Source organism: Streptomyces sp. NPDC051218, assembly GCF_044455475.1.
Taxonomy (GTDB): domain Bacteria; phylum Actinomycetota; class Actinomycetes; order Streptomycetales; family Streptomycetaceae; genus Streptomyces.
The window spans coordinates 172,248-286,212 of the sequence record NZ_JBITEU010000004.1 but is presented as its reverse complement, the minus strand read 5'-3'; the positions used below and the strand labels follow the sequence as shown (position 1 = coordinate 286,212).

Genomic DNA, 113,965 nt, shown 5'->3' with positions numbered 1-113,965 from the left:
CCCTGTCGATCTTCATGTTCTGGGGATGGGACGCGTGCCTGACCGCCAATGAGGAGACCACCGGCAGCGAGAAGACCCCGGGCCGCGCGGCGCTCATCTCGATGGTCGTCCTGATCGGCTCCTACCTCGCCACCGGCATCGCGGCCCAGATGGCCGTCGGTTCCGGCGACAAGGGCCTGGGCCTCGCCAACCCGGACACCTCCGACAACGTCTTCGCCGCGCTCGCCGGGCCCATCATGGGCAACGGCCTCGGCATCCTGCTCTTCGTCGCGGTCCTCGCGTCGGCCGCCGCGAGCCTGCAGACCACGTTCATCCCGGTGGCCCGCACGGTCCTCGCCATGTCGACGTACGAGGCGCTTCCCGCCTCCTACGCGCGCGTGCACCCCCGGTTCAAGACCCCCGGCCGCGCGACGGTCGTCGCGGGCGTCGCGACCGGCGTCTTCTACACGGTCATGACGCTGGTCTCCGAGCACGTCCTGGTCGACACGATCTACGCGCTCGGCCTCATGATCTGCTTCTACTACGCGCTGACGGCCTTCGCCTGCGCGTGGTACTTCCGCCGCACACTGTTCTCGTCCCCGCGCGACTTCGCCTTCAAGGGCTTCTTCCCGGTGTTCGGCGGCCTCCTGCTGACCGCGGTCTTCGTCAAGACGCTCGTGGACATGTGGAACCCCGCCTACGGCAGCGGCTCCTCCGTCTTCGGTGTCGGCTCGGTCTTCGTGATCGGCGTGGGCCTGCTGCTGGTCGGCGTGGTGATCATGCTGGTGATGGGCCGCAAGAGCCCCGCGTTCTTCCGGGGCGAGGTCCTGAAGCGGGACACTCCGGCGCTGGTGGTCGCGGACTGACGCTCAGCGCCCGAGGAGCTTGTGCAGCGACGCCTTCAGGTCGGTGAAGAAGGCGTCGCGGTGTTCCTGGGGGATGAGGTCCAGGGACAGGTACGGGTTGAGGTCCTCCAGTTCGACCAGGAGCAGGTCTCCTGAGCGCGTGCGGCAGGCGTCCACGCGCTGGATGCCGTGGTCGATGGTGTTCCAGTCGATGAACCGCTGGGCGAAGGCCAGGTCGGCGGGGGTCGGGGTGTAGGGCTCCAGGGCCCAGCGCCTGTCCGGGTGCGGTGCGTGGAGTGCGTACTGGAACGTGTCGTCGACGAAGTAGAACGACACCTCGTACGTGAAGTCGATGCGGGGCTGGACGAGGAGCGTGCCGTCGGGCTTGGTGGCTGCGTGGGTCTCCAGCTCGGCCCGGGTCAGGAACTCCAGGCCTATCGAGTCCGCGCCCTGCTTGGGCTTGATGACGTACTCGGACGTGTCCGGGAGCCTTTCGATGTCCGCCGGGCGGTCGACCGTCGGGATCACCGGGTGGCCCTGCGCCGTCAGGTCGACGAGGTACTGCTTGCCCGCCATGTCCGCGCTGCCGGTCAGCTGGTTGTACACGCGGGTGCCCGAGGCGAGCGCCTGGGCGCGGAAGGCGTCGAAGGCCGCCTGGTAGTTCAGGACCGGGCCGCTGTTGCGGATCAGCACCGCGTCGAAGGAGTCCATCAGCGCCGCCGCGTCCAGCGGGTGGCACAGCGCCGTGTCGAAGTCCTCGCGGAGGCGGGAGGCGAGCGCGATGTCCTCGTCGCAGTACCGGCGGCCCCGCGCCTCGTAGGTGAGGTCGGTGACGAGCAGGACGCGGGGCTTGGCGGACGGCATGGGGCGGCTCTCCTGGGGCAGCGGGGGCGGCGGCTTCGGATCTTCGACCCTATGGAGGTCGCCCTGGCCCCGCCCCGCCGCCCCCGGAGTGACTAGTGCCGGCCCAGGAACACCGGGTTCGTGAACGCCCGCAGCGGGCCCGGGAGCCCCGTCGTCACCGGGGCGTGGCGGACCTCGGCCCGTACGTAGGCGGCGTACGACGGCGTGGTGCGCCACTCCGCCGTGCCGGTCCCGGAGGCGGGCAGCGCGGGGCCGGTGAAGAGCACGCCCTGGTCCGTGACGAAGCGGATCGTGCAGCCGGGGGCTCCGGTGACGTCCAGGCGGACCGTCACCGGGGCATCCTGCTCGACGTGCAGGCGTTCGCCGATGCCCGCTTGCTTGCCCCTGCCGCCGGTGGCGGTGAACTTGAGCGTGACGTCCTTGGTCTCCGCGACGTAGCTGTGGCCCGCCCGGATGCCCGCCTGGATCGCCTCGCGGGTCAGGTCGTCCGCGAGGACCACCGTCTGCGGAGTGCCGATGGGGTCGGGGTCGCGGTGCGCGTCGCTGTTGCCCATGGCCGGGATCCAGCGCCCCCGGCCCCGGACCGAGGCGACCAGGGTGCTGTCCCAGTCGGCGAGGGCGATCTCGTCGTCCGGGGTGTAGGGGCCGTTCCACGCCTCGATCACGTCCGCTTCCCCGAAGCCGAACTTCCAGTTGCAGCCGATGCAGGTGGTGTGCGGGTGGGCGGGGACGACGAGGCCGCCCGCGTCGCGGATCTCGCGGGCGTACTTGCCGAAGCGGTTGTCGCGTGCGCGGTAGCGCCAGTCGATGAACGTGCCGGGATCGGTGCCGAGGGCGACCACGTGGCCGTTGCGCGTGGTGACCTCCTCGCCCAGCATCACGAGGAGGTCGTCGCCCGCGGCTTCGGCCCAATGGGCGTGCGCGGAGTGCGTGTTGTGCTCGGAGGAGTTGATGAAGTCGAGGCCGGCGGCGCGCGCGAGGGCCGCGATCTCCGCCGGGGTGCGCCTGCCGTCCGAGTGCCAGGAGTGCAGATGGCAGTCGCCGCGGTACCAGGCCCGGCCCCGGCCCTTCGCCCGCTCCGGCGGGTAGGCGGGCCTCGGCGTCCTGCCGGGCGCCCCGTACTTGAGGGTGATCGTGACCTCGTAGGGCAGGCCCTGCGGTGCGACGGTGTAGGGGCCGAGCGCGATGTTCCAGGTGCCTGCCTTGACCGGGCCGGGGACGTAGCCGGGCGTGGCCTCGGCGGCGCGGATGAAGAACTCCGTGCGCGCGCCGCCCGACCAGCCGCGGAAGCCCTTGCCGCCGAGGGCGGTGCCGCGCTGGTCGAAGATGCCGATGTCCAGGGCGTTGCCCTGGGTGCCCGCCGGGACGGTGACCTTCTCGTAGGTGTACGAGACGTGGATCTCCCGTACGCCGTCGGGGACTTCGACCGGCAGGTACACGAAGTCGGGCGATCCGGTGGGCAGCGTGCCGCGCGCCACCTTGGTCTCGTCACCGCTTCCGGGTGCACGCCCTGCGGCGCTCGCGAAGCTCACGGTGTTCAACGTAAGCGCGGCGGCTGCTCCCGTCACGAGCAGACCGCGTCGGTTCAGGGGTGTGTTGGCGGATCTGGTCCCGTGGTGTTCGTCCTCGCACATGTGTCGGCTCCCCAGGGTGTCGGAAGGGACTGCAGGGCAACCCTGGTATTCAGCCGTGAACTCTGCGGCAAGGGAAGGCAATTGACAGACTTCTGCGGGGTGTCGGGCGCGGACGCCGGTCCGCCGCTCTCAGTCGCCGCGGCGGGCCCTGCGGGTGCGGCGCAGGACGAGCAGGATGACGAGGAGGGGGACGAGTACGAGGACGGCGATGATCACGCCCTCGACCAGCCCGAGCGACCCGCCCTTCCCCTTCCCCTTCTTCTTTTTCCGGGGCTTGGGCTTCGACTCGTCCGCGCCGGGAGCGGCCGGCGCCGCCGCCGGCGCGGAAGCCGCAGCTGACGTGGAAACCGCTGCTGACGTGGAGGCCGCTGCGGCCCGTGGCGGGGCCGCGTGCGCGGCGGCGGAGACGGTCCCGCCAAGGAGCGCACCGAGCAGCAGCAGTACGGTCGCGAAGCGAAGTCGCATGACAAAACCCTAGGGGAAGCGTGGCCCCGCGCCTAGGCGCTCGCGCCCGCCGCTCGAAGCGCCGCGGCCGTCTCCTGGTGTGAGCCGTGGGTCGCCCAGTACAGCGGGGTGTTGCCCGTGCCGTGGTCCTCGCGGCGGTTCGGATCCGCACCGTGCGCGAGGAGGGCGCGGACCGTGTCGGTGTGGCCCCAGCACGCGGCCCCGCACAGGGGCGTGCCCTCGTCGCCGTGGCCGCTCTCGGAGTCGGGGTCCGCGCCTGCCGCCAGAAGCACCCGGACGACGGGCGCCGTGCCGTGGACGGAAGCGCCGTACAGCGGTGTCGTGCCGTCGGCGTCGGCGGCCTTCGGGTCCGCGCCCGCGCGCAGCAGCGCCTTCACTTCGGTGGTGCGGCCCGACCGGGCCGCCAGGACCAGCTTGGCCGACATCTTCTTGCGGCGCCTTCTGCTCATGGGGGCAGGGTAATGCGGCGGGCGCGTGAGGCGGTCGGATTTTTCCCTCCGCCGGGCGGCGGAGGCGCAGGGGCCCCGATCCGCCCGTACGGCGATGTGGCGGCCCGCTGCCCGCGGCCAGCATGGCTGTCATGCCACTGAAGCTGACCGCACTGCCCGATGTCCCCCGGTGGGCCGCGCTCGCCGCCCACGCCGTGCCCCTGGCCACCCTGCCCTCCGGGCTGTGGCGGATCGCGCTCGTCGCCGGGCTTCCGGTGGCGGACGTGCCCGTCGAAGGCTGGGGCGAGATGCTCTACGTCCTGGGCCTCAGCGTCGTCTCCGAATGCCTCGCCCTGCTTACGCTCGGCCTGGTGCGGGGGTGGGGCGAGGTCGTACCGGGTTGGATACCGCTGATCGGCGGCCGCCGCGTACGACCGCTGGCCGCGGTGGTCCCGGCGCTGCTCGGAGCCGCCGGCCTCATCCTGATCACGGGCTGGTTCGTCTACGCCGCCTATGCGGACCTGGGCCCCGGAGTAACGGACAGCACCACCCGCCAGACGATCCTCGTAGCCTGCTACGCACCACTGCTCCTGTGGGCGCCACTGCTGATCGCGGTGACGGTCGCGTACTACAGGCGGCGGACGCGAGGAGCGGGCACGGCATGGACTCCTGTGCCGGTGGCGGCTAGTAAGTGAGGCCCGTCGTTCTCGGAACCGGAGGCCGCCACATGCGAGTTGCCGCCACCCTTTACCTCACCGACCGGACCATCACCCCGGTCCGCCTGGCGCAGGAGCTGGAGCTGCGGGGGTTCGCGGGGGTCTATCTGCCCGAGCACTCCCATATTCCCGTGTCCCGCGAGACCCCGTACCCCGGCGGTGAACTTCCGCCCGAGTGTGCCCGCATGCTCAACCCCTTCGTCGCTCTCGCGCAGGTCGCCGCCGTCACGGAGCGGCTCGGGCTCGGCACGAACATCACGCTCGTCGGGCAGCACGACCCGATCGACCTGGCCAAGCAGATCGCGACCCTCGACCACCTCTCCGGCGGCCGTTTCACCCTCGGCATCGGCTACGGCTGGAACAAGGAGGAGGCCGCCGACCACGGCGTCGAGTGGCGCACCCGGCGCGCGCTCGTGCGGGACCGGATGGCTGTCATGCGGGCCCTGTGGGCCGAGGAGCCCACCTCGTACGAAGGGGAGTTCGCGAGCGTGCGGGCCAGTGAGGTTCATCCGAAGCCGGTGCGTGCGCCGCGCCCGCGGCCTGGAGGGCCCTTGCACGGCCCACGCACCCTCATCGGCGGAGCCGCAGGCCCCAAGCTCTTCGCGCAGATCGCGGAGTACGCCGACGGCTGGCTGCCCATCGGCGGCGGCGGGCTGCGCGAGACCCTCCCCGCCCTGCGCACCGCCTGGGCGGATGCGGGCCGGGACCCCGCGGAGCTGTACGTGGCGCTCTCCGCCGTGCAGCCGACCGAGGGAAAACTCGCCCACTACGCGGAACTCGGCGTGGACGAGGTCATCGTGCAGCTCCCGGCGGCCGGAGAGGCCGAGGTGCTGCGCGCGCTGGATGAATTCCAGCCACACGTGCAGGCGATACGTGCACCCCGCACCCGCCTCCGGTGACCGGCACTGACCTGTAGCTGTTTCTCCGCGCGGTCGCTCGTATGCTCGGACGCATGACCAACAGCGCGCCGCAGGACAAAGCACCCCAGGGGCCGGCGCCGGCGCCGGCACGGCCCACCGCGAACGCCATGCGCCGCGCGCTCAAACGCGCAAGGGACGGCGTCGCGCTCGACACCGCCGAGGCCGCCGTGCTGCTCCAGGCACGCGGCGACGACCTGAAGGACCTCGCCGCCTCCGCCGCGCGCGTGCGCGACGCGGGCCTCGCGGCGGCGGGGCGGCCCGGCGTCATCACGTACTCGAAGAGCGTCTTCATCCCGCTGACCCGGCTGTGCCGGGACAAGTGCCACTACTGCACGTTCGCGACCGTCCCCGGCAAGCTGCGGCGCGAGGGCCACGGGATGTTCATGTCCCCGGACGAGGTCCTCGACATCGCGCGACGCGGGGCCGAGATGGGCTGCAAGGAAGCCCTGATCACCCTCGGCGACAAGCCCGAGGACCGCTGGCCGGAAGCGCGGGAGTGGCTGGAGGCGGCGGGATACGACGACACGATCGCGTACGTACGCGCCATCTCGATCCGCATCCTGGAGGAGACGGGTCTGCTGCCGCACCTCAACCCCGGCGTCATGACCTGGACGGACTTCCAGCGCCTCAAGCCGGTCGCGCCCAGCATGGGGATGATGCTGGAGACCACGGCCGAGCGGCTGTGGTCCGAGCCGGGGCAGCCGCACTACGGCTCGCCCGACAAGGAACCGGCCGTCCGGCTACGGGTGTTGGAGGACGCGGGGCGTTCGTCCGTGCCCTTCACGAGCGGCCTGCTCATCGGGATCGGGGAGACGTACGAGGAGCGCGCGGACTCGCTGTTCGCGCTGCGCCGCGTGTCGCGCTCGTACCACGGCATCCAGGAACTGATCATCCAGAACTTCCGCGCCAAGCCGGACACGGCGATGCGCGGCATGCCGGACGCCGAGCTCGACGACCTGGTCGCGACGGTCGCCGTGGCCCGGCACATCATGGGCCCGTCGGGCTGCCTCCAGGCGCCGCCCAATCTCGTCGACGGCGAGTACGACCGCCTCATCGGCGCGGGCATCGACGACTGGGGCGGCGTCTCACCGGTCACGATCGACCATGTGAACCCCGAGAAGCCCTGGCCGCAGCTCGACGAGCTGGCCGAGCAGTCGGCCGCAGCGGGCTTCCGCCTGGAGGAACGGCTGTGTGTCTACCCGGAGTTCGTGCAGCGCGGTGAGCCATGGCTCGACCCGCGGCTCCTGCCGCACGTGCGGGCGCTCGCCGACCCGGAGACGGGCCTCGCGCGCCCCGACGCGGTCGTGGAGGGCCACCCGTGGCAGGAGCCCGACGAGGGCTACGTCGCCGCCTCCGGCCGGACCGACCTGCACCGCACCATCGACACGACGGGCCGCACGTCCGACCGGCGCGACGACTTCGACGAGGTCTACGGCGACTGGGAGGCCCTGCGCGAGCAGGCCGCGCCCGGCATGGTCCCCTCGCGCATCGACGGCGACGTACGGGCCGCCTTGAAGACGGCCGCCGACGACCCGACGCGCCTTACGGACGAGCAGGCCCTCGCGCTGCTGCACGCGGACGGGCCCGCGCTCGACGCGCTGTGCTCCGTCGCGGACGATCTGCGCACGTCGGTGGTCGGCGACGACGTCACGTACATCGTCACGCGCAACATCAACTTCACGAACGTCTGTTACACCGGCTGCCGCTTCTGCGCGTTCGCCCAGCGCCGCACGGACGCGGACGCGTACACGCTCTCCCTCGACCAGGTCGCGGACCGGGCCCAGCAGGCGTGGGAGGTCGGCGCCACCGAGGTGTGCATGCAGGGCGGCATCCACCCGGACCTGCCCGGCAGCGCGTACTTCGACATCGCGCGGGCCGTGAAGGAGCGCGTGCCGGGCATGCACGTGCACGCCTTCTCACCGATGGAGGTCGTGAACGGCGCGACCAGGACCGGACTTTCGATACGGGACTGGCTGAGCGCCGCGAAGGAAGCGGGCCTGGACTCGATCCCCGGTACCGCCGCGGAGATCCTCGACGACGAGGTGCGCTGGGTCCTGACGAAGGGCAAGCTGCCGACGGCGACATGGATCGAGGTCGTGAGCACGGCCCACGAGCTGGGCATCCGTTCCTCGTCCACGATGATGTACGGGCATGTGGACCAGCCGCGCCACTGGCTCGGGCACTTCCGCACGCTGGCCGGGATGCAGGAGAAGGCGCTGGCCAAGGGAGTTGAGGGCTTCACGGAGTTCGTGACGCTGCCCTTCATCCACACGAACGCGCCGGTCTATCTGGCGGGCATCGCGCGCCCCGGCCCGACCACCCGCGACAACCGCGCGGTGGTGGCGATGGCACGGCTGCTGCTGCACCCGCACATCCCCAACATCCAGACCAGCTGGGTGAAGCTCGGCACGGAGGGCGCGGCGGAGATGCTGCGCTCGGGGGCGAACGACCTGGGCGGCACGCTGATGGAGGAGACCATCTCCCGGATGGCGGGCTCCAGTTACGGCTCGTACCGCTCGGTGAAGGACCTCGTCGCGATCGCGGAGGAGGCGGGACGCCCGGCGAAGCCGCGGACGACGCTGTACGGCGAGGTGCCGGTGGAGCGCCAGGAGGCGGCCGCCGCGTCGGACGGCCACCTCCCGGAGCTGCTGCCGGTACTGGAGTAATCCCTACCGGGGGAGGGGTCAGCCGGTGAGATCGGCGCCGAAGAAGGCCCCTGCCTCCGGGGTGCCGAGCGAGGACGGGCTGAACGACGTGATGCCGGTCGTCGTCAGGCCGGTCTTCGCGCCGCGGAACAGCCAGGCGGCGCCGGAGTCCTTGGTCGTGCCGTCTTCCTGGGGCACGCCCACGGTCAGGTCGGCGAGGCCGTCCTTGTTCACGTCGGTGAGCCGGACTTCCTCGCCGAAGTTGTCGCCCTTCTCCGAGACGCCGGGTACGTTCGCCGTGTCCTGGTTGAAGGCCTGGGCGCCGGTGCCGGTCAGGCCGTTCGCGCCGCCCTTGAGCAGGACGACCGCACCGGTGTCCGCGACGTTGCCGAGGTTCTCGCCGGGCACGCCGACAACGATGTCTGCGTAGCCGTCGCCGGTGACGTCACCCGCGGACAGGGAGTAGCCGAACTGGTCGCCCCTTTCGGGCCCGTTGATCTCCGCCGCCTCGCCGACGCCGGGTACGCCCGCCGTGTCCTGGTCGATCTTCGCGGTGCGGGTGGAGAAGCCGGACTTGGAGCCGTAGACGACCCGGATCGCACCCGCGTCGTACACCTGGGTCTCGGAGACCTCGTCCACCTCGTGCGCCACGAGGTCGCCGTACCCGTCCTTGTCCACGTCGGCGATGACGCCGTTCGTCGTGAACTTCTTGGTCTGCGTCGACGTCTTGGCGAGGCCGTCCTTGCTGCCCTTCCACAGGCGCGAGGAGTGCTGCATCTCCTCGAAGCCGTGGCTGGTGACGAGGTCGTCGGCGCCGTCACCGGTCACGTCGCCGACCATGAGGTCCTGGGGGCCGTCGTCCTCGTTGGCGACGGACGTGGTGAACGCGGGCTTCCCGTCGCGGGTGAAGGGGCCGTAGCGCACCTCCAGGGTGGACGAAGAGTTGGCGACGAGGTCGGCCTTGCCGTCGCCGTTGAAGTCGCCGGCCTTCAGGTCGTTCACGTACTCGCCCGGCAGTTCGCCGCCCTGGGTCAGGCCGTTCGCGGAGCCCCAGAGCACCGCGTCGCCCTTGCCGTTGTTCACGGTGAGGTCGGTGTACCCGTCGCCGTCGAGGTCGCCGGCCTCGGTGTTCGCACCGAAGCCGCCGTTCTCCTCGGGGTCGCCGGGCACGCCCGCGGTGGTGCGGTCGACCTGCTTGGCGTGCGCGGTGTCGGCGCCGGACGCCGAGCCGTACACGATCGATACGTAGCCGGCGCCGGCCGTGCCGTTCACGGCGCCGCGGGGCGCGGAGACGGCGAGGTCGGCGTACCCGTCGTGGTTGAAGTCGGTCACGGGCTTGCCCGCCGCGGTGGGCGCGGCGGCGGCGGAACCGGCCGTGGCCACGACCGCGAACGGGGTCGCGAGCGCGGTGACCGCGACGGCGGCTATGAGTGAGCGACGCACTTGTCCTCCTGTGGGGAAACTGCTGTGACACCAGAGGAGACCGGCGTACGGGGGAGGTGGTTGTACCCCGCAGGTTTCTTGTTACGTCGCCCGGACATTCCTGTTACGTTGCCCGCCGTTTCCCGCCATCGGGTTCCGGCCCGCCCTTCCGGGAAGCGGTGGAACACTGGGTGCGAGGTCTTTCGGGTGCGCGGGGAAGGTGGGGCCTGTGGTGGCGTCGGCGGGGGCTCAGCAGCCGTCCATGCAGGAGTTGATCCGTCGCCGGAGGCGGGCGGGCTTCGTCGGGCGCACAGGTGAACTCGACGCCTTCCGCGCCAACTTCGACGTGCCGCCGACCGACGACCGGCACCGTTTCCTGTTCCACGTCCACGGGATCGGCGGCGTCGGCAAGACGTCGCTGGTGCGCGAGTGGGAGCAACTGGCCCGCGAGCGAGGCGCCTTGACCGCGTACGTCGACGAAGCCGTGGGCAGTGTGCCCGAGGTGATGGCGGCGATCAGCTCGCAGTTCGCCCTGCAGGGCCGCCGCTGCAAGGAACTCACCCGGCTCCTGGCGACCCACCGCGAGCGCCGTCACGAAGCCGAGTCGGCCTCGGCCGCGGCCATCTCCGACCTGGGCCCCGAGCCTGGGCCCTTGGCGGTGCCCGCGCCATCGGCGGGCAGCATGACCGCGGCCCGCGCGAGCCTGGTGGGCCTCGGTCTGATCCCGGGCGTGGGCGCCTTCGCGGGCGCGGTCGATCCCGGCCAACTCGCCATGGGGGCAGACAGGTTGCGCGCGGGCCTGAGCGCACGCCTCGGCAACCAGGACGACGTCCAGCTGGTCCTCTCCCCGGAGCGGGTTCTCACGCCGGTCCTCCTGAACGAACTCGCCGAGGCGGGAAAGGGGACGCCGTGGATCGTCCTCTTCTTCGACACGTACGAGAGGACGGCGCCGTTCCTGGACGGCTGGCTGCACGACGTGATGCTCACCGACCGGCACGGCGCGCTGCCCGCCAACGTGGTCGTGGTGACATCCGGGCAGCTGCCCTTCGACACCGCCCGGTGGGGTGGCTACGGGGACTTCGTCATGGACGTGCCGCTCGGCCCCTTCACGGAGCTGGAGACACGGGGGCTGCTCGCCGGAAAGGGCGTGGTGGCGGAGCCCGTGGTGGAGGAGGTCCTGCGGCTCTCCGGAGGCCTGCCGGTCCTCGTCTCGACCCTCGCCGAGGGCAGGCCCGCCGCCCCGGACGACGTCGGCGACCCCAGCGCGACCGCCGTCGAGCGTTTCCTGAAGTGGGAGCGGGACACCGTGCGCAGGGCGGTGGCGCTGGCCTGCGCGCTGCCCAGGCGCCTTGACGCGGACGTGTTCCGTGCGGCCGTCGAGGGGATCTGCGCGGAGTCCGATGTGCCGGGCCTCTTCGGGTGGCTGCGCGGGCTGCCGTTCGTGAGCGACAAGGGCGACCGTGTGCAGTACCACGACGTGGTGCGGGCACCGATGCTGCGCTCCCAGCGCAACCGTTCGCCGCGTGGGTGGGCGGAGGCGCACAGCCGCCTGGCGTCGACGTTCGCCGGTTGGCGGGCGGAGGCGGGGGCCGGGCGCGACGCCGCCGAGTTGTGGGAGGACGAACCGTGGCGGGAGCTGCGGCTCGCGGAGTCGTATCACCTGCTGTGCGCGGGGGAGCGCGAGGCGTTGCCCGTCGTACTGCGCGATGTCGTCGACGCGTGTGACGTGGGCGAGGTGGTGGCCCGGCGCTGGGCCCGGGTCCTTGTGGACGCCGGGCAGGACGCGGACGCCGCGGTGGCCGGGCGGTGGGGGCGGGACCTGACGGCAGCGCTGAGCACGGACGCGTGCGTGGACGCCCTGGGGCTCCTTGCCGACCGTGCCGGGTTCGATGCCGGCGGGCAGGCGTTCGCGCGGATGCTGCGGGGGCGCGACCTTCGCAACAGCGGGGCGTACGAGGAGGCGCTGGCCGAGTACGACCGTGCCCTTGGCCTCGACCCGCAGCTGGCGCGTGCCTACTACGGCCGGGGGGTGACCCGGGCCCTGCAAGGTGATTTCACCGCCGCGGTCGGGGAGTTCGACCTGGCGCTGGCCATCACGCCGGACGATGTGCAGGCTCTCAACGACCGGGGTGAGGCCCACCGCATCCTCGGCCACTGGCAGGAGGCGGTCGGTGACCTGGACCGTGCGATCGGGATCGACCCGTCGGACGCGTTCGCCTGGGCGTCCCGAGGCGCCGCACGCTCCGCCCTGGGACAGGACGACGCGGCGCTCGCCGACCTGGACCGGGCGGTGGAACTCGACCCGGAGTACGCGTGGGCACTGGCGCGCCGTGCGCGGCTGCGACGTTTCCGCGGGGAGCACGCGCTGCAGATGGCGGACCTGGACCGCGCGGCCCGCGTGTCCCCGCAGTCGGCGTTCGTGGCCTGCGAACGGGGTGACGCCCTGCGCACCGCGGAGCGGCCCGAGGAGGCGCTGGCCGAGTACGACCGGGCGATCGGCCTCAGCGATTCCTACGCGTCGGCGTACGCGAGCCGCGGAGCCGCACTGGACGACCTCGGGCGGCGGGAGGAGGCGCTGGCCGACCTCGACCGGGCCCTTGAACTCGAACCGTCCAACGCCTGGGCGCTGGCCCGCAGGTCCAACGTGCACCAGGGCCTTTCCGACCACGAGCGCGCGTTCGCCGACGCCGACCGGGCCAGTGTGCTGTGGCCCGACAGCGAATGGGTCCTGTACCAGCGCGCGGCGGCGCTGAACGACCTGAAGCGGTACGAGGAGGCCCGCTCCGGTCTCGACCGGGTCCTCGAAATGGACCCCGGGAACCAGTTGGCGCGCGTCATGCGAGGCTCCGTGCTGCGCAGGCTCGGCCGCTACGAGGAGGCGTCGGCCGACCTCGACCGTGCCATCGAGGCGGAGCCGGGCAACGGCTGGGCGGTCATCACCCGTGCGCTGACCCGGCTCGCCACCGGGCACTGGGAGCAGGCCATGGCCGACGTCGCGTGCTACGCGGAGATCGGCTACGACCCGGACTGGGTGCGCCGCAAGTCCGCCGAGGTCTACATGTGGACCGGCCGCCCCGAGCGGGCGCTCGACGTCCTGAAGGCCGACGCCCCCGGCGGGAACCCGGACGACGCCGAGGAGTTGGCCAAGGCGTACCGCATGACCGGCCAGTGGAGCCGCGCTCGGGAGGCGGCGCTGGCGCTGCGCGCGCAGGACGCGGCGTACGCGGCGCTCGCGACGGCTCTGGCGGCGAGCGGCGCGGACGGGGTGCGTGCCGCCGCCCCGCTGTGGCAGGAGGCCACCCGTCTCTGGCAGGCCGAGGACCCGAGGCCCGGCGCGCGCGACTGCCTGTACGTGGTGTCCAGCGCGGCCCTGGCCGACTGGCCGGCGCTCGACGCGAGCCTGGGGCGCGTACTGGCAGCGGCGCCGCCCGAAGTGGAGTGGGACGACCTGGCCGAACTCGCCGACCTGCTCACGGAGATCGTGCGCGCCCCGGGCGCCGACCGCACCCGCCTGGCGCCGCGCCTGGCCAGGGTGACCGCGGCCAGGGACGCTTTCCGGCAGCGGTGAGCGTCTGCGGAGATCCATGAAAGCCCTGGTGAAGGCCGGTCAAAAGTGATCTGAAGGGCGTCTCCTTAGATATCGCATCGACCCCGAACCGACTGTTCCCGGTCGATTACAGTGCTGCGCAGAAGACGCACGGAAGTGCAGGGGGCGAGCCACGAGAGGAGGTGCCGTGAGCACCGCAGCAGCCACCGGAGTCTGGGGCCGCGCCGAGCAGCAGGACTTCCGCAGCCGGGTCCGCGGCACGCTGCTCGGAGCCGCCGTCGGGGACGCGCTGGGCGCGCCCGTCGACTCACTGAGCCTCGACGGGATACGGGAGGCCCACGGCGCCGAGGGGCTCACCGAACCCGCCCCCGCGCACGGCAGGCGCGGCGCGGTCACCGCGGCCACGCAACTGGCCCTCTTCACGGTCGACGGACTCATACGCGCCCAGGTGCGGCGCGACACCGGCGCCTGGCATCCGCCCACCGATCTGCACCGCGCCTACCGCCGCTGGGCGGCCACCCAGAGCGACTGGGGCCCCGACGAGCGGCGCAAGGAGGACGGGTGGCTGGCCCGCGAGGAGTGGCTCTACTCGCGCCGCTCGCCCGCCCGCGCCTGTCTGGTCGGGCTCGGGGACGAGCACATGGGGACGCTCGAAGCCCCCAAGAACCCGGAGGAACAGGGAGCCGAGGCCGTCACCCGGTCCGCCCCCTTCGGGCTCCTGGTCGGCTGGGAGCCGCAGCTGGTGCTCCAGCTCGCCGTGGAGTGCGCCGTACAGACGCACGGGCACCCCACCGCGTACCTGGCGGCGGGCGCGCACACCGTCCTCGTGCACGGTCTGGCCCGCGGTGAGTCCCTGGACGGAGCCATCCAGCGGGCGCTCGCCCTGCTGGCCGCCCGGCCCGGTCACCAGCCCGTGACCGACGCGCTGAAGCACGCCCTGGGAGCCGTGCGGCAGGGGATGCCCACTCCCGCCCGGGTGGAGGAACTGATGGGCGACGGGGGAGCGGAGGGCGCGCTCGCGGCCGCCGTCTACTGCGCCCTAGTGGGCGAGGACATCCGGCACGGGCTGCGGCTCGCCGTCAATCACGGGGGCGCGTCGGCCGCCGCGGGCACCCTGTGCGGGGCGCTGCTCGGCGCGCTGCACGGCGAGACCGCGCTGCCTCCGGGCTGGCTCACGGAGCTGGAGGGCCGGGCCACGATCCTTGAGCTGGCGGACGACTTCGCGATGGAGATGACGCAGGGGCCCGCGCTGCACGGGCCGGCGGTCTCGTCGCCGGGGTGGCTTGCGCGGTATCCGCGGGCTTGAGGGCCGAGCTCGACGCGAACGCCGGACAGGCTGCGTGAAAGCAGCCCGTCCGGCGCTTGAGGACGAACTCGGCGAAGCCGGTGATCTACGGCAACGGACCGCGCGGGGCCACCACTTCGTCCGCCGCCTCGGCCGGGGGCGGAACAACTGCTGAACCGGCGGAGCCATCCCCATCCGTATTGATCTTCTCGATGATCGCGTCCCGCTCCGGAGTGTCCTCGGGCCTCAGATACCCGACCAGGATGTAGAGGATCAGCGAGACCGCAAGCGGGATCGAGACCTGGTACTCCAGCGGCACCCCGCCCTCGACGCTCCAGTTGATCGGGTAGTTGACCAGCCAGAAGGCGAGCAGACCCATCGACCAGCTGGTCAGCGCCGCGGTCGGTCCGGACTTGCGGAACGTACGCAGCAGACCCAGCATCATCGGGATCGCGATCGGGCCCATCAGGCCCGCCACCCACTTGATGACGACCGTGATGATGTCCTTGAACGCGGGGGAGTTGACCTGCGTGGCCACCGCCATGGACAGGCCGAGGAAGACGACGGTCGTCAGGCGTGCGGCGAGCAGACCCGAGCGTTCGTTCCAGCGCCTGGCCTGCCGGGAGATCACCGGAGCCACGTCCCGCGTGAACACCGCCGCGATCGCGTTGGCGTCCGAGGAGCACATGGCCATCGTGTGCGAGAAGAAGCCGACGATGACGAGCCCCAACAGGCCGTGCGGAAGCAGCTGTTCGGTCATCAGCGCGTACGAGTCGGAGCCGTCGGGCTTCTTCGCGTCCACCAGGAGCGGGGACATCCACATCGGGAAGAAGAGGACGACCGGCCACACCAGCCACAGGATCGCCGAGAGCCGTGCCGAGCGCGCGGCCTCGCGGGGGCTCGACGTGGCCATGTAGCGCTGGGCCTGGTTGAGCATGCCGCCGTTGTACTCGAAGAGCTTGATGAAGAGGAACGCGAGCAGGAAGATCGTTCCGTACGGCCCGACCAACGGCTCCGCGTGACCCTTGAGTTCGGGCTCGTCCCAGACCCCGAAGAATCCGCCGTGCGGCCCGAGCTTCGAGACCACGGCTACGAACATCGCGATGCCGGCCAGGAGTTGGATGATGAACTGGCCGAGCTCGGTGAGCGCGTCGGCCCACAGGCCGCCGATCGTGCAGTAGATGGCCGTGATCACGCCGGTGATCAGGATGCCCTGGTTGATCGAGATACCGGTGAAGACGGAGAGCAGGGTGGCGATGGCCGCCCACTTGGCCGCCACGTCCACGATCTTCAGGAGCATCCCGGACCAGGCGAGGGCCTGCTGCGTCTTCAGGTTGTAGCGGTTCTTGAGGTATTCGAGCGGCGATGCCACGTGCAGCCGTGAGCGCAGCCGGTTGATGCGGGGCGCGAAGAGCTTCGAGCCGATGGCGATGCCGAGCGCGATCGGGAAGGACCAGGTGATGAAGGACGTGACGCCGTAGGTGTACGCGATGCCCGCGTACCCGGTGAACATCACCGCGCTGTAGCCGGACATGTGGTGCGAGATGCCGGACAGCCACCAGGGCATCTTGCCGCCCGCGGTGAAGAAGTCGCTGACGTTGTCCACGCGCTTGTGGGACCAGACGCCGATCGCGACCATGATGCCGAAGTAGCCGATGAGCACGGCCCAGTCGAGACTGTTCATGTGCCCCCTCCAGGGGTCCGCCTTGTGAACTGCGCAGAAATGCCGTGCACTTCGCCAGTTTCGTGACATACGGACGTGGGCGGCCTTGAAGTGCCCGCTCATCGTGGGTTCGGGCGTGCGCTGCCGACAACCGCCCGTGAGGTCAAGAGCAAGTAAAATCGTTCTGTTTACTGACCTCCGTTCAGATACATGACCAGAGCGGCCGGGGTGTTCGGGGCTCCGGACACGCAAAAAACGGCTGTACGGGACCGAAGTCCCGTACAGCCGTCGACCGTTGACCCGAGTCGAGTCGAGTCGAGCCGCGCCTACCGCATCAGCTCTCCCGCGTTCACCAGGAGCGACTGTCCCGTGATCGCCCGCGCCATGTCCGACGCCAGGAACACCGCCGCGTCCGCCACATCCCCGTCCGTCGCCAGGTCCGGCAGTGCCATCCGTGCCGCGAGGCGACCCCGTACCTCCTCCTCCGGCACGCCCTCGGTGTGCGCGGTGAACTGGACGTACGCCTCGACCGGCGGGCCCCACATCCAGCCGGGCAGCACGGTGTTCACCCGGATCCGGTCAGGACCCACCTCGTGCGCCAGGGAGTACATCGCCGACGTCAGCGCCCCCTTCGACGCCGCGTACGCCGCCTGGCGCACCTGCGACGGAGCCGCCACGGCCGACTGCGTGCCGATGAACACCACCGAGCCGCCCCGCTCCTTGAGCGCGGGCAGGCACGCCCGCGTCATCCGCAGCGTGCCGAGCAGATTGACGTCGATGACCTGCTGCCAGGTGGCGAAGTCCGCGTCCTGCACCCCGCCGAAGTAGCTGTCCCAGGCGGCCACATGGACCACCGCGTCGATCTGCCCGAAGCGCTCGCGCGCCAGGCCCGCGAGGGCGTCGCACTGGGCCTCGTCGGTGATGTCGGTCGGGCGGTACGCCGTGCGGGTGCCCTCGGGGTCGATCTCGCCGGCCGACTTCGCGAGGTTCGCCTCCGTGCGCGCCCCGAGCACGGCGTTGCCCCCGTCCCGTACGACGGCGGCCGCGACCTGGTGGCCGAGTCCGGCGCCCACCCCCGATACGACGACGGTCTTTCCTTCGAGGAGCGAGCGCATGCGGCGCCTCCCGGCTCTGGCAGTTTTGCTGACGGGGCGTCAGAGTATGGGCGTCCACCGGAGGAGGGAAGACTCATGAGCGAGGACACCCGCAGTGAGGCGTACGGGGAACTGGCCGGCGTCGGGCCGTACGGCGTGCACCCGGGCCACGCCCTGATCACCATGGTCGAGCCGCACCCGGGCCACGAGTACGCGTACAACCGCTGGTACGAGGACGATCACTACTACGCCGGCGCGATGGCGATGCCCTGGATGTACGCGGGCCGCCGCTGGGTGGCCACCCGGGATCTCCAACTCCTGCGGCTGCCGGAGAAGTCGGCGGTCGCCCAGCCGGTGACCGCGGGCTGCTACCTCTCCACGTACTGGCTCACCGACGGCCGCTACGACGAGCACATGAAGTGGACCGTCGGCATCAACAAACGCCTCAACCGCGACGGCCGCGTCTACCAGGACCGCACGCACGTCTTCACGGCCTTCCAGGACCACGAGGCCACCGTCTACCGCGACGGAGCCGCCGGGCCCCGCGACTTCCACGCACTCGACCACCCCTACCAGGGCCTCGTGCTCGAAGTCATCGACGCCGAATCGGGCGGCCGGCGCGCCGAGTTGCTGGAATGGCTGCGGGCGAGGCAGCTGCCGCGTGCCCTCGCGGGGTCTCCCGCCGCGATGGTGACCATCTTCCGGCCGACTCCGCTGCCGGGTGACCGGATGACGTACGTGAAGCAGGTCGAGGGAGTCGACACCAGGCTGACGCTGCTCTGGTTCCTCCAGGCCGATCCGAGGGAGTGCTGGCAGGAGCACTTCGCCGGGCGGGTGGACGCGGTGGCGGAGTCGGGGATGGGGAGGGTGGAGCTGGTGGCGCCGTTCATTCCCACGGTGCCGGGAACGGACGCGTATGTCGATCAACTCCGGTAGTCGACGCCGAGCGTGCCCTCGGTCGCTCCGGTGAAAGGCCGAGCCCCCTCGGCCGGGACGGCGGGCCAGTCGAGAGGGCTCAATCGGTTCTGCTTATGCAATTGTCGATCTCTCGTTACTTCTCCCGGCCGACTTCTGAGACGAACGCGCGCCATGAGTCGGAGGGGAATGCGAGGACGGGGCCCTCGGTGACCTTCGAGTCGCGGACCGAAATCGCCGACGAGAGCGGTGACTTGACCTCGACGCACGCGCCGTTTCCCGTGGAATACGAGGACTTGACCCACGTATTCGTAGCGCCCTGATGAATTGCCATGGTTACTCCGGTTCGCCCAGTTGTTGAGTTGCGGTCACCGCCAAGAGCGGCTGTGCCAACGGGTGTTGCTCGATGGCGTGAATGACGCTACTCGCCAACATCGCCGAGTGAAGGGAGCGTTCACTCGACCGGATGGCATATTCCAGTGGGGTCTTCCGCCTCGCCGAGGGGGAGGTGTACCGTGCGGCGCTCATCCGCCCCGGACGTCACATACGAGGCGTACGCCTCAGCGCGCGTACTCTTTCGCGATGTCTGCGATGAGTTGGCGTGATTGATCCACATTCAGGGCCTGTGCCCGCAGATGCTCGTACATCACGCTGTACTGCTGGACGTCGTTCGCCTTCTCCAGATAGAGATCGCTCGTGACGCCCTCGATGTAGACCACGCTGGAATCCGCGGCGTCCGGGAACTCGAGAATCGCGTACTGGCCGTTGAGGCCCGGGTGCGCGCCCATCTCGAAAGGAATGACCTGGACGGTCACATGCGGCAGTTGGGACTGTTCCACGAGGTGTTCCAACTGGTCGCGCATCAGATGCCGGGAGCCGACGACGCGGCGCAGCGCGGACTCGTCGAGGACGGTCCACAGGCGCAGCGGATTCTCCGGCGCGCTGATGCGCTCCTGGCGGCGGACGCGGACCTGGACCCGCTTCTCGATGTCCGTCGGCGTGGTCTCCGGCAGTGCGCCGGTGATCAGTGCCTCCGCGTACGCCCGGGTCTGGAGCAGGCCGGGGACGACCTGCGGGTCGTACACACGCAAGGATGCGGCGTCCGTCTCCAGACCGATGTAGACGCTGTACGGGATGTCGCCGAAGGAGTGCCACCAGCCCTGCTGGCGTGAGTCCTTGGCCATTTGCATGAGCGAGTCGACGATGCGGTGGTCCTCGACCTCGTAGACCCCGCAGAGATCGCGTACATCGCGCTGGCTGATCGAGCGGCGGCCGTTCTCGAGGCGGCTGATCTTCGACTGCGAGACCAGCAGGCGCTCGGCGACCTCCTCGGCCGTCATGCCCTTGAGCTCGCGAAGCCTGCGGAGCTCCTGGCCCAACCGGCGTCGCCTGACGGTGGGATTGACACTGGACGCCACGGACGTGCACCTCCGACTACATGCCTCTACTTTGCGTATCTGCTGTTCAGCAGAGTGCCACCAACGTGTCGCGCACCGCTGGGAAACAGCGGATGTGAACTGCGACACGAAGACGACGTGAGGACTGGTGTGAGGGGTGCGGCCCGGATGCGCGGCGCCACGACGTGCGGCCGCGCGGGGCGGAGGTACCGGTGTCGTCGTCCGGACGTTCCGGTGCCAGTGCCCCGCGCGGCCCAGCGGCTCCCGAACCGGGTCTGGGGGACTGCGGTGCGGCGTTGCTGTTGCCGGTGTTGCGGTACTACTGCGGTGCTGCGGTGTTGTCGTGGCTCAGTGGGCCACGGCACGTGCCATGGATCCGCGGCGCGGCTGCATCGGAACCCCGCCGGGTTCCGGCGCGGTCCTGGCCGGCTGTCGGCCACCGCCTGGTCCACCTGGTCCGCCCGGCCCACCCGGGCCCGCTGGGGCCGGGCTGCGGCGCGGCTGAGCGGCCACGCCGTTCTGGACGTCCATCACGGCGTGCGCCACGAGGCCGCCCATCGGGTCGTGCCTGATCAGGTCCCGGAGACGGGAGCGCGATGAACGCCCTTCGTTGCCGGGGTAGAGGTGCTTGCCGAGTCCCACTGCGTGAGCGAGCGCGGCGAGCGCCGCGGTCCGCGGGTCCGGTGGTACGCCGGTGCGGATCGCGCTGTCCAGCCGGGACCTGATGTCCCGGCTGATTGCCGTGTCCGTCGCTTGGTAGCGAGTCGTCGGCAGTACTCCGCACATCTGGCCCGATACGGCATGCACCATGCCGCACCGCTCCAGGTGCGCGAGGTAGATCTGGCGCAGCCCCAGTCGGGGCCCGCCAATCCAGTGGACCGCCCGAACCGGGCTGCCGCGCCTGCGCAGCAGTTCCAGTGCGGAGTCCAGAGTCGGATCTCCGGTCGGCCGTGGCATCACCACGGCGATACGATCCCCGTCTGGGGCTATCCGTCCGGCCAGCGCCAGCTCCACTAGCTGTGCTCCGGCCAGACCGAGGTCGAGCGACTGCGGCTGCGCTGTGGTACCCGTGGCCGGGTCCAAAGCGAGCAGCAGAAGCTCCTCCGGAATCGTTCTGCGGCTCTTGCCCATCCATGCCTCCCCGCGTGGATGAATGACAGGGTGACCCCTCTCACATTGGTCTGTCGAGAGTGCGTGACCGGTAAGTACGGGAACCAGTAGGTATGTCGTTCTCGTCTACCACGGGGGTTAAGCCCCCACACAGGACACTGGTACATGGTTCGGACAGCGGGTCCGGCCGTGTTTTGGCGCAACGGCAACGCGAGCGGCGTGGCGTACGAGGAGGCATCGGTGGCGGGCGAGACCCCCGACAGGTCGAAGCAGCGGAAGTCGTCGGGGAACCCGACTGGGGCAAAGCCGTCCGTGCCGGCACCGGCGCCGGATGAACGCGACCCGCGCCTCGCGGTGGCCCGAGAGGTCCCCGCGGCGCGGGAGGAGACGCGGGAGGATCAGGCGACGGCGGTCTTCTCGACGAAGGCCGTGGCCGAGGCGGCGGCCTCCCAGGGCTCGGAGGGCGAGCCCAAGGCCGAGGAGAGCGGCGACGCACGGCTGCGGGCCGCTGTGGCGGCGTGGGTGGCCTCGGCGGACGAGGAGACCCCCGGGGCCGCGGAGACGGACGCAGCGGGCGCGGAGGGGGAAACCTCGGACGCCGGGAAGCCTGATTCCCCGTCCACGGAGGAGGCCACCGGAAAGGGCGGCGCTTCGGCTGCCGCCGAGCCTGCCGGCCGGAGCGGGGCTTCGGACGTGGCGAGTTCCGCTGGCGCTGAGGGCGACGCGGAGGGTTCGGACGACTCCGACGAGGCCGCTGGTTCTGGCGGGTCCGAGGTGGCCGAGCAGCCTGCGGAGGCGAACGTTTCCGCAGGTGGCGCGGCTGACGTGGACGACGCCGGTGACACCGCCGAGGCGGCGGATGCACCAGGGGACGCGGCCAGCGCCTCCGAGCCTGCGGGCGCGGCTGGCTCTGACGCCGCCGATGAGCCCGAGCAGGCCGACGGAGCTGGGGCCGAGGACGCCCCCTCCGGCAACGCGGGCAACTCCCACGCCGCTGCAGCGGCCGCCGAGCCCATGGCGTCCGCAAAGCCTGCCGGCCCTAAGGCGGAAGCAAAGCCCTCCGAGCCCACGGCTGACGCCAAGCCCGCTTCCCCCATGGCGGTTGCAAAGTCCGCCGTCCCCATGGCGGATGCAAAGCGCGCCGAGCCGAAGGCTGACGCCAAGCTTGCCGAGCCCAAGGCGGGCGTTAAGCCCGCCGAGTCCACGGCTGACGCTGAGCCGGACGGCCTTAAGTCGGACGCTGGGTCCGTCGAGCCCACGGCTGACGCAAAGCTTGCCGACTCCAAGGCGAACGCAAAGCGCGCCGAGCCCATGGCGGACGCAAAGTCCGCTGAGCCCACGGCTGACGCCAAGCCTGCCGACCTGGTGGCGGACGCCAAGCCTGCCGACCCCAAGGCTGACGCAAAGCCCGCGTCCCCCAAGGCTGACGCAGAGCCTGCCGACCCCAGGGCGGACGCAAAGTCCACCGAGTCCACGGCTGACGCAAATCCCGCATCCCCCAAGGCGGACACAGAGCCTGCCGACCCCATGGCGGACGTAAAGCGCGCCGAGCCCCAAGCCGACGCCAAGCGCGCCGAGCCCAAGGCTGACGCCAAGCCCACCGAGCCCAAGCCGGACGCCAAGCCCAAGGCCGACACCGCCCCCTCGGCCGCCGCAGCCGCAGCCGCCGCAGCCCCCAGTGCCGCCGAAGACGACAAGCCCTCCGGTGGCAAGAGCAGTAGCGAGACCACCGGCACCCCCACCCCCACCGGCCGCGCCCCCGAGGCCTCGGCCGACGCCCCTGCCGAATCCGGCACCGGCGACCGGCCCACCGGCGGCAAGGCCCCGGCCGACACGGATGCCGAATCCGGCCCCGGCGACAAGCCCTCCGGCGGCAAGGCCTCGGCCGACGCCCCTGCCGAATCCGGCCCCGGCGACAAGCCCTCCGGCGGCAAGGCCTCGGCCGACGCCCCTGCCGAATCCGGCCCCGGCGACAAGCCCACCGGCGACAAGCCCACCGGCAGCAGGCCCTCAGCCGACGCCCCTGCCGACCGCACCGGCGACAAGCCCTCCGGCGACGACGCCCCCACCGGCGGTGTCGACCAAGCCACCGCCGTCTTCAAGGCGTTGTCGCCGAAGGGCGTCGACCAGCCGACCACCATGCTCAAGCTGGGCGACCACAAGCCCGGGGCCAAGAAGGCGGATGCAAAGCCGGACGCAAAGCCGGAAGCAAAGCCTGACGCGAAGCCCGAGGGTGATGCTGAGCGCACCAGTAAGTTTGTCGCGCTCAAGCCCCTTGACGGTGCCCCCAAGCCCCCGGCAGCGACACCCCCCGGAGTCAAGGCGCCCGCGCCAGAGCACGCGTCCGCGCCCGAGAAGGGCAACGTAGGACCCGAGCGCACCACCCAGCAGCCGCTTCCCCCGCGGCCGCCGCTCGATCTCCTCGCCGAGTTGACCAACACTCCGCCGCCTCCGGAGACCCCCGTCCGCACCGCCGTGCGGAGGGTCAAGATCTGGACGCCGCTGGTGCTGCTCCTGGTGGTCGTCTTTGCAGTCGTACAGGCCGTGAGGCCACTGCCGACGCCCACCCTGACGCTCACCGCGAAGGAGACCGTCTCCTTCGAGGGGGGCAAGCCGTCCATGCCGTGGCCGAGCCAGGGCCAGGCGGCGATGGACGTCAACGGCATCGGGACGTTCGGTACGTCCGGCGACCAGAAGCCCGTGCCGATCGCGAGCATCGCCAAGGTCATGACCGTCTATCTCGTCCTGCGCGACCACCCCCTGAAGAAGGGTGGCGACCCCGGCCCGGACATCCCGGTCGACGCCGCCGCGGCCAAGCACTACAAGACGGGCAAGGCGGGCAACGAGTCCGTCGTCAAGGTGACCGAGGGTCAGGAGATCACCGAGTACGAGGCGCTGCAGGCGGTCATGCTGCCGTCCGCGAACAACATCGCCAAGCTGCTCGCCCGCTGGGACACCAAGAGCGATTCCGAGGACGAGTTCGTCGCGAAGATGAACAAGACCGCCAAGGAACTCGGCATGAAGAACACCCACTACACGGACCCCAGCGGCCTGGACAAGACGACCGTCTCCACCGCCGAGGACCTCGTGAAGCTGGGCAGGGCCGCGATGGAGGACCCGGTCTTCAACGAGATCTCCCGCCAGCCCAGCTACAAGGACCTCAACGGCGACAAGCAGAACAACTTCTTCGGGCTCGTCCCGACGGTCGCCATCGGCATCAAGACCGGCACCACCACCGCGGCGGGCGGCAACATCCTCTTCGCCGCGGAGAAGAAGATCGGCGGCCAGACCCGCACGATCATCGGTGCCGCCCTCGGCCAGTACGGCGACAACGGCGTGGCCAACATCGACGAGGTCACCGGGGTCACCCGCAAGCTCATCGAGGCGGGCCAGGGCGCGCTCAAGGCGAAGACGATCGTGAAGAAGGGCGACGTCGTCGGCGAGGTCGACGACGGTCTGGGCGGCACGACCCCGGTCGTCGCCACCAAGGACGTCAAGGCCGCGGGCTGGTCGGGTCTGACCGTGAAGCTGAAGCTCGGCGACAAGGCCGGGAGCACGGTCCCGCACTCCGCGAAGGCCGGCACTCACGTAGGTGTCCTGAGCGTCGGTGACGGCAAGGACGGCGCCGTCGAGGTGCCCGTCGCGCTCCAGAAGGACCTCGCGGAGCCGGGCCTCGGCGCCAAGCTCACGCGCGTCGGCTGAGGCACTGAGCTGAGGCACTGACAGGAGAACGCGGAGCACGTACGTGGGCATGGGCACAGGCGCAAGCCGCCGCCCATGCCCACGCTTTGGCCGAACCCGGCCGAACCCGCGCGCAGGGAGCCCCCGCCCCGGGCTCCCTGCGCGTCGTGCGTGCTAGCGTCACAAGTTCGGGGAGCAGTACGCCGGGGCTGCGTGACGGGGTGTTCCGGCACGGACCCCCCGGGCGCGCCCCCTGGACGGACAGAACAACACGGGGAGTGCCGCAAGTGGCCACAGCGGAGCCGACGCGAGCCGACGACGCCGATCCTGAGCCCGGCACCGGTGGCGGCACCCGCACCGGCGCGCGAATACAGCTGCCCGCCCAGCGACGGGGCGAGCCATCGGCTCCCGCACGGCCCACGCGGTGGACGCGGTTCCTGCGCCACCCCGTGACCATCACGACCCTCACCGCGGCCGTCCTGCACGTCGTGTGGTTCTTCACCTTCGCCAACAGCGGCGGTGACCTCGCCGCTCAGGACGCCTGGGCCGAGTTCGTCGGCCGGCACCCCGACTCCGCGTACAACCTCGCCTGGTACGGCGGCATGCACCCGGTGTCGTACAGCGTCGTCTCGCCGTATCTGATGTCGGTGCTCGGCGTCCGGACCACGATGATGGTCGCCGGTACGGTCTCCGCCGCGCTGCTCACGATGATCCTGGTCCGCAGCCGCGCGGTGAAGCAGCCGCTGTGGCCCGCGTTCGCGGGTGTCTTCGCGCTGTTCTGCAACGCGGTGTCGGGCCGCGTGACGTACGGCCTCGGCCAGATGTTCGCGCTGATGGCCGTCGCGGCCGTCTTCTGCTGGCCCTACCGCTGGCGCTACAAGCGGTGGGCGAAGGCGCTGGTCGCCGCGCCGTTCGCCGCGCTCGCGACGATGGGCAGCCCGGTGGCGGGCCTCTTCGTGGGCCTGGTCGCCGTCGCGCTGTTCCTCAGCAAGCGCTACCCCGGCGCGTACGCCCTCGGGGTGGCGCCCGCCATCGTCGTGGGCCTGTCCGCGTGGCTCTTCCCGTTCTCCGGCACGCAGCCGATGTCCTTCGGGTCGGCTTCGCTGCCCCTGATCTGCTCCGGCCTCGTCTACTTCCTCGTACCGAAGGAATGGAAGACGGTACGGATCACCACCGCGGTCTACGCGGCCTTCGTGCTCGGCGTCTGGCTGATCAGCTCGCAGATCGGCTCCAACATCTCCCGCCTCGCGATGTCCTTCGGGGGCGTCGCGTTCCTTGCCGCGCTGCCGTTCACGGTGAAGAAGTCCCGCAAGTGGTACACGCTCGTCATGGCGCTCGTCGCGTTCACCGGCTGGATCGGGTTCAAGGCGGTCGACGACATAGTGCACACGACGCCCCAGGCCTCCTGGACGCGTGAGCTCGCGCCGCTCGTCAACGAACTCCAGGAGGTCGGCGCCGAGAAGGGCCGCGTCGAGGTCGTCCCCGCGCGCAGCCACCGCGAGGCGTCCGCGCTCGCGCCGTACGTGAACCTCGCCCGCGGCTGGAACCGCCAGGCGGACATGGAGCGCAACCCCCTCTTCTACGACGACACCCTCAACTCCGCGAACTACCACGAGTGGCTCCAGCGCTGGTCCGTGCATTACGTCGTGGTGCCCAAGGGCGAGCCCGACGGTGACGGCGGCAAGCGCGAGGCCGCGCTGGTCGAGCGGGGCCTGCCGTATCTGAAGCAGGTGTGGGTGGACTCCAACTGGCAGCTGTACGAGGTCACCGACCCGACCCCGCTCGCCGACCCGCCCGCGGTCGTCGACCGTGCCGAGGCGGGCGGGATGACGATCGAGGTGAAGGAGGCGGGCCGCGTCCTGATCCGCGTCCCGTACTCGCCGTGGCTCAGCCTCGTCGACGCCGACGGAAAGGGCGTCGAGGGCCCGAAGGAGACCGAGGAGTCCAAGCGGCAGCGCGAGACCGACGAGGACCGCCCCAAGCAGTTCGAGAACGTCAACGGCTGTCTGATGGAGGCCGAGGAGGACGCCGAGGGCGACAAGTGGACCGAGCTCCTCGCCCCCGGTCCCGGTGTCTACCGCCTCGGCGCCCCCTACCAGCTGCCGCGCGGCACGGCCTGCCCCGAGGAGCTGCGCGAGAGCGTTCGCTAGACGGACGCCCGGGTGGTCGCCGGCCCGCGGCGGACGTAGCGCAGGGTGGCCGGTACGAGCGTGACCGCGCCCAGGAAGAAGTACGCGTTGATCAGCATGCTCTTCCAGAACTCCCACGTGCCGGTGTCGGCCGCCTCGTCGTCCAGGCCGAGCAGTCCGTGCGGGGTGAGTCCGGTCGCCACGGTGATGTTCTCGACGAGACCGGGAAGACCGCGGACCGTCAGGAGCACACAGCCGAAGAGCAGCGGCCCCCGCACCAGCCACCGCGGCACGCGCGCACCCCAGGGCCTGACCGTGGCGAGGACACAGCCCACCCCGGCCGCCGACATGAGGGTGATGAGCCCGTCGTAGGCGAGGAACACCGCGATCTCGGTGCCGCTGTGCTCACCGGGGCCGATGGCGTCCTCGTACATCACCCCCATCTGGAGATGCCATACGAAGCTGACGGCAAGCCAGATCGCGGCGGCGTGGGCCCAGCCGGGGCGGGGGACGGTTGGCGGGAGATCCGTGGGTCGGCGTCGCATACGTCGAAGCTATGAACATCGCAGACCCACCGCGTCGGTCCGGAGCAGGGTCCGCCTCCGCCGGGCGGCGGAGACGGATGCCCTCCTCGTGGTGCTGAGGTCACCCGCCGCCGTTGCGGTCCGTGCCGCGGTGGCCGTAGTACGCCTGCGCCTCCAGCCACCGGCGGTGCCGTCCGCGCCGTACCCCGACGATGATCGCGATGCCGGAGGCCGCGAGGAGGCCGAGGAGCGGCACGACGACCGTCACGACGATGCCGCCGACGAAGGACGCGAGGTCGGCGTCGTCACCGGGGGCGAAGGTGAGGGCGCCGCGCGGGTCGTCGCACCTCACGCGGTAGTCCCCGGCCGTCTTCGACTTCAGCACGAACACCCGCTCCCACTCGCCGCCGTCCTTGGTGACGGTGAAGGTGCTGTCGGGGGTGGTCACCCGCGGCTCGGAACCGGCGGGGCCGGAGACGATCGCGCAGTGCGCGCGGGCGGCGAAGGGGCTGCGTACGTAGATGGCGGCGTCGTCACCGGGCCCGAACCGCAGCGTGACGGACTGCCCGCTCGCGAACGCCTCGCCGTCGTCGACGGAGTCCACCGTCGAGGTCAGGGTCAGCACGAAGCTCGCGATGCCGATGCCCACGCAGAGCGCCGCGATCACCGCGGCGACGACGAACCACCGCCGCCGGGGCCGTAGTTGCCGCGCGTCTATGCGGGGCGGCGGGCCGGGCGGTGGCCCATAGGGATACATATCGGAACGATGACAGGCGGGTGGGGGTTGGGGAAGAGCGCCCCGAAGCCTTGGGTGCAGGGGCCCTGAGGCCCCGAGGCCCCGGGTGGCTACTTCACGTAGTCCTGCCAGATCCGTGCCGGAAAGACGTTCCCGTGCTGCGACTTCGCCCCGCCCACCCCCGACAGGGGAAGCAGCTGCGGCTCGTCCGGGCTGGTTCGGAACATCGTCACGGAGGTCGACAACTCCTCGGTGGAGGCGGTGAACCAGGCCGACCTGAGGCGGTCCTGGTCGCCGGTGCGCCCGGCGACGACCGGACGGTCGACGGCTGACATGCCGACACCCCGCATCGCGTCGGCGGTCTCATCGGCCACATCCGGATCGAGCGCGCGCCGCGCGCCGGGCCGCGCGAGCCCGTCGACGGGCTCGTCACCCTTGACGACCTTGGTCACCGAGTACGGGTCGTGCCGCAGGCCGCGGCTGACGAACGTGCCGTAGGCGCCGGCCATGCGGATCGCGCTGGGGGTCGACGTACCGACGGGGAAGGTCCGCTCCAGGCGCGCCATGCTGCTCTCCAGGAGCCCGGACGCGACGGCGGTGCGGCGCACCCGCTCCCACCCGACGTCCTTGCCGAGGCGTACGTAGGTGGCGTTGCCGCCTTTCGCCAGGGCTTGGCGGAGGGTGGGGTGAGCGGCGGCGGGGCTGCTCGTGGGGGTGGCGGACTCCTGGAGGAGGCCGTCATTGTCGTAGAAGCTCCCGGCGGAAGCGGACTGCCACCGGGTGGCGCGGGTGCCACGCCCAGCCGGGGCGCGCAGGCCGTTCTCCAGGGCCGACGCCAGGACGAACGGCTTGAAGGCGGACCCGACGGGGACGCCGGTCGTGTCGGCGTTGTTGGTGAAGTGCTCGGTGGCGTCGGCCCCTCCGTACAGGGCGACGATGGCGCCGTCGGCCGGCCGCACGGAGGCGGCTCCCACCTGCACGCCCTTGTCGGCGGCGCGCTTCTTCGGGTCGATGTCGCGGTCGAGTACGCCCTCGACGGCGCGCTGCAGGCGCCGCACCTTGTCTTTCTCGAAGGTGGTGTGGATCTTGTAGCCGCCGCGCGCGAGGTCCTTTTCGGTGAGGGAGGTGTGCTGCTTGATGTACTTGTTCGCGACGTCGACGAGATAGCCGGTCTGGCCGCCGAGGCTGGTGGTGCGGGACTCCTTGTGGGGCTCCGGATAGGTGGTGAACTTCCCGCGCACCTCGGGCTTCATGAGCCCGGCCGCGACCTGCCGGTCGAGGATCCACTTCCAACGGGCCTCGGAGCGATGGTGGTTGACGGCGCTGACGGAGGGATCGTACTGCTCCGCACCCTTCAACAGTGCGGCGAGCGCGGCCCCTTGGCTCGGATCCAACTGCCGCGCGGGGATGCCGTAATAGGCGTGGGCGGCGGCCTCGATCCCATAGGCGCCGCGCCCGAACCAACTGGTGTTGAGATACCCCTGCAGAATCTCGCGCTTGCTCTTCTTCCGGTCCACCTTCAACGCGATGACGAACTCCTTGACCTTCCGCGTCACCGTCTGGTCCTGGGAGAGGTAAGTGTTCTTCACGTACTGCTGGGTGATGGTGGAGCCGCCCTGCGCCTCCTGGCCGCGGACCATGTTGACGGCGGCGCGGGCCAGACCCTTGGGCGAGACGCCGGAGTCGCTGTAGAAGGTGTCGTTCTCGGCGGCGATGACGGCGTTCTCGACGGTGTCGGGAATCTCCGAGAGCCGCACGTTCTGCCGGTTCACGTCACCGGTGCTCACCATCTGGGTGCCGTCGGCCCAGTAGTAGACATTGGCTTCGCGCCGGGCGGCCGCGTTCTCATCGGGGATGTCGACGGAGGCGTACACAAGGCCGAAGAGGCAGACCAGGGCGGAGAGGCTGAAGCCGAGGACCCCGGCCGACTGCCGCCAGGAGGGGAGCCACCGCCGGAGCCCGCGTCTGCCGGTGCGTGGATAGTCGACGAGACGGCGAGGCCGGCGGCTCGGCTTGCGGGCGCGCGGATTCCCGGGCTTGCGCGCCGGCTTCCCCTGCGTGTGTGTCCCCATGGTGGGGGAGAGGGCGGGGGTGGGGGCGGTGGTTGGCCGGGGGCGTATTAGGGGGACGTAACAGAGCAGGGCACAGCGTCCGGCACAGAGCAGGGCCCGGCCGTGGCGGCTCCCCTTGGCCACGGCCGGCCCGCCTCAACCGTGGAGGACGGCGACGCGGGAGTGCGCCGGCCGCCACGGGAGTATGCGAACCCTGACTGTGCCCGGGGGACCGGCGGAACGCGCGCCATGGGTTCACTACACGCGTTCCCAGGCGGAGCCACTCGACACGGAGCCACTCGCCGCGGAGCCACTCGGCACAGGTCGAAACGGCGAGGGCCGCGGCGGCCACGCGGTCCGTACGGACCGTACGGACCGTGCCGCGGACGCGGCGGGCGAAGTAGGTATTGCGGGCGCAACCGGCAGCCTCACCTGCGAGGCTGTGTCGCGTGACGTACGCAGTGAGTGTGGACACCCGGATCGCCGACGGCTCCTCCGAGCTGGATGAGTTGCAGCGGGTCGGCGCCGGCGCTCTTCTTGAGGACGGCTTCGAGTCCGTCGTGGAGATCGAGGGGCCCGACGGGACGGAGGTGAAACTCCTCGACACCTTCGTGGGCGTGTATCCCGGCGGGGCGCTGCTCAAGGTCTTCGTGGACGCCCCGGCGCTCGAGCTCGCCGAGGAAGCCGTACGAGAACTGGTGGAGGAGCTGCTGGAGCGTACGGAGCTGCTCGCGGAGTGGACCGTCGAGCGGTGCCAGGTGGAGCTGCATCCGGACCTGGCGAAGGAGAGCCTGGCCGCGGCCGAAGGACCGGACGCCCCGCCCGACGACCTGGAGTCCCGCCGCGCACGACTGATGGGCCTGGCCGGTGGAGGAACAGCGCCGGCCGACCGGACCGCGACGACGGTCGAGACGGAGGCGATCCGTTCCAAGATCCGCACCCTGGCGCCACGGCTGGCGGCGATCGGCGCGGGGATGTTCGGAATCCCGGAGAAGGACGAACAAGCGCCGAGGCAAGCGGCCGCCTCCGACGCCTCCGACGCCTCCGGGATCTCGACCGAGGACGCAGAGCTGGCGGCCGGGGCGCTGATCTGGGGAACGGACGTGCTCCTGGACGAGCTGTTCCAGGACGCGCACGCGCTGGACCGTGAGGGAACGAACGTCGCCGAATGCGACCGCCCCCTGTGGCTCCTGGACGAACTGCCCCCGCGCCACGCACTCCAATACGACGCGCGCTTCGCCCGCCGTTTCCTGGTGACGGCGATCTCGCTGACCACGCGGCTGACGGAGGGAAGCTTCGAGAAGCTGAGCTGCGTGGCCGAGGAACTGACGCTCAGACTGCTGCTGCGCGAGGCCGAGGTCACGCTGGAAACCTTCGGCCTCCTCGACGAGGGAGTCGCCGAGGCCCTGAAGCACTTCGCGGACCGCGTCCACGAGGACATGGACCACGCATCGCTCTACGAAGACGGAATGCCCGACATAGAGCAAGCCGACCCACCCACCCCCCTCGCCCCGACGGACCTCTCCACGTGGTTCACCCCCTTCACCAAGGGCGACTACGTCCACCCATACGCGGCGGACGAACCGGAGACCTACACCGGCCCTGACGATCAGTCGCCCGAGTACCCCCAGAAATAGCTCGGTTGAGGGCTGCCCACCCCCACCCAGCCGTCACCCCCCTCCAGCATGCTGGGAAGCCTTGTAGAGGCGGTGAAGCAGCCAGAAGCGTTCGACGAGTTCGCCCTCGCCGGTCATCGCTGCGGTCAGCGTGTACTCCGGGTCGTGGTGGCCCATGTCCTGGGACAGCTCGGGAGCGAGATATTCCGCCAGGGCGTGGAGGACGATCGCACGGCGGGCGACGAGGTGCGAAGGCAGTTGCCACTCAGGGCGGTTGTCGTCGGGATCCGTGACGCTGAGCCGTCGTCCCTCTTGTACGCCATCGTGGTAAGCGGTGAAGAGTTCACCCCGCAGGCGTTCCCGTCCGGCGTCGGGAGTCTCCTTCGTATCCAGGGCCGCAACGACCAGGGCGTCATCGGAGATGCCAGCGTGGAAGACGGCCAGCTCGAGGGCGTATCGCTGCATTCGGGGCAACAAGTGAGGGCCGAGGTCGCCCACGTAGCCAGCGAATGGCTCCTGCCGCAGCAAAGCGGACGCGACCAGATCCTGAGGAACCAGGACCCGCCGTACCGGAATGATGTCCACAGCGAGGTGAGGGCCTGCTGCCCACGCGGCGTCCAGGCGTGCGCCGGAGGCGCGTTGGAGGGCTGTGAGCCCGGCACTCCAGTCGGACGCGGATGCGGATGCGGATGCGGATGTGCCGAAGGTGAGCCCCCGCAGCAGGGGCTGCCACGCGTCGGGGCGGGTGCCGTGGCATTCGTTGGGACACAACATGTCGAACGAGGAAAGGACGAGCCCATCCTCGGCGAGGCTCAGCTGGGAATGGGCATTGACGTTCCAGAAGGCGCTGGCGGCACGGCCCAGTTGGGACAACGGCCGCAGCACCTCCTCGCGGGAGCCCTGGTAACCGTTCGACTCCACGACGACCACCGCCGATCCCGACCGGGAGACGGCGATGCGCTCGACGTCGTGGTCCACGGGGAACGTAGCCAGCGTGAGCCGTCGAGCGAGTTCAGGCCGGCCGCCGAAGACCCGGATCACGTCGGCTTCCTCCGCGCCGCGTACGACGGTGAAGGTGGCGGCCGACATCTGCCCGAGCTCGGCGAGCGGAGGGTCACTGAAGCGGGGAGCGGTCATCCGCCGATTGTGGCCCTCAGCACACGCAAAGTGAACGGCCGGCTTTCACTGCGGGCCGACCACCCCAGGTCCTCGTGGCTCCCCGCTCGTTCCGGCACGTTTGTGGCACGGAGCCTAGTCAGGTCTGGCCCACAACTGTGACGCCTGCGGCAAGCATCCTCGCGATCACTCGGTCTGCCAGGTCGTCATCACAGATAACTTCGGCCATGGGTGGATCACCTTTCAAGATCGGTAGGTAACCCTTGCCCGTGGGCCAGAGCTCCCAGCGATCACGCTCAGTGGTCCACATCGGCTCGAATTCGATCAGAGCTTGGTCGTTCATGAACACCCCCTGGCTGCACGGTAGCGCGCGCTCGGTGCAGCGTTTGGGCGGGAGCTGCCATGGCCGCCCAAAGACGCGGAACCGACCGCCTCAGCCACGGGGCAACGGCCCAGGTAGCTATCTGTGGACTGCTGTACGGCAATGATCCGCAAGGGCCGGGGGAGCAGCACCCAGCGTGACGACCCTCCGGTCATGGCACGTAAATGGCACGGAAAGGATCATGCCGAAGGGCCAGCCTCGCGGAAACCTCCCGTGAGCTGGTCCTTTCGCGCTGTGCCCCTGGCAGGATTCGAACCTGCGACACCCGCTTGAGGAGTTCGATTGTGAGGGCAACCCCACGAGCCGATGCAGCTGAGCTACGGCCGGCAAGGCCCGCATTGGGGCTGCCCCTGTTCGTAGCCGTTGATGTCATCGATGGATGTCAGCGGGCGCCGACCCATACGCCTATTGCTCCCCCTCCAGCCATGGTCCGATGGCGATCAAGCGGAGCAAGTGGGCTCCGGGTGTGGGTCAAGGCAACGTTGGAGGTCACGCCCCTAGGGCAGTCTTTAACGGTTGGTTGAGCGACCAATCCCAGGGGGGGCGCATGCAGTGGTCGACGATTGCCGCGACGGCTGTGGGAACGGTGCTGGGTGTGGTCAGCACGCTCGTTGCTGATCACAGCCGGTGGCGCCGAGACCGGGCGGAGAGAGATCGTGACGCGCTGCGCACCGCGTTCACGGAATACCTGACGGCTCTTGCTCAGGCCAGGGACGCATTCTCCCGGGCCGAACCTTCTCCGGGACGCGTCGGTAAGGCGCACCTCGCGATCGGCGAGCACGGCGTGTACGCGGCACAGCAACGACTGGAATTGGTGGCCGAGCAGCCCATCGTCGACAGGGCCGGCCAGGCCACCCTCAGCATGCTCGACTTCCATGGCGTCGTGGTTGCCGGTCACGCCTCGGACTCTGGTGAGTATGCCCATGCCTGGCGGGCCGCTCGGCAGACCCGCAGCGTGTTGATCGAGGAGATGAGGGCGGCTCTTCGCAACTGAGGGGTGGGGGGCGGGCCCCAGCCCCTCGACCGCTGCGTCCCGACGCAACTTGGGGGAGGGGCTGAGCGGGGCCAACTACAGCGCTGACCTGTTGAGGTGGCACCCAGTTAAATACTCGCGACTGCCCCTGCTCCCAGCAGCCAGTGTGTAGCCCGGCACGCCGATTAGGCTGCACTACCAGACGATTCAATCGAGAAGCGAAATAGATGCTTCCGCCCTGGCACCTTGACAGCTGGTACGCCGTGACTCCCGTACGCCTTGACGATTGATCGCTGTTGCCCGGTACAGGTATTATTCCAGGCCGTCGCGAATAGGAAAAGTACTTGAATCACGGACTGCATGCTTCGAATTGGTGCTCGACTCCCTCTTTCGATCGCATCTCCGCCGAGAAAGTAATTGCGGAGTACTAGCCCTGGGTCGCGCCGTTGAAAATTTTCCCCACTCCCCAGTTGTGCATACCACTGGTCCGGCACTTCAGGAGATCCACACGCCTGGGTGGCCAAGTAGTGGATAAGGGTGGTAGCACGGGCCGATGCCTTGGGTACTGGTTTGCCTCGCCTTACGGAATTTCGAATCCCAGGGTGGCGTTCCAGCACAGTTCTAAGCTGATCGTCCGAAACGGGATGCCGATTCTTCCATTTCTCGAGCGGGACGTTCTCCCACATCCACAGAAGGCGCAACGCGGCGGACAGGTTGAATGCGTCCTTCTCGCCCTCAGCCGCGAAGGTGTAGGAGCTGCTGCGCATTTTGCCACGATCAACTACTGTGAAAGTGTCGCCTTGGATTCCTCGCGCAACGCTATATCGTAGAGTAATTCCCACGATGATCTGCGCGGCAATTCGATGCTGCCCGTCGTAAAGCATCCCCAACTGGTCCATGGCCAGCCCCTGGTGGGTTGTACGCCACTCTCCCCGGGTCATGGCCCCCGCCCACTCCTCGATCTTACGGTCATCCATATTCCGTTGGTACCAAGGGATTCGGAGTAGAAGTTCGCATGCTTCAACTGGAGAAACGTCTTCGAATGAGAGTGAAGGTTCACCGGACCATGGGCGCGCGGCAGGGCTCCAGTTCATTTGATAGAGCCTGCGCGTAAACTCTACATACTCTTCGCCGGATACGGACTCCGGTACGAGAATTGTCTTAGAGTGGTCGTCGCTTTTGATTTCCCACCCGTGGCCGTGGCGGCGCATTGAGAAACCCGGTGATGCGCATACGATTTCCACGGATTTTGCCATGTTGTACACGGGGTGCTTTAGCTCGGCGAAGCTGTATTGAACTGCCACTATGTCGCTCTCTGCTGGGCGGAGTGTCGTAGTTCTGAGCTTCGCTTTCTATGGGCAATAGGTCAACGGATGTAATTCGTGCGGGTTGCGCATTTTTCGGCTGTAGTCGATTTGATGCGAAATCTCTAGCTATATTCGATTGTCTGTATGGTTTGAGGGTGGACACTTATTTCCATGACAGGGCGGCTGAGCGGCTCTTGGCTGGAGTTACTTTGGGGCGAGCGATCGTGCCTCGTAAGATTTCGCTGCGTCAGGCGATCTGTGTATCCGCCCTGCCCTGTGGAGGATGCCTGACCTGCGGAACGCGGAGATCATGTAGGGGTTATTTAGGGGCCGGGTACCAGTAGTCAAGGTGTAGCGAGACTGTCTGAAGGTGTAGTCAGAGTGCACAAGACAAAGGCCCAGGACCGGAGACTTGCTCTCCGACCTGGGCCTTTGCCCTTCTGACCTTGTGCCCCCGGCAGGATTCGAACCTGCGACACCCGCTTTAGGAGAGCGGTGCTCTATCCCCTGAGCTACGAAGGCGGGGCGTACTGGTGCCGCCACGGATGGCGGTTTCAGACAGGGTAGCGGATGGGGGTGGGGCGGTGGTGCTTGGTGCAGCTCAGGGCGGTGGGGGCGGCGCCCCACCGGTGCGCCGGAACCGTCGTTGGCGGCGGAGGGCCTACGGCGGCCCCATTGACCCCGTGTACGCATGCAGCCGCAAGGCCAGTTGGATTTCCAGGGCGCGTTCTGGGGACTGCCAGTCGGGGCCGAGCAAGTGGCCGATCCTGTCCAGGCGTTGGACCACGGTGTTCACGTGGACGTGCAGGGCGTCCTTCGCCTTGGACTGGCTCATCCCGCAGGCGAAATAGGCCCGCAGCGTGTGGATGAGTTCCGTGCCTCGCCTGGCGTCGTAGTCCAGGGCGGGGCCCAGCGTGCGGCGTACGTAGGAGTCGAGGTTCGTGTCCTCCCCGAGGAGTACGCCTAGGAAGCCGAGGTCGGGCAGGTCCGCGCCCTGGCCGGTGTGGCCGAGCGCGCGCAGGGCGGAAAGGCAGCGCAGGGCCTCCGCGTGGGCCCGGGCGAGGGCTTCGGGGCCCGTGGCGGGGCCCGCGGCGCCGACCGTGACCGGGGCTCCGGCGGCGTGGGTGAGCTCGGTCGCGAGTGCGCGGGCCCGGGAGCCGGTGTCGTCGGCCGGGATGACGAGGACCACGTGGTCGTGGTGCAGGCCGGACAGGCCGTGGCGGGCGGCTCGGGCGGCGGAGGAGAGCAGGAGCCGGCGGGACGCCGCGTCGCTGTGCGCCACGAACACCGAGTGGGGGAGCGCCAGGTCTACGTCCAGGCGGCGGGCGCGGGCCGTGAGGCGGCCCGGGGTGCCGGAGAGGGAGAGCAGGTCGCCGAGGAGTTCACCGCGTACGCGGTCCTCCGCCTCGGCGGCCGAGCGGCGCAGGAGGAGGAGCAGTGCCGTGACGACCCCCGCCCGTTCGAAGAGGCGTCGGTCGGCCTCGCCCAGGTCGGGGCGGTCGGTGAGGGCGATGCTGCCGAGCAGCTCAGGACCCGCGAGGACAGCGCACACCCAGGTGCCGTCGAGGGGGACGGCCCGTCCGCTGGCCCGCGACGCGGCGACGGCCCTGGCTGGGGGCGTACGGGGCTCGGCGTCGACGCGGGCGAGTTCCGTGCCGTCCGCGTCGTGGATGAGGGTGCCGCCGTGCAGGAGCGCGCCGATGGCCGTGGCGACCTCCGTGAAGTCGCCGCCGCGCAGCACGAGATCCGTCAGGCGGTCGTGCGCGTCCTCCGCCCGGCGCAGCGCCTCGCTGTGTGCGCGGATCGTCTGCGACGCCTCGTTCAGGTCGACGAGCGCGGTCCTCGTCTCCTCCATCCTGCGTGCGCTGTCGATGGCTATCGCCGCGTGGTCGGCGAGCGAGGACAGCAGCGCGCCCTCGTCCGGGGCGAAGGCACGTGCGGTGCGGTCGGCGGCGTACAGGACACCGATGACGTGTGTGCCCTGGCGCAGCGGTACGCCGAGGATGGCGTGCAGGCCCTCCTCCAGTACGGCGCTGTCGATGGGGCCGGTGTGCTTGAAGCGGGTGTCGATCTCGTAGTCGACGGTGGCGTACGGGCGGGCGGTCTGCGCGACCAGGCCGCCGAGCCCCTCGCCCATGCCCAGGCGCACGTTCTGGAACGCGGCGGAGACCGAGCCGTCCGTCACGCGCATGTAGGTGTCGCCCGCCACCGGGTCGTTGAGGGAGAGGTACGCGACGTCCGTGCGCAGCAGCAGCTTGGCCCGGTGCACGATGGCACGCAGCACCGCGTCCAGGTCACGCAGGGCCGCCAGGTCGCCCGCCGTGTCGAACAGGGCGGTCAGCTCGGCCTCCCTGCGCTGGTGCTGGTTCAGGGTGCGGCGCACGCGCAGCGCGGTCTGCGTGGCCTCGTCGATCGCCGTGAGCTCCGCGCCGCTCGCCCCGGCCGCGCGCGCCGCCGCGGCCGGCCGGGCGAACTGCTCGGCCGGCGCGTCCTGGGCCAAGAGGTCGAGCAACTCGCGCAGGGCGACGCACGCCTGCTCCCCGTGGGCGACGCGGTCGGCGACGCTGCCGTCGGGGCGGCCGTCGGCGCTGCCGTCGGCGCCGTGCGCGGCCCGGCCGGCGGTCTCTGGGGAGCTGGACATACGACGTGTCGCCTCCGGGAGCGGGCTGCGCGGGCCGCTGGTGCGCGCGCACGGGGTGCGGTTCAGCGTCCGATTGTCGCCGAGGCCGCGCTGTTCGCACCCTCGGAAGCCGGTCCCGTCACGGCGGGGGAGGCGAGCGAACGGCCACGCGTCTCCTTCGCCACGAGCACGGTCAGCGTCGTGATCACCACCGTCACGCAGACGTACAGCGCCACCGGCGTCGCAGAGCCGAAGTCCTTGAGCAGCTCCACCGCGATGATCGGGGCGAGGGCCCCGCCGATGATGGACGCGAGCTGCGAGCCCATCGAGGCCCCGGAATAGCGCACCTTCGTGTCGAACATCTCGGAGATGAAGGCGGCCTGCGGCCCGTACATCGCGCCGTGGAAGAGCAGGCCGACCGTGACCGCGAGGGTGATCACGGCGAAGGACTCGCTGTCGACGAGCGCGAAGAACGCGAACGCCCACACCGCCATGCCGACCGAACCGATCAGGGTGACGGGCCTGCGGCCGATGCGGTCGGAGAGCGCGCCCCACAGCGGGATCGTCACGAAGTGCACGGCGGAGCCGATGAGGACGGCGTTCAGGGCGGTGCTCTTGGGCAGTTCCAGGTGCACGGTGACGTAGACGAGGACGAAGGCCGTGAGGATGTAGTACGAGACGTTCTCGCCGAGCCGGGTGCCGATGGCCGTGAGGACGCCGCGCCAGTTGTGCCGGAAGACCTCGACGACCGGCGCGTCCTGCTTGGCGACCGCGGCCGCACCCGCCTTGGCTGCCTCCGCCTCCGCGCGCGCCTGGGCCTCCAGGAACAGCGGGGACTCCGAGACCGACACCCGTATCCACAGACCGATGATCACGAGCACGCCGGAGAGCAGGAACGGGATGCGCCAGCCCCAGGCCAGGAACGCCTCGTCGGACTGGACGGCGGCGAGGAGCGCGAGGACGCCGGTGGCCAGGAGGTTGCCGCCGGGGGCGCCCGCCTGCGGCCAGGAGGCCCAGAAGCCGCGGTTCTTGTCGTCGCCGTGCTCGGAGACGATCAGGACGGCGCCGCCCCACTCGCCGCCGAGCGCGAAGCCCTGGATCAGGCGCAACACCGTGAGCAGGATCGGGGCGCCGACACCGAGCGTGGCGTGGGTGGGCAGCAGACCCATCGCGAAGGTGGCGCCGCCCATCATCATCAGGCTGAGCACGAGCAGCTTCTTGCGGCCGATCTTGTCGCCGTAGTGGCCGAAGACGACGCCGCCGAGCGGCCGGGCCGCGAAGCCGACGGCGTAGGTGAGGAAGGAGAGGAGGGTGCCGACCAAGGGGTCGCTGTTGGGGAAGAAGAGGGTGTTGAAGACCAGGGCGGCGGCGGAGCCGTAGAGGAAGAAGTCGTACCACTCGATGGTGGTCCCGATGAGGCTGGCGCTGATGATGCGGGCGATACCCGGCTTGCCCGGGGCCTTGCCCGGGGCCTTGCCCGGGGCCTTGCCCGGGGCCTTGCCCGGGGCCTTGCCCGGGGCCTTGCCCGGGGCCTTCCCCGGGGTATTGCCCTGGGGACGTGGCGTTGCGGCTGCCATGGCGTGATCCGTTTCTCGATGGGGACGTCTCGCGTCCCGATGGGGGCGGGCCGCGACAGGGATAAGAGACAGGGATGTGAGACAGGGATGTGAAATGCCGTGCGGGGAGCGGGAGTTCAGGCGGCGGTCCAGCCGCCGTCCAGGGGCAGCGACGCGCCCGTCATGAAGCCGCTGTGCGGGCCGCAGAGCCAGAGCGCGGCGGCGGCGATCTCCTCGGGCTCGATCAGCCGCTTCACCGCGGAACGCCGCAGCAGTACGTCGGTGAGGACCTGCTCCGGGGCGATCTCGTGGGCGGCGGCCTGCGCGCTGATCTGGTCCTCGACCAGTGGCGTGCGGGTGTAGCCGGGGCAGAGGCAGTTGCTGGTGACGCCGTGCGGCGCGCCCTCCAGGGCGGTGACCTTGCTCAGGCCCTCCAGGGCGTGCTTGGCGGCGACGTAGGCGGACTTGAAGGGGCTGGCGCGCAGGCCGTGCACGCTGGAGATGTTCACGACGCGGCCCCAGCCGTGGGCGTACATATGGGGCAGCGTCCGGCGCAGCAGGAGGAACGGCGCGGTGACCATGACCCGCTGGATCAGGTCGAACCGCTCCGGGGGGAACTCCTCGACTGCGGCGACGTGTTGGAGCCCTGCGCTGTTGACGAGGACGTCGACGCGGGTGGGCAGGGTGTCCACCGCGGCGGGGTCGGCGAGGTCCACGGCGTGCGCCTCGCCGTCGATCGCGTCGGCCACGTCCTTGGCCGCGTCGGCGTGCTGGTCCACCACATGGACGAAGGCGCCGGCGGCGGCCAGGGCCACGGCGCAGGCCCGGCCGATGCCGCTCGCGCCGCCGGTGACCAGGGCGGTGCGTCCGGTGAGGTCGGTTCCGGCAGGTCCGGCAGGTCCGGCAGGTCCTGCGGGGGCGGCACCGCGGGGAATGGGGCTCGTCATGGCCGGAAACGTAAGGGTGCGCCGCGTGGGGTTCCCATGTGTGGGGCCCACATAACGTGGGGGCGCGGCATGTGGGTCCCGTGCCGGTCGAGGCGCCCTCCTGGTGACTGACGTCACGTCCGTCGGTCCCCAAGCTGTGCTACCTTGCAAACAGCACGTGTGTACGCCGCCTTCTGCGGCGCCGGTGCCGATCTTCTTTCTTCCGCCTCACCGAGGCCCCCCGCAGCTCCGAAGCTTCCGTATTTCTCCGAAGCCCTTTGCTGCAGTTCTTCTCTCCGCCCGACGTACGGGACGTGAACACACCGTCCTGCCGGGCCCCTCATTCGCATGTCCGCGAAAGGACCCCATCATGAGTACCGCAACGATCCCCCGAAACAGGACCACCACGACCACCGCGACCCCCACGACCACCACGACCCCCAGTACGTCTGCCGCGGCTCCCGTCGTCGCCGCCGCCGGCATCCTCGACGTGAGTCACAACGCCAACGGCCATCTCCGTACCGGCGATTGCCTCCCCAACCCCAACGACGTGACCGTCCCCTCCGCGCTCATCCGCCGACTCGGCCTGCGCGCGGGCGACATGGTGCAGGGCACCTGCGGCAAGGCCCGCACCCTCACCGACGTCGAGCGCGTCAACGGTCACTCGGCCGAAGCCCTGCGCAGGCGCGCACGGTTCGGCGACCTCACGCCGCTGCACCCCCGCGAACGGCTCCGCCTGGAAACGCAGGGTGCCGGCGGCGGCAGCGTCGCGACCCGGCTCATCGACCTCGTCGCCCCCGTCGGCAAGGGTCAGCGCGGCCTGATCGTCGCGCCGCCCCGCACCGGCAAGACCGTTCTGCTCCAGCAGATCGCCGCCGCCGTCAGCGCGAACCACCCCGAGGCGCACCTCATGGTGGTGCTGCTCGACGAACGGCCCGAAGAAGTCACGGACATGAAGCGTTCCGTACGCGGCGAAGTGCTCGCCTCGACCTTCGACCGGCCCGCCAAGCAGCACATCGCCCTGGCCGAACTCGCCGTGGAGCGCGCCAAGCGGCTCACCGAGGAGGGCAAGGACGTCGTCATGCTCTTCGACTCCCTCACCCGGCTGTGCCGCGCGTACAACAACGCGGCGTCCAGCGGCGGCCGTACTCTCTCGGGCGGTGTCGACGCCGCCGCCATCCAGGGCCCCAAGCGCCTCTTCGGTGCCGCGCGGCTCGCGGAGGAGGGCGGGTCCCTGACCATGCTCGCCACCGTGCTCGTGGAGACCGGATCGCGCGCCGACGACTACTACTTCGAGGAGCTCAAGGGCACCGGCAACATGGAGCTGCGCCTCGACCGAGGCATGGCCGAGCGCCGGGTGTTCCCCGCCGTCGACGTCACCCCTTCCGGCACCCGCCGGGATGAACTCCTGGTGCCCGCCGACGAGTTGACCGCCGTACGCGGCCTGCGGCGCGCCCTGCACGGCAGGGACGCACAGAGCAATCTGGAGACGCTGATCGAGCGCCTGCGCAAGACCCCGGACAACGCCGCCTTCCTGCGCCAGGTGCAGCAGACCGTGCCCGGCGCCGGCTCCTCGAAGGTCAACGGCGCCTGAGGCCCCGCGCATTCACGGCCGCGTGACGTGCACCCGGTAGCGCCCTTCCTCGTCGATGTCCGTCACCGTGATGCGCACGCCCGTCTTCTCGTCCGTGAACGTCTGGCCGGGCTCGTAGGTCGCGTCGGAGAGTTCCGCGTGGACGTTCGGCCGGCGCGTGCAGCCGCCGCTGTCCTTCGTGGAGTCGGAGACGGTGACCGGGCCCTGGCCCGTGTCGACCTCGGCGTCCACCCGGTAGATGAGCACTCCGGGCTTGCAGACCGCCTCGTCGTTGCCGCCACGGGTGCGCACCTCGACGGCGTACCCGGTCCGTGTGCTCAGCGGCACGAAGGCGAGCTTGGTGCCGCCCTCGGCCGGCAGCGGGCTCAGCGTGTGCTCGGTGGTGCCCGCGTTCGACGCGCAGCTGATCTGGTCGTCGCCGAGCCAGCCGAGCTTCCACTTGTGCCAGGCCAGCAGGTCGTTGTTGGCGCCCCAGTCCTCGCTCATGATGTCCCAGTGGCCGACCGCGCCGCCGCCGTCCTGCGTGTACAGGTCGGGCAGGCCGAAGACGTGGCCGTTCTCGTGGGGGAGTACGCGGTAGCCGGTCTCGCGGTAGCTGCCCGAGCCGTCGTCCTGGCGGCTGTAGACGAACGACGCGTTGGAGACCGGGACGCCGTCCGCGACGGGCGCCTCGGTGTTGCCCGCGAAGGTCACCGAAAGGACCGTGTCGAGCGCGGAAGGACCGGCGTTCGGCGTCATGAGGATGTTCACCAGGTCGTACTCCCGGAAGTCCACGTCCGGGTCGGCCTCCGCCACGATGTCCTGGACCAGCTCGCGGTAGCCGGGATCGAAGGGGGCGCCGCGTTCTATCCCGTACTCCTTGAAGCTCTTGGGCATCCGCAGCCAGTCCGGGATCGGGGACTCGGGGCGGTAGTCGAGCCGCCCGTAGGAGCTGGTGCGAAACCAGTCCGATGTCTGCGGGAAGAATTCCTTGAGGCGGTCGAGGGCGGTGCCGTCGCCGCGGGCGTCGGAGAAGTCGACCATGAGGTTCAGGGCCCGGACGGTGCCCGTGGAGCGGGAGTAGCCGGCGGAGGTGGGTACGCCCTCCGACATCTGGACGCCCATCGTGCCGTTGATCATGCACGGGCTGAGGGTCGTCGCGCGGGCCAGCGATGCGGGGCCGGCCGCCGTGGGGGACTCCTCCATCAGGCGGCCGGTGCTCGCCGATGTGGTGACCGTGAGGGCAAGGACGGCGCACGCGGCTATCGCCGTGCCACGTCGCGCTCCGCGTATCTGCTGCCTCCAGGTCGGCTGCTGCATGCGTGGGCCTTCCCCTTGCGGCAGCCGCCGGTCCTGGCTGCACCCTTCCGATCACCCTGTGCCGGTGGGTGCGCGGGCGCTCGCTGGGAGCGACCGATCGTGGGTTTCTTGTTCAGGTAGGTGTGAGCCAGGTCACATGAAGAAAGTCGTAGTGGAGGAAATATCCGGGGACTCGCTCCCCGTTTAGACCTGTGTCCGAGCGAAACGGGGAGTGATTCCCCGCATCGCGCAGCAGAGGCTCCGGCACCGTCCGGAGGCCCGACCCCAAACCTGAGGAGAGCCGTCGTGGACACCGCCACCGCCGCGCAGCGCCGTACGCCCCGCCCGCGGGCCGACGCCCTGCGCAACCGGGAGCGGATCGTCGCCGCCGCACGCGAGATGTTCGTCGAGTTCGGCCCCGACGTGCCGCTCGACGAGGTCGCGCGCCGGGCCGGCGTCGGCAACGCCACGGTCTACCGGCACTTCTCCGACCGTTCCGAACTGGTCCATCAGGTCGTCCTGCTGGTCACCGACCGCGTCTCGGCCCACGCCGAAGAGGCGATCGCGGCGGCCGACGCCGATCCGAGCGTCGCGTTCGACGTCCTGCGCCGGTTCGTCCATGCCTCCGCCGACGAGCGGATCGGCGCCCTGTGCCCGATCCTCCAGGCGGCCTTCGACCCTGATCACCCGGATCTGGTCGACGCCCGTGAGCGGCTCGAAGCCGTGATCGACGGGCTCATGCAACGGGCGCGCGCGGCCGGGCAGCTGCGCACCGACATCGCCGTCGGGGACCTGATGGTCGCCCTCTCCCAGCTCACGAGGCCGCTGCCCGGTACGGCGTGCCCGAACATGGACCGTTTCGTCCACCGCCATCTCCAGCTGTTCCTCGACGGCCTGATGGCGCCGGCCCGCTCCGAGCTGCCCGGTGAGGCGGCGACCTTGGAGGACCTCCGCCAGTCCTGAGCCCCGCCCTACCTGAGTCGCGCCCTACCTGAGTCCCGCTCATCCCGGGCCGCTCGAACGCATCGGCTTTCCGTCACTTTTCACCACACGTACCGCTAGGTGGCAACTCCCATGTCAGAAACAGATCCCAGGCGCTGGAAAGCGCTGATATTCATCGCGCTCGCGCAGCTGATGGTCGTGCTCGACGCGACCATCGTGAACATCGCGCTGCCCTCCGCCCAGCAGGACCTGGGCATCTCGGACGGCAACCGCCAGTGGGTCATCACGGCCTACGCCCTGGCCTTCGGTGGCCTGCTGCTCTTCGGTGGCCGCATCGCCGACCTCTGGGGCCGCAAGCGCACCTTCGTGACCGGCCTGATCGGCTTCGCCGCGGCCTCCGCGCTCGGCGGCGCCGCCACCGGCGAGGCCATGATGCTGGGCGCCCGCGCCCTTCAGGGTGTGTTCGGCGCGCTGCTCGCGCCCGCCGCCCTCTCGCTGCTCGCCGTGATGTTCACCGATGCCAAGGAGCGCGCCAAGGCGTTCGGCATCTACGGTGCGATCGCCGGTGGTGGTGGCGCCGTGGGCCTGATCCTCGGCGGCTTCCTCACCGAGTACCTGAACTGGCGCTGGACGTTCTTCGTCAACATCCCGTTCGCCGTCGTCGCCGCACTCGGCGCGTACTTCGTCATCCGTGAGCCGGCCGGCGGACGCAACCGCTCGCCGCTCGACATCCCCGGCGTGGTCCTGTCCACCCTCGGTCTGGTCTCGCTCGTCTACGGCTTCACGCGCGCCGAGTCGGCCGGCTGGTCGGACTCGCTGACCATCGGCATGTTCGTCGCCTCCGCCGTCCTGCTCGCCGCGTTCGTCCTCACCGAGGCGAAGGTCAAGTCGCCGCTGCTTCCGCTGCGCGTCCTGACCGAGCGCAACCGCGGTGGCGTCTACCTGTCGCTCGGTCTCGCGATCATCGCGATGTTCGGCCTGTTCCTGTTCCTCACGTACTACCTCCAGATCGTCCAGGGCTACTCGCCGGTGAAGACCGGCTTCGCGTTCCTGCCGATGATCGTCGGCATGATCACGGGCTCCACGCAGATCGGCGCCCGCCTGATGACCCGCGTCCCGCCGCGGCTGCTCATGGGCCCCGGCTTCCTGGTCGCCGCCGTGGGCATGCTGTTCCTGACGCAGCTCGACGTCGGTACTTCGTACGCCGGTGTGATCCTGCCCGGCCAGCTGCTGCTCGGCCTCGGCATGGGTACGGCGTTCATGCCCGCCATGTCGCTCGCCACGCACGGTGTCGAGCCGCGTGACTCCGGTGTCGCCTCCGCGATGGTCAACACCTCGCAGCAGGTCGGCGGCGCCATCGGCACGGCCCTGTTGAACACCATCGCCGCGTCGGCGACCACCGCGTACCTCACGGACCACGCGTCCCTGGGCGCCACCAACCCCAGGCTCCTCCAGGCGCAGGCCATGGTCGAGGGCTACACCAGCGCCATCTGGTGGGCGGTCGGCATCCTCGCGGTCTCCGCGCTGATCGCCGCGACGTTCATCACCACCGGCGCCCAGGGCGGCAACGCCTCGGCCTCGTCGGAGGACGGCGCCGAGGACGAGGTGAAGGTGCCGGTGCTGGTGCACTGATGCCTCAAGAGGGCGCCCCTGGGGGCGTCCTCTTGAGGGGCGCGGGGAACTGCGCGACCAGCCCGATCCGGCCCGCAGCTTTCTGACCGCCCCTCCACAGCGGAGCGTCTAGCGGAGCCAAGGCAGGTCCGCTCCCGCCTCCTTGGGCTGAAGTCCCTCGGCGACGATCGTCATGATCTCGCCGAGGGACTTCTGCTGTTCCGGGGTAAGCCGGTCGAAGAGGGCCTGGCGCACGGCGGTGACATGGCCGGGCGCCGTCCTGCGCAGCACCTCGTAACCGTCGTCGGTGAGGATCGCGAACTGGCCGCGCTTGTCGGAGGGGCAGTCCTCGCGGCGCACCCAGCCGTTCTTCTCCAGGCGCGCGATGGCGTGCGAGAGGCGGGATCGGGTGATCTTGGTGTTCCTCGCCAGCTCGGTCATGCGCATCCGCCGCCGCGGGGCGACGGAGAGCTGGACCAGGAGGCCGTAGTAGATGTGCGGCATGCCGGCGTCGCGCTGCAACTGGCGGTCCAAGTGATCCTCCAGGAGCGTGCTGGCCTGCAGATACGCGAGCCAGGTGCGCTGTTCGTCGTCGTCGAGCCAGCGCGGTTCCCCGTCGGGAAGGTCGGGGGGAGAAGTGGGTGCCGTGTCCATGTACTCCACTGTACGCAGCCCTTCCTTGAAACTTAAACAATGTAGAGGTAGGGTCACTCCCGAGTGAAAGCTTGAGAGTTAAAGTAAGTCGTTCCTCGTACGTTCTCGGAGGCGCCGCCATGACCGCAACCCAGGAGCGCATGCCCGCCCTCTACCTCAGCCACGGCGCACCGCCGCTGGCCGACGACGCGCTCTGGCCGGACCAGCTCCGCGCCTGGTCGGCGGAGTTGCCGCGCCCCAAGGCCATCCTCATGGTCTCCGCCCACTGGGAAGAGGCCCCCCTGGCCATCGGCGCGACGCGGACGCTGCCGCTGGTGTACGACTTCTGGGGCTTCCCCGAGCACTACTACCAGGTCACGTACGCCGCCCCGGGCGCGCCTCAACTGGCCGATTCCGTACGCACATTGCTGCGCGGGGCGGGCACGCCGGTGCAGGACATCGAGGATCGCGGACTCGACCACGGAGCGTATGTCCCCCTCGTCGAGATGTACCCCGACGCCGACATCCCCGTGCTCCAGATCTCCCTGCCGACCCTCGACCCGCGCCGCCTGATGGACGTCGGCCGCAAGCTGGCGCCGCTGCGGGACGAGGGCGTACTCATCGTCGGTAGCGGCTTCTTCACACACAATCTGGCGGCGCTGCGCCACCTGGACAGCGGTGTGCCGTCGTGGTCGGCGGAGTTCGACGCGTGGGGGCACGAGGCGCTCGACACCGGCGACGTGGACGGTCTGCTCGACTTCCGGCACAAGTCCCCGGCGGGCGAGCTCGCCCATCCGCGCACCGAGCACTTCGCGCCCCTGTTCGTGACGCTGGGGGCCGCCGAGGCCTCGGGGGACCTCGGCGGGCAGCGGAGTGTGATCGACGGTTTCTGGATGGGGCTCGCGAAGAGGTCGGTGCAGTTCGGCTGAGGCGGCTTCTATGACAGGGGCTCGCTGATCTCGATCGCGCGCAGGGCCGACGTCAGGGCCCGCTCGTCGCCCACGTCCAGTGCCGTGTCGGTGAACTTGATGACGTGCTCGTCCCCGTGCGCCAGGGCCCGCTCGAAGACCTCCTCGGGGGTGAAGGTGCCGGGCGTGGTATACGCGACCGGGGCCTTCGGGGCGTACATCGAGGTCACCGCCGCCGATGCCGTCCAGGCAGCGTGCAGGCTCGGCGCCCACAGGGTGCGGGGCAGGGCGCGCAGCACGGCGTTGGGCGCGGTCGCCGCGTGCACCAGCATCGTCTCCTCGCCGTGGCCGTGCGTGGCGTACCGGTGGGTGGCCGCCCGCACCAACTCGGTGAGCCGGCGGTGCGCCTCGTCGGGGTCGCGCACGTCCGCCGCCCACGCGGGCAGGCCCGCGACCCGGCCGAGCCTCGCGGGGAAGCCGCCGCTCTCCCTGTCCGGGATCGGCTCGACGGCGTCCAGGGCCGCGGCCGCGGTGCCTGCGCTCCAGGGCAGGAGCTCGATGCCGGTGACGCGGTGGTGGCGGGCGGCCCAGTAGCCGAGGCCGTGGGCGAGTTCGGCGACGCGGGGTTCGGTCGCCTCGCCGGTCAGGAGCGTGCGGACCGCGTGGCCCACCCGGATCACCGGGTGCGTGGAGCCGCCGTACATGCCCGGAAGGAGGCGCGGCCACCACGCGGCGAGCACCTCGCGCCACGGGCGTTCGCCGGTCTCCCTGCCGAAGTACGCGATCCAGTCCGCGGCGCGGCGCGGATCGCCGAGGGCCGCGCGCCAGTTGTCGCCGGTGATTGGCTCGACCGCGCTCGGGTACTCCTCCAACTTCGGCGCGTACAGCCCGAGCCAGCGGTGGACCGCACCGGAGTGGCCGTGCGCGGCGAGCGCCTCGACGGCCATCGGCGCGTGGTTGGTGAGCCGTCCGAGCCGCTCGGGGCCCGAGGCGTGCAGGCGCTGGAGGGCTTCGTCGAGGGTGCCGGTGGTGTCGGCCGTGGCATTCATGAGGGCACGCTAGGCGGGGTCCGGGCGGGGCGTAACGGCCTGGCGTCCTAGGTCGGGACCTAGGACGGAGCCGACGGGACCTAGGTCCCGCTTCCGCTCGCCGGGCCGAGGGGACGCTCGTACCAGGCGACGTCCCAGTAGCGGCCGAACTTGCGGCCCACCTCGCGGTACGTGCCGACGTGCCGGAAGCCGAAACGTTCGTGGAGGCGGCCGGAGGCGTCGTTCGGCTGGGCGATCCCGGCGTAGGCGCGGTGCAGGTCCTCGCCTTCGAGGGCCTCGAAGAGCGCCTTGTAGAGCAGGGTGCCGATACCGCGGCCCGCGGCGTCCGGCGCGCAGTAGACGCTGACTTCCACCGAGGTGGCGTACGAGGGCTTGGCCCGGAAAGGAGAACTCGTGACGTACCCGAGGATCAGCCCGGAATCCCGCTCCTGGGCAACCAAGAGGCGGTGGGGGCCGTCTTCAGGATGGGAGAGCAGCCAGGGGCGGCGCTCCTCCGGCAGGAAGACGGCCGTGTCGAATGTGATCGCCGTCTCACGTACGTAGTGGTTGTAGAGAGCGGTCAGGGCCTCCAGATCGGCCTCCGTGCCCGGCCTGACCTGCACCTCTGTACGTTCCGACGGCATCCGGCCTCCCTTTGTGGCGGCACAGGGTACTGCAACGTCAGGAAAATAGATGCGCGGCTTGGGAATTCTGTCCGGATTCCAGTCGTTGTTTCCATCGGAAGCAGGGCACCCGCAAGGGTGTGGTTTCCACCACGTCTCCACCACAGAGGCCCGTGAAAAGGGCCGACCAGGACCTCCACACGCAAGGGAGCACGCATGGCAACCCGTGCCGTCGCCCGTCGTAAGTCCGCCTCCACCGGCGAGACCGACGCGGCACGCAGTGTTCGCGCCGTAGGCGGGGAGATCGCCGACCGCGACCTGGTCGGCATGTACCTCGACGAGATCGCGCGTACGCCGCTGCTCGACGCCGCCAAGGAAGTCGAGCTGTCCCAGATCATCGAGGCCGGTGTGTACGCCCGGAAGATAATCGACGGCGACGTCGAGGACTCCGTCCCCGGTGCCTCCGCGTCCCGCGAGGAGCTGGAGGCGCTCGTCGCCGACGGCGAGCGGGCCAAGGACGTCTTCATCCGGTCGAACCTCCGTCTGGTCGTCGCCGTGGCCCGCCGCTATCCGCGCAGTGGCCTGCCGCTCCTCGACCTCATCCAGGAGGGGAACGCGGGCCTGGTCCGCGCGGTCGAGAAGTTCGACTACGCCAAGGGCTTCAAGTTCTCCACGTACGCCACGTGGTGGATCCGTCAGGCCATCACGCGCTCCATCGCCGACCAGTCCCGCACCATCCGCCTCCCCGTGCACCTGGTGGAGGAGCTGGGCCGGATCCGCCGTGTCATGCGCGAGTTCAACCGGAAGAACGGGCGCGACCCGGAGCCGGAGGAGGTCGCTGCCGAGCTCGACACCACGCCGTCGCGTGTGACGGACGTCCTGGACTGGGCGCGCGACCCGGTCTCGCTGAACATGGGCGTGGATGACAACGGCGACACGCAGTTCGGTGACCTCCTTGAGGACACCTCGGCGGTCTCGCCCGAGCAGTCCGTCCTGACGCTGCTGCGCAGCGAGGAGCTCGACGACCTGATCGGCCGCCTCGACCAGCGCACGGCCTCCATCATCAAGATGCGGTACGGCATCGAGGACGGCCGCGAGCGGACGCTCACGGAGGTCGGCAAGCAGCATGGTCTGACGCGGGAGCGGATCCGCCAGATAGAGAAGCATGCGCTTCTCGAGCTGAAGAAGCTGGCGCGGGATACGGGCTTCGACGCGGCGGCCTAGGCCTTGGCGGCCCGCAAAGCCGCCCTATAGCTGAGCCCCGGTGCCATCCCCCCCGGCACCGGGGCTCATTTCTGCTTTGCGCCTGTGGGTGGGGCTTCTTTCCCGCTTCGCGCGGAGGTTTCTCGCCCGCCCGCCCGTTACCCGGGAGTTGCTTCGGGGTGATCGGGTGGGTGGGTGGGAGACATCCGCGCGAAGCGCGGGATAGGGGAGCCCCCGGCCCGCGGGGGAAGTTACGTCGGCGCCCCCGACGCCCGCGTCATGCGGGAACCCAGCTCCCGGAGGGAAGCGACCAGCTCTGGTGGGCCGTGGGCCACGAAGGCGTGGCCTGTCATGGTGAGGCGAATCGCCAGCCAGTCCACCGCGTCCGTCACCTCCGAACGGAGCCGGCACCTCGTGGCCGAGAGGGGCTCAGGCGTACCCAGCGCCGAGGGGAACGCCCCGGCGACGGCCTCCGCGGACGCCTCGAACGTCACGTCGATCGCGTACGAAGGCTGGGCCCGCCACATCGACCGGCGGATGTACTCCGCGGCGTCCCCGGTGGGCAGCTCCCGGGGGACGAAGCGCGCGCCGGTAGCGAAGGGCGACGACACCCGGTCCACCCGGAACGTGCGCCAGTCGTCGCGGTCGATGTCGTACGCCACCAGATACCAGCGCCGCCCCGTCGACACGAGACGATGCGGCTCCGTCAGACGCCGGGACTCCGTGCCGTCCCCGGAGCGGTACGCGAAGCGGAGCCGCTCCTGGCCCGCCGCCGCGGACGCCATCACCGTAAGCGTCTCCGGCGCGATGCTCGCCCCGTCCCCGCTGGTCAGAGGCGTCGTCGCGATCTGGAGGGTCTGCACCCGGTGGCGCAGGCGCGAGGGGAGGACCTGTTCGAGTTTTGCCAGGGCCCTCACCGAAGCTTCCTCCACCCCCTCCACCGCATGGCCCGCCCCCGCCCGTAGACCCACCGCGATCGCCACCGCCTCCTCGTCGTCCAGGACGAGCGGCGGCATGGCCTTGCCCGCGACCAGGCGGTAGCCGCCGGTCGCGCCCTGGCTCGCCTGCACCGGGTAGCCGAGGTCCCGTAGCCGGTCGATGTCGCGCCGCACCGTCCGGCGGCTGACGCCGAGCCGGTCCGACAGTTCCCCGCCCGGCCACTCGCGCGGGGTCTGGAGGAGGGAGAGGAGTTGCAGCAGCCGAGCCGGCGTGTCCGTACCGCCGCCGGTCCGTTCCGAGGTCGTACCGGAAGTCGAAGTCATGTCACTCAGGATGCCGCGCATCTAGGACATGGACTGGCCTATATGGCTTCTAGTCTCCTCTCATGACTTTCAGCAACCCCGCCCCAGCACCCACCGGATCGGCCGCCGCCGCCGACCGGCGCCGCTGGCTCGCCCTCGCCATCGTGATGACCGCGGCCTTCATGGACCTCGTCGACGTCACCATCGTGAACATCGCGATCCCGTCCATCCAGGAGGACGCGGGCGCCACGAACAGCCAGATCCAGTGGATCACCGCGGGCTACGCGCTCGCTTTCGCGGCAGGCCTCATCACCGGCGGACGGCTCGGTGACATCCACGGGCGCAAGCGGATGTTCCTGATAGGGATCGGCGGCTTCACGATCGCCTCCGCGCTCTGCGGGTTCGCCGCCAACCCGGAGATGCTGGTCGCATCGCGGATCCTGCAGGGCGGCATGGCCGCGATGATGGTGCCGCAGGTCCTGTCGATCGTGCACGCCACCTTCCCGGCGCACGAACGCGGCAAGGTCTTCGGGCTCTTCGGGATGATCGTGGGCCTCGGCGCGGTCTCGGGTCCGCTGCTCGGCGCGCTCCTCACCCAGTGGAATCTGTTCGGGCTCGAATGGCGCCCGATCTTCCTCATCAACCTGCCCGTGGGCATCGCGGGACTGATCCTGGGCAGCAAGTTCATCACCGAGTCCAAGGCCCCGAAGGCCCTCAAGCTCGACCTCGTCGGCGTCGTCCTCGTCACGCTCGGCCTGCTGATGGTCCTCTACCCGCTCACCCGTGGGCGGGAGTTGGACTGGCCGCTGTGGGGTTACGTGATGATGGTGGGCGGACTCGTCGTCTTCGGCGCGCTCATCGCGTACGAGAAGGCGAAGGCGGCCAAGGACGGTTCGCCCCTCGTGGAACTCTCCCTGTTCAAGGTGAAGAGCTTCGCCGCGGGCATCGCGGTGCAGACCGTGTTCGGTGTCACGATGGGCATCTTCTTCCTGGTCTGGACGCTCTACATGCAGACGGGGCTCGGCTGGACCGCGCTGCGGGCCGGCACGACCGGCATTCCGTTCTCGATCGCCGTCTCGGTGGCGGCCGGTATGTCCGTGCAGAAGCTCGTGCCCCGGTTCGGGCGCAAGGTGCTCCAGGGCGGCGCGCTCCTCATGGCCGCCGGGGTGCTGCTCTACATCTGGGAGGCGGACCGGTACGGCGCGGGCATCGCGTCCTGGCAGATGGCGCTGCCGCTGGTCGTGATGGGCGCCGGTATGGGGTTCATCGTCGCGCCCCTCACCGACGCCATCCTGTCGGACGTGCCGCGTGAGCACTCGGGGTCCGCGTCCGGGCTGCTCAACACCGTGCAGCAGATGGGTACGGCGCTCGGACTCGGCCTGGTCTCCGTGGTGTTCTTCGGCGTGATCGACGAGAGGGCGGCGCGGAGCGAGGTGCCGATGGAGATCGTGGGCGCGTTCCAGAACTCGCTGTGGTGGGTGGTGGGCGTGCTCGTCGTCATCTTCCTGCTGATGTTCGCCCTGCCGAGCAAGCCGCGCCAGCATGTCGAGGGGGGCGGGGACGACTCGGACGTCGAGGCCGAGGTCGGCTCCGGGGTTGCCGGAGCTGAACTCTCCGACCGGGAGGCCGCGTTGACCCCCTGAGCGGGTAACGGCCGGTGACGGCGGATTGGGCGGTGCGCGGCCCGGGTGGAGCCTAGAGCTCCGCTCGGGCCGCCGTCGCGTCCAGGGATGCGAGTACGGCACCGGGGTCGCCACCCTTGGTGACCGCGCCGCCCGGCTGTGGCGAGTGCGGCGGTGCGGGTGGCGGTGGAGACCTGGGCCTCCGCCGACACCCCGGCCACCGGCGCAACGGGCCCAGCAGCCTTGGCCACCCACTGCATCGAAGCTTTGGAGGGCTTTCGCTGGGAGTAGGGCGGGGCGGCTCCGGTCCGTGTGTGGGTGCGGGGCCGCGCCGGTATGTCCGTCCTCGCTATCGTCCGGTGGGCGCGGGGTTGCTTCGGCTCCGGAGTGCCGCGAACCGTGCTCCGGGCAGACATACCGGCACGTCCCCTCCCGAGCGCTGCCGACTGCGGCGTCATCGGTGGCTGATCGCTGCGGGGCAATCGGGCGGGTGGGGAAGGCTTGTTCGGTTAGGGGTGGATGCGGGGGGATCGGGTGGGTGGGTGGGAGAGGCCTGGTCGGGCAGAGGCGGATGCCGGGGAGGGGCAGGGCCTAGGGCCCGGCAAGGCAGAGGCGGAAGTCCGTTTGTGTCCGGAGTGGGTCCGGAGTTGTTTACTTTGGGGTCAGAGGCGCCGTACTCTGCCAGAGGAACCACAGGATCGGGCATCAGGCGGAGGCAAGCGGACATGTACGCACCGGAGCGGCAGCAGGCAATCCTGCGGCTCGCACGCGACGGCGGCCGAGTCGACGTACTGTCGCTGGCCGAGGAGTTCAAGGTCACCGCTGAGACCATCCGGCGCGACCTGAAGGCCCTCGACAGGGCAGGCCTGGTGCGACGCGTACACGGCGGTGCCATCCCCGCAGGACGCCTCGACTTCGAGCCCGACCTCGCGGAGCGGGAGGGAACGTCCGCCGACGAGAAGGACCGCATCACACGCGCCGCCCTCGCCGAACTCCCGGCGGAAGGAAGCGTCATCCTCGACGCAGGCTCGACCGTGGCCCGCCTCGCCGCCTCCCTCCCGCTGGAAGCGACGTTCACCGTCGTCACGCACGGCCTCCCCACCGCAGCCCGCCTCGCCGACCACCCCGGCATCCAGCTCCACCTCATCGGGGGCCGCGTCCGCAGCCGTACGCGCGCCGCCGTCGACGCGTGGGCGCTGCGGGCGTACGGAGAGATCCGCGCCGACGTCCTCTTCGTCGCCGCGAACGGCTTCTCCGCGGATGCCGGGCTCACCACCCCCGACCTCGCGGAAGCCGCCGTCAAGCGCGCGGCCATCGGCGCGGCCCGCCGCGTCGTCCTCCTCGCCGACTCCACCAAGCACGGTCAGGAGCACTTCGCGCGCTTCGGCGGTCTCGATGACGTGGATCTGCTGATCACCGATACCGGGCTCGCCCCCGAGGACGCCGCGGCGATCGAGGCCGGCGGCACGGAGGTGATCCGGGCATGAGCGAGAGCGGCACGGACACACACGCGAACAGCGGCAGCACACGGCACGGCAACGAAACGGTACGTACGCGCATGATCCTCACCGTCACCCCCAACCCCTCCCTCGACCGCACCTACGAGGTCCCCTCGCTGGACCGCGGCGAAGTCATCCGGGCCACCGGGGACCGGATGGACCCGGGCGGCAAGGGCGTCAACGTATCGAGGGCGGTCGCGGCGGCGGGCGCGGCGACGCTCGCCGTCCTGCCGCTCGGCGGCGCACCCGGCGCGCTCGTCGCCCAGCTCCTCGACGAGCAGGGCATCGAGGTCGCACCGGTCCCGGTCGCGGGCCAGACCCGCTCCAACATCGCCGTCGCCGAACCGGACGGCACCCTCACGAAGATCAATGCCGCCGGGCCGGAACTGACGCGGGCGGAAGCCGAGTTGCTGCTCTCCGCCGTGCGCGAGCGGTCCACGGGTGCCGACTGGATCGCCTGCTGCGGCAGCCTGCCCCGCGGGCTCGCCCCCTCCTGGTACGCCGACCTGGTGGCCCGCGCGCACGCCGCAGGTGCCCGGATCGCCCTCGACACCTCGGGCCCGGCCCTGCTCGCCGCCCTCGCCGAACGCCCCGACGTCGTCAAGCCGAACGCGGAGGAGCTCGCCGAAGCGGTGGGCCGGCCCCTGGCCACGGTCGGCGACGCCGTCAAGGCCGCCGAAGAACTGCGGCAGTTGGGCGCGCGCGCCGTCCTGGCGAGCCTCGGCGCGGACGGCCAGCTCCTGGTGGACGACTCGGGCACGTACTTCGGCAGCGCCCCGGTCGAAGCCGTACGCAGCAACGTCGGCGCCGGTGACTCCTCCCTGGCCGGTTTCCTCATCGCGGGCGGCACCGGCGCCCCCGCCCTCGCCTCGGCCGTGGCGCACGGCGCGGCGGCGGTCCAGCTCCCCGGCAGCGCGATGCCGACACCCTCGGACCTCGCACCCGCCGCGGTCACGGTCACGGCGGAGATCCCCCTGGACCGCGTACTGACGGAGCCCGCGCCATGAGCCCCCACCCCCGAACCCACCCTCACACCCACACCCACACCCCCGTCCCCACCCCCGCCCTCCGGGCGATACGCGTGCGAAGGAGCCCGCGATGAGCGAGATGATCACCGCGGAACTGGTCGACCTCGAAATCGACCGGTCCGCCGGAACCAAGGAAGCGGCGGCCCGTGCCCTCGCCGAGCGCATGGTGGCCCTGGGCCGGGTGACCGACCTGGACGGGTTCCTCGCCGACGTGGCGGCCCGCGAGGCGCAGATGCCGACCGGTCTCGACGGCGGCATCGGCATCCCGCACTGCCGCAGCGCCCACGTCACCGAGCCGACCCTGGCCTTCGGCCGCTCGGCCGACGGCATCGACTTCGGGGCGCCGGACGGGCCGGCCGACCTGATCTTCCTGATCGCCGCTCCGGCCGGTGCGGACGACGCCCACCTGACCATCCTCTCCTCGCTGGCACGGCAGTTGATGGACGAGGAGTTCACGACCGCGCTGCGGAGCGCCGCTGACGCGCAGACGGCGACGGACTTGATCCGGGGCAATCGGCGGGTGGGCGGGGAACAAGCCGCGCGCAGCGCGGCAGAAGCCCCCACGGACCCGCAGTCGGACGACCCCGAACCCCCGGCGGAGCCGTTCCGCATCGTCGCCGTCACGTCCTGCCCCACGGGCATCGCCCACACCTACATGGCCGCCGAGTCCCTCGAAAACGCGGCCCGCGAGGCAGGCGTAGAGCTGACGGTCGAGACCCAGGGGTCAGCGGGATTCACCCGCCTCGACCCGGCGGTCATCGCCTCCGCGGACGCGGTGATCTTCGCCCACGACGTCCCCGTACGGGACAAGAACCGCTTCGCCGGGAAGCCCACGGTCGACGTGGGCGTCAAGGCGGGCATCAACCGCCCCGCGGAACTCATCGCCGAGGCCCGGGAGAAGGCGGCCCGCGGCGATGTCACCTCGGGGGCCACCGGGCCGAGCCCCGTGGACGACGCGGGCGAGAGCGGTGACGGCTACGGCACCAAGCTGCGCAAGTGGCTGATGTCCGGCGTCAGTTACATGGTCCCGTTCGTCGCCGCAGGCGGCCTCCTCATCGCCCTCGGCTTCGCCATCGGCGGCTGGAAGATCGACAAGGCGCCGTCCGTCGCCGAGCACTTCGTGTGGACGGACACCACGAGCTGGGCAGCGCTCCTCTTCCAGATCGGCGGACTCGCCTTCGCCTTCCTGGTACCGGTCCTCGCGGGCTACATCGCGTACGGAATGGCCGACCGGCCCGGACTCGTCCCAGGATTCGTCGGCGGCTCCGTCGCCGTCACGATCAACGCGGGCTTCCTGGGCGGCCTCGCGGCTGGCCTGATCGCGGGCGCGGTCGTCATGGGCATCCAGCGCGTGAAGATCCCGGCCGTGCTCAGGGGGATCATGCCGGTGGTCGTGATCCCGCTGATCTCGTCCGCGATCGTCGGCTTCCTGATGTTCCTCGTCATCGGAAAGCCCATCGCCTCGTTGCAGAGCGCGCTCACGGACTGGCTGGAGGGCCTGTCCGGCGCCAACGCCATCATCCTCGGCGTCATCCTCGGCCTGATGATGTGCTTCGACCTGGGCGGTCCGCTGAACAAGGTCGCGTACGCCTTCGCCGTCGGCGGCCTCGCCAACCCGACCGAGGGCAGCCTCAAGGTCATGGCCGCGGTGATGGCGGCCGGCATGGTCCCGCCGCTGGCCATGGCCCTCGCCACCACGATCCGCGGCCGTCTCTTCACCAAGACGGAGCGTGAGAACGGCAAGGCGGCCTGGTTCCTGGGCGCCTCCTTCATCACGGAGGGCGCGATCCCGTTCGCCGCGGCCGACCCGCTGCGAGTGATCCCCGCGTCGATGGCGGGCGGCGCGGTCACCGGCGCCCTGTCGATGGCCTTCGGCTGCACGCTGCGGGCGCCGCACGGCGGCATCTTCGTGGTGCCGCTCATCGGGCAGCCGCTGCTCTACCTGGTGGCGATCGTCGCCGGTGTCGGTGTGTCCACCCTGGCGGTCATTCTGCTCAAGGGCGCCCGGCGGACGGCACCTTCGGAGAGCGGCGGCACGGCCGAGGAAGCCGTTGCGGAGAAGCGGGTGCCCGCGGCCGTCTGAACCCGGTCGACCGGACCCCGGAGGGTTCGGCCCCTATGAGGGGGGTTGTGCGACATGCGTCACTTAAGGACGTAAGTCCCACAACCCCCCTGTCGTAAGCCCCGGGTCGTGATGTCTACTGTGCGGCATGTTCCAGAATGTCTCGATCCTCCAGCAGGCAGGCGTGGCCGTCCTGGCCGCGGCGACCGTCGTCTGGGCCGTGGGCCTGGTGCGGGTGATGCGGCGCGACCAGGTCGACGTGGAGGTCTGGCGCCGGTCCCAGGCGCTGCGCGCGCTGCCGGCGCAGTCGGGCCCGCCGCGCGCGGAGACGGTCGACCTGACGGCGGAGGAGCGGGCCGCCTTCGCAGGCCTGGTACGGCAGTTCGGCGACAGCCGCCCCTGAAGCCGTACGGCGTCTCTGAAGCAGTACTGCGCGCCCCTGAAGCCGTACGGCAGCCCTGAAGTCGTACGGCGCTCCCGAAGCCGTAAAGGGTGCCGCCCCTACTTCGTACGCTGCTGCGGCATGCTCCTCGCGCGCTGCTCCATCGCCGCGCGGGCCGCTTCCTCGGTGACGTACACCTCGCAGCGGTGCCGCTTGTCGGGGGTGACCGTGTGCTCGACCTCCCAGAGGCTGAGCTCGCTGCCGTCGAAGAGCAGGAACGCGTGCTCGTAGAGCGAGAAGGAGAGGCGTGCTTCGCCCGCGAGGCAGGGGCGGCCGAAGGCCTGGGTGATCTGATGCGCGAACGCCGAGCGCAATAACCGCTCCAGCTCCTCGCCGGGACGCCCCTCGCCCTCGCCCACCTCGTTCTCCGCGCGGCGCAGCAGCCGGCGGCCGTGGTCCGCGGAGTCGTCCGGGACGTACGTGTGACGGGGCTCGTCGGCCACCGGGAGCTGCAGCACGACCGGCTGCTCGCAACCGGCGGCGGGGGTGTCGGGCGGGAGCGGCAGACGCGAGGTGGCGACGCCGGCCTCTTCCTCGTCCGCGTACAGCTCGAACTGGTGGTGGCTGCCGGGGCCGGTGTTGTGCACCAGCTCCCAGAGGGTGAGCGCACCGGCATCGGCGAGCAGCCACGTGTGGCGGTAGGTCTCGCGGTGCAGGCCCGCGCTGTGGTGCGCGGAGTGCAGCGAACTGTCGTACGCCAGAGCCGAGTCGAGGCGTCCTATCGTGTCGTCCGGCAGGTCGAAGGAGTTCATGGCGCGGCGAAGAAGCCGCTCCAGATGTTCCTGTGGGGAGTGCGCGGACTTCTGCTCGGCAGCCTGTGGCTCGCACGCCGTCTCGTGCTCGTACGGAACGCTCAAGGTCTCTCCCGGCGTTGCTGCATGTCACCTTGTGAGTGCATACCGTAGCCCCTGGGTCGGACATCATGCCCGGGAACCGGAAAACGTACGAGCCGCACGGCAAGTTCCCGTGCGGCTCGCGGTGTTGGGCCTGGTGAGAGGGTCGGAGAGGGCGACTGAAATCAGCCCGCGGCGCCCGCGGATCAGCCCTCGCTGCCCGCCGTCCACTCGCTCCAGGACATGTTCCAGCCGTTGAGGCCGTTGTCCGGGGCGATGGTCTCGTCCGGGGAGCCCTTGACCGTCACGACGTCCCCGATGAGGGAGTTGTCGTAGAACCACGCGCCCGGCGTGCTGGAGTCGCCCGCGCCCTGCGCGTCCTGCAGGCCGACGCAGCCGTGGCTGGTGTTGGCGCTGCCGAAGATCGAGGGCGAGCCCCAGTAGTTGCCGTGGATGAAGGTGCCGGAGGACGACAGGCGCATCGCGTGCGGGACGTCCTTGATGTCGTACTCACCGCCGAAGCCGACCGTGTCGCCGTTCATACGGGTCTGGGTGAACTTCTCGGAGATCACCATCTTGCCGTTGTACGTGGGGTTCGACGGGCTGCCCGCGGAGATCGGGATGGTCTTGATGACCTTGCCGTCGCGCTCGACCGTCATCTTCTTGGCCTTCACGTCGACCGTGGAGACCTGCGCGCGGCCGATGGTGAAGGTGACGGTCTTGTTCTGTACGCCGGTGGCGCCGTCCGCGCCCTTCACGCCCTCCAGGTCGATCTTCATGGTGACCTTGGAGCCGGCCTTCCAGTACTCCTCGGGCCTGAAGTCGAGGCGCTGGTTCCCGAACCAGTGGCCCACGATCTCCTGGCCGCTGTCGGAGGTGACCTTGATGTGCGACTGGACGGACTGCTTCTCGGTGATCGCCTTGTCGAAGTTGAAGGAGACCGGCATGCCGACGCCGACCTTCGTGCCGCCGTCGGGGGTGTAACTGCCGATGAAGCTGTTGGCCTTCGAGACGGTGGTGAAGATCGAGTTCTCGGTGGCTTCCTTGCCCTTGCCGTCCTTGGCGTTGGCCTCGATCTTGTACTTCATGCCGCGCTCGAGCTGCGCCTTGGGCTTCCATGTGGTGCCGTCGGAGGAGAGCGTGCCGTCGACCGCGGCTCCGGTGGAGACCAGGGTCATCTTCACCTCGGTCAGCTTGCCGCCCTCGACCTTGACGCCGGTGGCGTTGATGGAGGCGCCGGTGGAGCCGTCCTTCGCCGAGATGGTGATGTCGGCGCCCTGCGTCTTGGCCTTGCCGTCCTTGCCGTCGCTGTCGCCATTGGCGTCCGCGTCACCGCCACAGGCCGTGAGGGCGAGCGCACCCACGGCGGCGAGCGCGGTGGCCGCCAGAAGGGTGCGCCGCCGGGGCTTGGCTATGTGCGACGTTGTCACGGGCTGCTCCATCTTTGTGCGAAGTGCGCGTTCTGAACCAGTAAGAGTTATACGAGTTAAGAGCGGCCTGCGGGCGGAAAGGTTCCGTCCGCTTGATGTGAGGGCGGGCACATGGACATGACCCGCCGACCGTCCCAACGCGCCGCGCTCCGCGGCTATTTGTAGCTGTTCTTTCTGGGAATTCCCTTAGGGATTTCTTTGGAAGCTATGTGCTCATTGCTGCCGGATACTTGCTACTCGCTACTTGCTACCCGCTACTTGCCGTAAAGGTCGCGGTACGAGGGGAACTTGCCGCCCGGTGTCTCGACGGACTCCGCGGCCAGGAGCGCCCGGACGATCGCCGCCGTCACCATGTCCGCGCCCGCCGCGAGGATCTCGTTCAGGGCGAGGGGGGCGTCGGCGGGCAGGGGGTGCTCACCGGTCGCGAGGGCGAAGACGGTGTCCCCGTCGTTGAGGAGATGGACGGGGCGCACGGCGCGCGCCATGCCGTCGTGCGACGTGCCGGCGAGCTTCTGCGCCTGGGCCTTGCCAAGTTCGGCGTCCGTGGCGACCACGGCGAGGGTGGTGTTCAACGGCGGAGGCCCGCTCCCGGCGGCGGAGGCGGCTTCGGCGAGGCGCCGCGTGGCCTCCTCATGGACCTCGGGATCGGGGTAGGCAACCGGCCGCCCCTCGAAGTACCGCCCATACAGCGCGCCCGTCCCCGCGTCGACCCCCGAGCCCGCCGCGTTCGCCACGACCAGAGCGGCCACGGTGACACCCGAGTCCAGCCGGACGCTCGCGCTGCCGATACCGCCCTTGACCTTGCCGACCACGGCTCCGGTGCCCGCGCCCACGTTCCCCTCCTCGACGGGGGTGAACGGCTCGCTGCCCGCGGCGGCCTCCACCGCGGCCCGGCCCGACATGGCGTCGGGGCGTGCCGTGAAGTCACCGCCGCGGCCGAGGTCGAAGACGCAGGCGGCGGGAACCACGGGGACGACGTGGGAGGGTCCGGGGCCGACTCGGATGCCGCGGCCCTGCTCCTCCAGCCACGCCATGACGCCGGCCGCGGAGTCCAGGCCGTACGCGCTGCCGCCGGTCAGCACGACGGCCTCGACGCGCTGCACCAGATTGCGGGGGTCGAGGGCGTCGGTCTCACGGGTGCCGGGGCCGCCGCCGCGCACGTCCACGGCCGCGACGGCGCCGCCCGCCGGGGCGAGGACGACGGTGGTGCCGGTGAGGTGGCCTTCGCCGGTGAGCGACGCGTGGCCGACGCGGAGGCCGGGTACGTCGGTGAGGGAGTGGGAGGTCATACCGACGTGCGTATCACGAGGGGGAGTTGCGCGCCGTGAGCCGGGCCATCCGGCTGGTGAGCGTCACGCCGGTCGCGACGGTGGCCGTCGCCACGAGCCCCGCCACCAGGACGGCCCAGCGCCCGGCGAACGTACTCGCCAGAGTCGCCAACGCACTGACCGGCAGCACGAGTTGCTGAGCGATCCCCACCTTGTAGTAGCGGGAGTGCAGCAGCCAGACGGTCAGGAGATACAACGCCATCGGTACGGTCACGGCCGCGGACGCGGCGAGCGTCGAGATGTGCGCCTTGCCGACGGCCTCCTCGACGGCGACCTCGAGCCCGGCACCGATCGCTGCGGCGGCACCCAGAATGACGTAGTGCCCGTATCCCCACAGGAAGGCCTGCCGGTTGCCGCGCAGGCGGCCGTGGATGGGCACGACGAAGTAGATCCACCACGCGGCGAAGACCATCAGGAGTCCGCCCGCCGCGATGGGCAGGAGTTCGCCGAGCGCGTCGTTCTCCTCGATGCCGGACTTCACGGCCACGGTCGCCGCCGCGATCGTCTCGCCGAGCACGATGATCGTGAACAGGCCGTACCGCTCGGAGATGTGGTGCGGATGCCAGGCCGTGGTGTAGCCGCGCTCCGCGAACACCGGCACGCACATCTCCGCGACCGCCATCACGAGGAACAGCCACAGGCGTGCGTCCTCGGGCAGGAACAGCAGCCCCGACCAGCCGATCTGACAGAGCAGCACACCGCCCGCGTACCGCAGCGCGGTGCTGCGCTCGGCGCCCGTGGCCGACTTGGCGACCCGCAGCCACTGAGTGGTGAGCGCGACCCGCATGATCAGGTACCCGAGCCAGATCAGCAGGAAGTCGTGCTCCTGGAACCCCTTGGACACCCCGGCGGCGAACACCAGCACCCCGGCGATCTGCACGAGCGTGACGACCCGGTAGAGCACGTCGTCGTTGTCGTATGCCGACGCGAACCACGAGAAGTTGACCCACGCCCAGAACAGCGCGAAGAACACCATCGCGTAATTGAGCACACCCTCGCCCGCGTGCCCCTCGGCCACGGCGTGCACCAGCTCGACCCTGCCCTGCGCGACCGCCACCACGAAGCAGAGGTCGAAGAAGAGCTCCAGCGGGGTCGCGGCCCGATGCGCCTCCTCGCGCCCGCGTGCGCGCAGGGGCCGCAGGGTGGCGGATTCGGGTGTGGGAGGCGGTTCGTGGGCCGGTTCCTGGTGTGGCCCGGAGGCCGGTGTGGACGTCATGCGGCCAGCACAGCAGACGGCTTCCGCCGAACGGGACCGAAGGCCCCCTGACCTTCGTGTCTTTGGGCTGGACGGCTGATGCCCTACGCCTCTGCTCGCGGGGAGCCGCGCGCGGGATCTTGGAAACGTCAGGCCCCGGAGCAAGGTCGGGACCCGTAGCGAACTGGGATCCAACATGAGAACGCCTGCCACTCAAGAGAACCCGCAAGAGGCACAACTCGCCCCCGCGGGCACGACGTACGACCCCACTCAGTACCGTCCCGGCAAGACCATCACCGACTGGGAGCCGGAGAACGAGCTCTTCTGGAAGTCCATCGGCAAGAAGGTCGCCTCCCGCAACCTGTGGATCGCCGTCCCCGCGCTCCTGGTCGCGTTCGTCGTCTGGCAGGTGTGGTCGGTCACGGCGACCAACCTCAAGGACGTCGGCTTCGGCTTCTCCACCTCTCAGCTGTTCTGGCTGACGGCCGTCCCCGGCATCACCGGCGGCACGGCGCGCGTCTTCTACACCTTCCTCGGCCCGATGATCGGCCAGCGCCGCTTCACCGCGCTCTCCACGGTCGTCCTGGTCGTCCCGCTGATCTGGCTCGGCATCGCGGTGCAGGACCCGAACACCTCGTACGGCGTGATGATCGCCATCGCGGCCCTCTGCGGTGTCGGCGGCGCCAACTTCGCCTCGTCCCTCGCCAACATCGGGTTCTTCTTCCCCAAGCGTGACAAGGGCAATGCCACCGGCATCAACGGCGGCCTCGGCAACCTCGGTGTCTCCGTCGTCCAGCTGGTCACCCCGATCGTCATCACCAGCTCGGTCCTCGCGGTCGGCTCGGCCCAGCACAAGGCGGACGGCACGTCCGTGTGGCTGCAGAACGCCGCGTTCCTGTGGGTGCCCGTCCTGGTGATCCTGGCCGTGGTCGCGTGGTTCGGCCAGAACGACCTGAAGGTCGCATCGACCCCCTTCAGCCAGCAGAAGATCATCTTCAAGCGCAAGCACAACTGGCTGATGACCTGGCTGTACGTCGGCACGTTCGGTTCCTTCATCGGCTTCGCCGCGGCTCTGCCGATGCTCATCAAGACCACGTTCACGCCGATCGACGCGGCCTACTCCGCGGCCACCTACGCCTGGATGGGCCCGGCCGTGGGCGCGCTCGCCCGCTGGGCCGGCGGCTGGATCGCCGACAAGATCGGCGGTGCGCGGGTCACCATCATCTCGTTCGTCGGCATGGCGGTCTCGATCATCGGCGTGATCAACTTCCTGCCCTCGGGCGGCGACAACGGCAACTTCTACGGCTTCTTCGTCTGCTTCCTGTGCGCGTTCTTCTTCTCGGGCATAGGCAACGGCTCGACGTTCCGCCAGATCCCGGTGATCTTCCGCAGCCAGCACCTGAAGGGCCTGACGGAGGGCACCCCCGCCTACACGAAGGCGCTGAAGCAGTCCGAGATGGAAGCGGGCGCCGTCACCGGCTTCACCTCCGCCATCGCGGCCTACGGCTTCTTCTTCATCCCGGCGATGTTCGCCAACTTCGCGGTGACCAGCGCGATGTGGGGCTTCGTGGCCTTCTACGTCAGCTGTATCGCGGTCTGCTGGTGGTTCTACGCCCGCAAGGGCGCCGAGTCCCCGAGCTGACGCCCAGGGCGGCGTCGGCACCGTGGGCCGGGTGTGGGAGCACCCGGCCCATTGGTGTGTCCGGATATTCTTGTGAAAGCTTTCACAAGCGAACTTAGGTCCAAAGTCCCGAGAGGAACACCAGGTCAGAGTGGGTGCAACGGCTTTCGAGGGCGGCAAGAGAGGACCTCGGGCCCTGAAGTGAGGACCATTGCGGAGCCCCCGGCCGACCAGACCGCAGTGCAATGGAGGCATAGCGAAAAGGCGATTCGGAAGGTGCCGGTGATGACTGCCACTCCCGCGGAAACGACAGTGCACGGCGAAGCATGGGACGGCTTCAAGGGCGGCCTGTGGCGGGACGCCATCGACGTCCGCGACTTCGTCCAGCAGAACTACACTCCGTACGAGGGCGACGACTCCTTCCTGGCCGGCGCGACCGAACGCACCACCCAGGTCTGGCAGACGCTCCTCGAGAAGTTCCCCGCGGAGATCGAGCGCGGCATCCACGACGTCGACGTGAAGACCCCCTCCCGCATCGACGCCTTCAAGCCCGGCTACGTCGCCGGCACCGCCGCCGACCACGCGGACCTCATCGTCGGCCTTCAGACCGACGCCCCGCTCAAGCGCGCCATCATGCCCAACGGCGGCTGGCGGATGGTCGAGAGCGCGCTCAACGCCTACGGCTACGAGGCCGACCCCGAGGTCAAGGACGTCTACACGCACCTCCGCAAGACCCACAACGAAGGTGTCTTCGACGCCTACACGCCCGAGATCCGCGCCTGCCGCTCCTCCGGCATCATCACCGGCCTGCCCGACGCCTACGGCCGAGGCCGCATCATCGGCGACTACCGCCGCGTCGCCCTCTACGGAGTCGACCGCCTCATCGCCGCGAAGGAGGCCGACAAGGCCACGCTGGGCGAGGAGTGGGCCACCGAGGACGTCATCCGGGCCCGCGAGGAGACCTCCGAGCAGATCAAGGCGCTCGGCGAGCTGAAGGCCATGGCGATGTCGTACGGCTACGACATCTCGGGCCCCGCCACCACCGGCCGCGAGGCCGTCCAGTGGCTGTACTTCGCCTACCTGGCCGCCGTGAAGGAGCAGAACGGCGCGGCCATGTCGATCGGCCGCATCGACAACTTCCTCGACATCTACCTCCAGCGCGACATCGAGTCCGGCCGCATCACCGAGACCGAGGCCCAGGAGTTCATCGACGACTTCGTCATCAAGCTCCGCATCGTCCGCTTCCTGCGCACCCCCGAGTACAACGAAGGCTTCTCCGGCGACCCGACCTGGGTCACCTGGTCGATGGCCGGCATCGGCGAGGACGGTCGCCCGCTCGTCTCCCGCACCACGTTCCGCGCCCTGCAGACCCTCTACAACCTGGGCCCCGCCCCCGAGCCGAACCTGACGGTCTTCTGGGCACGCGAACTGCCCAAGGGCTTCAAGGACTTCGCCGCCAAGGTCGCCATCGACACCTCGGCCATCCAGTTCGAGTCCGACGACCTGATGCGGCCCAAGTACGGCGACGACACCGCGATCGCGTGCTGCGTGTCGGCGATGGCCGTCGGCAAGCAGATGCAGTTCTTCGGGGCCCGCGTCAACGTCGCCAAGGCCCTGCTCTACGCGATCAACGGCGGCCGCGACGAGAAGACCGGAAAGCGCGTCGTCGAGGGCTTCGCACCCATCGAGGGCGACTACCTGGACTACGACACTGTCGCCGAGCGCTACGACGCGATGCTCGGCTGGCTCGGCAAGACGTACGTCCACGCGCTGAACGTCATCCACTACATGCACGACAAGTACGCCTACGAGCGCATCGAGATGGCGCTGCACGACCAGGAGATCCTGCGCACGATGGCGTGCGGCATCGCGGGCCTGTCCGTCGCCGCCGACTCGCTCTCCGCCATCAAGCACGCCAAGGTCAAGGTCATCCGCGACGAGACGGGCCTCGCCGTCGACTACGAGATCGAGGGCGACTACCCCGCCTACGGCAACAACGACGAGCGGGCCGACCACATCGCCCGGCAGATCGTCTCGGACTTCATGGGCAAGATCCGACAGCACCCGACCTACCGGAACGCGGTGCACACCCAGTCCGTCCTGACGATCACCTCGAACGTCGTCTACGGCAAGAAGACCGGAAACACCCCCGACGGCCGCCGCGCGGGCGAGCCGTTCGCCCCCGGGGCCAACCCGATGAACGGCCGTGACGAGCACGGTTACATCGCCTCCGCGCTGTCGGTCGCCAAGCTCAACTACGACGACGCCGAGGACGGCATCTCGCTCACCAACACGATCACCCCGGACGCCCTGGGCCGCACCGCCGGCGAGCGGATCCAGAACCTGTCCGGAGTCCTCGACGGCTACATGGCAAGCGACGGCTTCCACATGAACGTCAACGTGCTGAACAAGGCGACCCTTCAGGACGCCATGGAGCACCCGGAGAACTACCCCCAGCTGACCATCCGGGTCTCCGGCTACGCGGTCAACTTCATCCGGCTCACCCGCGACCAGCAGCTCGACGTCATCAACCGCACCTTCCACGGCTCCCTCTGAGCCCACCAGCAGCACGGGAGTTCTGCCATGGCTGTCCTGCTCGACACGGCGACCCCGGCGGCCGCGGTCACCCGGCGACCGGTCACCGGATCCCTCCACTCCTGGGACCTGTCCACCGGCGTCGACGGACCGGGCACCCGCTTCGTCACGTTCCTCTCCGGGTGCCCGCTGACCTGCCTGTACTGCCACAACCCCGACACGTGGCGGATGCGGGACGGCAAGCGGACCACCGCCGACGACGTGATCGCGGAGGCAGCCAAGTACACCCGGTTCATCTCGGCTGCGGGAGGGGGAGCCACGGTCAGCGGCGGCGAACCCCTCCTGCAGCCCGTCTTCACCGGCGAACTGCTGCACCGCCTCAAGCACGAACTGGGCCTGCACACCGCCCTCGACACCTCGGGCTTCCTCGGCGTGCGCGCCACCGACGCCCTGCTCCGTGACGTCGACCTCGTGCTCCTCGACATCAAGTCCTGGGACCGCGAGACGTACAAGAAGGTCACCGGGCGTCCGCTGCGGCCCACCCTCGACTTCGCCCGCCGCCTCGCGGACCTGGGCAAGGACGTCTGGGTGCGCTTCGTCCTTGTCCCCGGCCTCACGGACGACCCGGAGAACATCGAGGGCGTCGCCCGCTTCGCCGCCTCGCTCGGCAACGTCTCGCGCGTCGACGTGCTGCCCTTCCACAAGCTGGGCGAGGCGAAGTGGGCCGCCCTCGGCAAGGACTTCACCCTGCGCGACACCCCCTCGCCCACTCCAGGGCAGGTGGCCGCGACCACGGAGATCTTCGCAGCTCAGGGGCTCACGGCTGTCTGACGGCCGTGGTGGCGCCCCACGGACGTACCCTGGATGTATGAGCACCGCCCCCGCCCCCGAACCGCGCGATCCGAAGGAATCGGAGACCCCGCGGGGCTCCGAGGCGCCGAAGAAGCCGAAGAGCGCCCTGGTCTTCGACGACCCCCTGTCGCAGCAGTCTTCGGACGACACGGACCGCGGGTGGGGCGAGCGGCCTCCGGTCGGCGGCGACAGCGCCGCCGACCTGGCGCGCTTCCTCGACGAAAAGCCGCCCCACCACTTCTGAGCCCGCGCTACCGCTCGTCGTGCCCAGAGCCGCGCTGCGCCACCAAGACGTCGCGGATCTCCTTGAGGACCTCCAGCTCCGAGAGCTCCAGCACCTCCTGCGTGCCCGCCTTCTCGGCCTTCCGCGCGGCCTGCCGCGCCAGATACTTGGCCATGGGCAGCACCATCAGGAAGTAGACGACGGCCGCGGTGATCAGAAAGCTGAGGGTCGCGCTGAGCACGGAACCCCACATGATCGGGATGCCGGTCTCCACCGTGCCGTCGGCCTTCATGCTGCACGGGTCCTTGAGACACGAGCTGTAGTGATCGAGATCCTTCGTACCGAAGGCGCCGACCAACGGGTTGATGACACCTTGCACCACGGAGTTCACGATGTTCGTGAACGCGGCTCCGATGACCACCGCGACCGCCAGGTCGACGACATTGCCGCGCATCAGGAAGGCCTTGAAGCCGTCCCAGAGACCCGGTTCGTTCTTCTCGCTCACCACGAGGCCTTTCGTTGCAAATGCAGTTCGTGAAACAGACAGCTTCGCAAACTACGTCAGGGCCTGGCAGGACTGTCCAATTGGGTAGCTCGAATGAGCTACTTGACAAGAAGTCAGTGCACTCGCACACATCCTGAGTCAGCACAGCGTCACCGCCAGACGCATGCTCGCACCGGCTCCGACGAGCCGCGCCGCAGTCGCTCTCGGTACGGAGAGCACCACCAGCGCGCCCACCTCGGCGGCGCCTTCGGCCGCGCCCTCCTGCGGCTCGGGTACCTCGGTCACCCTGGCCCCTGCCGCCACCACCCGTGACGCGGAGCCGTCGGACGCGACGACGTCGACGCGATCGCCCCGGCGCAGCAGGCGCACCGTCTCCGCGTCGGCGATCCGCACCGGCGCCGTCACCGGAGCGGCGGCCCGATCCCCCCGCTCCGACCCCCGCGCCGGCACGGCAGCGGCAGCCGGATTCCCCTGCGGCCGCGCCCGTTCCGTGTCCCGCGGCCCGGCGGCCACGAGCGCCGCCGCGGTCACCGCGAGTCCCGCGGCCATGGCCCGCCGTCTGTGCCGCAGCAGACTTCGCAGGCGCCGCCGCCCGCCGCGCACCCGGACGGGAGAGAAGTGCGGCACGGGGCACGGCGGAGGAGGGGAAGGGGAGGAAATGTCTGGGGGAACGTGTGCCACGGCGGCCACCACCTGCGGAGTCGGGAGAGTCAGTGGAATCGAGCGAGCCTGCTGAGTCGTGAGAGCTGCGGATCTTGCCTTCCGCTCTCACGATGCGGGCCCGCGCCGAATCCCGCTGAGCCCCGTGCACTACTCCCGAGTTGTGGACAACTCCCTCACCCGAAGGGGAAGTTCCGCCGCCCCCGTTTCACCTCACGGCAGCCGGATCCCCGGATCCATCCCGCCCAGGGCCCCCGCACACAGGCAGTCCCGCTCGCCCTCCGCCGGCAGTCCCGCCACCGCGTCGAACAGCACCGTCCGCAGCCGGTCCACATTCGCCGCGAACACCTGGAGCACCTCTTCGTGCGAGACGCCCTCGCCGCTCTCCGCACCGGCGTCCAGGTCCGTCACCAGCGTCAATGAGGTGTAGCAGAGCTCCAGTTCACGGGCGAGCACGGCCTCCGGGTGTCCGGTCATGCCCACCACCGACCAGCCCTGCGCCGCATGCCAGAGCGATTCGGCGCGGGTCGAGAACCGTGGCCCCTCGATCACCACGAGTGTCCCGCCGTCCACCGGCTCCCATTCCCGCCCGCGGGCCGCCTTCAGCGCGGCGCCGCGCCCGACGGGGCAGTACGGGTCCGCGAGCGACACGTGCACGACGTTCGGGATGCTTCCGTCGGGCAGCGGAACCCCGTCGAAGTACGTCTGCGTACGCGACTTCGTGCGGTCCACGAGCTGATCGGGCACCAGCAGCGTCCCGGGCCCGAACTCGGGCCGCAGCCCGCCCACCGCACACGGACCGAGCACCTGCCGTACGCCCACGGAGCGCAACGCCCACAGGTTGGCCCGGTAGTTGATGCGATGCGGCGGCAGATGGTGGCCGCGGCCGTGCCGGGGCAGGAACGCGACCCGCCGCCCGGCGAGGTCACCGATGAAGAGCGAGTCGCTCGGCGCTCCGTAGGGGGTGTCGACCTGGAGTTCGGTCACGTTGTCGAGGAAGGAGTAGAAGCCGGAGCCGCCGATGACACCGATCTCGGCCCGCGTCGCGTTCGCCGTATTCACCATGCCAAGCACAGTAGCCGGGCCCGGTGACGCCCAGGATCCTGCTGTGGGCGGGCCCGGGGAACGCCGAGATCCCCGCCGTCGTACGACAGCGGGGACCCGGAAGTAGATGAGATCAGGCGGCCGACGAGCTGGAGGAGCTGGAAGACCCGGCCGACGAACCCGAGGACTTCGAGTCCGAGCCCGAGGAACTCGACGACGAGGACGAGGCGCTCGCGGCGGACTTGGAGTCCGACGACTTCGAGTCCTTGGAGTCCGAGGACTTCGACGCGTTCGCCGTCGACGGCGTGCTGCTCGACGACGAGCCGCGGCTGTCGTTGCGGTAGAAGCCGGAGCCCTTGAAGACGATGCCGACGGCCGAGAACACCTTCTTGAGGCGTCCGTCGCAGCTGGGGCACACGGTCAAAGCGTCATCCGTGAACTTCTGCACCGCCTCGAGGCCCTCGCCGCATTCGGTGCACTGGTACTGGTACGTCGGCACTTGCTTCCTCCTGGCACTCTCACTCGATGAGTGCTAACGACGGTCCATAGTGACGTATTCCGCGAGATCAGTCCACCGTGACCGGCTCGCGGTGACCCACGCCACGTGCCACGGTGCGTCCGACGGACCGCGGCACGAGCCGCGAGCGCAGGCTCACGAGCACCGCGAGGGCCAGTGCCGTACCGCCCAGCGGCACCAGGAATCCGGCGCCGTCCCAGAAGTGGTCCTCCAGCTGTCCCGCGACCGTGACGGCGGCGGCCTGGCCGAGCGCGACGGCCCCGGTGAGCCAGGTGAACGCCTCCGTACGCCCGGACGGGGCCACGAGACGGTCGACCAGGGTGTAGCCGGTGATCAGCGCGGGCGCGATGCAGACGCCGACCAGAAGCCCCAGACCGGCGAGCAGCACCACGGAGTGCGCGGCCCACAGCCCGGAGGCCATCAGGGTCAGCGCCGCGTACCCGACGAGGAGGCGCCGCTGCGGGGCGATCTTCCAGACGATGGCGCCGCAGACCAGCCCGGAGAGCATGTTGCCCGCCGCGAACGTGCCGTACAGGACGCCGTTCAGGCCGGGTTCGCCGATGGACTCGGTGAAGGCGGCCAGCGAGACCTGCATGCCGCCGAAGACGGCGCCGATGCCGAGGAAAGTGACGATCAGGACGCGCACACCGGGGATCCGCAGCGCGGAGACGTGCTCCACGCGCGCGTGCTCCTCGCGGGAGGCGGGCTTGGGCTGGGTGCTCTTCTGGGCGGCGAACAGCAGGCCGCCGACCAGCGTGAGTCCGGCCTCCGTGAAGAGTCCGGCGGCCGGGTCGATGGTCGTGCACAGCGCGGTCGCGAAGAGCGGGCCGAGGACGAACGTCAGCTCGTCGGTGACGGACTCGAAGGCGGCCGCCGTGCCCGCGAGCGGGGTGTCCTGGAGCTTGACGCCCCAGCGGGCCCGCACCATGGGGCTGATCTGCGGCTGCGAGGCACCGGTGGGCACCGCGGCGAGGAAAAGCGCCCACAAGGGGGCGTCCGAGAGCGCGAGCACCGTCAGGGAGAGCACCGAGAGCGTGTGGATGAGCACGCCGGGCACCAGGACGGCCCGCTGGCCGAACCGGTCGGCGAGCTTGCCGCCGAAGGGGGCGAACACCGCCATGGAGACGCCGGTGACGGCCGACACGGCGCCGGCGACGCCGTACGAGCCGGTGGTGTGCTGCACGAGCAGCACGATGGAGATGGTCAGCATCGCGAAGGGCTGGCGCGCCGCGAAGCCGGGCAGGAGAAACGTCCAGGCGCCGCGGGTGCGCAGCAGCTGTCCGTATCCGGGGCGGGAGGTGACCGTGGATGCCACGGCCCGTGCCTTTCTGCCGCCTGGTAGCGCGGCCCCCATTTCAGGGCGACGGCACCGAGAGCTGTCCTCTTGCGCGGGACTGCGGTAGATGCCGGTTGTCCACTGCGGGGACACGCGGCCGCCATACGGTCGGCGCCAGCTCTGCTTCAGACAGAGGTGGTTCGATCAGGTGGTACAGAAGAAGTGTGTCTTCATCGTACAGGGAATGACGCCATCAGACCTGTGAATACGGAGATTGAGGCGCCCGTCACCTGTGATTTCCCCGCTCTTCAGCGTCCTGACCAGCGGTTCCCAGCCATCCGGCCAGTTTTCCGCCTTGTCCGACGGCGCGCAGACGCTTCTCCGCCGCGTCCCGCACCGGGTCGGTCGCGACCACCAGGAGCTCGTCCCCGCGTTGCAGGACGGTCGTGGGCTGCGGCACGAAGGATTCGCCGTTGCGTACGACGAGCGTGACGGCCGCCCCCGCGGGCATCCGCAGTTCGCCCACCTCGACGCCGTGCATCCGCGATCCCTTCGGGATCGCCACCGAGAGCAGGTGCCCGCGAAGACGCTCCAGGGGCGCCGATTCGATGCCCAGGTCGGCGGCGCCCGAAGAGTCGCCAAGGCGCAGCACTTTGGCCAGCCACGGCAGCGTGGGGCCCTGGATGAGGGTGTAGACGACGACCAGGACGAAGACGATGTTGAAGATCCGCTCGCTGTCGTCGACGCCGTTCACCATCGGGATCGTGGCCAGGATGATGGGCACGGCTCCGCGCAGTCCTGCCCAGGACATCAGGGCCTTCTCCTGCCAGGGCATGCGGAACGGCAGCAGGCTCGCGACGACCCCCAGGGGGCGTGCCACGACGGTCAGGATCAGGCCGATGATGATCGCGGGCCACATGTCGTCGAGCAGGTCGTGCGGGGTGACCAGGAGCCCGAGCAGGACGAACATGCCGATCTGCGCGATCCAGCCGACGCCTTCGGCGAAGCCCCGGGTGGCGGGCCAGTGCGGCAGTTTCGCGTTGCCGAGGACCATCGAGGCGAGGTAGACGGCGAGGAATCCACTGCCGTGCGCCATGGCTCCCGCCGCGTAGGCGGCGACCGCGATGGCCATCACGGCGATGGGGTAGAGGCCCGAAGCGGGCAGCGCCACATGCCGCAGGCCGTACGCGCCGAGCCAGCCCACCGCGATGCCGATCGCGGCGCCGATCGCGAGTTCCAGGGCGATCTCGCCGATGAGGACGTACCAGTGCTCCACGGGGCCCGCTGTGGAGAAGGCCACGACCAGGATCACCACGGGGGCGTCGTTGAACCCCGACTCCGCTTCCAGGATGCCCGTCACGCGTGAGGGCAGCGGCACCTTGCGCAGCACGGAGAAGACCGCCGCCGCGTCCGTCGACGAGACCACCGCGCCGATGATGAGCGCCTGCCGCCACTCCAGGCCGACGAGGTAGTGGGCGCCGGCGGCCGTCACGCCGACGCTGACCGCGATGCCGGCGAGCGACAGGACGGCGGCGGCGGGCAGGGCGGGTTTGATCTCTTTCCACTTCGTGCCGAGACCGCCCTCGGCCAGGATCACGACGAGCGCCGCGTAGCCGATGACCTGCGTCAACTCGGCATTGTTGAAGGTGACGTTGCCGATGCCGTCCTGGCCGATGGCAATGCCGATGCCGAGGTAGAGGAGCAGGCTGGGGAGCCCACTGCGCGACGAGATGCGGACCGCCGCGACCGCGACGAGCAGGACGAGCGAGCAGATGAGCAGAAGCTGGTTGAGGTCGTGGACAGTCAGGGGCCGTTCCTTCCTCCGCGCGAGCCAAGTACTTCGTTACCTTACCTAATTGTTAACGCTTCCTTGACGCCCTCGAACACTCACACGATGCGTCGCGATGTAGGTTCCTGACTCCGCGTCCGAGGTCGCGGTGCCCTGCGCCTACAGTTGCTCCAGCGCTCCCACCACCGCCCAGCCAGCCCTGCCGCTCGCGTAAGGACAGCAAGGACAGCGATGCCCTCGAATACCACCGCCTCTTCCGGTCATAAGTCCGGCAAGAAGAAGGGGCGCCGAGCCCGCCTCCTCGTGATCGTCCTGGTCCTGGCCATCGTGGCGGGCATCGGCTACGGGGCGTACTGGAGCGTCAGTACGGTGCGTGCCTCCTTCCCGCAGACCAAGGGGACGATCAAGCTCGACGGCCTCGCCGGTCCCGTCGACGTGAAGCGCGACGGCAACGGCATCCCGCAGATCTACGCCGAGTCCGACGCCGACCTCTTCATGGCCCAGGGTTTCGTCCAGGCGCAGGACCGCTTCTGGGAGATGGACGTCCGCCGCCATATGACCTCCGGTCGCCTCTCCGAGATGTTCGGCAAGGGCCAAGTAAAGACCGATGAGTTCCTGCGGACGCTCGGTTGGCACCGCGTGGCGCAGAAGGAGTACGACTCCAAGCTCTCGCCCGCGACCAAGAAGTACCTCCAGGCGTACTCCAAGGGAGTCAACGCCTACCTGAAGGACAAGAGCGGCAAGGACATCTCCCTGGAGTACGCCGCCCTTGGCTTCACCAACGACTACGAGCCCCAGGAGTGGACCCCTGTCGACTCCGTGGCGTGGCTCAAGGCCATGGCCTGGGACCTGCGCGGCAACATGCAGGACGAGATCGACCGCTCCCTGATGACGAGCCGCCTGGGCCCGTCCCAGATCAAGGACCTGTACCCGGAGTACCCGTACGCCCGGAACAAGCCCATCGTCCAGGAGGGCACGTACAACAGCGCCACCAAGGAGTACGACGGCAAGGGCAGCAGCACGGGCAGCCAGTCGCAGACGGGCGGCGCAGCGGGCACGGGTCTCGCCGGTAACGCCCAGGCTCCCGACGGCCTCCAATCCCAGCTGTCGGGCCTCTCCGACATCCTGGACAAGGTCCCGGACGCGGGTCTCGGCCCGAACGGCAACGGCATCGGCTCCAACTCCTGGGTGGTCTCCGGCGACCACACGATCACCGGGAAGCCACTGCTCGCGAATGACCCGCACCTGTCACCCCAGCTGCCGTCCGTCTGGTACCAGATGGGCCTGCACTGCCGGTCGGTCTCCAAGGACTGCCAGTACGACGTCTCCGGCTACACCTTCGCGGGCATGCCGGGCGTGGTGATCGGGCACAACGAGCAGATCGCCTGGGGCATGACGAACCTCGGCGCCGACGTCACCGACCTCTACCTCGAGAAGTTCGAGGGCGACGGCTACTCGTACGACGACAAGGTGCTGCCCTTCAAGACCCGCGTGGAGACCATCAAGGTCGCCGGCGGCAAGTCCAAGAAGATCACTGTGCGGGAGACCGGCAACGGCCCCCTGCTGTCCGACCGGGACGACGAGCTGGTGAAGGTCGGCAAGAAGGCCACCGTCGACAGCGCGGCCCCCGACCGGGGCGACGGCTACGGTGTCTCGCTGCGCTGGACCGCGCTGCAGCCGGGCAGGTCGATGGACGCGGTCTTCGAGCTCAACAAGGCGAAGGACTTCTCCGACTTCCGCAAGGCGGCGTCTTCTTTTGAAGTGCCCTCGCAGAACCTGATCTACGCGGACAAGGACGGCCACATCGGCTACCAGGCACCGGGCAAGATCCCGGTCCGCGGCAAGGGCGACGGCGCGCTCCCTGCGCCCGGCTGGGACTCCGACTACCGCTGGACCGGCTACATCCCGCAGTCCGCGCTGCCCTACGAGTACGACCCCGAGCGCGGCTACATCGTGACCGCCAACCAGGCCGTCATCGACAGCGAGAAGTCGGACTATCCGTACAAGCTCACGGCCGACTGGGGCTACGGGGCGCGCAGCCAGCGCATCACCGACCTGATCCAGTCGAAGATCAAGAACGGTGGGAAGGTCTCCACCGAGGACATGCGCACGATGCAGATGGACAACAGCAGCGAGATCGCCAAGCTGCTGGTGCCCAAGCTGCTCAAGATCGACGTCAAGGACAGCTACGTCCGTGAGGCGCAGAAGCTCCTCGAGGGCTGGGACTACACCCAGGACGCCGACTCGGCGGCAGCCGCGTACTTCAACTCGGTCTGGCGCAACATCCTCAAGCTCTCCATCGGCAACAAGCTGCCCAAGGAGCTGCGGGTCAAGGGCCAGTGCCTGAACGTCGAGCCGGCCGGGAACACCGGTCCCGCCGACGAGGCCGAGCCGGTGCGCGAGTGCGGCCAGCGCGACGCGGAATCCGCGCAGCCCGACGGCGGCGACCGCTACTACGAAGTGATCCGGTCGATCCTCGACGACGAGGACAACGACTGGTGGAAGTCGCCCAAGACCCGCACGGACGCCGAGACCAAGACCCGCGACCAGCTGTTCGGCCGGGCCATGGAGGACGCGCGCTGGGACCTGACGGCCAAGCTCGGCAAGGACGTCGACACCTGGAGCTGGGGCCGCCTGCACCGGCTGACCCTGAAGAACCAGACCCTGGGCGTCGAAGGCCCCGGCTGGCTCCAGTTCATGCTCAACCGCGGCCCGTTCAAGCTGGGCGGCGGCGAGGCGGCGGTCAACGCCACCGGCTGGAACGCGGCGGGCGGCTACGGCGTGCAGTGGGTGCCGTCGATGCGCATGGTGGTGAACCTCGACGACCTCGACAAGTCGAAGTGGATCAACCTCACCGGCGCTTCCGGGCACGCCTACAGCGCGCACTACACCGACCAGACCAGCAAGTGGGTCAAGGGCGAGCTGCTGCCGTGGTCCTTCTCGAAGGACGCCGTGAAGAAGAGCACGAACGACACGCTGGTGCTGCGCCCCTGAGCAGCCGCACACAGCAGTGAAAGGGCCCTCCACGCGCGCGTGGAGGGCCCTTTCACCTCGCTGGAGGGGTCAGCGGAAGCGGCGTACTCCCGACGGCGTGACGACGGCGTGAACCGGCTTGTCGTGCGGCTCCCTGGGGACGTGCGCGACGACCTCCGTGTCGTACAGGAGCACCACCAGGGCCGGATCCGCCCCGGCCCGCCCCAGCCGGGCGAGCACCCTGTCGTACGACCCGCCGCCGCGCCCAAGGCGCATCCCGTGCGTGTCCACGGCCAGGCCCGGCAGCAGCACGGCGTCCGCCGCCAGGACGGCGTCGGGCCCGAGCCGCGCCCCCGAGGGCTCCAAGAGCGCGATCTTGCCCGGGTGTTGCACGCGAGCGAGCGACCCATCGCCTTCGTAGGCAGCCCAGTCCAGGTCGTTGTCCGCGAGGAGCACAGGAAGCAGGACCCGCGTCCCGCGCGCGTGGAGCGCGTCGAGCAGGGCGCGCGTCCCCGGTTCGCTCCCCACGGAGACGTACGCCGCGACCGTGCGCGCTCCCGAGAGCTCCGGCAGCTCCAATGCGCGGTCGGCGAGAACCGCGGCGGCCTTCTGCGCGTCATCCCTAGTCAACCGGCTTCTCACCGCGAGGAATTCTCCGCGCAAGGTGCGCTTGGTTGGCTGGCCGGGCGGCTGGTTCGGGCCGTTTTCTTTCATGGTGCGCTCACAAACCCTTCCAGGTGCGCTCATATGAGAACAAAATGTCCTGACCCACAGATTCCGCACATACTCACCGGTTATGGTTACGGACATGACTGAGTCTCACCCCCCGCGGATCAGCAAGGCTGTCATCCCCGCAGCAGGTCTCGGCACCCGGTTCCTGCCGGCCACCAAGGCCACTCCCAAGGAGATGCTGCCGGTCGTCGACAAGCCGGCGATCCAGTACGTGGTCGAGGAGGCCGCCTCCGCCGGCCTCGACGACGTCCTCATGATCACGGGCCGCAACAAGCGCCCCCTCGAGGACCACTTCGACCGCAACTACGAACTGGAGTCGGCCCTCCTGAAGAAGGGCGACGAGGCGAGGCTCGCGAAGGTCCAGGAGTCCAGCGACCTCGCGACCATGCACTACGTACGCCAGGGCGACCCCAAGGGACTCGGTCACGCCGTCCTGTGCGCCGCCCCGCACGTCGGCAACGAACCGTTCGCCGTGCTCCTCGGCGACGACCTGATCGACCCGCGTGACCCGCTGCTCGCCCGCATGGTCGAGGTCCAGGAGCGGCACGGCGGCAGCGTCATCGCCCTCATGGAGGTGGCCCCGGAGCAGATCCACCTCTACGGCTGCGCCGCCGTGGACGCCACGGACGAGGGCGACGTCGTCAAGGTCACCGGCCTGGTCGAGAAGCCCGACGCGGCGGACGCCCCCAGCAACTACGCCATCATCGGCCGCTATGTCCTCGACCCCCACGTCTTCGACATACTGCGCAAGACCGAGCCGGGCCGCGGCGGCGAGATCCAGCTCACCGACGCACTCCAGCAGCTCGCGGTGCAGTATCAATCAGCGGCTGACGCCGCGGGGAAGGTCGGCGGTCCCGTGCACGGCGTCGTCTTCAAGGGCCGGCGCTATGACACCGGTGACCGGGGCGACTATCTGCGTGCCATTGTCAGACTCGCGTGCGAACGTGAAGACCTGGGCCCGGACTTCCAGGCCTGGCTTCGCAGTTACGTGTCCGAGGAGATGTAGCACTTTGAGCAGCAGCGCGACGACCGAAGTCACCGGCCAGGAACACGTCTGGTCGGTGAGCGAGCACCTGGACGACATCCTCGGATCCGTCCGCCCCTTGGAGCCCATCGAGCTCCAACTCCTCGACGCCCAGGGCTGCGTCCTCGTCGAGGACGTCACGGTGCCCGTCTCGCTGCCGCCCTTCGACAACAGCTCCATGGACGGATACGCGGTCCGGGTCGCCGACATCGCGGGCGCGAGCGAGGAGTTCCCCGCCGTCCTGACGGTCATCGGCGACGTGGCCGCGGGCCAGAGCGAGCAGCCCACCGTCGGCGCGGGCCAGGCCGCCCGCATCATGACCGGCGCCCCGCTGCCGCCCGGCGCCGAGGCCGTCGTCCCCGTGGAGTGGACCGACGGAGGCCTCGGCGAAGGCCCCGTCTCCGGGATGCGCGCTCACAGCGCCGCCCCCGACGGAGCCTCCGGTGAGGTCCGCGTCCACCGCCCCGCCGAAGCACGCGCGCACGTGCGGGCGCGTGGCAGCGACGTACAGGCCGGTGACCGCGCGCTGACCGCGGGCACGGTCCTCGGCGCCCCGCAGATCGCCCTGCTCGCCGCGATCGGCCGCGGCACGGTGAAGGTGCGCCCCCGCCCCCGCGTGGTCGTCATGTCCACCGGCAGCGAACTGATCCAGCCCGGCGAGGAGTTGGCCAAGGGCCAGATCTACGACTCCAACAGCTTCGCGCTGACCGCAGCGGCCCGGGACGCCGGAGCGATCGCCTACCGCGTGGGTGCGGTCGCCGACGACGCCGAGACGCTGCGCTCCACCATCGAGGACCAGCTGATCCGGGCCGACCTCATCGTCACCACGGGCGGCGTCAGCGTCGGGGCGTACGACGTCGTGAAGGAAGCCCTCTCCTCCGTGGGAGCGGACGAGGACGGCGTCGGGACGGGCAGCGGCGTCGAGTTCCGCAAGCTCGCCATGCAGCCGGGCAAGCCGCAGGGCTTCGGCTCCATCGGCCCCGACCACACCCCGCTGCTCGCCCTGCCGGGCAACCCCGTGTCGTCGTACGTGTCCTTCGAGATCTTCGTACGTCCCGCCGTGCGGGCCCTGATGGGTCTCCCCGACGTCCACCGGCCCACGGCGCGCGCGGAGCTCACCGCCGACAAGGCGCTGAGCTCTCCCGCGGGGAAGCGGCAGTTCCTGCGCGGACAGTACGACGCCGACGCGGGCAGCGTGCGGCCCGTGGGCGGCGCGGGCTCCCATCTCGTCGCGGCGCTGGCGCACGCGAACGCGCTGATCGTCGTCCCGGAGGACACCACGTCGGTGGAGCCGGGCGCCGATGTCGAAGTGGTCCTGCTCGGCTGAAAGGCACGTGCGCGCGGTACGGTGTCGCGCACATAGGCCCCCTTGCGCCGCACCGCCGGAGGGCCCGGACCGGGAGCGCCACAGCACATGAGTACCGAGCAGCGACTGACGCACATCGACGAAGCGGGCGCCGCCCGCATGGTCGACGTATCCGCGAAGGACGTGACGGCGCGCACCGCCCGCGCCAGTGGGCGCGTCCTGGTCTCGCCCCGCGTGATCGAGCTGCTGCGGGGCGAGGGCGTGCCCAAGGGTGACGCCCTGGCCACCGCGCGGATCGCGGGCATCATGGGCGCCAAGCGCACGCCCGACCTGATCCCGCTCTGCCACCCGCTGGCCGTCTCCGGAGTGAAACTCGACCTCTCCGTGGCGGACGACGCCGTCGAGATCCTCGCCACGGTGAAGACGACGGACCGCACCGGCGTCGAGATGGAGGCCCTCACCGCGGTGAGTGTCGCCGCCCTCACGGTGATCGACATGGTCAAGGCCGTCGACAAGGGCGCGGTCATCACGGACGTACGCGTCGAGGAGAAGACCGGCGGCAAGTCCGGGGACTGGAGCCGCGAAGGAGCCGGCGCATGACCGCCTACCGCGCACTCGTCGTCACGGCATCCAACCGCGCGGCCGCCGGGGTCTACGCCGACCGGGGCGGGCCGATCATCGCCGAGGCGCTTGCCGCGCTCGGCTTCGAGGTCGAAGGCCCCCAGGTCGTCCCGGACGGAGACCCCGTCGAGCAGGCCCTGCGCGCCGGAGCCGAAGCCGGTTTCGACGTGATCCTCACCACAGGCGGCACCGGCATCTCGCCCACCGACCGCACCCCCGAGGCCACCCGCGCCGTCATCGACCACGAGGTGCCCGGCATCCCGGAGGCGATCCGCGCGTACGGCAGGGAGAAGATCCCCACGGCCGCGCTGTCCCGCGGTCTCGCCGGAGTCGCGGGGCGCACCCTCATCGTGAACCTGCCGGGCTCCACCGGCGGCGTGCGGGACGGCATCGCCGTCCTCGAACCCCTCCTCGTGCACGCCGTCGAGCAGCTCCGGGGCGGCGACCACCCAAGACCTGCGGGTGGTGCGAGCTGAACAGCCCTTCCTGGCCCGTCGAGCTGACGGACGGCGACGTCGCCCTCCGTCCGATAAAGATGCGCGACCAGCGGCCCTGGCGTGAGGTCAACCGGCGCAACCGGGACTGGCTGCGCCCCTGGGAGGCGACCATCCCGCCGCCCACGCCCAGCGGCCCGATCGTGCACCGCCCGACGTACCGTCAGATGGTCCGGCATCTGCGCGCCGAGGCGCACGCCGGGCGCATGCTGCCCTTCGTGATCGAGTACCAGGGGCGGCTCGTGGGGCAGTTGACGGTCGCCGGGATCACCTGGGGATCGATGTGCTCGGGCCATGTCGGCTACTGGGTCGACCAGTCGGTCGCGGGACGCGGCGTGATGCCGACCGCCGTCGCTCTCGCGGTGGACCACTGCTTCCGGTCCGTCGGGCTGCACCGTATCGAGGTCTGTATTCGCCCCGAGAACGGGCCGAGTCGTCGCGTCGTGGAGAAACTCGGATTCCGCGAGGAGGGACTTCGTCCACGCTATCTCCACATCGACGGCGCCTGGCGCGATCATCTTGTCTTCGCGCTCACCGCGGAAGAGGTACCGGAAGGGTTGCTCCGGCGCTGGCACCAGGCACGACCTCGGAACACCGCGTAAATAGAATAAGTGTTTGAAATTGATCGGTGATCGACCGTCTGGGGCCCCACTTGGTCCCTCTGAGGCATTAATTTCACGGTCCCGGTGGCCTGTTGATCGCACCAGTCACAAAAAAAGTTCGAGATATCAGCCAGATCGTGCGACACACCGGCTCAATTGGCAGATGGCCTCAAGCAAACCCCTCTACCGTGTGAGGCGTGAGCAGCAGCGGCCTCATCTACGCAGTCATCGTCGGGGCCTGGGCCGCCTACTTGGTGCCGATGTGGCTCCGTAGGCAGGACGAGCTCAATGAAGCCCGTCCGACGGAACGCTTCAGCACCGCCATCCGGCTCCTGTCCGGACGTGCGGGGATGGAGCGCCGGTACGCCAAGGACCTGCAAGCGCGCTCGCCTGAAGAGGAGGAGTCGCGCGACCCGGACAACGCCACCGGCGCGGTGGACGTCCGGGCCTTCGTCGCGCCCCCGCATCGACAGGGCGGCCAGGAAGAGCGGCCGGAGCCGCAGGACAAGGCGCCGGTCAAACCCCAGGCACAGCAGCCTCCGGCACGTCACGAGGCGCACCCTCACCAGGCGCACCCTCAGGCGCACCCCGCGGCGAAGCCCTCGGCGCCGGTCCCGACCCCGACCCCGGCCCCGGCCCCGTCCTCGGCCACGTCAGGAGCGCGGCCCCAGCAGTCGCCCGCCCAGCGGGCCGCGTCGGCGGAAGCCGCCGCGCGCGCCCGGCGCACGAAGGTGCTCGCGCGCCGACGGCGCACGACGGTGATGCTCTTCATCGCCTTCACGATCGGTACGGTCGTCGCCGCCGTCGGAGGGCTCGCGTTCCTCTGGGCACCCGCGGGTCCTGCCGCGCTCCTGAGCGCGTACATCGTGTATCTGCGGGGCCAGGAGCGGCGCCGCTTCACCTACACCATGGACCGGCGCAGGGCCGAGGTCGCCGCGCAGCGGCTGCGGGAACGTCAGCCGCGCAGGCGCGCGTCGGGCGGCGCGGACGCGGTGGTCGACGACCCGGAGGAAGGACCGGCCACCGAGACGGAGACCGGCCTGTCCGCACTCGCCGCCGACCGCCGCGCCCTGGTCGAGCAGACCGACCACGCGGAGTGGGTGGACCAGCAGCGTGAGCGGCAGCGCCGCCCGGGGCACGGCGACAGCTGGGACCCGGTGCCGGTACCCCTGCCGACGTACGTGACCGCCCCGGTCGCCCCGCGGGCCACCGGTGACGTCGACTTGGGCGCACCCGACGCCTGGAGTTCGGCGCGGTCGAGCTCCGTCGAGCCCACCGCCGACGAGGCGCGGCGCGAGACGGACGAGAGCGAATACGCCGACTACGCCGCGGACGCGCAAGGCGCCGAGGGTGCCCAGGGCGCGGACGGGGGCGGTGGCCGCAGCGACGCACGCCGCGCGGCTTCCGCACGCAGGGCCCGCGAGCGCGGCCGTACGCCCCTCTTCGATCAGTACGACGACGGGGAGCGGCCGCGGGCCGCCAACGAGTGAGGCCTGACCAGCCAGGAACGGATTTCCGAGCACCCGGATCGGGATGCTAGAGTTTCACTCGTTGCAAGGGCCTGTGGCGCAGTCTGGTAGCGCACCTCGTTCGCATCGAGGGGGTCTGGGGTTCAAATCCCCACAGGTCCACTGCACATGAGATCCCGTCCGGTTCTTCGAACCGGGCGGGATCTTTGCTGTGCCCCGGGACTGAGACACCGGCGAACGCCGACTGCTCGGCACCGGCGAACTACAGGGCCTTCACGTAGCAGCGGCTCAGGTCCTCGAAGCGGTAGTGGCCGAACTTGGCGGGGGCCGGGGTGTAGCCGGCCGAGGTGTAGAGGGCTATCGCCTCCGGCTGCTTCATGCCCGTCTCCAGGACCATCCGCGTACGGCCCGCCGCCCTCGCGTGGTCCTCCAGGGCCGCCAGGATGTGCCGGGCGAGACCGAGACCGCGGGCCTCCGGGGTGACGTACATGCGCTTGATCTCTGCGTCGCCGAGCGCGTAACCCTCGTCGTTCTCCTCATGGCCGCGCCAGCCGCCGGTGGCCACGGGGGTGCCGATCTCGTCGTACGCGAGGAGGTAGAAACCGCGCGGGGCCGCGAACATGGCCGGGTCGAGGGGTGTGACGTCGCCCTCATCCCCGTACCGCTGCGCGTACTCGAGTTGGACGCGGTCATTGAGCTTGACCGCGTCGGGGTGGTCGAAGGAGGTGGGGCGCAGCTCTACGGCGGGGTGCTGCGGCGCGGGCTGAATACTCATGCGGGTTATCGTACTTCTATGCGGCGGTGTGCGGGTATCCGTTTCAGTGTGCAGGGTGCCGGTATCGTTCCGGGATGCTCCAAGTGACCTCTGTGAATGTGAACGGGCTGCGCGCCGCCGCCAAGAAGGGCTTCGTCGAGTGGCTCGCCGAGACCTCGTCCGATGTGCTCTGCCTCCAGGAAGTGCGGGCCGAGCCGCAGCAGCTGCCGGATGAGGTGCGGGCGCCCGAGGGCTGGCACGTCGTGCACGCGCCGGCCGCCGCCAAGGGGCGCGCGGGCGTCTCCCTCTATACGCGGCGTGAGCCGGATCGCGTGCAGGTGGGATTCGGGTCGGAGGAGTTCGACGCCAGTGGGCGTTACGTCGAGGCTGATCTGCCCGGCGTCACGGTCGCCAGCCTGTATCTGCCCTCCGGCGAGGTCGGCACGGACCGGCAGGACGAGAAGGTCCGTTTCATGGGGGAGTTCCTCACCTACCTGAAGGGGCTCAAGCAGCGGGCCGCAGCCGAGGGGCGCCAGGTCGTGGTCTGCGGCGACTGGAACATCGCGCACCAGGAGGCCGACCTCAAGAACTGGAAGGGCAACAAGAAGAACTCGGGCTTCCTGCCCGAGGAGCGCGCCTGGCTCAGCGAGGTCTTCGAGAGCGAGAGCGGCGGCTACGTCGACGTAGTGCGGGCGCTGCATCCCGACGTCGAGGGTCCCTACTCCTGGTGGTCGTACCGGGGGCGCGCCTTTGACAACGACACGGGCTGGAGGATCGACTACCACGTGGCGACGCCGGGGCTCGCGGAGCGGGCGGTCAAGGGGTTCGTGGAGCGGGCGGCCACGCATGAGCAGCGGTGGTCGGACCATGCGCCCGTCACGGTGGTCTACGACATGTGATGCCGCGCGGCGCCATGGCATGTTGCGAGCGCGTACCTGACAATGTCTCAACTGTCAGCCGTGTGGGGGAGACTTCATGTCCGGTATGTCGAGACCGTCACGTCGGGGTGTGCTGCGCGGGGCTCTGGGTGCGGGGCTCGGGGCGGGGATCGGGATCGGTTCGGGTCTTCCGGCTGTCGCCGCGTCCCCCGCGCGTGCCACCGGGGGAGTGCCCCGGGGTACACCGCCGGTACTGCTCACCGAGCAGGCGACCCAGCAGATCCTCGTGCTCGATCCGCGGCGCAGGGTCTGGGACCCGGAGCATGAACCGTCCGTCGTGCGGTGGGCGTTCTCGCCGACGCGGTACGAGGGGTACGAGGATCTCCGGCCGGAGTACAGCTGGGTGTATCCGAGCGAGTCGAAGGTGCGCAGGCACAAGGGGCGTACGTATGTCCTGACCACGGCGTCCTTCGGATTCGTGGCCGTCGTCGACTATCCCTCGGGCAGGCGCTACTGGGGTACGGCGATAGGTGCGGGTGACGACCTCTTCAACCCGCACAGCGCGGAGATCCTGCCGGACGGCAATGTCGCGGTGGCGTGCAGTACGGGTGCGCTGGTCAGGCTGTACGCGGCGTCGCAGGGGCCGGATGCGTCGCGGTGTGCCGAGGCGGAGCTGAAGGGGGCGCACGGGCTGCACTGGGACGGTGCGCGCGAGGTGCTGTGGGCCATCGGTGACGACGAGTTGGTCACGTACAAGGTGGGTGGGACGCGGGCACGGCCGACGTTGCGGCGCCGGTCCTCGGTGGGGCTGCCGGTCGGGACGCCCGGCAAGACTCCCGGTGGGCATGATCTCTTCCCCGTGGCCGGGCGGCGGGGGCGGCTCTGGGTGACGACGAACGCGTCCGTCTTCCAGTACGACATCGCCGGCCGGGCCTTTGTGCAGGACTTCGCGGGGGCGGATGAGATCTCCCGGAAGTCGGTGAAGGGCGTCGGTGACGATCCGCGGACGGGGCAGGTCATCTCCACGGTGCCGGAGGGCGGTCTTGAGGAGACCTGGTGGACGACGAGGGTGAGTGTCCATCGGCCGCGGGGGGAGTACGAGTTGGTCGGGGGCGGGATCTACAAGGCGCGGTGGTTCTTGCCGCGGTGAGGGCGGCCCTGCGGGGCTTTCCCCGCTGCACCCGTTAGCGCGCTCCGCGCGCGGGCGCCCCTTCCCGAAACCATGGGGCTCCGCCCCCTGGACCCCCGACAAGATGTCCTCGAACGCCGGACGGGCTAGACATCTTCCGGCTTCTCCGACGCCAAACGGCGGTCCAGGGCCATCGACAGTTCCGCCTCCACCACACTCTTCGCCAGCGGGCGCAGACGGTCGATGCTGACGTTGCCCGCCTCGGGGGGCGTGTGCGTGCGGATGATGGTGATGAACAACTCGGCCAGTGCGTCTGCGTGTTCGCGCACGCGCTGGCCCGCCTCCAGGACCGCCGCCAGCGGAATGCCCTCGCGGACCAGGGCCGATGAGACGTCCAGGAGGCGGCGGCTGACGTGGACGATCTCGTCGCCGTCCGTGCCGAGGTAGCCGAGGTCCATGGCCGCCGCGAGGTTCTCGGGGGTGACCTCGCCCGCGAAGTGGTCGGCGAGTTCCTCGGGGGTGAGGCGGACCGGGGTCTCCTCGGTGGATTCGCCGATGCCGAGGAGTTCGCCGACGTCGCGGCCGTTCTCGAAGGCCTCCGCGAGTTCCGCGATGCCGCTCAGGGTGTGGCCGCGCTCCAGGAGCGCGGCGATCGTGCGCAGCCTGGCCAGGTGATGGTCGTCGTACCAGGCGATGCGGCCCTCGCGGCGGGGCGGCGGGATCAGGCCGCGCTCGCGGTAGAAGCGCACGGTGCGCACCGTGATGCCGGCGACCTCGGCCAGCTCCTCCATGCGGTACTCGCGTGTTTCTGCCACGGAAGCAGCCTATGTGCTGCCGGATCGTGCGTGCGTTCGGTCGAGATCTACCGGCGGTAACTCGGTACGCCAGACCCCTACCCATCAGTAGGCAGGTGTTCTAGTCTCCCAATTGCGCCAGTGGTCACTGGCAGAGTCGTGAAGCAGTTCGGGAGGCGGCGGCATGACCGAGGACGAGCGCCAGCGGGAGCGCGAGCAGGACGGCGGACAAGGGCGCGGACAGGAGGACGGGCGCGAGCATGTGCGGGTGGCGGTGATCGGGTCCGGGTTCGGCGGGATCGGCGCCGCGGTCCGGCTGCGCCGCGAAGGCGTCACCGACTTCGTCGTCCTGGAGCGGGCCGCCGCCGTGGGCGGCACCTGGCGCGACAACAGCTATCCGGGCTGCGCGTGCGACGTGCCCTCGCACCTGTACTCGTTCTCCTTCGCGCCCAACCCCGACTGGCCCCGCACCTTCTCGGGCCAGGAGAAGATCCAGGAGTACCTGGAGCAGGTCGCGGACACCTTCCGCCTGCGCTCGCACATCCGCCTCAACACCGAGGTCGAGCTGCTGCGTTGGGACGCGGACCGGCTGTGGTGGGAGATCGAGACCAGCAACGGCACCCTCACCGCCGACGTCGTCGTCTCCGCCACCGGGCCGCTCTCCGACCCCAAGCTCCCGGACATCCCGGGCCTGGACACCTTCGAGGGCAAGGTCTTCCACTCCGCCCGCTGGGACCACGACTACGACCTGCGCGGCAAGCGCGTCGCGATGATCGGCACCGGCGCCTCCGCCATCCAGATCGTGCCGGCGATCCAGCGTGAGGTCGGCAGGCTGACCCTCTTCCAGCGCACCCCGCCCTGGGTGATGCCGCGCATGGACCGTGCCATCACCAAGGCCGAGCGCTGGCTGCACCGCCAGTTGCCGTTCACCACGCAGGCCCGGCGCGGAATCCTGTGGGGCATACGGGAGTTGCAGGTCCAGGCGTTCACCAAGCGGCCGAACGAGCTCGGCGCGGTGGAGCAGCTGGCCAAGCGGAACATCGCACGTGCCATCAAGGACCCGGCGCTGCGGGCCAAGCTGACACCCTCGTACCGCATCGGCTGCAAGCGGATCCTGCTCTCCAACACCTATTACCCGGCGCTCGCGCAGCCCAATGTCGACGTCGTCGCCAGCGGGCTCAGCGAGGTGCGCGGCAACACCGTGGTCGCGGCGGACGGCACCGAGACCGAGGTCGACGCGATCATCTTCGGTACGGGGTTCCATGTGACGGACATGCCGATCGCCAACCGTGTGGTGGGCGCCGACGGCGGGACGATGATGGAGTCCTGGAAGGACGGGATGAAGTCCCTGCGCGGCGCGACCGCCGCGGGCTTCCCGAACTTCATGACGGTCATCGGCCCGAACACGGGTCTTGGCAACTCCTCGATGATCCTGATGATCGAGTCCCAGCTGAACTACCTCGCCGACTACATGCGGCAGTTGGACGTGCTGGGCGGCCGGGCCGCGCTCGCCGTGCGTGCCGGCGCCGTGAACGCCTGGAACGACAAGGTGCAGGAGCGCATGAAGCGCACCGTGTGGAACACCGGCGGCTGCAACAGCTGGTACCTCGACGAGAACGGCGTGAACACGACGATCTGGCCGGGCACGACGAGCGAGTTCCGCGCCGCCACCCGGCGGGTCGATCTCGCCGAGTACGAGGTGGTACGGCCGCCCAGGGTGAGTGTGGACGCGGCGTCGCCGAAGTCCCGTAAGGCGAAGAAGGTCGAGGCGGGGGCATGAGCAGGCTGACGCATGTGACGACGAGCGGGCCCTTCGCGCCGCCCTCCGCCGCGCGGGAGCTGACCGTGGTGTCGGCGGACGGTGCGCCGCTGCACGTCGAGGTGCACGGTCCGCAGGGCGCGCCCGCGGTGGTGCTCGCGCACGGGTGGACCTGCTCGACCGCCTTCTGGGCGGCGCAGATACGTGACCTGGCCGTCGATCACCGGGTGATCGCCTACGACCAGCGGGGACACGGACGCAGTGCCGCGCCGGCCGGGGTGGAGGGTTACAGCACGACCGCGCTCGCCGACGACCTGGAGGCGGTGCTCGCGGCGACGCTCGAACCCGGGGAGCAGGCCGTGCTGGCCGGGCACTCCATGGGCGGCATGACGATCATGGCCGCGAGTACGCGGCCGGGATTCCGGGAGCACGCGGCGGCGGTTCTGCTGTGCAGCACGGGGAGTTCGCGGCTCGTCGCCGAGTCGCTCGTGGTGCCGATGCGGGCCGGGCGGATACGGACGCGGCTCACGCGGTCGGTGCTCGGGGCGAAGGCGCCGCTGGGTCCCGTGACGCCCATGGCCCGCAAGATTCTCAAGTACGCGACGATGGGCGCCGGTTCGCCCCCGGAGCGGGTCGAGGTGTGCGCACGGATCGTGCACGGGTGCCCGAGGGTGGTGCGCTACCGCTGGTCGCACGTGCTCGACGAGCTCGAACTCGACGCGGGGTTGCTTGAGTTGACGGTGCCCACCGCGGTCATCGCAGGGACCGCCGACCGGATGACGCCGGTCGCGGGCGCGCGGCGGATCGCGGCGATGCTGCCGAACTCGCTCGGTCTCACCGAGCTGCCGGGGCTCGGTCACATGACGCCGGTCGAGGCGCCGGAAGCGATATCGGACGGGATCAGGGATCTCGTGAAGAGGTACGTACGGGTCGGCGATCAGCAGGTTCAGGGGCTCGAAGGGAGCAGCGCATGAGCAAGGTCAGCCTTGAGGGTCAGGTCGCGGTCGTCACCGGGGCGGCGCGGGGCGTGGGGGAGTTGCTCGCGCGCAAGCTGTCGGCGCGGGGTGCGAAGGTCGCACTCGTCGGCCTGGAGCCGGACGAGTTGAAGCAGGTGGCCGGGCGGCTGCACACCGAGGCCGAGGCCTGGCACGCGGACGTCACGGATCATGAGGCGATGGCCCGGGTCGCGCAGGAGGTCAAGGAGCGGTTCGGGAAGGTCGACATCGTCGTCGCCAACGCGGGCGTCGCCAACGGGGGGCCTTTCATCGAGTCCGACCCCGACGCGTGGCGCCGGGTGATCGAGGTCAACCTCATCGGTAGCGCGGTCACGGGGCGGGCGTTCCTGCCGGTCCTGATGGAGAGCCGGGGGTATCTGCTGCAGATCGCCTCGCTCGCGGCGATCACGCCGGCGCCGATGATGACGGCGTACTGCGCCTCGAAGTCGGGCGTCGAGGCGTACGCGCACTGTCTGCGGGCCGAGGTCGGCTACAAGGGTGTGAAGGTGGGCGTCGGTTACCTGTCCTGGACGGATACGGACATGGTGCGGGGCGCGGACGAGAACGACGTCATGCGGGAGCTTCGGCAGCGGCTGCCGTGGCCGTCCAACAAGACGTACCCGCTGGGTCCCGCCGTCGACCGGATCGTCGCCGGGATCGAGCGCCGGTCCAGCCACGTGTACGCGCAGTGGTGGCTGCGGGGGATGCAGGGCATCCGGGGTTACCTGCCGGGGGTCATCGGCTCGGTCGGGCAGCGTGAGATGCGGAGGTTCGAGCCGCGGCTGGGGTCGGTCTCCACGGGGCTCGTGGGAGCGGGGGGCTCCGCCGACGAACAGGCCCGTACCGGGGGGTAGTTCCCACCTGGCGGTGGGCGGGGCGCTCCCCGCCAGGGGGTCGTCCCTGCGGGGGCTCGGGGGTTCGGGGGCTTCTGTCCCGGCGGGGGCCCGGGGGCCCGGGGGCACCTGCCCTGCCGTGGGTGCGGGGGCTCCTGGCCTGCCGTGGGGGCGTCCCTGTCCCGCCGCTCCGCGGCGGATCTTTCCCGCCCACCCACCCGTTACCCCGCGGGGTGATCGGGTGGGCGGGTGGGGGTAATCCGCCGCGAAGCGGCGGGACGGGATCCGCCCCCACTGAGCAGCAGACGAAAACGTCCGCTCCCATGCCCCCCCCCCACAGCAGTGGGACCCCCGGCGTCCCAGGGGTCCCACGGTTCAAGCTCAGCGCAGCGTTACGCGTCGTAGTCCTGGTTGAACTTGTCCTGCTGCTCCTGCGCGGCCCGCTGTGCCTCGTCCGGGGACTTCGCGGAGCGCTCCCGCGTCTCCTCCTGGGCCTGCTGGCCGCGCTCCCGCGCGTCGTCACGGGCCTGCGAAGCGCGCTCGCTCGCCTCGTCCTTCTCGCTGCCCATGGCACCCTTCGCCTTGCCGGCGAGGTCGTTGGCCTTGTCCTGGAACTGGTCCTTGATGCCCATGCGGGTTCACTCCTAGAGGGTGAGGTTGGAAGGGCCTCGACCAGACTTACATGAGGGCGCGAACCTCGCATTTCGATCAATTACGGGCGGACGCCGACCTCGGTCACGCCCGCCGAAGCCCCCTACCCCCGCGGCGGCAGCACCGGCCGGTGGCGGTCCGGGACGTCGTCGAGGCTCGGTGGTTCCGCCGCCGGCTGCTGCGCCAGGAGGTCCAGCGCCACCCGCACCGCGTCGTCGAGCTGGGCGTGGCGCCCCTCCGCCCAGTCCAGGGGCGTGCGGAGGACCTCCAGGTCAGGGGAGACACCGTGGTTCTCCACGGACCAGCCGTACTCGTCGAACCACCCCGCGTTCATCGGCACCGTGATGATCGTCCCGTCACCGAGCACGTGCCGCCCGGTCATCCCCACCACGCCACCCCACGTGCGCTGGCCCACGACGGGCCCGAGGCCGAGCAGCTTGAAGGCCGCCGTGATCATGTCGCCGTCCGAGGACGTCGCCTCGTCGGCGAGGGCCACCACCGGGCCCCGGGGCGCGTTCGAGGCGTACGACACCGGCTGGGCGTTACGCGTCAGGTCCCAGCCCAGGATCTTCCGCGTCAGCTTCTCGACCACCAGCTCGCTGATGTGCCCGCCCGCGTTACCGCGTACGTCCACGAGCAGGGCCGGGAGCGAGACCTCCAGGCGTAGGTCGCGGTTGAACTGCGCCCAACCGGAGCCGCCCATGTCGGGGATGTGCAGGTATCCGCACTTGCCCCCGCTCAACTCCCGTACGACTTCACGCCGTTTGGCCACCCAGTCCTGGTAGCGCAGGGGGCGTTCATTGATGAGGGGGACGATCGCCACCCTCCTCGATCTGCCCTCTCCCTCCGCCGGCTGGAACGTCAGCTCCACCGTCGTGCCGCCCGCGGCGGCGAGCAGCGGGAAGGGGCCCGTCACCGGATCCACCGGGCGGCCGTCGATGTGCGTGAGGACCGCGCCCTCACGGATGCCCGCGCCCGCCAGCGGTGAGCGCGCCTTGGAGTCGGACGAGTCGCCGGGCAGGATGCGCTTGACCATCCAACTGCCGTCCCGGCAGACGAGGTTGGCGCCGAGCAGGCCCATCGCGCGCTGGTAGTGCGGCGGGCCTTCGTTACGGCGCGCCGGGGAGACGTACGCGTGCGAGGTGCCCAGTTCGCCCAGGACCTCGCGGAGCAGGTCCGCGAACTCGTCGGGGGACGCCACCCGTTCCACCAGCGGCCGGTACTGCTCAAGGATCGCGGGCCAGTCGATGCCGCACATGTGCGGCTCCCAGAAGTAGGCCCGGATGAGGCGGCCCGCCTCGTCGAACGACTGGCGCCACTCGGCCGCCGGGTCGACCTCGTGCAGGATGCGGCGCAGGTCGATCCAGGTGGTCGTATCGCTGTCGCCGGACTCCGTCGACGGCACGGCGCGCAGGTCGCCATCGTCGACCACCACGAGCCGCGAGCCGTCGCCGCTGAGTGCGAACTGGTCGAGGTGGTCGACGAGTTCGGACTTCTTGCCCTTGGTGATGTTGAAGTACTCCAGGGTGGGGCGCCCGGAGGTGTCCGACGGGTTGGCGAACGTCTCGCCGAGCGCGCCCGAGATGGGCCAGCGCATCCATACGAGGCCGCCGCCGCTGACGGGGTGGAGGGCCGAGTACTTGGAAGCCGAGACGGGGAACGGCGTCACCCTGCTCTCCAGGCCCTCCACCTCGACGATGGCGGACCCGGCGGGCGAGAGGCCGTCGGCCGGGTCGAGGCCGCCGGCGGCCGGGCGGCCGTCGGGGGAGAGCGCGAAGGGCGACGGGGTCGCCGACGACAGGGGGACGAGGTAGGGGCGGCAGCCGAGCGGGAAGGACAGGTCGCCGGTGTGCACGTCGTAGACCGGGTCGAAGCCGCGCCAGGAGAGGAAGGCGAGATAGCGGCCGTCGCTGGTGAAGACCGGGTTCTCGTCCTCGAAGCGGCCGTTGGTGACGTCGACGATGATGCGGTGCCCAGGACCCTCGATGCGGGCCATCTTGATGTGCCGCAGGGATCGCCCGATGCCGGGGTGGGACCACGTCAGCCATGAGCCGTCCGGCGAGAACGCCAGGTCACGCACGGGACCGTTGACGGACCGGATCAGCTCCGTCACCTCGCCCTCGCCCTCCTCGGTGGCGTCGACGAGGAGGAGCCGCCCGTCGTTCGAGGCGATCGCGAGCCGCTCGCCCTCGGGATCGGAGAGCAGTTCGAGGACCCGGCCGAGCTGCCCCTGCGCCAGCCTGCGCGGCGCGCGGTCGCCGCTGGCGCGCGGCAGGTAGGCGATCTCGACGGCGTCCTCGCCCTCCGCGTCGGTCACGTAGGCGACCTGCCCGCCCTTGCCGAGCATCTCCGGCAGCCGCACGCGCACGCCCGGGGTGTCCGTGATGGTGCGGGCGGGCCCGTCGCGGTGCGTGAGCCAGTACAGGCTGCCGCGTACGACGACGGCGCTGGCCCGGCCCGTCGCGTCCACGGAGAGCGAGTCGATGTGCTGTGCGGCCGGCACCTGGTAGATCCGCCGTCCGGCGCGCGGCCCGCCCAGGCGCACGTCGAGGCGGCGCGGCACGGAGTCCGCGGACAGGTCGTCCACCAGCCAGAGGTCGCCCGCGCACTGGTACACGACGCGCGCGCCGTCACTGGAGGCGTGCCGGGCGTAGAACGCGTCGTGGTCGGTGTGCCGGCGCAGGTCGGAGCCGTCCGGCAGACAGGAGTAGAGGTTGCCGACGCCCTCGTGGTCGGAGAGGAAGGCGATCCTGCCGTCCACGAACATCGGGGCGTCCAGATGCCCGTCGAGGTCGGGCAGGATCTGCTCCCCGTGCACCCACAGGCGGCCCGTGGCCCCGCCGCGGTAGCGCTTCCAGGCGGCGGGCTCGTGCGGCGGCTTTCCGGTCAGCAGGAGCGTCTTGCGTTCGCCGTCGATGTCGTTGACCGCGATGTCGTACACGGGCCCCCAGGGCAGCTTGCCGCCGGGTGATCCGTCGGTCGGCACGCTGTAGGCCCAGCAGAAGTACGAGAAGGGCTGATTGTGCGAGGAGACGGCGAGGATGTCGCCGTCGGGCGACCAGCCGCAGACCCGGGTGTCCGTGCTGCCCCAGTAGGTGAGGCGCCGGGCCGGGCCGCCGTCGACCGGGGCGAGATGGATCTCCGGGTCGAGGCTGCGCCATGTCGTGTACGCGATGTGGCTGCCGTCCGGCGAGAAGCGCGGATGGCTCACCTTGGTCCGGTCGACGGTCAGCCGCCAGGCCCGGCCCGCGGGGGCTCCGTCCGGGCTCAGCGGTGCCACCCAGAGATCGTCCTCGGCCGCGAAACAGAGACGGTCGCCGCTGAGGTGCGGAAATCGCAGGTAGGCGTGGTCAGCATGGGCTTCATCGCGCGCGTCGGTCACTTCACCATGCTTTTCCGGGGCGGGGGGCGCGGCAACTCGTACAGGGGGTGGGAAGGCATGGGAGCGCGTGACGCAACACACGTACGAAACGGTTTCGTTTCGTTAAGCCCGCGGGTACAGTCATGGCGTACGCAACAGTTTCGACAAGGACGCGACCGACAGGCGGAGGGATCATGGCTGAGGCGGCAACGGCGCGGCGCAGCCGGATCACACCCGAGCGCGAGGCCGAGCTCTACGCCGCCGTGCTCGACCTGCTCCGCGAGGTCGGGTACGAAGCGCTCACGATGGACGCCATCGCGGCCCGCACGAAATCCAGCAAGGCCACCCTCTACCGCCAGTGGGGGAGCAAGCCCGAGCTGATCGCCAGGGCGCTGCGGCACAACAAGCCGGTGTCCATCGCGGATATCGACACCGGGTCCCTGCGTGGCGATCTGCTGGAGATGGCGAACCGTTCGGACGACTGTCAGATGGAGCGGGACGCCGCGCTGATGCGGAGCCTGTTCCACGTCATCCACGGAAATCCCGAACTCCACCAGGCACTGCGGCAGTTGCTCATCGAGCCGGAGATCACCGGCCTGAACGCACTGCTGCGCCGGGCCGTGGACCGGGGCGAAGTGGCCCCGGACAACCCCGCGTTGGGATTCGTCATCCACATGATGGTCGGCGGCTTCGTCGCCCGTGACCTGATCGAGGACCGCACGGTCGACCGTGAGTTCCTCCGTTCCTACGTCGACGCCGTGATCCTCCCCGCTCTCGGCGTCTGACCCGCACCCCTCACAAGTTCACCTCCTCCACCTGACGCGACCGCTCACGTCGTCGGGCTGATCCCCCCTGCCCTGTAGACCCCACGACCTGACCGGGAGTACGCCCTCGTGGCCACTTTCCTCTACAAACTCGGCCGACTCGCCTTCAGGCGACGGCACTTCGTCGCCCTGATATGGGTGGCGCTCCTGACGCTCGCCGGAGTCGGCGCCGCGTCCGCGCCCACCGCGGCGTCCAGCTCCTTCTCCATTCCGGGCACGGAGGCCCAGAAGGCCTTCGACCTCCTCGAAGAGCGCGCACCCGAGGCCAGCGCGGACGGTGCGAGCGCCAAGGTCGTCTTCAAGGCGCCGGACGGCGAGAAGATCACCGACCCGGCCAACGAGGCCGAGATCGAGAAGACCGTCGCCGCGCTCAAGTCCGGTTCGGACGAGGTCGCGCGGGCGGACAGCCCCTTCAAGACCAAGACGGTCAGCAAGGACGGCTCCACGGCGTACGCGTCGGTGTCGTACAAGGTCACGTCGATGGAGCTGACCGACGAGAGCCGGGACGCGCTGGAGAAGACGACCGACGAGGCGCGCGAGTCCGGGCTGACGGTCGAGGTCGGCGGTGACGCGCTGCAGGCGATGCCCGAGACCGGGGCCACCGAGATCATCGGCATCGCGGTCGCCGCCGTCGTCCTCGTCATCACCTTCGGTTCGCTGATCGCGGCGGGTCTGCCGCTGCTCACCGCGCTGATCGGCGTGGGCATCGGTGTCTCCACGATCACCGCGCTGGCCAGCGCGCTCGACCTGGGGACGACGACCTCCACGCTCGCCATGATGATCGGCCTCGCGGTCGGCATCGACTACGCGCTCTTCATCGTCTCCCGCTACCGGGGCGAACTCGCCGACGGACGGGACCGCGAGGAGGCGGCGGGGCGTGCCGTCGGCACCGCCGGTTCGGCCGTGGTCTTCGCCGGGCTCACCGTGGTCATCGCGCTGGTCGGCCTCGCCGTGGTGAACATCCCGATGCTCACCAAGATGGGCTTCGCGGCGGCCGGCACGGTGGTCATCGCCGTGCTCATCGCGCTCACCCTGATCCCGGCGCTGCTCGGTTACGCGGGCAAGAAGGTCAAGCCGACGGGCGAGAAGAGCAAGGTCCTTGGCGGCGGCCGTAAGAAGGCCGAAGCCGCGGCGGATGCCGTGCCGAAGGACAACCTCGGCACCCGGTGGGCCCGCTTCGTCGTGCGCCGCCCGCTGACCGTGCTGCTGGTCGGTGTGATCGGCCTGGGCGCCGCGGCGCTGCCCGTCTCCTCCCTCGAACTGGGCCTCCCGGACGACGGTTCACAGCCGACGTCCACGACCCAGCGCAAGGCATACGACCTGGTCTCCGACGGATTCGGCCCCGGCTTCAACGGCCCGCTGATGACGGTCGCCGACCTCAAGGGCTCGGACGATCCGAAGGCCGCCGCGGGCGAGATCACCAAGACGATCTCCGGACTCGACGACGTCCTCTCGGTCGCCCCGCCGATGATCAACAAGGCGGGCGACACGGCGATCATCAGCGTCGTCCCGTCCTCCAAGCCCAGCGGCATCGAGACCGAGAACCTCGTGCACGCGATCCGCGACGCGGGCGGCGAGATCAAGTCCGACACGGGCGCGAGCGTCATGGTGACCGGCACGACGGCCATGAACATCGACGTCTCCGAGAAGCTGAACGATGCCCTGCTGCCCTACCTCGCCCTGGTCGTCGGCCTCGCCTTCCTCCTCCTGATCGTCGTCTTCCGCTCCATTCTGGTCCCGCTCAAGGCGGCACTCGGCTTCCTGCTCTCGGTCCTTGCGGCTTTGGGCGCGGTCGTCGCGGTCTTCCAGTGGGGCTGGCTCGGCTCGCTCTTCGGCGTGGAGCAGACGGGCCCGATCATGTCGATGATGCCGATCTTCATGGTGGGCGTCGTGTTCGGCCTCGCGATGGACTACGAGGTGTTCCTCGTGACGCGTATGCGAGAGGCGTACGTCCACGGGGAGCGCCCGGGCCAGGCGATCGTGACCGGCTTCCGGCACGGTGCACGGGTGGTCTCGGCAGCCGCGGTGATCATGATGGCGGTCTTCGCAGGCTTCATAGGCTCCAGCGAGCAGATGGTGAAGATGATCGGCTTCGGGCTCGCGATCGCGGTGTTCTTCGACGCGTTCATCGTGCGCATGGCGCTGGTCCCTGCGGTGCTCGCGCTGCTGGGCAGGAAGGCGTGGTGGCTGCCGCGGTGGCTGGACCGGGCCCTGCCGAATGTTGATGTGGAGGGCGAGGGTCTGCGTGACCTCGATGCCTCGGGTCGCCCGGGGGCGGGCGAGGAGCGGGAGCTTTCTCGCGTCTGAGTCGAGGGTCAGTGGGCCACGGGGGTGGCCGCGTACGTGCGGCGCAGGAAGCGGATCAGTGCCGAGGCGTCGAACTGTACGACCGCCACCCCCTGCGCCGAGTGGAACTCCATGACCGTCTGGACCCGGCCGCAGGGCCAGATGTGTACGTCACCACTGGTGGTCGGGGCTCGCAGGCCCTGTTCGAGCAGTTGCCTCGCGAAGGTCCACTCCAGGGAACCCTCTGTGGCACCGGGGAGGCCGATCCGCACCGCCTGCGGGTCGGCCTCCGGGTCGTACCGGAGGACGGCGGGGACGGTGAGCTGGTCCTCGGGGGAGTCCGTGACGACGTGGGCACGTGCGTACTGCTCTACTGCGGACATCGCCGAACTCCTCACCATCACGTGCCTTCTGCCCTCTAATGTCCCATATATTCCGATTCCTGCTCCAGGAGTGACCGGGATAACTGGGCAGGCGTTGGGTAGGAACCGCTCTTGCAAGCCGTTCGCAATAAAGCACTATCATTGAACGGTTCACGAGCGATCCGCTCTGCCTTCCTCTTCGTGTCCTGCCCAGGAGCACCCGCATGCATGTCCCCGACGGATTCATCAACGCACCCGTCTCCGCCGTCACCGGGGTCATCGCCGCCGGAGCGGTCGCCGTCAGCCTCCGAGGCGCACGGCGCGAGCTCGACGAGCGGACCGCGCCGCTGGCCGGCCTGGTCGCCGCCTTCATCTTCGCGGTGCAGATGCTGAACTTCCCGGTCGCCGCCGGGACCAGCGGACATCTGCTCGGCGGAGCCCTCGCCGCGATACTCGTCGGCCCCTATACGGGTGTCCTGTGCGTGTCCGTCGTACTCCTCATGCAGGGCGTCCTCTTCGCCGACGGCGGCCTCACCGCGCTCGGCGTGAACATCACGGACATGGCCGTCGTCACGACCGTCGTGGCCTATCTCACCTTCCGCGGCCTGGTGAAGGTGCTGCCGCGCAGCCGCCGTTCCATCACCGCCTCCTCCTTCGTCGCCGCGCTGATCTCCGTGCCCGCCGCGGCCGTCGCCTTCACGTTCCTCTACGCGCTCGGCGGCACCACCGACGTCTCCATCGGCAAGGTCGCCACCGCCATGGTCGGCGTCCACGTCCTCATCGGCATCGGCGAGGCGGCCATCACCGCGCTCACCGTCGGCGCCGTCATCGCGGTCCGCCCCGACCTGGTGTACGGCGCCCGCGGCTTGACGCAGAAGCTCAAGCTGCGGGTGGGCGGTGAGCTGGTCGATGCCCCCGACGCGGCCCCCGAGCCCGCCCCCGTCGCCGCCCGCTCGCACCGCAAGGTGTGGATCGCGGGCCTGGTCACCTCCCTCGTCCTCGCCGGCTTCGTCAGCTTCTACGCCTCCGCGAACCCCGACGGCCTGGAGAAGGTCGCCGCCGACAAGGGCATCGACAAGAAGGCCGAGGAGCACGCCACCTCGGACTCCCCGCTCGCCGACTACGGCGTCAAGGACATCACCGACGCCCGCCTCTCCGGCGGCCTCGCGGGCGTGATCGGCGTCGGTGTCACCGTCGTAGCGGGCTCGGCGGTCTTCTGGGCGCTGCGGCGCCGCCGTACGACGGACACGGGCCCGGCCTCGACGGACGTGGGTCCGGCGTCGACGGGCACCGTCTCCGAGAACTCCTGACATGGGCGCGGGCCACGCCCACCGGCTCTACCGCCCCGGCCACTCACCGGTCCACACGCTGCCTCCGCACACCAAACTGGCCGCGGTCTTCTGCTTCGTGCTCGTGGTGGTCTCCACACCGCGTGAATCGATGTGGGCGTTCGGCCTGTACGCGGCGCTGCTGGGCGTGGTGGCGTACGCGTCCCGCGTTCCGCTCCCCTTCCTCCTCAAGCGGCTGCTCATCGAGGTGCCGTTCGTGGCGTTCGCGGTGCTCATGCCGTTCGTGGCGGAGGGCGAGCGGGTCGACGTACTCGGCATGTCCCTCAGCGTGAACGGCCTGTGGGGCGCCTGGAACGTCCTGGCCAAGGGCACGCTCGGCGTCGCGGCATCGGTCCTCCTCGCGTCCACCACCGAACTGCGCTCGCTGCTCCTCGGGTTGCAACGCCTGAAACTGCCGCCGCTGCTCGTCCAGATCGCCTCGTTCATGATCCGCTACGGCGACGTGATCACGGACGAGATGCGCCGCATGAAGATCGCCCGCGAGTCCCGCGGCTTCGAGGCGCGGGGTGTGCGGCAGTGGGGCGTCCTCGCGAAGTCCGCGGGCGCGCTCTTCATCCGCTCGTACGAGAGGGGCGAGCGGGTACACCTGGCGATGGTCAGCCGGGGTTACGCGGGCTCGATGCCGGTGATCGACGAGGTCACGGCCTCGCGCGCACAGTGGACGTACGCACTGGCCCTCCCGTCCGCCGCTCTCATCGTCTGCGTGTTGGGATGGACCCTGTGACTGCTACCGCCGCTTCCCTCCAGGTCTCGGGCCTCGCCTTCGCCTACCCCGACGGGCACCAGGCGCTCTTCGGCGTCGACATGACGATCGGCCGCGGCGAGCGGGTGGCGCTGCTCGGCCCGAACGGCGCGGGCAAGACGACGCTCGTCCTGCACCTGAACGGCATCCTGACCGGCGGCGCGGGCACGGTCACCGTGGCCGGACTCCCTGTGGGCAAGAAGCACATGGCGGAGATCAGGCGCCGGGTCGGCATCGTCTTCCAGGACCCGGACGACCAGCTCTTCATGCCGACGGTGCGCGAGGACGTGGCGTTCGGCCCGGCGGCGGCCGGGCTGCGCGGCCCCGAGCTGGAGGCCAGGGTCCACAAGGCCCTCGTCCAGGTGGGAATGGCGGAGTTCGCGGACCGGCCGCCGCACCACCTCTCCTTCGGTCAGCGCAGGCGGGTCGCGGTGGCGACGGTCCTCGCGATGGAGCCGGAGATCCTGGTCCTCGACGAACCGTCCTCGAACCTGGACCCGGCCTCACGCCGCGAACTGGCCGACATCCTGCGCTCGTTGGACGTAACGGTCCTCATGGTCACGCACGACCTGCCCTACGCACTCGAACTCTGCCCCCGGGCCCTGGTCCTGAGCGAGGGCGTCATCGCGGCGGACGGCCCGACGGGAGAGCTGCTCGGCGACGAGGCCTTGATGGGAGCGCACCGGCTCGAACTCCCCTTTGGCTTCGATCCGAAGACGGTGAAGGTGAACGGCTAGGGAATCCACGGCCATGGGCTGCTGTTGGCCCTGTCATGGACGTTGATGTGCACGGGACAGTGGCCGCGGGGTTCGAACCGGTCCGGGAAGCCTTCCTTCGCAACTTCCGCGAGCTCGGTGAGCAAGGAGCGGCGGTCACCGTGTACCGCGACGGCCGCAAGGCCGTGGACCTGTGGGGCGGCACGAAGGATGTCGACGGCGGGGACGGGGGCGCCGCCTGGGAGGCCGGCACCGCGCAGATCGTCCGCTCGGCCACCAAGGGCGTGGCCGCCACCGTCCTGCTCCTCCTCCACCAGCGCGGAGAGCTGGACCTGGACGCGCCCGTCGGCTCCTACTGGCCGGAGTTCAAGGCGCAGGGCAAGGAGGCGGCGCTGGTCCGGGACCTGCTCGCGCACCGGGCGGGAGTGCCCGCCCTCGACCGCCCGCTGACGCCCGCCGAGGCGGCCGACCCCGACTTCGCCGCCGCCGCGGTCGCCGCGCAGGCTCCCGCGTGGGAGCCCGGGACGGACCACGGCTACCACGCGCAGACGTACAGCTGGCTGACCGGAGAGCTGGTGCGGCGGGTGACGGGGAAGTCCATCGGGGAGTGGGTGGCCTCGGAGATCGCCGGGCCGCTCGGCCTCGACCTGTGGATCGGGCTTCCCGAGCGGGAGGCGGGGCGGGTCGGGCGGATCGGGCGCATTTCGGCACCGGTGGCTCCGGGCGGCCTCAGGACCCGTCCCCGGCGGAACGTGGCCGAGGCCTACGCGAACCCCGACTCCCTCACCCAGCGGGCCTTCGGCGCGATCACCCAGGCACCGGACGAGAACGACCCGGCGTACCGGGCGGCGTCCCTTCCCGCGTCGAACGGCATCGCGACGGCTTCGTCACTGGCACGGTTCTACGCCTCGCTGATCGGTGAAGTCGAGGGCGGGACGCGGTTGTTCGCTCCGGAGACGGTGGCGCTGGCGCGAGGCGAGGCGTCCGCAGGGGCGGACCGGGTCCTGATCGTGAACACCCGCTTCGGGCTCGGCTACATGCTGCACGGGGGCGCGTCGCCCCTCCTTGGCCCCGGCTCGTTCGGTCACCCCGGGCGCGGGGGAGCGCTCGGCTTCGCCGATCCGGAGTCGGGGGTGGGCTTCGGGTATGTGACGAACGGGATGGAGAAGGGGGTTACGGCGGACCCGCGGGCGCAGGGGCTTTTGCGGGCGGTCAACGAGGCTTTGCGCGAAGTGCCGGGCTCACGTGGGTTCGTCGCCGATGCGGGGAGGGCCTGGAACCTCAGGTGATGTCGCCACCCGAGGGCAGCTACACGCAACGGGAACCGGCGCTCCGGGGGGCTTACCCCTCCCCCACACCAGGGGGTGTGCACCAGTGCCTCCAGTGCCCTTCCCGTTGGAGGCTGAACCCGCTTCAGATCGCCATGACCTGATGAGGGAGAACACTCCATGCCTGTCGCCCGAACCGCGCGCCGCCACCTGCGAGTCACCACAGCCGCGACCGTCGTCGCCACGATCCTCGCCGGGGCGGGCGTCGCCGCCGCCGAATCACGGACAGCTACCGCTCCCTCTTCCACGGCTGCCCCTCAGCGCGGCACGCTGCTCTCCGCCGAGTTGCTCTACACCCTCACGTCACGCAAGGACTCCGCAGCCGAGCTCACCTCCTCCGGGTACGACCCCGGCGCCGCCCGCCACGGCGTGGACGCCTACCGCCTCGTTTACCGCACCATCGACGCCAAGGGCCGACCCACCACTGCGAGCGGTCTTTTCACCCTCCCCCGCGGGGTCCAAGGACGTCTTCCCACCGTCTCGTTCGCCCACGGCACCGGCGTCCACCGTATCGACGCGCCCTCGATGCAGCGGAAGGTGTTTCTGACCGGTCCCTCCATCACGTACGCCTCCGCAGGCTTCGCCACCGTCGCACCCGATTACCTCGGCATGGGCACAGGCCCCGGCAAGCATCCCTGGATGGACGTGCCGTCCGAGACCACGGCCTCCCTGGATCTGCTCCGCGCCGCCCGCCAGTTCACACCGCGTACCGGACGCACCCTGGACCGCGACGTCTTGGTCACCGGCTTCTCACAGGGTGCGTCGGCCTCGCTCGGGCTCGGCAGGGCCCTCCAGGCGGGCGAGGACCGGCACTTCAGACTCGGTGCCCTCGCCCCCATCAGCGGGGCCTACGACTTCGCAGGTGCGGAGATCCCGGCGCTGCTCGCGGACGACGGCGAGTTGGAGCCGAGGTCGAGCATGGCGTACGCCGCGTACACCTTGGTCGCCTTCGACCGCGTCCACGATGTGTACGAGAACCCGGGCGAGGTGTTCCGCGACCCCGCCGTGGAAGAACTCTTCGACGGTATGCACACCGGCCCGCAGATGATCAGCGCACTGCCCCGCACGCTGGACGAACTGCTGACGCCGTACGGACGCGATCTGCTGGCCAGCCCGAAGGGCGGCCTCGCGGCCGGACTGCGGGCGACCGACAGCGTGTGCAAGGACTGGAAGCCCGAGGCCCCGACCCGGCTCTACATGGCGCAGGGCGACGAGCAGGCGACCGTCCGGAACACGGCCAACTGCGCCGCGGACTTCCGGAAGAGGGGAATCGGGGTGCCGGTCGTCGACCTCGGCGCCGTCGACCACCAGAAGTCACGGCACCTCGGCTCGAACGTGCGGGGAACAGCGGAGGTGGTGCGCTGGTTCAGCACGCTCCGATAAGGGCCGGCGATGTCCAGGCGCGGTCAACGAGGACGCAGGTCCAGTTCGGCGCGGACCGTCTTGCCGATGGGCAGGCGGTCCAGGACGGTCCACCGGTCGGCCAGTGCCTCTACGAGCAACAGTCCGCGCCCGCCCTCCGCCCACGCCGACGGGGCCTCGGCGGCTCCCGCCCCGTCGGGGCGACGCTCACCGCGTGGGTCCGACACGTCGATGCGGAGGGCGTACGCGTCGAGGCTGAGCCGCATCTCGAAGTCACGGCCGGGAACGCGGCCGTGGGTGACGGCGTTGGCTGCCAGCTCGGCCACCAGCAGGGCGGCGGTGTCCGAGGCGTCGGAGTCGTACGGGATGCCCCATGCGTCGAGCCGGTGCAGGGTGAGGTGCCGGGCTAGGCGGGCCCCCCGTGGAGTGGAGCTGAATCGCTGGGCGAACACACGCTCGGTGACGGGCACTTGGGGAGTCTGGCTGGGCGTCATGGCCCCAAAATGGCCGCCGGTGGACTCCGCGTACCAGGTCAGCGACTAGCACTCTGCGTCAGAGTACTAGTACGGACAGTAGACAGTGCTGGCAACTGACCGTAACCATAGGCGAGTTCGGAGTGGGTCGCGGGGCAGGCGTACGGGAGGTGTCCTCGTATGACGGACGGTGCGGGCGGGTCGCCGGGCTGCGGTGAGCCGGAGGTGTCGGACAGTCTGCGGACGTTCGGCGAGGTCTTCAAGGCCTTCCGGAAACGGGCGGGCCTGACGCAGGAGGAGTTCGCCGAGTCGGTCGGGTACTCGGTCCAGACGGTCGCCAAGATCGAGCAGGGCCGCCGCTTTCCGCAGCCGGACTTCGTGGAACGGGCGGAGGAGACTCTGGACGCGTTCGGCGCGCTGCGGGGTGCGGCGCGGCATCTGTCCCGGCAGCCGGGGTTGGCGAGTTGGTTCCGGCAGTGGGCGAAGTTCGAGGCGGAGGCGGTGAGCCTGTACACGTACGAATGCCGTGTGGTGCCGGGCTTGTTGCAGACCGGGTCCTACGCGCGGGCGGTGTCGTTCAGCGTGCCGCCGCTGCCGGACGAGCAGCAGCTGAACGAGCGCATCACGGCGCGGCTGGCCCGCCAGGACCTCCTTGCCACAAGCCGGAAGCCGCCGACGGCGTTCAGCTTCATCGTGGAACAGGCGGTGCTTGAGCGGCATACGGGCGGGGCGGAAGTGACGCGGGAGCTGTATGACCACCTGCTGGGCGTCGTCGAACGCCACTGGAACGTGGAGTTCCAGCTGATGCCGTTGCGGCAGCCGGTGCATGCGGGGCTGGATGGGCCATTGCAGTTGGCGGAGACGCCTGAGAATCGGTGGTTCGCCTATTCGGAGGGGCAGAAGAACGGGCGGTTGATCACCGACCCCAAAGAGATCAGCGTGTTGCAACAGCGCTATGCGAAGATGCGTTCACAGGCCCTGACACCCGAGGACTCGCTGGGCCTGTTGAAACGATTGCGAGGAGCGCTATGAACATGTCCAATCTGGCCTGGTTCAAGAGCAGTTACAGCGGCTCCGACGGCGATGACTGCGTCGAGGTAGCCCTCTCCTGGCACAAGTCCAGCTACAGCAGCGGCAGCGAGGGCGACTGCGTCGAGGTCGCCACCTGCCCCGAGGCCGTGCACGTGCGGGACTCCAAGGTGCAGCACGGCCCGCAACTCGCCGTCACTGCCGGGACGTGGCGGAGTTTCCTGCCGTACGCGACGGCAGCGCTATGAGTACGTCCGAACTGGCCTGGTTCAAGAGCAGTTACAGCGGCTCGCAGGGCGACGACTGCGTCGAGGTAGCCCTTTCCTGGCGCAAGTCCAGCTACAGCAGCGGCAGCGACGGCGACTGCGTCGAGGTCGCCACCTGCCCCGAGACCGTGCACGTGCGGGACTCCAAGGTGCAGCACAGCCCTCAACTCGCCGTCCGCGCCGGGACTTGGCAGAGCTTCGTCTCGTACGCCGCGCACGCGACGATGGGCTGACCCAGCCCCCTCAACCTGCGTGCAGCATCAGCCCGATGCCCACCACCATCAGACCCGCTGCCGCCAGCCTCGGCGCTCCGAACTTCTCCTTGAAGAAGATCGCGCCTATCGCCGCGCCCACGATGATCGACGACTCGCGGAGTGCCGAGATGGGCGCCAGGTCCGCCTTGGTCTGGGCCCACAGGACCAGGCCGTACGCCGCCACGGAGAGGGCCGCGCCAAGGAAGCCCACCGCCGCGAACGGGCGTAGGCGGGGGACCAGTTCGCCCCGCCAGCGGTACGCCGCGTACACCGGGATCGCCAACCCCTCCAGGATCATCAGCCACGCGATGTAGCCCATGGAGGAGCCGGAGGCCCGTACGCCGAGTCCGTCCACCACCGTGTACGCCGCGATCGAGACACCCGTCGCGAGCGCCGCGCCGATCGCCGCCCAGTCGGGGCGGCGGCCCGAGCCGCGTATGCCCCAGAGCGCCAACCCCGTCAGGCCCGCGCAGGAGACCGCGACGCCCGCCGCCTGCCAGCCGTCCGGGATCTCGCCCGCGAAGACAGCCGCGAGGACCGTGACCACCAGGGGCGCAGTGCCGCGGGCGATCGGGTACGCCTGGCCGAAGTCGCCCAGCTTGAACGACTTCATGAGCAGGGCGTAGTAGCCGACGTGGATGAGTGCGGAGAGCACCAGGTACGGCCATGCGGCCGCCGCCGGTATCGCCGCGAACGGGGCTATGAGCAGGCCGATCAGCAGGCCGCCGCCCGAGATCAGCGTGAAGCCGACCAGTTTGTCGGTGATGTGGTGGGCTATCGCGTTCCAGCTCGCGTGCGTGACGGCGGCAAGCAGGACCGCCGCCGTGACCAGCGGCGTCACTTGGCGAGCTCGCGCACGTCCACCAGGGTGCCGTTCGCGTGGGAGATCAGGGTTTTGGGCGCCATGGGGAAGACCGCGTACGGAGTGCCCGCCGCCGCCCACACCACGTCATGGTCGAGGAGGGAACGGTCCGCCAGGACCCGCGTCTTCGTCGCGTGGCCGAAGGGCGGTACTCCGCCGATCGCGTAACCGGTGGTCTCCCGGACGACGTCCGCCTTCGCGCGCGTCACCTTCGCCGCGCACAGCTCCCACCGTACGAGCTCCAGGTCGACCCGCGAGGCGCCGTCCATCAGGACCAGGACCGGGACGCCGTCCGCCGCGAAGATCAGGGACTTGCAGATCTGGCTCAGCTCGCAGCCGATGGCCGCGGCGGCCTCCTGGGCGGTGCGCGTCGCCTCCGGGAAGCGGCGGACCTCGCTGACCAGGTCAGCGAGGCCCAGCTCGGTCAGGGCCGCGGCGAAACGGGGGTGGGCGGGGGACTCTGTAGCGCTCATGCCCGGCACGCTAGCGGTCCGTGTACCGGGCACGCGACCATGTATCCGTATAGCGGACGGGCCGGCCCCCCGGGACATGATCGACTACTTGTCCGCCAGGAACATCGCCCGCGCCAGCGGACCCGCCGAGTCCCCACCGTGGCCGCCCTCCTGCACCACCGCTCCCGCCGCAAGGTCACCGCGGTACGCCGTGAACCAGCCGTTGGGCTTCTTCTGGCCGTCGACCTCCGCGGACCCCGTCTTCGCGCCCATGTCGGAGCCGAGGCCCGACATCGGCTCCACGGCCGTGCCGGCCACCGCCGTGTAGTGCATCAGGTCGCGCAGGGCCGAAGCCGTCGCGCCCGACATCTTGCGGGGCGCCGTCGCGAGCGTGCGCTTGTCGAGGTCGGGCGAGACCAGGTACGGCTGCTTGAACGTGCCCGACTTCACCGTGGCCGCCACCGACGCCATGTTCAGCGGGCTCATCCGCACCCCGCCCTGGCCGATCAGCGAGGCGCCCATCTGCGCGTCGCTCTGGACGGGGATCGCGCCGTCGAAGGACGGGACACCGATCGACCAGTTGTCGCGGCCGAGGCCGAAGACCTCCTGCGCCTGCTTGGTCAGGGAGTCGTCCTGCAGCTTCTTGGCCTGGCTGATGAAGGCCGTGTTGCAGGAACGGGCGAAGCTCGCCCGGAACGTGCCGTCCTTGATCTCGAACTTGTCGTCGTTCTGGAACTTCCAGCCGCCGTACGTCACGTACTTCGGGCAGGGGTGCTTCTTGTCCACTCCCGCGAGCTTTTTCTCCAGGAGAAGCGATGATGTGACGACCTTCATCGTCGAACCCGGGGCCAACGAGCCCTGGAACGCGATGTTGAAGCCGGTCGGATTCGAGTTGGCCGCCGCCAGGATCTCGCCCGTGCTCGGCTTCACCAGGACGACCGAGGCCTGCTTGCGCTTGCCGGTCTCCTTCTCCGCCGCCGCCTGGAGCGAGGCGTCGAAGGTGGTCTTCAGGGTGCCGGGAGTGCCGGGGGAGAGCGTGAGCAGCGTCTTGTCGGGCGTCGCCTTCGCGTCGTCCTTCGTCGTCGCCGACTTCTCGGCGTCCTTGGCGCTGTCCTTGCGCACGACGCGCAGCTCCACGCCCGCCTTGCCGCCGGCCTTGTCGCCGTACTTCTCGCGCAGGCTGTCGAGGACCGTGCCGAGCGAGGGGTACTTGGCCGCCGTCAGCTCGCCGCCGTCGCGGTCCACCGCCTTGATCGGCGGGTCCCCGGCCTCGCCCGTCACCAGGCGGTCGCCGTCCTTCAGGTCCGGGTGGACGACGGAGGGCTGCCAGCCGACCAGCGTCTTTCCGTCGTGCTTCCGTCGGACGACGGTCAGCTCGGACTCGTACGCGAACGGCTTGTTCGTTCCCTCGTACGAGACCGTCGACGTGACGGAGAACGGCATCTTCGCGCCCGCCCGCTTGCCCGGCGCCAGCTTCACCTTGGTGAGGTGGGAGTCCTTGGCGTACGCGGTCAGGGCGGTCTTCGCCGCCGTCCGGTCGTCCGTGAGCGCCGCGGCCTTCGCCACGTCGCCCTTCTCCCACGCGGCGAGGAAGTCCTGCGTGGTGGCCCGGACCTCGGCGGCCGTCGGCGGACCCGCGGCCACCGGCTTCTCGTCGACCGTCGGTCCACCGTCGCCACCGGACCCGCCCATCAGGCTGTACGCGGCGACGCCCACGCCGCACACGACCACGGCGGCGGCACCCCCGAGCACACCTGGGTGCACCTTGGCGCTCTTCTTGCCGGGACCACCCGGACCGCCTGCTGCCCCCGCAGCGCCCGAAGCGCCCGGCATACCGGGCGCACCCGAAGTGCCCGGTCTGCCCGTGAAGTTCCTGATGCCCTTGCGCTCGCTGGCGCGCCCTCGCTTGCCCACTGACCCTCCGCAGATCCCAGACCACAGAGCCCCCAAGCCCTGCACCGGAAGGCCCAACACTAGGGGGCTTTCATGAAGCCCCCGACCAATCACCTCAACTGCCTGCGGCAAGCACCGCCGCCACGATAGGGCCGGCCGTGTCCCCTCCGTGGCCGCCCTCCTGGGCCACCGCCGCGGCCGCCACGTCACCGCGGTATCCGGTGAACCAGCTGTTGGGCTTCTCCTGACCGTAGACCTCCGCCGATCCGGTCTTCGCGCCGATGCTGCCGCTGAGCCCGGACATGGCGCGGGCGCCGGTGCCGCTGACCGCCGTGCGGTTCATCATCTGGCGCAGTTGCTGCACCGTGGACGCGGGCAGGCCGCGCGCCTGGGCCAGCCGGCGGTCGTCGAGGCCCGGGTCCACGATGACCGGCTGCCGGAAGGCTCCCGTCATCGCGGTGGCCGTGACCGACGCCATGTTGAGCGGGTTCATCTGCACCTTGCCCTGGCCGATGATGGCCTCGGCGCGCTCACCGCCCGCGGTGGCGGGGACGGTGCCGTCCTGCGTGGGGATGCCGACCTTCCAGTCGAGGCCCAGACCGAAGCCGTTCTGGGCCTCCTCGGTGAGGGACTCGTCCGTGATGCCGTCCTCGTCGACCAGCTTCACGAACGCGGTGTTGCAGGACCGCGCGAAGCTGTCCGCCAGGGTCGCGTTCTCGTTCGGGGCCAGGCCCGGGAGATTGTCTATGCGCCGGCCCTGCCAGACCGCGGAGTCCGGGCAGGGCGCCGGGCCGCTCGCCTTCGTCACGCCCTTGTCGATGAGCATCGCCGCCGAGATGACCTTCATCGTCGAGCCGGGGGCCAGCTTGCCCTGGAACGCCGCGTTGAACTCGTCCTGCCGGTGGTTGGCGACCGCGAGGACCTCGCCGGAGCTCGGCTGCACGGCGACCACCGAGGAGTTCGCGTGCTGCGCCACCGCCTTCTCCGCGGCGCGCTGCGCGGGCGCGCTCAGCGTCGTACTCAGCTGCCCCGCCTTGCCCTTGGCGAGCGTGAGGAGCGTCTCGGAGGCCGCGGCCTCGTCCGCGTGCTGGACGTAGAGCTCGACGCCGGGGGTGCCGCCCGCCTTGTCGCCGTACTTCGCGCGCAGTTGGTCCAGGACCGGGCCCAGCGAGGGGTAGTCCTTCTTGTCCAGGACCTGGCCGTGCCGGTCGACGGCCTCGATGGGGGGCGTGGCTGCCTCACCGGTGGCCAGGGTGTCGTCCCGCTTCAGGTCGGGGTGGACGACCGAGGGGTACCAGTCGACGAGCGCGCTGCCCGAGGTCTTGCCGCGGACGACGGTCAGTTCGGAGTCGTACGCGAACGGCTTGGTCTTCCCCTTGTACGAGACCGTGGCCTCGACCGAGAACGGCACGGTCGTGCCCGCGGCCTTGCCCGGCGTGATCTTCACCTTCGTCAGGTGGGCGTCCTCGCGGTAGCCGGTCAGGACCCGCGAGGCCACTTCCGCGTTGTTCGTGTAGTGCGAGGCCTCCTCGGCGTCGCCCTTGGCCCACGCGCCGAAGAACTTCTCCGTCGTGTCGGCGATCTCGCCGCTCGTCGGTGGCCCCGTCTTCACCGTCTCGGGCCCCGACACCGACGAACCGCCGCCCCCCGTCACGCCGTTCACCAGGTTGTACGCGCCGTACCCCGCGCCCCCGACCATGACGGCGAACACTCCACCGACCAGAGTGATCTTTACCCCTTTGTGCATGCCGCGTCCCCTCCCCAGGAGCCTTCCCGAATGAATTCGGGAAGGTTGCTCGCCGGCAACGATAAGTGGCGTGGGGGATGTACGAGGCTGCCGTTATCCGAAGGTGTCCAAGGTGTGCACTACACGCACCTGGCTATACCCACGTATCCAGGAGCATTCGGGCCCGCCAGGAATCGATCGGAATGGCCTGGCCGGTGTAAATGGGCCAGAACCAGATGAAGTTCCACAGGATCAGCAGGACCAGGACGCCCGAGGCCGCCGCCCCCACGACCCGACGCCGCTCACTTGACCCCGGCGGACCGAGAATCGCGCCGATCATCATCGCCACGGCCAGGCACAGGAACGGCACGAAGACGACCGCGTAGAAGAAGAAGATCGTCCGCTCCTGGTACATGAACCACGGCAGATAACCCGCCGCGATCCCGCACACGATCGCGCCCGCACGCCAGTCCCTGCCGAACACCCAGCGCCACAGCACGTACAGGAGCGCGAAGGCGCCCGCCCACCACAGCATCGGAGTGCCGAGCGCGAGGACCTCGCGGGCGCACTTCTCCGCGGTGCCGGAGGGGCAGCCGTCCTTGCCGGGCAGCGGCGACTCGTAGAAGTACGAGACGGGGCGGCCGTCGACGATCCAGCTCCACGGGTTCGACTGGTAGGTGTGCGGCGAGGAGAGCCCCACGTGGAAGTCGTAGACCGCGTGTTCGTAGTGCCACAGGCTGCGCAGCCAGTCGGGCAGCAACGTCCAGGAGCCGCCCTTGCCGTCCGTGGCCGCCCAGTTGCGGTAGTAGCCGCCCGTGCCGTCGGTCGGGGAGAGGATCCAGCCGAGCCAGGACAGGACGTACACGCCGATCGCGACCGGCACCGTCGAGACGAACGCCGGGAACACGTCCCGCTTCAGGACCGTGCGGTAGGGGCGCTCGGCGCCCGCGACGCGGCGGGCGCCCACGTCCCACAGCACGGTCATCAAGCAGAAGAAGACCATGATGTACAGGCCGTTCCACTTGGTCCCGAAGGCGAGACCCAGGCACAGACCGGCCGCCCAGCGCCAGGGACGCCACCCCAGGCGCAGCGTCTCGGCGACGTACGTGTCGGGGCGGACCCGGCCGTCCTCGTCGGCCGGAAGCCCGGCCGCGAGCCGCTCCCGCGCCTTGTCCCGGTCGATCAGGAAGCAGCCGAACGCGGCGAGCACGAAGAACATCAGGACCTGGTCGAGCAGCGCCGTGCGGCTCATCACGAAGTGCAGCCCGTCCACCGCGAGCAGCGCGCCCGCCAGACAGCCCAGGAACGTCGAGCGGAACAGCCGCCGGCCGATCCGGCACAGCATCAGGACCGACAGGGTGCCGAGCACCGCCGTCATGAAGCGCCAGCCGAAGGGATCGAAGCCGAAGAGCCACTCGCCGACGCCGATGACGTACTTACCGACCGGCGGATGCACCACATACGCGGCGTCCGTGGGGATCGTGATGCCCGAACCCTGCTGCAGGACCGTGTCGTTGACCTTGTCCGGCCAATTGACCTCGAAGCCCCGGTGGATCAGCGCCCAGGCGTCCTTGGCGTAGTACGTCTCGTCGAATATCACGGCCTTCGGGCTGCCGAGATTCCAGAACCGCGTGAGCCCCGCGACGAGCGTGATCAGCAGCGGGCCGATCCAGCCCGACCACCGGACCAGTTGGCCGGCGTAACTCTTCGGCAGGCCGAGCGACGCCCACAGGCGTGGGCCCGGCTCGGTGTACGCGGGCACGAGCCGGGCCCGGACATCGGCCGTGGGCTCGGTGGGCCGCGCCACATAGCCGAAGCGGCGCAGCCTGTGCTGCCACGACGGCTGCTGCTCCTCGGCTGCCTGGCCCTGGCGGGTGTCCGGGGAAGACGCGGTACTGGTCACCGCGCCATCGTAGGGAACCCGACTGTGTGAGTCCCGCGCCCCGGCCCCTGCGAGGATGGAACCGTGACAGGAAGCGCAGATTCTCCCGACAGCCGGCCCCCCGGAAACCCGGCCCCCGGAAACCCGTCCGCCGGGACCCTCGTCCTCGCGGGCACGCCCATCGGCGACGTCGCGGACGCGCCGCCGCGGCTCGCCGCCGAGCTGGAGTCGGCCGATGTGGTGGCCGCCGAGGACACCCGGCGGCTGCGCAGGCTCACCCAGGCGCTCGGCGTGCAGGTGGGCGGACGGGTCGTCTCGTACTTCGAGGGCAACGAGAGCGCGCGCACGCCAGATCTGGTCGAGGCCCTGGCCGGCGGAGCGCGGGTGCTGCTCGTGACGGACGCCGGGATGCCTTCGGTGTCCGACCCCGGGTACCGCCTCGTCGCCGCGGCCGTGGAGCAGGACATCCGGGTCACGGCCGTGCCGGGCCCGTCCGCGGTGCTCACCGCGCTCGCGCTCTCGGGGCTCCCGGTGGACCGCTTCTGCTTCGAGGGCTTCCTGCCGCGCAAGGCGGGCGAGCGGCTCTCGCGGCTGCGCGAGGTGGCCGACGACCGTCGCACGCTCGTCTACTTCGAGGCACCGCACCGTATCGACGACACCCTCGTCGCGATGGCCGAGGCGTTCGGCGACGAGCGCAGGGCCGCGGTCTGCCGCGAGCTGACCAAGACGTACGAAGAGGTCAAGCGGGGTTCGCTGAAGGAACTCGCCGAGTGGGCGGCCGACGGCGTACGCGGTGAGATCACCGTCGTCGTCGAGGGCGCACCGGAGAAAAGCCCCGGTGACCTGGGCCCGGACGAGCTGGTGCGCAGGGTGCGGGTGCGCGAGGAGGCGGGGGAGCGACGCAAGGAGGCGATCGCCGCCGTCGCGGCCGAAGCGGGGCTACCCAAGCGCGACGTCTTCGATGCGGTCGTGGCGGCAAAGAATGCGGCTCGGGCCGCCCCATCGGAGGGCAAAGGACTATCGTGAAAGGCAAAGTGCGGGCCGCGCACCAGGCCTGAAGGCTAAGGAAAGGCCAAATCGGCTTCAACTGTCGACAGGTCTGATGCGCTCGCTCCGGGAAAGGCGTCCACTGGTCGAAGGGACGCACCCGTCCCCACGCTTCCGGCCGGGGGAAGCCCGGTCCGGCAGCGCTTGTCCAGCGGACAAGAGGAGCTGGCATGAGTGAGATCGCCGACACGGGTCACCACACCACGGCGTCCACCGCGATAGACACCGTCCACGAGTCGTACGCCTTCGCCTGCATGAGGTGCGGGCACGGCTGGGAGCAGTCGTACGACATCGAGCATCACGTGGACGGCAAGGGCAAGGAATTCGTGATGTACGTGGCGGACGGCCTGCATGTGCCGTCGCCCCTGACCCGGCCGACGTGCGTGAACTGCGGTGGGCATGTCGTACGGATCATGCGGGCCGGGCAGGTGTCGTCGGTGCTCGATCTGCTGCAGCGGCATCATGCGCCTGCGGCGAAGGCAGCGGAGAAGAAAGCGGCGAAGAAGGCGGCGGGGGACGAGTCCGGGGCGGCCGCCACGGTGGAGCCCCGTGAGCCCAAGCAGCACCACTGGCATCTGTCGGCGCTGCTGCATCCCTTCCACCACCGCAAGGCGGGCTGACGCCCGCTTCGTAGGATCGGGGGTATGCCTTCCACCTCCAAAGACGCCG

The 113,965-nt window shown here is 70.1% G+C and carries 96 protein-coding genes and 2 tRNA genes (2 of these 98 only partly in view); 51 read left to right on the top strand and 47 right to left on the bottom strand.

Annotated elements, in window-relative coordinates; translation table 11 throughout:
- On the top strand, nt 1–845 hold the 3' portion of the coding sequence (locus tag ACIBCK_RS14830) for an APC family permease (RefSeq protein WP_399390175.1). It extends 715 nt beyond the left edge of the window; 845 of the gene's 1,560 nt are visible here — the last part of the coding sequence; its start codon lies beyond the left edge, outside the window; it ends in the stop codon at nt 843–845.
- A gap of 3 nt (nt 846–848) precedes the next feature.
- Here the strand turns inward: ACIBCK_RS14830 and ACIBCK_RS14825 are convergent, their stop codons facing one another.
- The 4 genes from ACIBCK_RS14825 to ACIBCK_RS14810 form a co-directional block, all read right to left on the bottom strand.
- Nucleotides 849–1,688 carry a hypothetical protein gene (locus ACIBCK_RS14825; protein ID WP_399390173.1) on the bottom strand — a complete coding sequence of 280 codons (840 nt, stop codon included), beginning with the start codon at nt 1,686–1,688 and terminating at the stop codon, nt 849–851.
- 92 nt (nt 1,689–1,780) lie between these two features.
- Complete coding sequence (locus ACIBCK_RS14820) at nt 1,781–3,322, bottom strand: CehA/McbA family metallohydrolase (RefSeq protein ID WP_399390171.1); 1,542 nt, start codon at nt 3,320–3,322, stop codon at nt 1,781–1,783.
- Nucleotides 3,323–3,451: 129 nt separating this feature from the next.
- On the bottom strand, nt 3,452–3,787 hold the full coding sequence (locus tag ACIBCK_RS14815) for a hypothetical protein (protein ID WP_399390169.1): 336 nt from the start codon (nt 3,785–3,787) through the stop codon (nt 3,452–3,454).
- Between the two features lie 32 nt (nt 3,788–3,819).
- Nucleotides 3,820–4,236, bottom strand: a complete 417-nt coding sequence (locus ACIBCK_RS14810; protein WP_399390168.1) for an ankyrin repeat domain-containing protein — start codon at nt 4,234–4,236, stop codon at nt 3,820–3,822.
- A 131-nt stretch (nt 4,237–4,367) separates the two neighbouring features.
- Here ACIBCK_RS14810 and ACIBCK_RS14805 point away from each other — a divergent pair, with 131 nt between their 5' ends.
- The 3 genes from ACIBCK_RS14805 to ACIBCK_RS14795 are packed head-to-tail and all read left to right on the top strand — an operon-like array spanning nt 4,368 to nt 8,517.
- A complete protein-coding gene (locus ACIBCK_RS14805; protein ID WP_399390167.1) occupies nt 4,368–4,910 on the top strand; it encodes a hypothetical protein in 543 nt (180 codons plus the stop codon).
- Nucleotides 4,911–4,942: 32 nt separating this feature from the next.
- The gene (locus tag ACIBCK_RS14800) at nt 4,943–5,830 is read left to right on the top strand and encodes an LLM class F420-dependent oxidoreductase (RefSeq protein ID WP_399390165.1); all 888 of its coding nucleotides are present in this window, start codon (nt 4,943–4,945) and stop codon (nt 5,828–5,830) included.
- A gap of 53 nt (nt 5,831–5,883) precedes the next feature.
- On the top strand, nt 5,884–8,517 hold the full coding sequence (locus ACIBCK_RS14795; RefSeq protein ID WP_399390163.1) for a bifunctional FO biosynthesis protein CofGH: 2,634 nt from the start codon (nt 5,884–5,886) through the stop codon (nt 8,515–8,517).
- 18 nt (nt 8,518–8,535) lie between these two features.
- Here the strand turns inward: ACIBCK_RS14795 and ACIBCK_RS14790 are convergent, their stop codons facing one another.
- The gene (locus tag ACIBCK_RS14790; protein ID WP_399390161.1) at nt 8,536–9,939 is read right to left on the bottom strand and encodes an FG-GAP-like repeat-containing protein; all 1,404 of its coding nucleotides are present in this window, start codon (nt 9,937–9,939) and stop codon (nt 8,536–8,538) included.
- 241 nt (nt 9,940–10,180) lie between these two features.
- Between ACIBCK_RS14790 and ACIBCK_RS14785 the strand changes: the two genes are divergently transcribed.
- Both ACIBCK_RS14785 and ACIBCK_RS14780 read left to right on the top strand, forming a co-directional pair.
- Nucleotides 10,181–13,486, top strand: coding sequence for a tetratricopeptide repeat protein (locus tag ACIBCK_RS14785; protein ID WP_399390159.1), 3,306 nt, complete (start codon nt 10,181–10,183; stop codon nt 13,484–13,486).
- Between the two features lie 166 nt (nt 13,487–13,652).
- A complete protein-coding gene (locus ACIBCK_RS14780) occupies nt 13,653–14,771 on the top strand; it encodes an ADP-ribosylglycohydrolase family protein (protein ID WP_399390158.1) in 1,119 nt (372 codons plus the stop codon).
- A gap of 85 nt (nt 14,772–14,856) precedes the next feature.
- Here the strand turns inward: ACIBCK_RS14780 and ACIBCK_RS14775 are convergent, their stop codons facing one another.
- Both ACIBCK_RS14775 and ACIBCK_RS14770 read right to left on the bottom strand, forming a co-directional pair.
- Nucleotides 14,857–16,434: a sodium:solute symporter family protein gene (locus ACIBCK_RS14775; RefSeq protein WP_399390156.1), complete on the bottom strand. Its 1,578-nt coding sequence runs from the start codon at nt 16,432–16,434 to the stop codon at nt 14,857–14,859.
- Between the two features lie 305 nt (nt 16,435–16,739).
- Entirely contained in the window at nt 16,740–17,528 is a 789-nt protein-coding gene (locus tag ACIBCK_RS14770; RefSeq protein WP_399390154.1) for an SDR family oxidoreductase, read from the bottom strand.
- A 75-nt stretch (nt 17,529–17,603) separates the two neighbouring features.
- On the opposite strand from ACIBCK_RS14770, the gene ACIBCK_RS14765 reads away from it, so the two are divergent.
- Nucleotides 17,604–18,443 (top strand): hypothetical protein, encoded by an 840-nt coding sequence (locus tag ACIBCK_RS14765; RefSeq protein ID WP_399390152.1) that lies wholly within the window; start codon nt 17,604–17,606, stop codon nt 18,441–18,443.
- 115 nt (nt 18,444–18,558) lie between these two features.
- Here ACIBCK_RS14765 and ACIBCK_RS14760 read toward each other — a convergent pair whose 3' ends face one another.
- The 3 genes from ACIBCK_RS14760 to ACIBCK_RS14750 all read right to left on the bottom strand — a co-directional run bounded on the left by ACIBCK_RS14760 (nt 18,559) and on the right by ACIBCK_RS14750 (nt 20,950).
- Complete coding sequence (locus ACIBCK_RS14760; RefSeq protein ID WP_399390150.1) at nt 18,559–18,756, bottom strand: DUF397 domain-containing protein; 198 nt, start codon at nt 18,754–18,756, stop codon at nt 18,559–18,561.
- Nucleotides 18,757–18,982: 226 nt separating this feature from the next.
- Nucleotides 18,983–19,840, bottom strand: coding sequence for a helix-turn-helix domain-containing protein (locus ACIBCK_RS14755; RefSeq protein WP_399390149.1), 858 nt, complete (start codon nt 19,838–19,840; stop codon nt 18,983–18,985).
- 327 nt (nt 19,841–20,167) lie between these two features.
- Complete coding sequence (locus ACIBCK_RS14750) at nt 20,168–20,950, bottom strand: GPP34 family phosphoprotein (RefSeq protein ID WP_383315415.1); 783 nt, start codon at nt 20,948–20,950, stop codon at nt 20,168–20,170.
- Between the two features lie 144 nt (nt 20,951–21,094).
- Here ACIBCK_RS14750 and ACIBCK_RS14745 point away from each other — a divergent pair, with 144 nt between their 5' ends.
- A complete protein-coding gene (locus ACIBCK_RS14745) occupies nt 21,095–24,631 on the top strand; it encodes a D-alanyl-D-alanine carboxypeptidase (protein WP_399390147.1) in 3,537 nt (1,178 codons plus the stop codon).
- Between the two features lie 266 nt (nt 24,632–24,897).
- Nucleotides 24,898–26,760: an MFS transporter gene (locus ACIBCK_RS14740; RefSeq protein ID WP_399390146.1), complete on the top strand. Its 1,863-nt coding sequence runs from the start codon at nt 24,898–24,900 to the stop codon at nt 26,758–26,760.
- On the opposite strand, the gene ACIBCK_RS14735 is transcribed toward ACIBCK_RS14740, so the two are convergent.
- The 3 genes from ACIBCK_RS14735 to ACIBCK_RS14725 form a co-directional block, all read right to left on the bottom strand.
- Nucleotides 26,757–27,284: a hypothetical protein gene (locus tag ACIBCK_RS14735; RefSeq protein WP_399390144.1), complete on the bottom strand. Its 528-nt coding sequence runs from the start codon at nt 27,282–27,284 to the stop codon at nt 26,757–26,759. The two genes, ACIBCK_RS14740 and ACIBCK_RS14735, sit on opposite strands and share 4 nt — an antisense overlap.
- A 100-nt stretch (nt 27,285–27,384) precedes the next feature.
- On the bottom strand, nt 27,385–28,020 hold the full coding sequence (locus tag ACIBCK_RS14730; protein ID WP_399390142.1) for a serine/arginine repetitive matrix protein 2: 636 nt from the start codon (nt 28,018–28,020) through the stop codon (nt 27,385–27,387).
- A gap of 89 nt (nt 28,021–28,109) precedes the next feature.
- Nucleotides 28,110–30,071, bottom strand: coding sequence for a transglycosylase domain-containing protein (locus ACIBCK_RS14725; RefSeq protein WP_399390140.1), 1,962 nt, complete (start codon nt 30,069–30,071; stop codon nt 28,110–28,112).
- A 428-nt stretch (nt 30,072–30,499) separates the two neighbouring features.
- Here ACIBCK_RS14725 and ACIBCK_RS14720 point away from each other — a divergent pair, with 428 nt between their 5' ends.
- Complete coding sequence (locus tag ACIBCK_RS14720; protein ID WP_399390138.1) at nt 30,500–31,687, top strand: hypothetical protein; 1,188 nt, start codon at nt 30,500–30,502, stop codon at nt 31,685–31,687.
- Nucleotides 31,688–31,720: 33 nt separating this feature from the next.
- Here the strand turns inward: ACIBCK_RS14720 and ACIBCK_RS14715 are convergent, their stop codons facing one another.
- Nucleotides 31,721–32,803: a DUF6461 domain-containing protein gene (locus ACIBCK_RS14715; RefSeq protein ID WP_399390137.1), complete on the bottom strand. Its 1,083-nt coding sequence runs from the start codon at nt 32,801–32,803 to the stop codon at nt 31,721–31,723.
- 118 nt (nt 32,804–32,921) lie between these two features.
- On the bottom strand, nt 32,922–33,125 hold the full coding sequence (locus ACIBCK_RS14710; protein ID WP_399390135.1) for a hypothetical protein: 204 nt from the start codon (nt 33,123–33,125) through the stop codon (nt 32,922–32,924).
- Nucleotides 33,126–33,711: 586 nt separating this feature from the next.
- On the opposite strand from ACIBCK_RS14710, the gene ACIBCK_RS14705 reads away from it, so the two are divergent.
- Nucleotides 33,712–34,158, top strand: a complete 447-nt coding sequence (locus ACIBCK_RS14705) for a hypothetical protein (protein WP_399390134.1) — start codon at nt 33,712–33,714, stop codon at nt 34,156–34,158.
- 164 nt (nt 34,159–34,322) lie between these two features.
- Here the strand turns inward: ACIBCK_RS14705 and ACIBCK_RS14700 are convergent, their stop codons facing one another.
- The 5 genes from ACIBCK_RS14700 to ACIBCK_RS14680 all read right to left on the bottom strand — a co-directional run bounded on the left by ACIBCK_RS14700 (nt 34,323) and on the right by ACIBCK_RS14680 (nt 40,567).
- Nucleotides 34,323–35,114 carry a hypothetical protein gene (locus ACIBCK_RS14700; protein WP_399390132.1) on the bottom strand — a complete coding sequence of 264 codons (792 nt, stop codon included), beginning with the start codon at nt 35,112–35,114 and terminating at the stop codon, nt 34,323–34,325.
- Between the two features lie 779 nt (nt 35,115–35,893).
- Nucleotides 35,894–35,966: transfer RNA gene (locus ACIBCK_RS14695), tRNA-Arg, on the bottom strand.
- 139 nt (nt 35,967–36,105) lie between these two features.
- On the bottom strand, nt 36,106–38,085 hold the full coding sequence (locus ACIBCK_RS14690; protein WP_399390131.1) for a helix-turn-helix domain-containing protein: 1,980 nt from the start codon (nt 38,083–38,085) through the stop codon (nt 36,106–36,108).
- Between the two features lie 62 nt (nt 38,086–38,147).
- The gene (locus ACIBCK_RS14685) at nt 38,148–39,641 is read right to left on the bottom strand and encodes an MFS transporter (protein ID WP_399390129.1); all 1,494 of its coding nucleotides are present in this window, start codon (nt 39,639–39,641) and stop codon (nt 38,148–38,150) included.
- A 116-nt stretch (nt 39,642–39,757) separates the two neighbouring features.
- Nucleotides 39,758–40,567: a 3-hydroxybutyrate dehydrogenase gene (locus ACIBCK_RS14680; RefSeq protein ID WP_399390128.1), complete on the bottom strand. Its 810-nt coding sequence runs from the start codon at nt 40,565–40,567 to the stop codon at nt 39,758–39,760.
- A 349-nt stretch (nt 40,568–40,916) separates the two neighbouring features.
- Here ACIBCK_RS14680 and rho point away from each other — a divergent pair, with 349 nt between their 5' ends.
- The gene (gene rho, locus ACIBCK_RS14675; protein ID WP_399390126.1) at nt 40,917–42,140 is read left to right on the top strand and encodes a transcription termination factor Rho; all 1,224 of its coding nucleotides are present in this window, start codon (nt 40,917–40,919) and stop codon (nt 42,138–42,140) included.
- A gap of 12 nt (nt 42,141–42,152) precedes the next feature.
- On the opposite strand, the gene ACIBCK_RS14670 is transcribed toward rho, so the two are convergent.
- Nucleotides 42,153–43,439, bottom strand: coding sequence for a M6 family metalloprotease domain-containing protein (locus tag ACIBCK_RS14670; protein ID WP_399390124.1), 1,287 nt, complete (start codon nt 43,437–43,439; stop codon nt 42,153–42,155).
- Nucleotides 43,440–43,724: 285 nt separating this feature from the next.
- Between ACIBCK_RS14670 and ACIBCK_RS14665 the strand changes: the two genes are divergently transcribed.
- Complete coding sequence (locus tag ACIBCK_RS14665) at nt 43,725–44,381, top strand: TetR/AcrR family transcriptional regulator (RefSeq protein ID WP_399390123.1); 657 nt, start codon at nt 43,725–43,727, stop codon at nt 44,379–44,381.
- A gap of 111 nt (nt 44,382–44,492) precedes the next feature.
- Nucleotides 44,493–45,992, top strand: coding sequence for an MFS transporter (locus tag ACIBCK_RS14660; RefSeq protein ID WP_399390122.1), 1,500 nt, complete (start codon nt 44,493–44,495; stop codon nt 45,990–45,992).
- Between the two features lie 108 nt (nt 45,993–46,100).
- Here the strand turns inward: ACIBCK_RS14660 and ACIBCK_RS14655 are convergent, their stop codons facing one another.
- The gene (locus tag ACIBCK_RS14655; protein ID WP_399390120.1) at nt 46,101–46,625 is read right to left on the bottom strand and encodes a MarR family winged helix-turn-helix transcriptional regulator; all 525 of its coding nucleotides are present in this window, start codon (nt 46,623–46,625) and stop codon (nt 46,101–46,103) included.
- Between the two features lie 119 nt (nt 46,626–46,744).
- Here ACIBCK_RS14655 and ACIBCK_RS14650 point away from each other — a divergent pair, with 119 nt between their 5' ends.
- On the top strand, nt 46,745–47,533 hold the full coding sequence (locus tag ACIBCK_RS14650; RefSeq protein WP_399390119.1) for a dioxygenase: 789 nt from the start codon (nt 46,745–46,747) through the stop codon (nt 47,531–47,533).
- 8 nt (nt 47,534–47,541) lie between these two features.
- Here the strand turns inward: ACIBCK_RS14650 and ACIBCK_RS14645 are convergent, their stop codons facing one another.
- Complete coding sequence (locus ACIBCK_RS14645; protein WP_399390117.1) at nt 47,542–48,561, bottom strand: questin oxidase family protein; 1,020 nt, start codon at nt 48,559–48,561, stop codon at nt 47,542–47,544.
- A gap of 80 nt (nt 48,562–48,641) precedes the next feature.
- A complete protein-coding gene (locus tag ACIBCK_RS14640; protein WP_399390115.1) occupies nt 48,642–49,184 on the bottom strand; it encodes a GNAT family N-acetyltransferase in 543 nt (180 codons plus the stop codon).
- Between the two features lie 195 nt (nt 49,185–49,379).
- On the opposite strand from ACIBCK_RS14640, the gene ACIBCK_RS14635 reads away from it, so the two are divergent.
- Nucleotides 49,380–50,387, top strand: a complete 1,008-nt coding sequence (locus ACIBCK_RS14635; RefSeq protein WP_399390113.1) for an RNA polymerase sigma factor RpoD/SigA — start codon at nt 49,380–49,382, stop codon at nt 50,385–50,387.
- 230 nt (nt 50,388–50,617) lie between these two features.
- Here ACIBCK_RS14635 and ACIBCK_RS14630 read toward each other — a convergent pair whose 3' ends face one another.
- Nucleotides 50,618–51,628 (bottom strand): helix-turn-helix transcriptional regulator, encoded by a 1,011-nt coding sequence (locus tag ACIBCK_RS14630; RefSeq protein WP_399390111.1) that lies wholly within the window; start codon nt 51,626–51,628, stop codon nt 50,618–50,620.
- Nucleotides 51,629–51,690: 62 nt separating this feature from the next.
- Between ACIBCK_RS14630 and ACIBCK_RS14625 the strand changes: the two genes are divergently transcribed.
- From ACIBCK_RS14625 to ACIBCK_RS14605, 5 genes are all read left to right on the top strand, one after another.
- On the top strand, nt 51,691–53,250 hold the full coding sequence (locus ACIBCK_RS14625; RefSeq protein WP_399390109.1) for an MFS transporter: 1,560 nt from the start codon (nt 51,691–51,693) through the stop codon (nt 53,248–53,250).
- A gap of 704 nt (nt 53,251–53,954) precedes the next feature.
- A complete protein-coding gene (locus ACIBCK_RS14620; RefSeq protein ID WP_399390108.1) occupies nt 53,955–54,716 on the top strand; it encodes a DeoR/GlpR family DNA-binding transcription regulator in 762 nt (253 codons plus the stop codon).
- 71 nt (nt 54,717–54,787) lie between these two features.
- Nucleotides 54,788–55,735: a 1-phosphofructokinase gene (gene pfkB, locus ACIBCK_RS14615; protein ID WP_399390683.1), complete on the top strand. Its 948-nt coding sequence runs from the start codon at nt 54,788–54,790 to the stop codon at nt 55,733–55,735.
- 91 nt (nt 55,736–55,826) lie between these two features.
- Nucleotides 55,827–57,839, top strand: coding sequence for a fructose-specific PTS transporter subunit EIIC (locus ACIBCK_RS14610; protein WP_399390107.1), 2,013 nt, complete (start codon nt 55,827–55,829; stop codon nt 57,837–57,839).
- A gap of 127 nt (nt 57,840–57,966) precedes the next feature.
- Nucleotides 57,967–58,221, top strand: a complete 255-nt coding sequence (locus tag ACIBCK_RS14605) for a hypothetical protein (protein ID WP_399390105.1) — start codon at nt 57,967–57,969, stop codon at nt 58,219–58,221.
- 98 nt (nt 58,222–58,319) lie between these two features.
- On the opposite strand, the gene ACIBCK_RS14600 is transcribed toward ACIBCK_RS14605, so the two are convergent.
- The 4 genes from ACIBCK_RS14600 to ACIBCK_RS14585 form a co-directional block, all read right to left on the bottom strand.
- Nucleotides 58,320–59,117: a DUF6227 family protein gene (locus ACIBCK_RS14600; protein WP_399390104.1), complete on the bottom strand. Its 798-nt coding sequence runs from the start codon at nt 59,115–59,117 to the stop codon at nt 58,320–58,322.
- Nucleotides 59,118–59,299: 182 nt separating this feature from the next.
- Entirely contained in the window at nt 59,300–60,535 is a 1,236-nt protein-coding gene (locus ACIBCK_RS14595; protein ID WP_399390102.1) for an Ig-like domain-containing protein, read from the bottom strand.
- A 242-nt stretch (nt 60,536–60,777) separates the two neighbouring features.
- Nucleotides 60,778–61,812, bottom strand: coding sequence for a P1 family peptidase (locus tag ACIBCK_RS14590; protein ID WP_399390100.1), 1,035 nt, complete (start codon nt 61,810–61,812; stop codon nt 60,778–60,780).
- A 13-nt stretch (nt 61,813–61,825) separates the two neighbouring features.
- Complete coding sequence (locus ACIBCK_RS14585; RefSeq protein ID WP_399390098.1) at nt 61,826–63,067, bottom strand: low temperature requirement protein A; 1,242 nt, start codon at nt 63,065–63,067, stop codon at nt 61,826–61,828.
- Between the two features lie 175 nt (nt 63,068–63,242).
- On the opposite strand from ACIBCK_RS14585, the gene ACIBCK_RS14580 reads away from it, so the two are divergent.
- From ACIBCK_RS14580 to ACIBCK_RS14565, 4 genes are all read left to right on the top strand, one after another.
- Complete coding sequence (locus tag ACIBCK_RS14580; RefSeq protein ID WP_399390097.1) at nt 63,243–64,688, top strand: NarK family nitrate/nitrite MFS transporter; 1,446 nt, start codon at nt 63,243–63,245, stop codon at nt 64,686–64,688.
- Between the two features lie 264 nt (nt 64,689–64,952).
- Complete coding sequence (pflB, locus tag ACIBCK_RS14575; protein ID WP_399390095.1) at nt 64,953–67,223, top strand: formate C-acetyltransferase; 2,271 nt, start codon at nt 64,953–64,955, stop codon at nt 67,221–67,223.
- A gap of 27 nt (nt 67,224–67,250) precedes the next feature.
- Entirely contained in the window at nt 67,251–68,033 is a 783-nt protein-coding gene (gene pflA / locus ACIBCK_RS14570; RefSeq protein WP_399390093.1) for a pyruvate formate-lyase-activating protein, read from the top strand.
- 37 nt (nt 68,034–68,070) lie between these two features.
- Nucleotides 68,071–68,298: a hypothetical protein gene (locus ACIBCK_RS14565; protein WP_399390091.1), complete on the top strand. Its 228-nt coding sequence runs from the start codon at nt 68,071–68,073 to the stop codon at nt 68,296–68,298.
- A 7-nt stretch (nt 68,299–68,305) separates the two neighbouring features.
- Here the strand turns inward: ACIBCK_RS14565 and mscL are convergent, their stop codons facing one another.
- The 6 genes from mscL to ACIBCK_RS14535 form a co-directional block, all read right to left on the bottom strand.
- Entirely contained in the window at nt 68,306–68,782 is a 477-nt protein-coding gene (gene mscL, locus ACIBCK_RS14560; RefSeq protein WP_399390089.1) for a large conductance mechanosensitive channel protein MscL, read from the bottom strand.
- A gap of 138 nt (nt 68,783–68,920) precedes the next feature.
- Nucleotides 68,921–69,496 (bottom strand): hypothetical protein, encoded by a 576-nt coding sequence (locus tag ACIBCK_RS14555; protein ID WP_399390681.1) that lies wholly within the window; start codon nt 69,494–69,496, stop codon nt 68,921–68,923.
- 159 nt (nt 69,497–69,655) lie between these two features.
- The gene (locus ACIBCK_RS14550; protein ID WP_399390088.1) at nt 69,656–70,507 is read right to left on the bottom strand and encodes an S-methyl-5'-thioadenosine phosphorylase; all 852 of its coding nucleotides are present in this window, start codon (nt 70,505–70,507) and stop codon (nt 69,656–69,658) included.
- Between the two features lie 112 nt (nt 70,508–70,619).
- On the bottom strand, nt 70,620–70,985 hold the full coding sequence (locus tag ACIBCK_RS14545) for an FmdB family zinc ribbon protein (RefSeq protein ID WP_399390086.1): 366 nt from the start codon (nt 70,983–70,985) through the stop codon (nt 70,620–70,622).
- Nucleotides 70,986–71,052: 67 nt separating this feature from the next.
- Nucleotides 71,053–72,318 carry an MFS transporter gene (locus tag ACIBCK_RS14540; RefSeq protein ID WP_399390084.1) on the bottom strand — a complete coding sequence of 422 codons (1,266 nt, stop codon included), beginning with the start codon at nt 72,316–72,318 and terminating at the stop codon, nt 71,053–71,055.
- Between the two features lie 247 nt (nt 72,319–72,565).
- Nucleotides 72,566–74,086: a potassium/proton antiporter gene (locus ACIBCK_RS14535; RefSeq protein ID WP_399390680.1), complete on the bottom strand. Its 1,521-nt coding sequence runs from the start codon at nt 74,084–74,086 to the stop codon at nt 72,566–72,568.
- A gap of 213 nt (nt 74,087–74,299) precedes the next feature.
- Between ACIBCK_RS14535 and ACIBCK_RS14530 the strand changes: the two genes are divergently transcribed.
- Nucleotides 74,300–77,062: a penicillin acylase family protein gene (locus tag ACIBCK_RS14530; protein ID WP_399390082.1), complete on the top strand. Its 2,763-nt coding sequence runs from the start codon at nt 74,300–74,302 to the stop codon at nt 77,060–77,062.
- Nucleotides 77,063–77,131: 69 nt separating this feature from the next.
- Here ACIBCK_RS14530 and ACIBCK_RS14525 read toward each other — a convergent pair whose 3' ends face one another.
- A complete protein-coding gene (locus ACIBCK_RS14525; RefSeq protein WP_399390081.1) occupies nt 77,132–77,755 on the bottom strand; it encodes a 5-formyltetrahydrofolate cyclo-ligase in 624 nt (207 codons plus the stop codon).
- Nucleotides 77,756–77,849: 94 nt separating this feature from the next.
- Here ACIBCK_RS14525 and galU point away from each other — a divergent pair, with 94 nt between their 5' ends.
- The 7 genes from galU (at nt 77,850) to ACIBCK_RS14490 (ending at nt 83,451) form a co-directional block, all read left to right on the top strand.
- On the top strand, nt 77,850–78,779 hold the full coding sequence (gene galU, locus ACIBCK_RS14520; RefSeq protein ID WP_399390079.1) for a UTP--glucose-1-phosphate uridylyltransferase GalU: 930 nt from the start codon (nt 77,850–77,852) through the stop codon (nt 78,777–78,779).
- Between the two features lie 4 nt (nt 78,780–78,783).
- A complete protein-coding gene (gene glp, locus ACIBCK_RS14515; RefSeq protein WP_399390077.1) occupies nt 78,784–80,124 on the top strand; it encodes a gephyrin-like molybdotransferase Glp in 1,341 nt (446 codons plus the stop codon).
- An 87-nt stretch (nt 80,125–80,211) separates the two neighbouring features.
- Nucleotides 80,212–80,703: a cyclic pyranopterin monophosphate synthase MoaC gene (moaC, locus tag ACIBCK_RS14510; protein ID WP_363309180.1), complete on the top strand. Its 492-nt coding sequence runs from the start codon at nt 80,212–80,214 to the stop codon at nt 80,701–80,703.
- The gene (locus tag ACIBCK_RS14505) at nt 80,700–81,200 is read left to right on the top strand and encodes a molybdenum cofactor biosynthesis protein B (RefSeq protein ID WP_399390075.1); all 501 of its coding nucleotides are present in this window, start codon (nt 80,700–80,702) and stop codon (nt 81,198–81,200) included. The genes moaC and ACIBCK_RS14505 overlap by 4 nt, the downstream gene beginning before the upstream one ends.
- Entirely contained in the window at nt 81,197–81,820 is a 624-nt protein-coding gene (locus tag ACIBCK_RS14500) for a GNAT family N-acetyltransferase (RefSeq protein ID WP_272902883.1), read from the top strand. The genes ACIBCK_RS14505 and ACIBCK_RS14500 overlap by 4 nt, the downstream gene beginning before the upstream one ends.
- A gap of 197 nt (nt 81,821–82,017) precedes the next feature.
- Nucleotides 82,018–83,310 carry a gephyrin-like molybdotransferase receptor GlpR gene (glpR, locus tag ACIBCK_RS14495; protein ID WP_399390073.1) on the top strand — a complete coding sequence of 431 codons (1,293 nt, stop codon included), beginning with the start codon at nt 82,018–82,020 and terminating at the stop codon, nt 83,308–83,310.
- 67 nt (nt 83,311–83,377) lie between these two features.
- Nucleotides 83,378–83,451 (top strand) — tRNA-Ala (locus tag ACIBCK_RS14490).
- A 100-nt stretch (nt 83,452–83,551) separates the two neighbouring features.
- On the opposite strand, the gene ACIBCK_RS14485 is transcribed toward ACIBCK_RS14490, so the two are convergent.
- Entirely contained in the window at nt 83,552–84,064 is a 513-nt protein-coding gene (locus ACIBCK_RS14485) for a GNAT family N-acetyltransferase (RefSeq protein WP_399390071.1), read from the bottom strand.
- Nucleotides 84,065–84,138: 74 nt separating this feature from the next.
- Between ACIBCK_RS14485 and ACIBCK_RS14480 the strand changes: the two genes are divergently transcribed.
- Together ACIBCK_RS14480 and ACIBCK_RS14475 are read left to right on the top strand one after the other, a co-directional pair.
- Nucleotides 84,139–84,942, top strand: a complete 804-nt coding sequence (locus ACIBCK_RS14480) for an exodeoxyribonuclease III (protein ID WP_399390069.1) — start codon at nt 84,139–84,141, stop codon at nt 84,940–84,942.
- Nucleotides 84,943–85,018: 76 nt separating this feature from the next.
- Nucleotides 85,019–86,071: a DUF6528 family protein gene (locus ACIBCK_RS14475; RefSeq protein WP_399390067.1), complete on the top strand. Its 1,053-nt coding sequence runs from the start codon at nt 85,019–85,021 to the stop codon at nt 86,069–86,071.
- Nucleotides 86,072–86,196: 125 nt separating this feature from the next.
- Here ACIBCK_RS14475 and ACIBCK_RS14470 read toward each other — a convergent pair whose 3' ends face one another.
- The gene (locus ACIBCK_RS14470) at nt 86,197–86,841 is read right to left on the bottom strand and encodes a MerR family transcriptional regulator (protein ID WP_399390677.1); all 645 of its coding nucleotides are present in this window, start codon (nt 86,839–86,841) and stop codon (nt 86,197–86,199) included.
- A 187-nt stretch (nt 86,842–87,028) separates the two neighbouring features.
- Here ACIBCK_RS14470 and ACIBCK_RS14465 point away from each other — a divergent pair, with 187 nt between their 5' ends.
- From ACIBCK_RS14465 to ACIBCK_RS14455, 3 genes are read left to right on the top strand one after another with little or no spacing between them, the layout of a single operon-like run.
- Complete coding sequence (locus tag ACIBCK_RS14465) at nt 87,029–88,624, top strand: flavin-containing monooxygenase (RefSeq protein ID WP_399390065.1); 1,596 nt, start codon at nt 87,029–87,031, stop codon at nt 88,622–88,624.
- Nucleotides 88,621–89,577 carry an alpha/beta fold hydrolase gene (locus ACIBCK_RS14460; protein ID WP_399390063.1) on the top strand — a complete coding sequence of 319 codons (957 nt, stop codon included), beginning with the start codon at nt 88,621–88,623 and terminating at the stop codon, nt 89,575–89,577. The genes ACIBCK_RS14465 and ACIBCK_RS14460 overlap by 4 nt, the downstream gene beginning before the upstream one ends.
- Nucleotides 89,574–90,452, top strand: coding sequence for an SDR family oxidoreductase (locus ACIBCK_RS14455; RefSeq protein ID WP_399390061.1), 879 nt, complete (start codon nt 89,574–89,576; stop codon nt 90,450–90,452). The genes ACIBCK_RS14460 and ACIBCK_RS14455 overlap by 4 nt, the downstream gene beginning before the upstream one ends.
- Nucleotides 90,453–90,823: 371 nt before the next feature.
- Here the strand turns inward: ACIBCK_RS14455 and ACIBCK_RS14450 are convergent, their stop codons facing one another.
- Entirely contained in the window at nt 90,824–91,063 is a 240-nt protein-coding gene (locus tag ACIBCK_RS14450) for a hypothetical protein (protein WP_367042817.1), read from the bottom strand.
- A 122-nt stretch (nt 91,064–91,185) separates the two neighbouring features.
- Nucleotides 91,186–94,464 carry a S41 family peptidase gene (locus tag ACIBCK_RS14445; RefSeq protein ID WP_399390059.1) on the bottom strand — a complete coding sequence of 1,093 codons (3,279 nt, stop codon included), beginning with the start codon at nt 94,462–94,464 and terminating at the stop codon, nt 91,186–91,188.
- A 173-nt stretch (nt 94,465–94,637) separates the two neighbouring features.
- Between ACIBCK_RS14445 and ACIBCK_RS14440 the strand changes: the two genes are divergently transcribed.
- Complete coding sequence (locus tag ACIBCK_RS14440; protein ID WP_399390057.1) at nt 94,638–95,228, top strand: TetR/AcrR family transcriptional regulator; 591 nt, start codon at nt 94,638–94,640, stop codon at nt 95,226–95,228.
- A 108-nt stretch (nt 95,229–95,336) separates the two neighbouring features.
- Nucleotides 95,337–97,574 carry an MMPL family transporter gene (locus tag ACIBCK_RS14435; protein ID WP_399390056.1) on the top strand — a complete coding sequence of 746 codons (2,238 nt, stop codon included), beginning with the start codon at nt 95,337–95,339 and terminating at the stop codon, nt 97,572–97,574.
- Nucleotides 97,575–97,582: 8 nt separating this feature from the next.
- On the opposite strand, the gene ACIBCK_RS14430 is transcribed toward ACIBCK_RS14435, so the two are convergent.
- Nucleotides 97,583–97,936: an SsgA family sporulation/cell division regulator gene (locus ACIBCK_RS14430; protein ID WP_399390054.1), complete on the bottom strand. Its 354-nt coding sequence runs from the start codon at nt 97,934–97,936 to the stop codon at nt 97,583–97,585.
- Between the two features lie 203 nt (nt 97,937–98,139).
- Here ACIBCK_RS14430 and ACIBCK_RS14425 point away from each other — a divergent pair, with 203 nt between their 5' ends.
- From ACIBCK_RS14425 to ACIBCK_RS14405, 5 genes are all read left to right on the top strand, one after another.
- The gene (locus ACIBCK_RS14425; RefSeq protein WP_399390052.1) at nt 98,140–99,225 is read left to right on the top strand and encodes an energy-coupling factor ABC transporter permease; all 1,086 of its coding nucleotides are present in this window, start codon (nt 98,140–98,142) and stop codon (nt 99,223–99,225) included.
- Between the two features lies 1 nt (nt 99,226).
- Nucleotides 99,227–99,988, top strand: coding sequence for a cobalt ECF transporter T component CbiQ (gene cbiQ, locus ACIBCK_RS14420; protein WP_399390050.1), 762 nt, complete (start codon nt 99,227–99,229; stop codon nt 99,986–99,988).
- Complete coding sequence (locus ACIBCK_RS14415) at nt 99,976–100,743, top strand: energy-coupling factor ABC transporter ATP-binding protein (RefSeq protein WP_399390048.1); 768 nt, start codon at nt 99,976–99,978, stop codon at nt 100,741–100,743. Before cbiQ ends, ACIBCK_RS14415 begins: the two co-directional genes overlap by 13 nt.
- A gap of 35 nt (nt 100,744–100,778) precedes the next feature.
- The gene (locus ACIBCK_RS14410; protein WP_399390046.1) at nt 100,779–102,011 is read left to right on the top strand and encodes a serine hydrolase domain-containing protein; all 1,233 of its coding nucleotides are present in this window, start codon (nt 100,779–100,781) and stop codon (nt 102,009–102,011) included.
- A gap of 159 nt (nt 102,012–102,170) precedes the next feature.
- Nucleotides 102,171–103,433: an alpha/beta hydrolase family protein gene (locus tag ACIBCK_RS14405; RefSeq protein WP_399390044.1), complete on the top strand. Its 1,263-nt coding sequence runs from the start codon at nt 102,171–102,173 to the stop codon at nt 103,431–103,433.
- Between the two features lie 23 nt (nt 103,434–103,456).
- Here the strand turns inward: ACIBCK_RS14405 and ACIBCK_RS14400 are convergent, their stop codons facing one another.
- Nucleotides 103,457–103,906: an ATP-binding protein gene (locus ACIBCK_RS14400; RefSeq protein ID WP_399390042.1), complete on the bottom strand. Its 450-nt coding sequence runs from the start codon at nt 103,904–103,906 to the stop codon at nt 103,457–103,459.
- Nucleotides 103,907–104,065: 159 nt separating this feature from the next.
- On the opposite strand from ACIBCK_RS14400, the gene ACIBCK_RS14395 reads away from it, so the two are divergent.
- Genes ACIBCK_RS14395 through ACIBCK_RS14385 form a run of 3 tightly spaced genes read left to right on the top strand, consistent with a single transcriptional unit; the run spans nt 104,066 to nt 105,413 of the window.
- Nucleotides 104,066–104,917 carry a Scr1 family TA system antitoxin-like transcriptional regulator gene (locus ACIBCK_RS14395; protein WP_399390041.1) on the top strand — a complete coding sequence of 284 codons (852 nt, stop codon included), beginning with the start codon at nt 104,066–104,068 and terminating at the stop codon, nt 104,915–104,917.
- Nucleotides 104,914–105,162, top strand: coding sequence for a DUF397 domain-containing protein (locus ACIBCK_RS14390; RefSeq protein WP_399390039.1), 249 nt, complete (start codon nt 104,914–104,916; stop codon nt 105,160–105,162). Before ACIBCK_RS14395 ends, ACIBCK_RS14390 begins: the two co-directional genes overlap by 4 nt.
- A complete protein-coding gene (locus tag ACIBCK_RS14385) occupies nt 105,159–105,413 on the top strand; it encodes a DUF397 domain-containing protein (protein WP_399390037.1) in 255 nt (84 codons plus the stop codon). The genes ACIBCK_RS14390 and ACIBCK_RS14385 overlap by 4 nt, the downstream gene beginning before the upstream one ends.
- A 10-nt stretch (nt 105,414–105,423) precedes the next feature.
- On the opposite strand, the gene ACIBCK_RS14380 is transcribed toward ACIBCK_RS14385, so the two are convergent.
- The 5 genes from ACIBCK_RS14380 to ACIBCK_RS14360 all read right to left on the bottom strand — a co-directional run bounded on the left by ACIBCK_RS14380 (nt 105,424) and on the right by ACIBCK_RS14360 (nt 112,270).
- Complete coding sequence (locus ACIBCK_RS14380) at nt 105,424–106,275, bottom strand: EamA family transporter (protein ID WP_399390035.1); 852 nt, start codon at nt 106,273–106,275, stop codon at nt 105,424–105,426.
- Complete coding sequence (locus tag ACIBCK_RS14375; protein ID WP_399390033.1) at nt 106,272–106,769, bottom strand: YbaK/EbsC family protein; 498 nt, start codon at nt 106,767–106,769, stop codon at nt 106,272–106,274. Before ACIBCK_RS14375 ends, ACIBCK_RS14380 begins: the two co-directional genes overlap by 4 nt.
- A gap of 84 nt (nt 106,770–106,853) precedes the next feature.
- Nucleotides 106,854–108,440, bottom strand: coding sequence for a penicillin-binding transpeptidase domain-containing protein (locus tag ACIBCK_RS14370; protein WP_399390675.1), 1,587 nt, complete (start codon nt 108,438–108,440; stop codon nt 106,854–106,856).
- A gap of 316 nt (nt 108,441–108,756) precedes the next feature.
- Nucleotides 108,757–110,388, bottom strand: a complete 1,632-nt coding sequence (locus tag ACIBCK_RS14365) for a penicillin-binding transpeptidase domain-containing protein (RefSeq protein WP_399390032.1) — start codon at nt 110,386–110,388, stop codon at nt 108,757–108,759.
- 133 nt (nt 110,389–110,521) lie between these two features.
- Nucleotides 110,522–112,270, bottom strand: coding sequence for a dolichyl-phosphate-mannose--protein mannosyltransferase (locus ACIBCK_RS14360; RefSeq protein ID WP_399390030.1), 1,749 nt, complete (start codon nt 112,268–112,270; stop codon nt 110,522–110,524).
- Between the two features lie 159 nt (nt 112,271–112,429).
- On the opposite strand from ACIBCK_RS14360, the gene rsmI reads away from it, so the two are divergent.
- The 3 genes from rsmI to ACIBCK_RS14345 all read left to right on the top strand — a co-directional run.
- Nucleotides 112,430–113,275 (top strand): 16S rRNA (cytidine(1402)-2'-O)-methyltransferase, encoded by an 846-nt coding sequence (gene rsmI / locus ACIBCK_RS14355; RefSeq protein WP_399390673.1) that lies wholly within the window; start codon nt 112,430–112,432, stop codon nt 113,273–113,275.
- A 191-nt stretch (nt 113,276–113,466) separates the two neighbouring features.
- Nucleotides 113,467–113,916, top strand: a complete 450-nt coding sequence (locus tag ACIBCK_RS14350; RefSeq protein WP_399390028.1) for a hypothetical protein — start codon at nt 113,467–113,469, stop codon at nt 113,914–113,916.
- A 24-nt stretch (nt 113,917–113,940) separates the two neighbouring features.
- On the top strand, nt 113,941–113,965 hold the 5' end (the start) of the coding sequence (locus tag ACIBCK_RS14345) for a TatD family hydrolase (protein ID WP_399390027.1). Its footprint extends 896 nt past the window's final position; only the first 25 of its 921 coding nucleotides appear in the window; it begins with the start codon at nt 113,941–113,943; the stop codon falls past the right edge of the window.

Excerpts from the sequence above, each read along its gene's own strand:
- ACIBCK_RS14485 (WP_399390071.1), bottom strand. The coding sequence starts at position 84,064 with ATGAGTATTCAGCCCGCGCCGCAGCACCCCGCCGTAGAGCTGCGCCCC.
- ACIBCK_RS14775 (WP_399390156.1), bottom strand. The coding sequence starts at position 16,434 with ATGAACAGTCTCGACTGGGCCGTGCTCATCGGCTACTTCGGCATCATG.
- ACIBCK_RS14620 (WP_399390108.1), top strand. The coding sequence starts at position 53,955 with ATGTACGCACCGGAGCGGCAGCAGGCAATCCTGCGGCTCGCACGCGAC.
- ACIBCK_RS14655 (WP_399390120.1), bottom strand. The coding sequence starts at position 46,625 with ATGGACACGGCACCCACTTCTCCCCCCGACCTTCCCGACGGGGAACCG.
- ACIBCK_RS14590 (WP_399390100.1), bottom strand. The coding sequence starts at position 61,812 with ATGACCTCCCACTCCCTCACCGACGTACCCGGCCTCCGCGTCGGCCAC.
- ACIBCK_RS14470 (WP_399390677.1), bottom strand. The coding sequence starts at position 86,841 with ATGGAGGAGCTGGCCGAGGTCGCCGGCATCACGGTGCGCACCGTGCGC.
- ACIBCK_RS14370 (WP_399390675.1), bottom strand. The coding sequence starts at position 108,440 with ATGGGCGGGTCCGGTGGCGACGGTGGACCGACGGTCGACGAGAAGCCG.
- ACIBCK_RS14385 (WP_399390037.1), top strand. The coding sequence starts at position 105,159 with ATGAGTACGTCCGAACTGGCCTGGTTCAAGAGCAGTTACAGCGGCTCG.
- ACIBCK_RS14465 (WP_399390065.1), top strand. The coding sequence starts at position 87,029 with ATGACCGAGGACGAGCGCCAGCGGGAGCGCGAGCAGGACGGCGGACAA.
- ACIBCK_RS14505 (WP_399390075.1), top strand. The coding sequence starts at position 80,700 with ATGACCGCCTACCGCGCACTCGTCGTCACGGCATCCAACCGCGCGGCC.
- ACIBCK_RS14800 (WP_399390165.1), top strand. The coding sequence starts at position 4,943 with ATGCGAGTTGCCGCCACCCTTTACCTCACCGACCGGACCATCACCCCG.
- rho (WP_399390126.1), top strand. The coding sequence starts at position 40,917 with ATGAGTACCGCAACGATCCCCCGAAACAGGACCACCACGACCACCGCG.
- ACIBCK_RS14550 (WP_399390088.1), bottom strand. The coding sequence starts at position 70,507 with ATGGTGAATACGGCGAACGCGACGCGGGCCGAGATCGGTGTCATCGGC.
- ACIBCK_RS14595 (WP_399390102.1), bottom strand. The coding sequence starts at position 60,535 with ATGGAGCAGCCCGTGACAACGTCGCACATAGCCAAGCCCCGGCGGCGC.
- ACIBCK_RS14405 (WP_399390044.1), top strand. The coding sequence starts at position 102,171 with ATGCCTGTCGCCCGAACCGCGCGCCGCCACCTGCGAGTCACCACAGCC.
- ACIBCK_RS14410 (WP_399390046.1), top strand. The coding sequence starts at position 100,779 with ATGGACGTTGATGTGCACGGGACAGTGGCCGCGGGGTTCGAACCGGTC.
- ACIBCK_RS14670 (WP_399390124.1), bottom strand. The coding sequence starts at position 43,439 with ATGCAGCAGCCGACCTGGAGGCAGCAGATACGCGGAGCGCGACGTGGC.
- ACIBCK_RS14810 (WP_399390168.1), bottom strand. The coding sequence starts at position 4,236 with ATGAGCAGAAGGCGCCGCAAGAAGATGTCGGCCAAGCTGGTCCTGGCG.
- ACIBCK_RS14610 (WP_399390107.1), top strand. The coding sequence starts at position 55,827 with ATGAGCGAGATGATCACCGCGGAACTGGTCGACCTCGAAATCGACCGG.
- ACIBCK_RS14710 (WP_399390135.1), bottom strand. The coding sequence starts at position 33,125 with ATGAACGACCAAGCTCTGATCGAATTCGAGCCGATGTGGACCACTGAG.
- ACIBCK_RS14400 (WP_399390042.1), bottom strand. The coding sequence starts at position 103,906 with ATGACGCCCAGCCAGACTCCCCAAGTGCCCGTCACCGAGCGTGTGTTC.
- ACIBCK_RS14625 (WP_399390109.1), top strand. The coding sequence starts at position 51,691 with ATGACTTTCAGCAACCCCGCCCCAGCACCCACCGGATCGGCCGCCGCC.
- ACIBCK_RS14825 (WP_399390173.1), bottom strand. The coding sequence starts at position 1,688 with ATGCCGTCCGCCAAGCCCCGCGTCCTGCTCGTCACCGACCTCACCTAC.
- ACIBCK_RS14650 (WP_399390119.1), top strand. The coding sequence starts at position 46,745 with ATGACCGCAACCCAGGAGCGCATGCCCGCCCTCTACCTCAGCCACGGC.
- ACIBCK_RS14390 (WP_399390039.1), top strand. The coding sequence starts at position 104,914 with ATGAACATGTCCAATCTGGCCTGGTTCAAGAGCAGTTACAGCGGCTCC.
- ACIBCK_RS14365 (WP_399390032.1), bottom strand. The coding sequence starts at position 110,388 with ATGCACAAAGGGGTAAAGATCACTCTGGTCGGTGGAGTGTTCGCCGTC.
- ACIBCK_RS14685 (WP_399390129.1), bottom strand. The coding sequence starts at position 39,641 with ATGGCAGCCGCAACGCCACGTCCCCAGGGCAATACCCCGGGGAAGGCC.
- cbiQ (WP_399390050.1), top strand. The coding sequence starts at position 99,227 with ATGGGCGCGGGCCACGCCCACCGGCTCTACCGCCCCGGCCACTCACCG.
- ACIBCK_RS14750 (WP_383315415.1), bottom strand. The coding sequence starts at position 20,950 with ATGGGCAAGAGCCGCAGAACGATTCCGGAGGAGCTTCTGCTGCTCGCT.
- ACIBCK_RS14815 (WP_399390169.1), bottom strand. The coding sequence starts at position 3,787 with ATGCGACTTCGCTTCGCGACCGTACTGCTGCTGCTCGGTGCGCTCCTT.
- ACIBCK_RS14730 (WP_399390142.1), bottom strand. The coding sequence starts at position 28,020 with ATGTATCCCTATGGGCCACCGCCCGGCCCGCCGCCCCGCATAGACGCG.
- ACIBCK_RS14375 (WP_399390033.1), bottom strand. The coding sequence starts at position 106,769 with ATGAGCGCTACAGAGTCCCCCGCCCACCCCCGTTTCGCCGCGGCCCTG.
- ACIBCK_RS14415 (WP_399390048.1), top strand. The coding sequence starts at position 99,976 with ATGGACCCTGTGACTGCTACCGCCGCTTCCCTCCAGGTCTCGGGCCTC.
- ACIBCK_RS14450 (WP_367042817.1), bottom strand. The coding sequence starts at position 91,063 with ATGGGCATCAAGGACCAGTTCCAGGACAAGGCCAACGACCTCGCCGGC.
- ACIBCK_RS14785 (WP_399390159.1), top strand. The coding sequence starts at position 10,181 with ATGCAGGAGTTGATCCGTCGCCGGAGGCGGGCGGGCTTCGTCGGGCGC.
- ACIBCK_RS14425 (WP_399390052.1), top strand. The coding sequence starts at position 98,140 with ATGCATGTCCCCGACGGATTCATCAACGCACCCGTCTCCGCCGTCACC.
- ACIBCK_RS14770 (WP_399390154.1), bottom strand. The coding sequence starts at position 17,528 with ATGCGCTCGCTCCTCGAAGGAAAGACCGTCGTCGTATCGGGGGTGGGC.
- ACIBCK_RS14735 (WP_399390144.1), bottom strand. The coding sequence starts at position 27,284 with ATGCGACGCCGACCCACGGATCTCCCGCCAACCGTCCCCCGCCCCGGC.
- ACIBCK_RS14525 (WP_399390081.1), bottom strand. The coding sequence starts at position 77,755 with ATGAAAGAAAACGGCCCGAACCAGCCGCCCGGCCAGCCAACCAAGCGC.
- ACIBCK_RS14430 (WP_399390054.1), bottom strand. The coding sequence starts at position 97,936 with ATGTCCGCAGTAGAGCAGTACGCACGTGCCCACGTCGTCACGGACTCC.
- ACIBCK_RS14715 (WP_399390137.1), bottom strand. The coding sequence starts at position 32,803 with ATGACCGCTCCCCGCTTCAGTGACCCTCCGCTCGCCGAGCTCGGGCAG.
- ACIBCK_RS14395 (WP_399390041.1), top strand. The coding sequence starts at position 104,066 with ATGACGGACGGTGCGGGCGGGTCGCCGGGCTGCGGTGAGCCGGAGGTG.
- ACIBCK_RS14765 (WP_399390152.1), top strand. The coding sequence starts at position 17,604 with ATGAGCGAGGACACCCGCAGTGAGGCGTACGGGGAACTGGCCGGCGTC.
- ACIBCK_RS14820 (WP_399390171.1), bottom strand. The coding sequence starts at position 3,322 with ATGTGCGAGGACGAACACCACGGGACCAGATCCGCCAACACACCCCTG.
- ACIBCK_RS14660 (WP_399390122.1), top strand. The coding sequence starts at position 44,493 with ATGTCAGAAACAGATCCCAGGCGCTGGAAAGCGCTGATATTCATCGCG.
- ACIBCK_RS14440 (WP_399390057.1), top strand. The coding sequence starts at position 94,638 with ATGGCTGAGGCGGCAACGGCGCGGCGCAGCCGGATCACACCCGAGCGC.
- pflB (WP_399390095.1), top strand. The coding sequence starts at position 64,953 with ATGACTGCCACTCCCGCGGAAACGACAGTGCACGGCGAAGCATGGGAC.
- ACIBCK_RS14480 (WP_399390069.1), top strand. The coding sequence starts at position 84,139 with ATGCTCCAAGTGACCTCTGTGAATGTGAACGGGCTGCGCGCCGCCGCC.
- ACIBCK_RS14585 (WP_399390098.1), bottom strand. The coding sequence starts at position 63,067 with ATGACGTCCACACCGGCCTCCGGGCCACACCAGGAACCGGCCCACGAA.
- ACIBCK_RS14795 (WP_399390163.1), top strand. The coding sequence starts at position 5,884 with ATGACCAACAGCGCGCCGCAGGACAAAGCACCCCAGGGGCCGGCGCCG.
- ACIBCK_RS14640 (WP_399390115.1), bottom strand. The coding sequence starts at position 49,184 with ATGCCGTCGGAACGTACAGAGGTGCAGGTCAGGCCGGGCACGGAGGCC.
- pflA (WP_399390093.1), top strand. The coding sequence starts at position 67,251 with ATGGCTGTCCTGCTCGACACGGCGACCCCGGCGGCCGCGGTCACCCGG.
- ACIBCK_RS14805 (WP_399390167.1), top strand. The coding sequence starts at position 4,368 with ATGCCACTGAAGCTGACCGCACTGCCCGATGTCCCCCGGTGGGCCGCG.
- ACIBCK_RS14700 (WP_399390132.1), bottom strand. The coding sequence starts at position 35,114 with ATGGATGACCGTAAGATCGAGGAGTGGGCGGGGGCCATGACCCGGGGA.
- ACIBCK_RS14460 (WP_399390063.1), top strand. The coding sequence starts at position 88,621 with ATGAGCAGGCTGACGCATGTGACGACGAGCGGGCCCTTCGCGCCGCCC.
- ACIBCK_RS14530 (WP_399390082.1), top strand. The coding sequence starts at position 74,300 with ATGCCCTCGAATACCACCGCCTCTTCCGGTCATAAGTCCGGCAAGAAG.
- galU (WP_399390079.1), top strand. The coding sequence starts at position 77,850 with ATGACTGAGTCTCACCCCCCGCGGATCAGCAAGGCTGTCATCCCCGCA.
- ACIBCK_RS14475 (WP_399390067.1), top strand. The coding sequence starts at position 85,019 with ATGTCCGGTATGTCGAGACCGTCACGTCGGGGTGTGCTGCGCGGGGCT.
- ACIBCK_RS14725 (WP_399390140.1), bottom strand. The coding sequence starts at position 30,071 with ATGGGGACACACACGCAGGGGAAGCCGGCGCGCAAGCCCGGGAATCCG.
- moaC (WP_363309180.1), top strand. The coding sequence starts at position 80,212 with ATGAGTACCGAGCAGCGACTGACGCACATCGACGAAGCGGGCGCCGCC.
- ACIBCK_RS14630 (WP_399390111.1), bottom strand. The coding sequence starts at position 51,628 with ATGACTTCGACTTCCGGTACGACCTCGGAACGGACCGGCGGCGGTACG.
- ACIBCK_RS14745 (WP_399390147.1), top strand. The coding sequence starts at position 21,095 with ATGGTTCGGACAGCGGGTCCGGCCGTGTTTTGGCGCAACGGCAACGCG.
- ACIBCK_RS14605 (WP_399390105.1), top strand. The coding sequence starts at position 57,967 with ATGTTCCAGAATGTCTCGATCCTCCAGCAGGCAGGCGTGGCCGTCCTG.
- ACIBCK_RS14565 (WP_399390091.1), top strand. The coding sequence starts at position 68,071 with ATGAGCACCGCCCCCGCCCCCGAACCGCGCGATCCGAAGGAATCGGAG.
- ACIBCK_RS14350 (WP_399390028.1), top strand. The coding sequence starts at position 113,467 with ATGAGTGAGATCGCCGACACGGGTCACCACACCACGGCGTCCACCGCG.
- ACIBCK_RS14645 (WP_399390117.1), bottom strand. The coding sequence starts at position 48,561 with ATGAATGCCACGGCCGACACCACCGGCACCCTCGACGAAGCCCTCCAG.
- ACIBCK_RS14455 (WP_399390061.1), top strand. The coding sequence starts at position 89,574 with ATGAGCAAGGTCAGCCTTGAGGGTCAGGTCGCGGTCGTCACCGGGGCG.
- ACIBCK_RS14580 (WP_399390097.1), top strand. The coding sequence starts at position 63,243 with ATGAGAACGCCTGCCACTCAAGAGAACCCGCAAGAGGCACAACTCGCC.
- ACIBCK_RS14690 (WP_399390131.1), bottom strand. The coding sequence starts at position 38,085 with ATGTCCAGCTCCCCAGAGACCGCCGGCCGGGCCGCGCACGGCGCCGAC.
- ACIBCK_RS14705 (WP_399390134.1), top strand. The coding sequence starts at position 33,712 with ATGCAGTGGTCGACGATTGCCGCGACGGCTGTGGGAACGGTGCTGGGT.
- ACIBCK_RS14635 (WP_399390113.1), top strand. The coding sequence starts at position 49,380 with ATGGCAACCCGTGCCGTCGCCCGTCGTAAGTCCGCCTCCACCGGCGAG.
- ACIBCK_RS14760 (WP_399390150.1), bottom strand. The coding sequence starts at position 18,756 with ATGGCAATTCATCAGGGCGCTACGAATACGTGGGTCAAGTCCTCGTAT.
- ACIBCK_RS14680 (WP_399390128.1), bottom strand. The coding sequence starts at position 40,567 with ATGACGAGCCCCATTCCCCGCGGTGCCGCCCCCGCAGGACCTGCCGGA.
- pfkB (WP_399390683.1), top strand. The coding sequence starts at position 54,788 with ATGATCCTCACCGTCACCCCCAACCCCTCCCTCGACCGCACCTACGAG.